The 99,041-nt window shown below is 69.1% G+C and carries 92 protein-coding genes and 1 pseudogene; 40 read left to right on the top strand and 53 right to left on the bottom strand.

Going from position 1 to position 99,041, the window contains the following annotated elements; genetic code table 11:
* Window positions 1-97: 97 nt before the first annotated feature.
* From AVS7_RS20130 to lysS, 8 genes are all read right to left on the bottom strand, one after another.
* Window positions 98-814: an ABC transporter ATP-binding protein gene (locus AVS7_RS20130; protein WP_024001943.1), complete on the bottom strand. Its 717-nt coding sequence runs from the start codon at window positions 812-814 to the stop codon at window positions 98-100.
* An 11-nt stretch (window positions 815-825) separates the two neighbouring features.
* Window positions 826-1,596: a high-affinity branched-chain amino acid ABC transporter ATP-binding protein LivG gene (gene livG / locus AVS7_RS20125; RefSeq protein ID WP_020229864.1), complete on the bottom strand. Its 771-nt coding sequence runs from the start codon at window positions 1,594-1,596 to the stop codon at window positions 826-828.
* Window positions 1,593-2,837, bottom strand: coding sequence for a high-affinity branched-chain amino acid ABC transporter permease LivM (locus tag AVS7_RS20120; RefSeq protein WP_020229863.1), 1,245 nt, complete (start codon window positions 2,835-2,837; stop codon window positions 1,593-1,595). The genes livG and AVS7_RS20120 overlap by 4 nt, the downstream gene beginning before the upstream one ends.
* Window positions 2,837-3,766: a high-affinity branched-chain amino acid ABC transporter permease LivH gene (livH, locus tag AVS7_RS20115; RefSeq protein WP_034691273.1), complete on the bottom strand. Its 930-nt coding sequence runs from the start codon at window positions 3,764-3,766 to the stop codon at window positions 2,837-2,839. Before livH ends, AVS7_RS20120 begins: the two co-directional genes overlap by 1 nt.
* Before the next feature lie 89 nt (window positions 3,767-3,855).
* On the bottom strand, window positions 3,856-4,977 hold the full coding sequence (locus AVS7_RS20110; RefSeq protein WP_034691272.1) for a high-affinity branched-chain amino acid ABC transporter substrate-binding protein: 1,122 nt from the start codon (window positions 4,975-4,977) through the stop codon (window positions 3,856-3,858).
* Between the two features lie 230 nt (window positions 4,978-5,207).
* Window positions 5,208-5,849, bottom strand: coding sequence for a mechanosensitive ion channel family protein (locus AVS7_RS20105; RefSeq protein ID WP_020229860.1), 642 nt, complete (start codon window positions 5,847-5,849; stop codon window positions 5,208-5,210).
* A 38-nt stretch (window positions 5,850-5,887) separates the two neighbouring features.
* Window positions 5,888-6,916: a diguanylate cyclase domain-containing protein gene (locus tag AVS7_RS20100; protein WP_020229859.1), complete on the bottom strand. Its 1,029-nt coding sequence runs from the start codon at window positions 6,914-6,916 to the stop codon at window positions 5,888-5,890.
* Between the two features lie 6 nt (window positions 6,917-6,922).
* Window positions 6,923-8,476, bottom strand: a complete 1,554-nt coding sequence (lysS, locus tag AVS7_RS20095) for a lysine--tRNA ligase (RefSeq protein WP_020229858.1) — start codon at window positions 8,474-8,476, stop codon at window positions 6,923-6,925.
* Between the two features lie 104 nt (window positions 8,477-8,580).
* Between lysS and AVS7_RS20090 the strand changes: the two genes are divergently transcribed.
* The 8 genes from AVS7_RS20090 (at window position 8,581) to AVS7_RS20055 (ending at window position 17,139) form a co-directional block, all read left to right on the top strand.
* Entirely contained in the window at window positions 8,581-9,957 is a 1,377-nt protein-coding gene (locus AVS7_RS20090; RefSeq protein ID WP_020229857.1) for a UDP-glucose/GDP-mannose dehydrogenase family protein, read from the top strand.
* Window positions 9,954-11,141 (top strand): hypothetical protein, encoded by a 1,188-nt coding sequence (locus AVS7_RS20085; protein WP_024001941.1) that lies wholly within the window; start codon window positions 9,954-9,956, stop codon window positions 11,139-11,141. The genes AVS7_RS20090 and AVS7_RS20085 overlap by 4 nt, the downstream gene beginning before the upstream one ends.
* 91 nt (window positions 11,142-11,232) lie before the next feature.
* The gene (locus AVS7_RS20080; protein WP_020229855.1) at window positions 11,233-11,889 is read left to right on the top strand and encodes a bifunctional 2-polyprenyl-6-hydroxyphenol methylase/3-demethylubiquinol 3-O-methyltransferase UbiG; all 657 of its coding nucleotides are present in this window, start codon (window positions 11,233-11,235) and stop codon (window positions 11,887-11,889) included.
* The gene (locus AVS7_RS20075) at window positions 11,886-12,893 is read left to right on the top strand and encodes a glycosyltransferase family 2 protein (protein ID WP_020229854.1); all 1,008 of its coding nucleotides are present in this window, start codon (window positions 11,886-11,888) and stop codon (window positions 12,891-12,893) included. The genes AVS7_RS20080 and AVS7_RS20075 overlap by 4 nt, the downstream gene beginning before the upstream one ends.
* A complete protein-coding gene (locus tag AVS7_RS20070; RefSeq protein ID WP_020229853.1) occupies window positions 12,890-13,585 on the top strand; it encodes a bifunctional 2-polyprenyl-6-hydroxyphenol methylase/3-demethylubiquinol 3-O-methyltransferase UbiG in 696 nt (231 codons plus the stop codon). Before AVS7_RS20075 ends, AVS7_RS20070 begins: the two co-directional genes overlap by 4 nt.
* The gene (locus AVS7_RS20065) at window positions 13,578-14,729 is read left to right on the top strand and encodes a DegT/DnrJ/EryC1/StrS aminotransferase family protein (protein ID WP_020229852.1); all 1,152 of its coding nucleotides are present in this window, start codon (window positions 13,578-13,580) and stop codon (window positions 14,727-14,729) included. The genes AVS7_RS20070 and AVS7_RS20065 overlap by 8 nt, the downstream gene beginning before the upstream one ends.
* Window positions 14,726-15,319 (top strand): sugar transferase, encoded by a 594-nt coding sequence (locus AVS7_RS20060; RefSeq protein ID WP_024001940.1) that lies wholly within the window; start codon window positions 14,726-14,728, stop codon window positions 15,317-15,319. The genes AVS7_RS20065 and AVS7_RS20060 overlap by 4 nt, the downstream gene beginning before the upstream one ends.
* Window positions 15,316-17,139, top strand: a complete 1,824-nt coding sequence (locus AVS7_RS20055; RefSeq protein WP_020229850.1) for a nucleoside-diphosphate sugar epimerase/dehydratase — start codon at window positions 15,316-15,318, stop codon at window positions 17,137-17,139. Before AVS7_RS20060 ends, AVS7_RS20055 begins: the two co-directional genes overlap by 4 nt.
* Before the next feature lie 40 nt (window positions 17,140-17,179).
* Here the strand turns inward: AVS7_RS20055 and AVS7_RS20050 are convergent, their stop codons facing one another.
* On the bottom strand, window positions 17,180-17,815 hold the full coding sequence (locus AVS7_RS20050; protein ID WP_020229849.1) for an LON peptidase substrate-binding domain-containing protein: 636 nt from the start codon (window positions 17,813-17,815) through the stop codon (window positions 17,180-17,182).
* A gap of 62 nt (window positions 17,816-17,877) precedes the next feature.
* On the opposite strand from AVS7_RS20050, the gene AVS7_RS20045 reads away from it, so the two are divergent.
* Window positions 17,878-18,438: a YggT family protein gene (locus AVS7_RS20045; protein WP_020229848.1), complete on the top strand. Its 561-nt coding sequence runs from the start codon at window positions 17,878-17,880 to the stop codon at window positions 18,436-18,438.
* Window positions 18,439-18,513: 75 nt separating this feature from the next.
* On the opposite strand, the gene AVS7_RS20040 is transcribed toward AVS7_RS20045, so the two are convergent.
* The 5 genes from AVS7_RS20040 to AVS7_RS20020 are packed head-to-tail and all read right to left on the bottom strand — an operon-like array spanning window position 18,514 to window position 24,706.
* Window positions 18,514-20,628: an acetate--CoA ligase family protein gene (locus AVS7_RS20040; RefSeq protein ID WP_020229847.1), complete on the bottom strand. Its 2,115-nt coding sequence runs from the start codon at window positions 20,626-20,628 to the stop codon at window positions 18,514-18,516.
* Complete coding sequence (locus tag AVS7_RS20035; RefSeq protein WP_020229846.1) at window positions 20,625-21,008, bottom strand: Zn-ribbon domain-containing OB-fold protein; 384 nt, start codon at window positions 21,006-21,008, stop codon at window positions 20,625-20,627. The genes AVS7_RS20040 and AVS7_RS20035 overlap by 4 nt, the downstream gene beginning before the upstream one ends.
* Window positions 21,005-22,165 (bottom strand): hypothetical protein, encoded by a 1,161-nt coding sequence (locus tag AVS7_RS20030; protein WP_020229845.1) that lies wholly within the window; start codon window positions 22,163-22,165, stop codon window positions 21,005-21,007. The genes AVS7_RS20035 and AVS7_RS20030 overlap by 4 nt, the downstream gene beginning before the upstream one ends.
* Entirely contained in the window at window positions 22,162-23,166 is a 1,005-nt protein-coding gene (locus AVS7_RS20025; protein WP_020229844.1) for a tripartite tricarboxylate transporter substrate binding protein, read from the bottom strand. The genes AVS7_RS20030 and AVS7_RS20025 overlap by 4 nt, the downstream gene beginning before the upstream one ends.
* 34 nt (window positions 23,167-23,200) lie before the next feature.
* Entirely contained in the window at window positions 23,201-24,706 is a 1,506-nt protein-coding gene (locus tag AVS7_RS20020) for a hypothetical protein (protein ID WP_020229843.1), read from the bottom strand.
* Between the two features lie 223 nt (window positions 24,707-24,929).
* Between AVS7_RS20020 and AVS7_RS20015 the strand changes: the two genes are divergently transcribed.
* Together AVS7_RS20015 and AVS7_RS20010 are read left to right on the top strand one after the other, a co-directional pair.
* Window positions 24,930-26,129 carry an ABC transporter substrate-binding protein gene (locus tag AVS7_RS20015; protein ID WP_234450038.1) on the top strand — a complete coding sequence of 400 codons (1,200 nt, stop codon included), beginning with the start codon at window positions 24,930-24,932 and terminating at the stop codon, window positions 26,127-26,129.
* Between the two features lie 24 nt (window positions 26,130-26,153).
* Complete coding sequence (locus AVS7_RS20010; RefSeq protein WP_024001938.1) at window positions 26,154-28,793, top strand: LuxR C-terminal-related transcriptional regulator; 2,640 nt, start codon at window positions 26,154-26,156, stop codon at window positions 28,791-28,793.
* 98 nt (window positions 28,794-28,891) lie between these two features.
* On the opposite strand, the gene AVS7_RS20005 is transcribed toward AVS7_RS20010, so the two are convergent.
* On the bottom strand, window positions 28,892-30,037 hold the full coding sequence (locus AVS7_RS20005) for an acyl-CoA dehydrogenase family protein (protein ID WP_020229840.1): 1,146 nt from the start codon (window positions 30,035-30,037) through the stop codon (window positions 28,892-28,894).
* Entirely contained in the window at window positions 30,034-31,137 is a 1,104-nt protein-coding gene (locus AVS7_RS20000) for a CaiB/BaiF CoA-transferase family protein (protein ID WP_024001936.1), read from the bottom strand. The genes AVS7_RS20005 and AVS7_RS20000 overlap by 4 nt, the downstream gene beginning before the upstream one ends.
* Window positions 31,138-31,324: 187 nt before the next feature.
* On the opposite strand from AVS7_RS20000, the gene AVS7_RS19995 reads away from it, so the two are divergent.
* From AVS7_RS19995 to AVS7_RS19985, 3 genes are read left to right on the top strand one after another with little or no spacing between them, the layout of a single operon-like run.
* On the top strand, window positions 31,325-32,911 hold the full coding sequence (locus tag AVS7_RS19995; protein ID WP_034691279.1) for a long-chain-fatty-acid--CoA ligase: 1,587 nt from the start codon (window positions 31,325-31,327) through the stop codon (window positions 32,909-32,911).
* Between the two features lie 8 nt (window positions 32,912-32,919).
* A complete protein-coding gene (locus tag AVS7_RS19990; protein ID WP_020229837.1) occupies window positions 32,920-34,125 on the top strand; it encodes an acetyl-CoA C-acetyltransferase in 1,206 nt (401 codons plus the stop codon).
* Window position 34,126: 1 nt separating this feature from the next.
* Entirely contained in the window at window positions 34,127-36,247 is a 2,121-nt protein-coding gene (locus AVS7_RS19985; RefSeq protein ID WP_020229836.1) for a 3-hydroxyacyl-CoA dehydrogenase NAD-binding domain-containing protein, read from the top strand.
* A 139-nt stretch (window positions 36,248-36,386) separates the two neighbouring features.
* Here the strand turns inward: AVS7_RS19985 and accD are convergent, their stop codons facing one another.
* From accD to AVS7_RS19940, 9 genes are all read right to left on the bottom strand, one after another.
* Complete coding sequence (gene accD / locus AVS7_RS19980) at window positions 36,387-37,259, bottom strand: acetyl-CoA carboxylase, carboxyltransferase subunit beta (RefSeq protein ID WP_020229835.1); 873 nt, start codon at window positions 37,257-37,259, stop codon at window positions 36,387-36,389.
* A 19-nt stretch (window positions 37,260-37,278) separates the two neighbouring features.
* The gene (gene trpA / locus AVS7_RS19975; RefSeq protein ID WP_020229834.1) at window positions 37,279-38,088 is read right to left on the bottom strand and encodes a tryptophan synthase subunit alpha; all 810 of its coding nucleotides are present in this window, start codon (window positions 38,086-38,088) and stop codon (window positions 37,279-37,281) included.
* Window positions 38,085-39,353, bottom strand: a complete 1,269-nt coding sequence (trpB, locus tag AVS7_RS19970; protein ID WP_020229833.1) for a tryptophan synthase subunit beta — start codon at window positions 39,351-39,353, stop codon at window positions 38,085-38,087. The genes trpA and trpB overlap by 4 nt, the downstream gene beginning before the upstream one ends.
* Window positions 39,354-40,082, bottom strand: a complete 729-nt coding sequence (locus AVS7_RS19965) for a phosphoribosylanthranilate isomerase (RefSeq protein ID WP_020229832.1) — start codon at window positions 40,080-40,082, stop codon at window positions 39,354-39,356. It abuts the gene before it with no gap.
* A complete protein-coding gene (truA, locus tag AVS7_RS19960; protein ID WP_020229831.1) occupies window positions 40,079-40,897 on the bottom strand; it encodes a tRNA pseudouridine(38-40) synthase TruA in 819 nt (272 codons plus the stop codon). The genes AVS7_RS19965 and truA overlap by 4 nt, the downstream gene beginning before the upstream one ends.
* A gap of 70 nt (window positions 40,898-40,967) precedes the next feature.
* Window positions 40,968-43,640, bottom strand: coding sequence for a FimV/HubP family polar landmark protein (locus AVS7_RS19955; protein ID WP_020229830.1), 2,673 nt, complete (start codon window positions 43,638-43,640; stop codon window positions 40,968-40,970).
* Between the two features lie 272 nt (window positions 43,641-43,912).
* Window positions 43,913-45,043, bottom strand: coding sequence for an aspartate-semialdehyde dehydrogenase (gene asd, locus AVS7_RS19950; protein ID WP_034691271.1), 1,131 nt, complete (start codon window positions 45,041-45,043; stop codon window positions 43,913-43,915).
* Window positions 45,044-45,296: 253 nt separating this feature from the next.
* On the bottom strand, window positions 45,297-46,541 hold the full coding sequence (locus AVS7_RS19945; protein ID WP_020229827.1) for an FAD-binding oxidoreductase: 1,245 nt from the start codon (window positions 46,539-46,541) through the stop codon (window positions 45,297-45,299).
* Complete coding sequence (locus AVS7_RS19940) at window positions 46,538-47,506, bottom strand: tripartite tricarboxylate transporter substrate binding protein (protein ID WP_020229826.1); 969 nt, start codon at window positions 47,504-47,506, stop codon at window positions 46,538-46,540. Before AVS7_RS19940 ends, AVS7_RS19945 begins: the two co-directional genes overlap by 4 nt.
* Before the next feature lie 107 nt (window positions 47,507-47,613).
* Here AVS7_RS19940 and AVS7_RS19935 point away from each other — a divergent pair, with 107 nt between their 5' ends.
* Entirely contained in the window at window positions 47,614-48,540 is a 927-nt protein-coding gene (locus AVS7_RS19935) for a LysR family transcriptional regulator (protein WP_020229825.1), read from the top strand.
* Window positions 48,541-48,590: 50 nt separating this feature from the next.
* Window positions 48,591-49,905: pseudogene (locus AVS7_RS19930) on the top strand (diguanylate cyclase).
* A 4-nt stretch (window positions 49,906-49,909) separates the two neighbouring features.
* Here the strand turns inward: AVS7_RS19930 and leuB are convergent.
* The 15 genes from leuB to grpE form a co-directional block, all read right to left on the bottom strand.
* Window positions 49,910-50,980, bottom strand: coding sequence for a 3-isopropylmalate dehydrogenase (gene leuB / locus AVS7_RS19925; RefSeq protein ID WP_020229824.1), 1,071 nt, complete (start codon window positions 50,978-50,980; stop codon window positions 49,910-49,912).
* 76 nt (window positions 50,981-51,056) lie between these two features.
* Complete coding sequence (leuD, locus tag AVS7_RS19920) at window positions 51,057-51,707, bottom strand: 3-isopropylmalate dehydratase small subunit (RefSeq protein WP_020229823.1); 651 nt, start codon at window positions 51,705-51,707, stop codon at window positions 51,057-51,059.
* 13 nt (window positions 51,708-51,720) lie between these two features.
* Window positions 51,721-51,843, bottom strand: coding sequence for an entericidin A/B family lipoprotein (locus tag AVS7_RS19915; protein ID WP_020229822.1), 123 nt, complete (start codon window positions 51,841-51,843; stop codon window positions 51,721-51,723).
* Window positions 51,844-51,854: 11 nt separating this feature from the next.
* Window positions 51,855-53,276, bottom strand: a complete 1,422-nt coding sequence (gene leuC, locus AVS7_RS19910) for a 3-isopropylmalate dehydratase large subunit (RefSeq protein WP_020229821.1) — start codon at window positions 53,274-53,276, stop codon at window positions 51,855-51,857.
* Window positions 53,277-53,295: 19 nt separating this feature from the next.
* Entirely contained in the window at window positions 53,296-54,228 is a 933-nt protein-coding gene (locus AVS7_RS19905) for a LysR family transcriptional regulator (protein WP_020229820.1), read from the bottom strand.
* 174 nt (window positions 54,229-54,402) lie between these two features.
* A complete protein-coding gene (locus AVS7_RS19900; RefSeq protein ID WP_020229819.1) occupies window positions 54,403-55,767 on the bottom strand; it encodes an MBL fold metallo-hydrolase in 1,365 nt (454 codons plus the stop codon).
* 79 nt (window positions 55,768-55,846) lie between these two features.
* Window positions 55,847-57,331: a 4-hydroxy-3-polyprenylbenzoate decarboxylase gene (gene ubiD / locus AVS7_RS19895; protein WP_020229818.1), complete on the bottom strand. Its 1,485-nt coding sequence runs from the start codon at window positions 57,329-57,331 to the stop codon at window positions 55,847-55,849.
* A 56-nt stretch (window positions 57,332-57,387) separates the two neighbouring features.
* A complete protein-coding gene (locus AVS7_RS19890) occupies window positions 57,388-57,975 on the bottom strand; it encodes a UbiX family flavin prenyltransferase (RefSeq protein WP_020229817.1) in 588 nt (195 codons plus the stop codon).
* Window positions 57,972-58,367 (bottom strand): putative zinc-binding protein, encoded by a 396-nt coding sequence (locus tag AVS7_RS19885; protein ID WP_020229816.1) that lies wholly within the window; start codon window positions 58,365-58,367, stop codon window positions 57,972-57,974. Before AVS7_RS19885 ends, AVS7_RS19890 begins: the two co-directional genes overlap by 4 nt.
* Window positions 58,364-58,882: an SCP2 domain-containing protein gene (locus tag AVS7_RS19880; RefSeq protein WP_020229815.1), complete on the bottom strand. Its 519-nt coding sequence runs from the start codon at window positions 58,880-58,882 to the stop codon at window positions 58,364-58,366. Before AVS7_RS19880 ends, AVS7_RS19885 begins: the two co-directional genes overlap by 4 nt.
* A 12-nt stretch (window positions 58,883-58,894) precedes the next feature.
* Entirely contained in the window at window positions 58,895-59,797 is a 903-nt protein-coding gene (locus AVS7_RS19875) for a U32 family peptidase (RefSeq protein ID WP_020229814.1), read from the bottom strand.
* 19 nt (window positions 59,798-59,816) lie between these two features.
* Window positions 59,817-60,851, bottom strand: a complete 1,035-nt coding sequence (locus tag AVS7_RS19870) for a peptidase U32 family protein (protein WP_020229813.1) — start codon at window positions 60,849-60,851, stop codon at window positions 59,817-59,819.
* Between the two features lie 171 nt (window positions 60,852-61,022).
* A complete protein-coding gene (dnaJ, locus tag AVS7_RS19865) occupies window positions 61,023-62,159 on the bottom strand; it encodes a molecular chaperone DnaJ (protein WP_020229812.1) in 1,137 nt (378 codons plus the stop codon).
* Between the two features lie 93 nt (window positions 62,160-62,252).
* Entirely contained in the window at window positions 62,253-64,196 is a 1,944-nt protein-coding gene (gene dnaK / locus AVS7_RS19860; RefSeq protein ID WP_020229811.1) for a molecular chaperone DnaK, read from the bottom strand.
* 86 nt (window positions 64,197-64,282) lie between these two features.
* Window positions 64,283-64,813, bottom strand: coding sequence for a nucleotide exchange factor GrpE (gene grpE / locus AVS7_RS19855; RefSeq protein ID WP_020229810.1), 531 nt, complete (start codon window positions 64,811-64,813; stop codon window positions 64,283-64,285).
* Window positions 64,814-65,046: 233 nt separating this feature from the next.
* Here grpE and rpsF point away from each other — a divergent pair, with 233 nt between their 5' ends.
* The 5 genes from rpsF (at window position 65,047) to dnaB (ending at window position 68,081) form a co-directional block, all read left to right on the top strand.
* A complete protein-coding gene (rpsF, locus tag AVS7_RS19850) occupies window positions 65,047-65,424 on the top strand; it encodes a 30S ribosomal protein S6 (RefSeq protein WP_020229809.1) in 378 nt (125 codons plus the stop codon).
* 24 nt (window positions 65,425-65,448) lie between these two features.
* Window positions 65,449-65,742, top strand: coding sequence for a primosomal replication protein N (priB, locus tag AVS7_RS19845; RefSeq protein ID WP_020229808.1), 294 nt, complete (start codon window positions 65,449-65,451; stop codon window positions 65,740-65,742).
* An 18-nt stretch (window positions 65,743-65,760) separates the two neighbouring features.
* Entirely contained in the window at window positions 65,761-66,042 is a 282-nt protein-coding gene (gene rpsR / locus AVS7_RS19840; protein WP_011794373.1) for a 30S ribosomal protein S18, read from the top strand.
* Window positions 66,043-66,056: 14 nt separating this feature from the next.
* The gene (rplI, locus tag AVS7_RS19835) at window positions 66,057-66,509 is read left to right on the top strand and encodes a 50S ribosomal protein L9 (RefSeq protein ID WP_020229807.1); all 453 of its coding nucleotides are present in this window, start codon (window positions 66,057-66,059) and stop codon (window positions 66,507-66,509) included.
* Between the two features lie 156 nt (window positions 66,510-66,665).
* Entirely contained in the window at window positions 66,666-68,081 is a 1,416-nt protein-coding gene (gene dnaB, locus AVS7_RS19830; protein ID WP_020229806.1) for a replicative DNA helicase, read from the top strand.
* 60 nt (window positions 68,082-68,141) lie between these two features.
* On the opposite strand, the gene AVS7_RS19825 is transcribed toward dnaB, so the two are convergent.
* Complete coding sequence (locus tag AVS7_RS19825; RefSeq protein WP_020229805.1) at window positions 68,142-68,504, bottom strand: hypothetical protein; 363 nt, start codon at window positions 68,502-68,504, stop codon at window positions 68,142-68,144.
* A gap of 69 nt (window positions 68,505-68,573) precedes the next feature.
* Here AVS7_RS19825 and AVS7_RS19820 point away from each other — a divergent pair, with 69 nt between their 5' ends.
* The 3 genes from AVS7_RS19820 to AVS7_RS19810 all read left to right on the top strand — a co-directional run bounded on the left by AVS7_RS19820 (window position 68,574) and on the right by AVS7_RS19810 (window position 72,564).
* Window positions 68,574-69,539, top strand: coding sequence for a PfkB family carbohydrate kinase (locus AVS7_RS19820; RefSeq protein ID WP_020229804.1), 966 nt, complete (start codon window positions 68,574-68,576; stop codon window positions 69,537-69,539).
* 87 nt (window positions 69,540-69,626) lie between these two features.
* Window positions 69,627-70,943, top strand: coding sequence for a delta-60 repeat domain-containing protein (locus tag AVS7_RS19815; RefSeq protein WP_024001931.1), 1,317 nt, complete (start codon window positions 69,627-69,629; stop codon window positions 70,941-70,943).
* Window positions 70,944-71,022: 79 nt separating this feature from the next.
* The gene (locus tag AVS7_RS19810) at window positions 71,023-72,564 is read left to right on the top strand and encodes a delta-60 repeat domain-containing protein (RefSeq protein ID WP_024001930.1); all 1,542 of its coding nucleotides are present in this window, start codon (window positions 71,023-71,025) and stop codon (window positions 72,562-72,564) included.
* Window positions 72,565-72,607: 43 nt separating this feature from the next.
* On the opposite strand, the gene AVS7_RS19805 is transcribed toward AVS7_RS19810, so the two are convergent.
* The 4 genes from AVS7_RS19805 to AVS7_RS19790 form a co-directional block, all read right to left on the bottom strand.
* A complete protein-coding gene (locus AVS7_RS19805) occupies window positions 72,608-73,378 on the bottom strand; it encodes a GntR family transcriptional regulator (RefSeq protein ID WP_020229803.1) in 771 nt (256 codons plus the stop codon).
* Window positions 73,379-73,388: 10 nt separating this feature from the next.
* Window positions 73,389-75,116 (bottom strand): PhoH family protein, encoded by a 1,728-nt coding sequence (locus AVS7_RS19800; RefSeq protein ID WP_020229802.1) that lies wholly within the window; start codon window positions 75,114-75,116, stop codon window positions 73,389-73,391.
* 163 nt (window positions 75,117-75,279) lie between these two features.
* On the bottom strand, window positions 75,280-75,768 hold the full coding sequence (locus AVS7_RS19795; RefSeq protein WP_020229801.1) for a peroxiredoxin: 489 nt from the start codon (window positions 75,766-75,768) through the stop codon (window positions 75,280-75,282).
* Window positions 75,769-75,908: 140 nt separating this feature from the next.
* The gene (locus tag AVS7_RS19790) at window positions 75,909-76,298 is read right to left on the bottom strand and encodes an Mth938-like domain-containing protein (protein WP_020229800.1); all 390 of its coding nucleotides are present in this window, start codon (window positions 76,296-76,298) and stop codon (window positions 75,909-75,911) included.
* A 68-nt stretch (window positions 76,299-76,366) separates the two neighbouring features.
* Here AVS7_RS19790 and AVS7_RS19785 point away from each other — a divergent pair, with 68 nt between their 5' ends.
* The 6 genes from AVS7_RS19785 to AVS7_RS19760 all read left to right on the top strand — a co-directional run bounded on the left by AVS7_RS19785 (window position 76,367) and on the right by AVS7_RS19760 (window position 82,561).
* Window positions 76,367-77,599: a pyridoxal phosphate-dependent aminotransferase gene (locus tag AVS7_RS19785; RefSeq protein ID WP_020229799.1), complete on the top strand. Its 1,233-nt coding sequence runs from the start codon at window positions 76,367-76,369 to the stop codon at window positions 77,597-77,599.
* A 71-nt stretch (window positions 77,600-77,670) separates the two neighbouring features.
* Complete coding sequence (locus tag AVS7_RS19780) at window positions 77,671-79,005, top strand: homoserine dehydrogenase (protein WP_020229798.1); 1,335 nt, start codon at window positions 77,671-77,673, stop codon at window positions 79,003-79,005.
* A complete protein-coding gene (thrC, locus tag AVS7_RS19775) occupies window positions 79,005-80,444 on the top strand; it encodes a threonine synthase (RefSeq protein WP_020229797.1) in 1,440 nt (479 codons plus the stop codon). The genes AVS7_RS19780 and thrC overlap by 1 nt, the downstream gene beginning before the upstream one ends.
* 67 nt (window positions 80,445-80,511) lie before the next feature.
* Entirely contained in the window at window positions 80,512-81,063 is a 552-nt protein-coding gene (mobB, locus tag AVS7_RS19770) for a molybdopterin-guanine dinucleotide biosynthesis protein B (protein WP_020229796.1), read from the top strand.
* A complete protein-coding gene (gene glp / locus AVS7_RS19765; protein ID WP_020229795.1) occupies window positions 81,060-82,301 on the top strand; it encodes a gephyrin-like molybdotransferase Glp in 1,242 nt (413 codons plus the stop codon). Before mobB ends, glp begins: the two co-directional genes overlap by 4 nt.
* A complete protein-coding gene (locus tag AVS7_RS19760) occupies window positions 82,298-82,561 on the top strand; it encodes a MoaD/ThiS family protein (RefSeq protein WP_020229794.1) in 264 nt (87 codons plus the stop codon). The genes glp and AVS7_RS19760 overlap by 4 nt, the downstream gene beginning before the upstream one ends.
* Here the strand turns inward: AVS7_RS19760 and dapA are convergent.
* The 4 genes from dapA to AVS7_RS19745 all read right to left on the bottom strand — a co-directional run bounded on the left by dapA (window position 82,548) and on the right by AVS7_RS19745 (window position 84,501).
* On the bottom strand, window positions 82,548-83,450 hold the full coding sequence (gene dapA / locus AVS7_RS19755) for a 4-hydroxy-tetrahydrodipicolinate synthase (RefSeq protein WP_020229793.1): 903 nt from the start codon (window positions 83,448-83,450) through the stop codon (window positions 82,548-82,550). The genes AVS7_RS19760 and dapA overlap by 14 nt on opposite strands.
* 228 nt (window positions 83,451-83,678) lie before the next feature.
* Window positions 83,679-84,011 (bottom strand): hypothetical protein, encoded by a 333-nt coding sequence (locus tag AVS7_RS19750; RefSeq protein ID WP_020229792.1) that lies wholly within the window; start codon window positions 84,009-84,011, stop codon window positions 83,679-83,681.
* A gap of 26 nt (window positions 84,012-84,037) precedes the next feature.
* Window positions 84,038-84,178 carry a DUF3149 domain-containing protein gene (locus AVS7_RS24040; protein ID WP_020229791.1) on the bottom strand — a complete coding sequence of 47 codons (141 nt, stop codon included), beginning with the start codon at window positions 84,176-84,178 and terminating at the stop codon, window positions 84,038-84,040.
* Window positions 84,179-84,246: 68 nt separating this feature from the next.
* Window positions 84,247-84,501, bottom strand: a complete 255-nt coding sequence (locus AVS7_RS19745; protein ID WP_020229790.1) for a hypothetical protein — start codon at window positions 84,499-84,501, stop codon at window positions 84,247-84,249.
* Window positions 84,502-84,556: 55 nt separating this feature from the next.
* Here AVS7_RS19745 and AVS7_RS19740 point away from each other — a divergent pair, with 55 nt between their 5' ends.
* The 6 genes from AVS7_RS19740 (at window position 84,557) to AVS7_RS24590 (ending at window position 90,604) form a co-directional block, all read left to right on the top strand.
* On the top strand, window positions 84,557-85,033 hold the full coding sequence (locus AVS7_RS19740) for a molybdenum cofactor biosynthesis protein MoaE (RefSeq protein ID WP_020229789.1): 477 nt from the start codon (window positions 84,557-84,559) through the stop codon (window positions 85,031-85,033).
* 46 nt (window positions 85,034-85,079) lie between these two features.
* Window positions 85,080-87,683 (top strand): ATP-dependent chaperone ClpB, encoded by a 2,604-nt coding sequence (clpB, locus tag AVS7_RS19735; protein ID WP_020229788.1) that lies wholly within the window; start codon window positions 85,080-85,082, stop codon window positions 87,681-87,683.
* 66 nt (window positions 87,684-87,749) lie between these two features.
* Window positions 87,750-88,055, top strand: a complete 306-nt coding sequence (locus tag AVS7_RS19730) for a hypothetical protein (RefSeq protein WP_024001925.1) — start codon at window positions 87,750-87,752, stop codon at window positions 88,053-88,055.
* A gap of 153 nt (window positions 88,056-88,208) precedes the next feature.
* On the top strand, window positions 88,209-89,198 hold the full coding sequence (locus AVS7_RS19725; RefSeq protein ID WP_020229786.1) for a YafY family protein: 990 nt from the start codon (window positions 88,209-88,211) through the stop codon (window positions 89,196-89,198).
* Between the two features lie 18 nt (window positions 89,199-89,216).
* The gene (locus tag AVS7_RS24595) at window positions 89,217-90,023 is read left to right on the top strand and encodes a hypothetical protein (RefSeq protein ID WP_144425151.1); all 807 of its coding nucleotides are present in this window, start codon (window positions 89,217-89,219) and stop codon (window positions 90,021-90,023) included.
* Window positions 90,020-90,604, top strand: coding sequence for a hypothetical protein (locus AVS7_RS24590; RefSeq protein WP_024001922.1), 585 nt, complete (start codon window positions 90,020-90,022; stop codon window positions 90,602-90,604). The genes AVS7_RS24595 and AVS7_RS24590 overlap by 4 nt, the downstream gene beginning before the upstream one ends.
* Here the strand turns inward: AVS7_RS24590 and AVS7_RS19715 are convergent.
* From AVS7_RS19715 to AVS7_RS19700, 4 genes are all read right to left on the bottom strand, one after another.
* Entirely contained in the window at window positions 90,588-91,019 is a 432-nt protein-coding gene (locus AVS7_RS19715; protein WP_020229784.1) for a DUF1810 domain-containing protein, read from the bottom strand. The genes AVS7_RS24590 and AVS7_RS19715 overlap by 17 nt on opposite strands.
* Window positions 91,020-91,038: 19 nt before the next feature.
* A complete protein-coding gene (locus tag AVS7_RS19710; protein WP_024001921.1) occupies window positions 91,039-93,132 on the bottom strand; it encodes an ATP-binding protein in 2,094 nt (697 codons plus the stop codon).
* Between the two features lie 15 nt (window positions 93,133-93,147).
* Entirely contained in the window at window positions 93,148-93,849 is a 702-nt protein-coding gene (locus AVS7_RS19705) for a PIG-L deacetylase family protein (RefSeq protein ID WP_020229782.1), read from the bottom strand.
* Window positions 93,850-93,990: 141 nt separating this feature from the next.
* A complete protein-coding gene (locus AVS7_RS19700) occupies window positions 93,991-94,395 on the bottom strand; it encodes a GFA family protein (protein WP_024001920.1) in 405 nt (134 codons plus the stop codon).
* Between the two features lie 118 nt (window positions 94,396-94,513).
* Between AVS7_RS19700 and AVS7_RS19695 the strand changes: the two genes are divergently transcribed.
* The 4 genes from AVS7_RS19695 to AVS7_RS19680 all read left to right on the top strand — a co-directional run bounded on the left by AVS7_RS19695 (window position 94,514) and on the right by AVS7_RS19680 (window position 98,858).
* Window positions 94,514-95,950 carry a coniferyl aldehyde dehydrogenase gene (locus AVS7_RS19695; RefSeq protein ID WP_020229780.1) on the top strand — a complete coding sequence of 479 codons (1,437 nt, stop codon included), beginning with the start codon at window positions 94,514-94,516 and terminating at the stop codon, window positions 95,948-95,950.
* 132 nt (window positions 95,951-96,082) lie between these two features.
* A complete protein-coding gene (locus AVS7_RS19690; protein WP_024001918.1) occupies window positions 96,083-96,625 on the top strand; it encodes a GNAT family N-acetyltransferase in 543 nt (180 codons plus the stop codon).
* Window positions 96,622-97,779 (top strand): class I SAM-dependent methyltransferase, encoded by a 1,158-nt coding sequence (locus AVS7_RS19685; protein WP_020229778.1) that lies wholly within the window; start codon window positions 96,622-96,624, stop codon window positions 97,777-97,779. The genes AVS7_RS19690 and AVS7_RS19685 overlap by 4 nt, the downstream gene beginning before the upstream one ends.
* Before the next feature lie 62 nt (window positions 97,780-97,841).
* Window positions 97,842-98,858: a tRNA-dihydrouridine synthase gene (locus AVS7_RS19680; protein WP_020229777.1), complete on the top strand. Its 1,017-nt coding sequence runs from the start codon at window positions 97,842-97,844 to the stop codon at window positions 98,856-98,858.
* The last annotated feature ends 183 nt before the right edge of the window (window positions 98,859-99,041 follow it).

The following is a 99,041-nucleotide window of genomic DNA, read 5'->3' as shown; positions in this document are numbered from 1 at the left end:
CGCAAAGCCGCGCCAGCTCTTGCTCGACGCCATCGGAGTGCCGGTCATCAACACAGATTTGTGACAGAGCCTTTCCTTTTGGTCGGACGGAAGGGGGTCAGCCCCCAAGGTAGGCCTTGCGCACGTCGGCATTGGCCAGCAGGCTGGCCCCCGTGTCTTCCAGCACCACGCGCCCGTTCTCCAGCACGTAGCCGCGGTCGGCGATCTGCAGCGCGCGGTTGGCGTTCTGCTCCACGAGAAACACGGTCACGCCCTCGGCGCGGATGGCCTGGATGATCTCGAAGATCTGGGCAATGATCAGCGGCGCCAGGCCCAGCGTGGGCTCGTCGAGCAGCAGCAGGCGGGGCTTGCTCATCAGCGCGCGGCCGATGGCCAGCATCTGCTGCTCGCCGCCCGACATGGTGCCGGCGCGCTGGCTGGCGCGGTCGCGCAGGCGGGGGAACAGCTTGAACACGTGCTCCATGCCCGCGTCGATGGCGGCGTTATCCTGGAAGAAGCCGCCCATCTGCAGGTTCTCGACCACGGTCAGGTTCGAGAAGATGCGGCGCCCCTCCGGGGAGACGGCGATGCCCTTGCGCATGATCAGGTGCGTGGACTGCTGGGTGATGTCCTCGCCCTCGAAGTGCACGCTGCCGCCGCTGGCGCGCGGCGTGCCGCAGATGGTCATGAGCAGCGAGGTCTTGCCCGCGCCGTTGGAGCCGATGAGCGAGACGATTTCGCCCTGGTTCACATGCAGGCTCACGTGGTCCACCGCTTGAATAGCGCCGTAGTGGGTGCACAGATCCTGCACCTGCAGCATGGGTGTGGTGTGCATCAGGCCTGTCATTACGCTTCCCCCAGGTAGGCCTTGATGACCCGTTCGTCGTTGCGGATGGCTTCGGGCACGCCCATGGCGATGGGCTTGCCGTATTCCATGACCAGGATGCGCTCGGACACGCCCATCACCAGCCCCATGTCGTGCTCGATGAGCAGCACGGCCACGCCGTAGTCGCGGCGCAGCTGGTCGATGAGCTGCTGCAGGTCCTTCTTCTCCTGCGGGTTCAGGCCGGCCGCGGGCTCGTCGAGCATGAGCAGGCGCGGCTGCGTGATCATGCAGCGCGCGATTTCCAGGCGCCGCTGGTGGCCGTAGGCCAGGTTGCCGGCCTCGCGGTTGGCGAACGGGCGCAGGCCCATCACGTCGAGCCAGCGCATGGCGTTGTCGATCTTGTCGGCTTCGCTCCTGCGGTAGCGCGCGGTGTTGAACAGGCCTGCGAGCAGCGGTGCCTTCGCCTGGCGGTGCTGGGCCACCAGCAGGTTCTCCAGCGCCGTCATGCCCTTGAACAGGCGCACGTTCTGGAAGGTGCGCACCACGCCGTGGTTGGCGACCTGGTGGCTGCTCTGGCCCGCGATGCTCTGGCCGGCCAGCGCGATCTGGCCGCCGCTGGGCTGGTAGAAGCCGCTGATGCAGTTGAACACCGTGGTCTTGCCTGCGCCGTTGGGGCCGATGATGGCGAAGATCTCCTGCGGCTGCACGTCGAAGCCGACGTGGTCGACGGCCAGCAGGCCGCCGAAGCGCATGCACAGGTCCTTCACCTGGAGCAGGGGAGCGGCGCTCATGCGGGCACCTCCACGTGGTGGCGCTTCATGGGCAGCAGGCCCTGCGGGCGCCAGACCATCATCAGGATCATGACCAGGCCGAAGATCAGCATGCGGTATTCGGAGAATTCGCGCGCCAGCTCGGGCAGCACGGTGAGGATGATGGCGGCGCAGATCACGCCGAGCTGCGAGCCCATGCCGCCGAGCACGACGATGGCCAGGATCAGCGCCGATTCGATGAAGGTGAACGACTCGGGGTTGACGATGCCCTGGCGCGCCGCGAAGAACGCGCCGCCGAAGCCTGCGAACATGGCGCCCAGCGTGAAGGCCGAGAGCTTGATCTTCATGGGGTTGAGGCCCAGCGAACGGCAGGCGATCTCGTCCTCGCGCAGCGCCTCCCAGGCGCGGCCGATGGGCATGCGGATCAGGCGGTTGCTGATGAACAGCGTGACCACGGCGAGCAGCAGCGCCATCAGGTACAGGAAGATCACCATGTGCATGGAGTTGAATTCCAGCCCGAAGAACTGGTGGAAGGTGGTGCTGCCTTCGGCCACCGGCGAGCGCGTCATCGGCAGGCCGAGCACGCTGGGCTTGGGGATGCTGGAGATGCCGTCCGGCCCGCCCGTCCAGTCGGTCAGGTTGACCAGCAGCAGGCGGATGATTTCGCCGAAGCCCAGCGTCACGATGGCCAGGTAGTCGCCGCGCAGGCGCAGCACCGGAAAGCCGAGCACGAAGCCGAACAGCGCCGCGGCGGCACCCGCCAGCGGCAGGGCCTCCCAGAACGTCCAGCCGGCCCAGTGGAACAGCAGCGCGTAGGTGTAGGCGCCCACGGCGTAGAAGCCCACGAAGCCCAGGTCCAGGAGCCCGGCGAAGCCCACCACCACGTTCAGGCCCAGGCCGAGCATCACGTAGATCATGGCCAGCGTGGCGATGTCCACCGCATTGCGGCCCGCGAAGAAGGGCCAGGTGGCGGCGAGCATCAGCGCTGCGAAGATGAGCGCCTTGCGGTGGCTGGGCGCCACCTGCGGCAGGCGGGGCAGCGCGATGCGGGGCAGCCTGGGCGCGAGCAGCGGGCGCAGCAGCTGTACCACGAACACGGCCAGGCACCCCCAGAGCAGCGTGCGCCATTCGGGCACGATGATGGTGCGCACGCCCGCGCGCTCCAGGTGCAGCGTGAAGATGGGCAGTACCACCACGGCCGCGAGCAGCGTGGCGATGAGGGCGTTCTTGAGGGCGTGGGGAAAGCGGTTGGCCTGGCGCATCACACCTTCTCCACTTCGGGCTTGCCGAGCAGGCCGGTGGGCCGCAGCAGCAGGATCAGCACCAGCAGCCCGAAGGCCACGATGTCCTTGTATTCCGACGAGATGTAGGCGGCCGCGAAGGTCTCGGCCACGCCCAGGATCACGCCCCCGAGCATGGCGCCGGGGATGGAGCCGATGCCGCCCAGCACGGCGGCGGTGAACGCCTTGATGCCCGCCAGGAAGCCGATGAACGGGTTGAGCTTGCCCACGGCCAGCGCGATCAGCACGCCGCCCACGGCGGCCAGCATGGCGCCGAGGATGAAGGTGAACGAGACCACGCGGTTGGTGTCGATGCCCAGCAGGTTGGCCATGTGCATGTCCTGCGCGCAGGCACGCGAGGCGCGGCCCATGCGCGAATGCTTGATGTAGAGCGTGAGCGCGATCATCAGCAGCACCGTCACCAGGATGATGAGCACGCGCGAGTAGGGCACGAACACCTCGAAGCCGCCGCCTTCGCCGCCGAAGCGCATGGCGCCGGGAATCAGCGAGGGCACGGCCATGTCGCGCGCGCCCTGGCCCAGGGCCACCCAGTTCTGCAGGAAGATGGACATGCCGATGGCCGAGATCAGCGCCACCAGGCGCGGGCTGCCGCGCAGCGGCTTGTAGGCTACCTGCTCCACCACGAAGCCGTAGACGCCCGTCACGGCCACGGCCACGGCCAGCATGAGCGCGATGACGAGCCAGACGGGCAGGCCGCTCTGCACGCCGACGGCCGAGAGCGTGACCAGGCCCACGTAGGCGCCGATCATGTAGATGTCGCCGTGGGCGAAGTTGATCATTCCGATGATGCCGTAGACCATGGTGTAGCCGATGGCGATCAGGGCGTAGATGGCGCCCAGGGACAGACCGTTGAACAACTGCTGTATCAGTTGGGGCAAGAGATCAGACATGGTGTGCCGTCTCCTCCAGAGAAAGGGTTTCCAGATAGCGCAAGGGGGCGCAGCCTTCAGCTCGCGCCCCCATGGCCGAAACGGTGGTCTTACTTGGCCGCGGCGGTCTTGCTGCCGTCCTTGTGCCACTGGAACACCTGGAAGTCGTAGGACTTCAGGTCACCCTTGGCGTCCCAGGCCAGCGTGCCCAGCGGCGTGTCGAAGGAAGCGGTGTGCAGGTGCTTGGCCACCTTGTCCGCGTTGTCGCCCACGGCCTTGATGCTCTCGGCGATCACCTTCACGGCGGTGTACGAGGCCATCTGGAACGAGCCGGACGGGTCGCGCTTCTTGTCCTTGAACGCCTTGACCACGGCGGCGTTCTTGGGGTTGGAGGCGAAGTCGGCCGGCAGCGTCACCAGCATGCCTTCGACGGAGGCGCCGCCGATGGCGTTGATCTCGGGGTTGCCCACGCCCTCGGGGCCCATCATGCGCACCTTCAGGCCCTGCTCGCTGGCCTGGCGCAGCAGCAGGCCCATCTCGGGGTGGTAGCCGCCGTAGTAGACGAAGTCCACGCCGGCGCTCTTGAGCTTGGTAATGACGGCGGAGTAGTCGCTGTCGCCGGCATTGATGCCCTCGAACAGCGCCACGTTCACGTTGGATGCCTTGAGCGTGTCGCGCACGGCAGCGGCGATGCCCTGGCCGTAGGACTGCTTGTCGTGCAGCACGGCGACCTTCTTGGGCTTGACCTTCTCCGCGATGAACTTGGCGGCGAACGGACCCTGCTGGTCGTCGCGGCCGATGGTGCGGAAGATGTAGGTGTAGTTCTTGCCTTCGGTCAGCGCGGGCGAGGTGGCCGAGGGCGTGATCACGACCACGCCTTCGTTGTTGTAGATGGGCGCGGCGGCGATGGAGGCGCCGGAGCACACGGGGCCCACCACGTAGCCGATCTTGGCATTGACCACGCGGTTGGCGGCCACGGGGCCCTGCTTGGGCTCGCAGGCGTCGTCGATCGCCACGATCTCGATCTTCTTGCCGCCGATGCCGCCGGCGCCGTTGATCTCCTCGACGGCGGTCTCCACGCCTTCCTTGACCATGTCGCCGTATTGCGTCAGCGGACCGGTGGTGGGGATCACCATGGCGATCTTGACCTGCGCGTGCGCGGCGGACAGCAGCGTGGCGCCAGCCAGGCTCAGCGCGGCGACGAGGGTGGGCATGCGGAACGGAATGTTCATGAAAAGTCTCTTCAGCGTTGGTTGAGGGGTTCTGAAAAACAATGCAGGCCGCGAAGGGCCTGCTGTTGAACCGCCGGGATGAACGAAGTGCGTAATGTTACCAACAGAGCCGGCGCGGGCGGCGGGCGGGAGAGGTGTGCGCTTGAGGGGGCGCAAGATTTGAAGAGAAAACGGCTGCAGCGCTTTCCAGTAAAGCGCTGGCAGCTATTGTTTTGAGAGCGGTGTGCGGATCAGGGAAAGTTCGCCGCCTTGGGCGCCGGAGCGGCCGCAGGCTCGGGGGCGGCGGGGTGCAGCCTGGATTCGGGCACGGGCGTGCCCGCGCGCCAGCGGCGCACCACGCGCTGGAAGATCAGCGCGTTGGGGATCTGCAGCAGGGTGCCGGGCTCGGGCGAGGTGGCGTCTTCCAGCGTGATGTAGAGCAGGTTGATGTCCATCACGCGGCCCAGGGCGCCGGGCTTCTCGGCGGTGTCCAGCAGCTCGATGTGGTCGCCCACGCGGAACGGCCCCACGGTGAAGATCAGGAAGGCGCAGAACAGGTTGGAGAGCACGCTCCACGCGGCGAAGAAGGCCACGGCGCCCACGGTGGCGAAGCCGGTGAACGCGGTCCACAGCACGGCGGCGGACACGCCCAGGCGCTCGAGCACCAGCAGCCCGGCGCTGCCGATGATGAGCCAGCGCACCATGCCGCGCACGGGCGTGAGCAGCTCGTGCGGGAACTGGTAGTGGTCGCTGGCGCGCATCACGATGCGCAGGATCAGCCGCTGCAGCAGCAGCGCCGCGGCCAGGATGAGCAGGATCTGCAAGCCCGGCACGATGATGTCGAGCCAGTCGTGCATCCAGGGCGGCAGGTGGATTTTCAGGCGTGTCAGCATGGCGGGTCAGGGCGCGGAAGGCGCGGGGCGGCGGCGGTTCACAGGTTGCGCTGCTCGATGGTGTCCATCTGCATCTCGAAGCTGAAGAAGCGGTTGCGGCCCTGGGCCTTGGCCGCGTAGAGCGCCTGGTCGGCGCGCATGACCATGGTCTCCGCGCTGGTGCTGTCGTCGGGCACGCAGGTGGTGATGCCGCCGGAGATGGTCAGCACGCCGCCTTCGGGCGACCCGGGGTGCGGGATGGCGCGCGACTGCAGCACCTTGCCCAGCGCGCGCGCGAAGGTCATGGCGCCCGAGCGCGGCGTGCCCGGCAGGATCAGGGCGAACTCCTCGCCGCCGTAGCGCGAGGCCACGTCGCGCGGGCGCACGCAGACTTCGCGCAGCACGCGGCTGACTTCCTTGAGGCAGGTATCTCCCTGCACATGGCCCAGGGAGTCGTTGTAGCGCTTGAAATGGTCCAGGTCGCACAGCATCAGCGTCAGGGGCGTGCCGTCGCGCCGGGCCGCGAGGATCTCGCTGTGCAGGATGCGGTCGAAGCCGCGGCGGTTGACCAGCCCGGTGAGCGCGTCCACCTCCACCATCTCGTTGAGCCGCTGGTTGGCCAGGTGCAGCTCCTCGGTCAGCTCGACGAGGCGGCGGCGCATGTCGCGCAGCCGGCGCATGGCGCGCAGCTTGGCGGCCAGCACGATGGGCTTGACGGGCTTGACCAGGTAGTCGTCGCCGCCCGCCTCGATGCCGCGCCACACGTCCAGGTCGCCGTCCAGTCCGGACAGGAAGATGATGGGCGTCCACCCGCCGGGCTCGGCTTCGCGCATGCGCTGCGCCACCCAGTAGCCGTCGTTGCCGCCGGGCAGGCGGATGTCCAGCAGCACCAGGTCGGGCCGGCGCAGCTTGAAGAGCTGCAGCGCCGCGTCGGCGGAGGTCGCCTCCAGCACTTCGCTGGCGCCCACCTGGCGCAGTTCGTCGGCCAGCAGGGCGCGAATGGAGGCCTGGTCTTCCACGACCAGCACGCAGAACGGCTCGTGCAGGCGCGCGGGGAAGGCGTCGGGGGTGCCGGTCGCCGGGCTCATGTCGGGTCAGTGTTCCCGGCGCAGGGCAGGGAACAGGATTACGTCGCGGATGCTGGGGCTGTCGGTCAGCAGCATCATCAGCCGGTCGATGCCGATGCCGCAGCCGCCGGTGGGGGGCAGGCCGTATTCCAGCGCGCGCACGAAGTCGTGGTCGAAGTACATGGCCTCGTCGTCGCCGCTGTCCTTGGCCGCCACCTGGGCGTTGAAGCGCGCTGCCTGGTCCTCGGCGTCGTTCAGCTCGGAGAAGCCGTTGCCGAACTCGCGGCCGGTGATGTAGAGCTCGAAGCGCTCGGTCACCTCGGGGCGCACGTCGTTGGCGCGCGCCAGGGGGCTGATCTCGGTCGGATGTTCCATGATGAAGGTGGGCTGCCAGAGCTTGTCCTCCACCTCTTCCTCGAAGTACAGCACCTGCAGGCTGGCCAGCGTGCGCGTGGACAGGCGGTCCTTCTCCTCGGTCATGCCCAGCTTCTTCAAGGCGCTGATGAGCCACGCCGCGTCGTCCACGTGGGCACCGGCCTCGGTGTACTGGAAGATCGCCTCGCGGATGGTCAGGCGCTGGAAGGGCTGGGCCAGGTCCACCGCGCGGCCGCCGTAGCTCAGCTCCAGCGTGCCGGCCGCCTTCATGGCCGCATCACGCACGAGCTGTTCGGTGAAATCCATCAGGTCGCGGTAGTTCCAGTAGGCCGCGTAGAACTCCATCATCGTGAACTCGGGGTTGTGGCGCACCGAGATGCCTTCGTTGCGGAAGTTGCGGTTGATCTCGAACACGCGCTCGAAGCCGCCCACCACCAGGCGCTTCAAGTACAGCTCGGGCGCGATGCGCAGGTACATCTCCTGCTCCAGCGCGTTGTGGTGGGTGACGAAGGGCTTGGCGTTGGCGCCGCCGGGGATGGGGTGGAGCATGGGCGTTTCCACCTCCAGGAAGCCGTGCTCCACCATGAACGCGCGGATGCCGCTCACGGCCTTGCTGCGCGCCACGAAGCGGCGGCGCGCGGCCTCGTCGGTCATCAGGTCGACGTAGCGCTGGCGGTACTTCACCTCCTGGTCGGCCACCCCGTGGAACTTGTCGGGCATGGGGCGCAGGCTCTTGGTGAGCAGGCGCAGGCGCGTGACCTTGACCGACAGCTCGCCCGTCTTGGTCTTCATCAGCGTGCCCTCGGCGCCGACGATGTCGCCCAGGTCCCACTTCTTGAAGTCGGCATACACCTCCTCGCCCAGCGCGTCGCGCGTCACGTAGAGCTGGATGCGCCCGCCCGTGCTGCCCAGCGAGCCGTCCTGCAGCGTGGCGAAGCTGGCCTTGCCCATCACGCGCTTGAGCATCATGCGGCCGGCCACGCTGACCGCCACGGCCTGCGCCTCCAGCGGCTCGGCGTCCAGCGCGCCGTACTGCTGCTGCAGGGCGGCCGCGTGGTGCGCGGGCTTGAAGTCGTTGGGGAAGGCCACGCCCTGGCCCTGGGCCTGGCGCTCGCGCAGGGTCTGGAGCTTCTCGCGGCGTTCGGCGATGAGCTGGTTCTCGTCCTGGTGGGGGGCTGCTGCGGCGCTGGTCTGTTCGGAAGACATAAGGAATGTGCGGGGTGGAGAGCGTGGACAATCAGCGGCGGGCTGGTCACGCTTTTGTGAATAACCGGCAATTTTACCCAGCGGTCCCCTTTTTCCATCGCATCATGAAGATCACCATCGCAGGCGCAGGCTACGTCGGGCTGGTTTCCGCCGCCTGCTTCGCCGAGCTGGGCAACCACGTCGTCTGCGTGGACCGCGACGAGGGCCGCGTCGCGCGGCTGCGGCAGGCCGACCTGCCGCTGTACGAACCGGGCCTGCGCGAGCTGGTCGCCAAGAACCTGGAGGCCGGCCGCCTGGCCTTCACCACCGACCTGCCGCGCGGCGTGCGCCATGGCGAGCTGCTGTTCATCGCCGTGGGCACGCCCGCGCAGGCCGACGGTGCGGCCGACGTGGGCCAGGTGCTGGAGGTGGCGCGGGCCGTGGGCGGGCACCTCACGCGCTTCCAGGTGATAGCGGACAAATCCACCGTGCCCGTGGGCACGGCCGGGCGCGTGCGCGAAACCATCGCGCGCGAACTGGCGCGGCGCGTGCGCGCGGGGCAGTTGCGCAAGGCGCCGGAGTTCGCCGTCGTCTCCAACCCCGAATTTCTCAAGGAAGGCGCGGCCGTGGACGATTTCATGCGCCCCGACCGCGTGGTGCTCGGCGTGCCCCAAAACGCTGCCGGCCGCCGCGCCGAGGCGCTGCTGCGCCGCGCCTATGCTCCCTTCAACCGCAACCGCAACCGCGAGCGCATCGTGGCCATGGACGTGCAGAGCGCCGAACTGACCAAATACGCCGCCAACGCGCTGCTCGCCACCAAGATCAGCTTCATGAACGACATGGCCGCGCTGGCCGAGTCGCTGGGCGCCGACATCGAGCAGGTGCGCCGGGGCATCGGCTCGGACCGGCGCATCGGCTACGACTTCATCTACGCGGGCCTGGGCTACGGCGGCTCGTGCTTCCCCAAGGACGTGGACGCCCTGTGCCACGCCGCGCGCGCCGCGGGCCAGCGCATGCGCGTGGTGGAGGCCGTGCGCGCCGTCAACGCCGCGCAGCCCGACCGCTTCATGGACAAGGTGCTGCGCCACTTCGGCGGATCGCTGCAGGGGCGCGTGATCGCCCTGTGGGGCCTGACGTTCAAGCCCGGCACCGACGACGTGCGCGAAGCGCCCAGCCGCCGCATCGTGCGCCGGCTGGCGGCGGCGGGCGCGCAGGTGCGGGCGCACGACCCGCTGGTGCAGTCCCTGGCGCAGCTCCTGCCCGGCGAGCGCCCGGGCCGGCTGGCGCGGCAGGTGGCGTTCTGCGCCGATCCCCTGGAGGCCGCGCGCGGTGCCGACGCGCTGCTCATCGCCACCGAATGGAAGGTCTACCGCAGCCCCGACCTGGCGGCCTTGCGCCGCGCGCTGCGCGCGCCCGTGGTGTTCGACGGGCGCAACCTGTTCGACCCCGCTGAGATGCGGCGCGCGGGCTTCTCGTACCAGGGCGTGGGGCGGGGCGGATGAGCCTGCCGGGCGCTCCGAGCGTGCGTGGGGCCGTGGGCTGGACGCTCGCGCAGCACGGCGCGTTCTTCGCCTCGGCCTGGCTCGTGTCGTGGTGGGCCGGGGCGGGGCGCTTCGGCGAATGGAGCCAGGCGCTGGCCTTGGCCACCGTGCTCGCTGCGCTCATCACGCTGCGCATGGAATACGCCGGCCAGCTCGACGCGCGCGCGCCGCGCGCCGCATCGCTGTTCGCGGCGGCGCGGCGGCTGGCGCTCGGGTTGGGCCTGGGCGTGGCGGCGCTGGGCATTGGTGCGGCGCTGGCCGGCGCCGTGCCGTGGTGGGCGGGCGCGGGCGCGCTGGCGGTGGCGCCGCTCGCGCTCGTGCAGGTGCGCGCCGCCGCGCATGCGCGCGAGGGCCGCGTGGCCGCGGCGGCGGCGGTGCGCGCGCTGCCCGCGATCTGCATGGTGCCGCTGCAGGCCGCCGCCTGCGTGCTGCAGGCGCCGGATGCCATCGCCTGGAGCCTGCCCGTGGCCGCATGGGCCAGCCTGTGCGTGATGCGTGTTCCACGGCATGGGGCGCCCCGCCTGCGCCGCCTGCTGCGCGCGCGCTGGCCCTTTTTGCGCACGGAGTGGCTGGGGCTGGCGCTCAACACCGCCGCCAACCACGGGCAGGTGCTGGCCGTGGGCCTGGTCGCGGGCGATGCCGCCGCCGGGGTGATCGCGCTCGGCATGCGCGTGGCGATGCTGCCGACCAGCCTGGTCGGGCTGGCCTGGGCCGATGGGTTGCGCGCGCAGGTCGTCGCCAGCGGCTCGCGCGACCAGGCGCAGGCGGTAGTCACGGCGGCGTTGCGGCGCATGGCGGGCGTTTCCCTCCCCATGCACCTCGCGGGCGCGATGGCTGCGTGGTGGCTGCTGCCGTGGCTGTTCCCCGCGCAGGGGCGCGAACTGGCGGCGGTCGTGCTGCTCCTGCTGCCCCTGGGCGCCGTGCGCATGGTGGCCAGCCCCGTGGCCTTCCTGCCCGCCTGGCGCGGCTGGCTGGGGTGGAGTTTGCTGGGGCAGTGCCTGCTGTTCACGGCCGCTTTCGGCGCGGCGCTGGCGGGCGCGCGCTGGGGCGCCGAAGGCGTGGCGATGGCCTATGCGGCAGCGGCGGTATGTGTCTACATGGGTTACATCGTGTGCGCCCTGCGCGCCGTTCGGGCCGATACTTAGCAGGTGATGGTTTTTCAAAATTGATAGCTGCTTGCGCTTTATAGGCAAGCGCTAGAGGCCGATTTGGTATGTATTCCTGGAAGCACGCGACATGGGCAGGCAAGGCAAGGTAGGCGCGGCGCGCGAAGCGGGGCTGGCGCGCGACCACTACACGGGCGACGCGAACTTCACGCCCGAGCACCTGCATTCCCTCTCGTTCCAGATCCTGCAGCTGCGCTCGCTGCGGCCGCGCCGCGTGCTGGAGGTGGGCATCGGCAACGGCTTCGTTTCCACCTTCCTGCGGCAGTCGGGCATCGAGGTAGTGACGGCGGACATCAACCCCGCGCTCGGGGCCGACATCTGCGCGCCGCTGGCCGAACTGCCCGAGCGTCTGCGCGGCGAGCGGTTCGACGTGGTGTCGTGCTGCGAGGTGCTGGAGCACATGCCGTTCGAGCAGTTCGGCGCCAACCTCGACGTGCTGCGCGGCCTCGCGCCCAATGCCTTCATCTCGCTGCCGGGCCACTTCCCCTGGCTGGGCTTCGCGGGGCGTTTCGGCATCCACAACCGTTTCGTGAACGTATGCCTGGGCTTGCGCATCCCGTGCCGCAGGCGGCTGACCGATGGGCACTACTGGGAGATCGGCTCGCACTGGGCCACGCGCCGCTCGGCCCTCGTCGCGCAGATGCGCGAGCGCTTCGCGCGCGTGGACAGCGGTGTGTTCCCCATGCACCGCTACCACTACTTCTTCCGCTGCGAGGGCGGGGCATGAGCCTGCTGTCCGTGATCGCCCCGTGCCGCAACGAGCGCGCGCACATCCTCGCGTTCTGCGAGAGCGTGGCGCGGCAGGAACTGCCGCCCGGCTGGCGCATGGAGGTGCTGGTGGCCGACGGCGAGAGCGACGACGGCACGCGCGAACTGCTCGACGGCTGGTGTGCGAAGGATGTGCGCTTCCAGCGCGTGGACAACCCCGGCCGCATCGTCTCCACCGGCCTGAATCGCTGCATCGCGCAGGCGCGCGGCGAGGTCATCGCGCGGCTGGACATCCACAGCGAGTACGCCCCCGACTACCTCGCGCAGTGCATCGCGGCCTTGCAGGCGAGCGGCGCCGACAACGTGGGCGGCCCCTGGCGCGCCGAGGGCCGCACGCCCATGCAGCGCGCCGTGGCCGCGGCGTTCCAGTCGCGCTGGGTGGCGGGCGGCGCGCGCTCGCGCGACCTGGGGTACGAGGGCGAGGTGGACACCGTCTACCTCGGCTGCTGGCCGCGTGCCACGTTCGAGCGTTTCGGATGCTTCGACGAACAGTTGGTGCGCAACCAGGACGACGAACACAACCTGCGCATCCGCCGCGCGGGCGGGCGCATCTGGCAGAGCCCGAGCATCCGCAGCACCTACTTCCCGCGCGCGCGGCTCGCGCAGGTGCTGCGCCAGTACGCGCAGTACGGCTACTGGAAGCCCTTCGTCATCGCCAAGCATGGCCAAGCCGCCGCGCTGCGGCACCTGGTGCCGGCCGCGTTCGTGCTGGCGCTGGCCGCCGCCGCGGGCCTGGCCCTGGTGTGGAGCGCCGCTCCGCTGGTCGCGCTGCTGCTGGCCTACGGGCTGCTGCTGGCACTGGCGATCGCGGGCATGCGCGGCGTGGGGCCGGGCGTCGCCGCGCGTGCGGTGGCGGTCATCGCGGCCTACCACCTGGGCTACGGCTGGGGCTCGCTGCGCGGCTGGTGGGACTGGTGGCGCCACCGCGCGCCGCAGCCGCGCTGGGGGGCGCTCACGCGATGACGCAGGACGAATCCCGGCGCGTGCAGGAGCGCTACGCCCGGCGCGACGCGGCCGCGGACGCCCGGCGCTATGCGCTCACTGACCCCTACGCCCTGGCCGCCTGGCAGGAGCGCCAGCGCGCCATCGTGCGGCTGCTGGCCGGGCGCGACCTGGCGGCGCTGTCGGTGCTCGAAGTGGGCTGCGGCAGCGGCGGCAACCTGCAGGACCTGGTCCGCCTGGGTGTCGATCCTGCGCGGGTGCAAGGCATCGAACTGCAGGGTGGCCGCGCTGCACAGGCCCGTGCCGTGCTTCCCATCGCCTGCCGTATCCACACCGCCGACGCGCTGCATGCCGACGTGCCCGGTGCCAGCCAGGACCTGGTGCTGTGCTTCACCGTGTTCTCCTCGCTGCTGCAGGACGAGGCGCCGCAGGCCCTGGCCGCGCGCGCCTGGCACTGGCTGCGCCCGGGCGGCGCGGTGCTGTGGCACGATTTCACCGTGAACAACCCGCGCAACCCCGACGTGCGCGGCGTGCCCCTGGCGCGCGTGCGCGCGCTGTTCCCGCAGGGCCGCGTGCAGGCGCGCCGGGTGACGCTGGCGCCGCCGCTGGGGCGTGCCCTGTGCCGCGTGCATCCCGCCTTGTATGGATGGGCCAACGCCGTTCCCTGGCTGCGCACCCACGTCCTCTGCCTGGTCCACAAACCGAATGACTGACTTCCTGCCCTTCGCCCTGCCCGACATCGGCCCCGAGGAAGAGGCTGAGGTGCTGGACACGCTGCGCTCCGGCTGGCTCACCACGGGGCCGAAGGCACGGCGCTTCGAGGCGGCCTTCGCCGAGTTTCTGGGCGACGCGGCGCTGGAGGCCATCGCCGTCAACTCCGCCACCGCCGGCCTGCACCTGGCGCTGGAGGCGCTGGGCATCGGCCCCGGCGACGAGGTCATCACCACCACCCACACCTTCACGGCCACGGCCGAGGTGATCCGCTACCTGGGCGCGCAGCCCGTGCTGGTGGACGTGGAGCGGTCCACGCTGTGCATCGACCCCGCGCAGGTGGCCCAGCGCATCACGCCACGCACGCGCGCCATCATCGCCGTGCACTTCGGCGGGCGCAGCGCGGACATGGCGGCGCTGCTGGCGCTGGCGCGCCCGCACGGCATCCACGTGGTGGAGGACGCGGCCCACGCGCTGCCCGCCACGCACGGCGGGCAGCTCGTCGGCACGCTGGGCAGCAGCGCCACCGTCTTCAGCTTCTACGCCAACAAGACCATGACCACGGGCGAGGGCGGCATGCTGGTCACGCGCGATGCGCAGCTCGCCCGCCGCGCGCGCGTGATGCGGCTGCACGGCATCGACCGCGATGCGTTCGCGCGCTTCAACACCCCCGTGCCCGCCTGGTGCTACGACGTGGTGGCGCCCGGCTTCAAGTACAACCTGACCGACATCGCCGCCGCCATCGGCCTGGCGCAACTGCCCAAGGTACACCGCTTCCAGCAGCGCCGCGCCGCCATCGCCCGGCACTACGGCGAGGCGCTGGCCGGCCTGCCCCTCACGTTGCCGCCAGGCCCCGCGCCGGGGGACGTGCATGCCTGGCACCTGTTCCCCATCGAGGTGCACGGCATGCCGCGCGACGCCTTCGTGCAGGCCATGTTCGACCAGGGCATCGGCATGAGCGTGCACTACATCCCGCTGCACCAGCAGACGTATTGGCGCGACTTCTGCGGACTGCGGCCCGAAGACTTTCCCGTGAGCCAGTCGATTTACGAACGCACGGCCTCGCTGCCCATCTACAGCCGCATGGACGACGCGGCCGTGCAGCGCGTGGCGGCGGCCGTGCGCCGCATATTGGAGGGCGCATGAAGCGCTGCATGGACGTGCTGCTCTCCCTGCTGGGCCTGGCGCTGCTGTGGCCGCTGGGGCTGGCGGTGGCGCTGGCGATCCGGCTCGACTCGCCCGGCCCCGCGCTCTTCCGGCAGGAGCGCGTGGGGCTGCACGGTCGGCCTTTCCGCATCCACAAGTTCCGCACCATGCGCGTGGGCGGCGCGGGTCCGCAGGTCACCGCCGGGGGCGACGCGCGCATCACCCGCGTGGGCCGCGTGCTGCGCCGCTATAAGCTCGACGAGCTGCCGCAGCTCATCGACGTGCTGCAGGGCCGCATGAGCCTGGTCGGCCCCCGGCCCGAGGTGCCGCGCTACATGGCGCTCTACCCGCCCGAGGCGCGCCGCGCCATCCTGTCAGTGCGCCCGGGCATCACCGACCCGGCGAGCATCGCCTTCCGCAACGAAGAAGCCCTGCTGGCTGCCGCGCCCGATGCCGAGCGTGCCTACATCGACACCATCATGCCCCTCAAGCAGCGCTATTACCTGGACTACGTGGCGCACCACAGCCTGGGCGCGGACCTGCGCATCCTGCTCTCCACGGCGGCCGTGCTGCTGAAAGGCGCTCCATGACCGCCCGCTGGAGCCGTGCCATGGCGCCCTTCGCGCTGGCCGACCTGGCGCTGGTGGCGCTGGCCTGGTGGGCCGCGTTCTGGCTGCGCTTCAACTTCGAGATGCAGGGCGAATACCTGGACATGGCCCTGGCCACCATGCCCTGGGCCGTGGGCTGCATGGCGCTGGGGCTGGCCGTGGCGCGGGTGCACCGGCAGGCCTGGCGCTACGTGGGGCTGGCCGACCTGCGCCAGCTCGCCTGGGGCGCGCTGCTGGGCACGCTGGCGGCCACGGCCGGCATCATGGTGCTGCGCTACCCCGGCTTCGCGCGCTCGGTGTTCCCTCTCTTCGGGGTGCTGGCGCTGGTGCTGCTGACCGGCGCGCGCGCGCTGTGGCGCACGCTGGCAGAGCGGCGCGCGGGCCCGCTCGCGCCGGGGCAGACGCCGCTGCTTATCGTGGGCACGCTGGAGGAGGCCGACCAAGCGCTGCGCGCCATCAAGGGCACGGCGCTGTGGCACGTGGCGGGCATCGTTTCGCCGAACGAGGAAGACGCGGGCCGCAGCCTGCACAACGTCAGCGTGGTGGGCGCCACCCCGGCGCTGGGCGCGGTGGCGCAGGCGCTGCAGGTGCGCTCGGTGCTGCTGGCCAGCCCGCCGGGCGCGGCGCTGCGGCGCGAGGTGCTATTGCGCTGGTCGGGCTCGGGGCTGAACCTGCTGTCGATGCCCGTGGCCGACCACTGGCTGAGCGCCACGGCACCCGATTTGCGCAAGGTGGAGCTGGAAGACCTGCTGGGCCGCCCCCCCGTGGTGCTGGACGCGGGCAACCTCGCCGAATGGCTGTCGGGCCAGACGGTGCTGGTGACCGGCGCGGGCGGCTCCATCGGCGCCGAGCTGTGCCGCCAGGTGGCGCGCTTCGGCGTGGCGCGCCTGGTGTGCGTGGACGTGTCCGAGGCCGCCATCTACCCGCTGGAGCAGGAGCTGCGCGCCGCCCACCCGCAGATGCAGGGCTTCTACTACACCGCCAACGTGCGCGAGCACGGCCGCGTGCTGGCCATCGCCCAGCGCCACCGCCCGGCCGTGGTCTTTCATGCCGCCGCCTACAAGCACGTGCCGCTGATGGAGGAGCTCAACGAGATCGAGGCGCTGCGCACCAATGCGCTGGGCACGCTGCACATGGCGCGCGTCGCCGGCGAGTGCGGCGCCGCCAAGTTCGTGCTCGTCTCCACCGACAAGGCGGTGAACCCCACCAACGTGATGGGCGCCAGCAAGCGCCTGGCCGAGCGCGTGGTGCAGCGCATCGCCAGCGAATACACAGGCACCGACTACGTGGCCGTGCGCTTCGGCAACGTGCTGGGCTCCAGCGGCTCGGTGGTGCCGCTCTTTACCGCGCAGATCGCGCGCGGCGGGCCGGTCACCGTCACGCACCCGGACATCGTGCGCTACTTCATGACCATCCCCGAGGCCGCGCAGCTCGTCGTGCAGGCCGGGTGGATGGGCCGCTCGGGACAGATCTACGTGCTGGACATGGGCGACCCGGTGAAGATCGTGGAATTGGCGCGCCTGCTGATCCGCCTGTCGGGCAAGACCGAGGCGGAGGTGCCCATCGTCTTCACCGGCCTGCGCCCCGGCGAGAAGCTCTACGAGGAATGGCTGGCCGACGGCGAAACCACCCAGCCCACCCGCCACCCGCGCCTGCGCGTGGCGCGGCAGGGCGAGCCGGACGCGCTGGACCTGGACGCTCTCCTGCGCTGGGTGGAGGGCCTGGGCCCCGCGCCTGCCTCCGCCGTGCTGCGCGAGGGATTGCGCGAGCGGGTGCCGGAATACCATCCACTCCTGTATTGATAGCTTCTTGCGCTTGATAGATAAGCGCTGGAGGCCTATTTCATAGTGAAATACCGGTGCGCTCCAGCACGTCGCCCACCAGCTCCAGGCGCAGGAGCGGATTGTCCAGCGCCATCAGCCGCTGCTTCAGATCGAGCGGCACCGGCAGCAGTTCGCACCAGCGGTTGGCCACCCAGCCGCAGTCCTGCAGCTGCAGGGCGGCGGGCGCCGGGGTCTGCGCGGCGTCGGGTTCGCGGCTGCGCAGCGTGGCCAGCACCTGGGCCAGCGCGTGGGCCGTGCGCCGCAGGTCCTCGGGCACCGGCACGTGGGCATCGCCCGGCAGCTGCTCCACGTCCGCCACCCACAGCCCGTGCGGCAGGTGGCTGCGGTGGGTGATGCGAAAGCGTTCCGTGCCGTGGCAGCGCAGCACGATCAGCCCCGGCTGCGGGGCGTCCAACTGCTCGATCACGGCCAGCGTGCCCACGTCGTGGAGCTGCTCCGGCGGCGCGCCGGCGCGCCGCACCTCGTGCCCCTGGGCCAGCGCCACCACGCCGAACGGCGCGCCCGCGGCCTGGCACTTGCGCACCATGTCGAGGTAGCGCACCTCGAACACGCGCAGTGCCAGCACCCCGCCGGGAAACAGCACGGTGCCCAGCGGGAACAGCGGCAGCGATGTCAGGGTGAGCGGTCGGGGCATGGGGCAGGGGTGGATGCGGCATGGCTATCATCCCACGCAATACGTCGGCCAAGCCCCCCTCCATGCTGTTCCAGATCGTTTCCTTCCTCCTCGACGTCGTCGGCGGCCTGCTCACGGGCGCCTGCCTGCTGCGGCTGTACATGCAATTGCAGCGCGTCTCCTTCGCCAACCCCGTGGGGCGGCTGGTCTTCGCGCTCTCCGACTGGCTGGTGCTGCCGCTGCGCAAGCTGCTGCCCGCCGCCGGGCGCTGGGACCTGCCCAGCCTGGCGGGCGCGCTGCTGGTGCAGCTGGCGCAGTACCTGCTGCTGTGGCTGCTGCTGGGCGGCTTCTCGGCCGGTGCCATGGGCCTGGCCTGGCTGCCATGGATGGCCCTGTTCGGCATGGCGCGCGTGGCCGTCTCGGGAATGATGGGCCTGCTGATCGTCTACGCCGTGCTCTCGTGGGTGCAGACGCGCTCACCCATCAGCGACGTGATCGCGCGGCTGTGCGAGCCGGTGCTGCGCCCCATCCGCCGCGTGCTGCCGCTGCTGGGCGGCATCGACCTGTCGCCGCTGGTGGCGCTGGTGGCGCTGCAGGTGGCGATGATCGTGCTGGGGCACCTGCAGGCCGGGGTGATGCGCTGAGCGGCGTTTCACCATGAAAATGGCCTCCAGTGCTTGACTGGCAAGCGCTGGCAGCTATTTTTTTGATAGTCCGAGTCAATCTTTCCACACAGCCAGCGCGTCCAGCGCTTCCGCGCCGTCCGGGCCTGCGCGCAGCGGGTTGATCTCCAGCGTGTCCAGCTGCGGGCCCAGGGCCAGCGCGGCCTGCGCGATGGCCACGACGGCACGCGCCACCGCCCGCCGGTCCACGGCGGGCGCGCCGCGGTAGCCGTCCAGCAGGGCACGGCCCTTGAGCCGGCCGAGCATGTCCAGCACGTCGTCCTCCGTGGCGGGCAGCAGGCGCAGTTGCGTGTCCTTCAATATCTCGACCCAGACACCGCCCAGCCCCAGGGCCAGCACGGGGCCCCACAGCGGGTCGGAGCGCACGCCCACCAGCAGCTCCACGCCAGGGGCGCGCATGGGCGAGACCACCACGCCGTCGATGCGCGCACCGGGGGCCTGGCGGGCCACGGCGGCCAGCATCGCGTCGCAGGCGGCGGCCGCGGCCTCGGGCGTGGCGATGTTCAGCGCCACGCCGCCCACCTCCGTCTTGTGGGCGATGTCCGGCGACGCGATCTTGATGGCCACGGGGCAGCCGCATGCGGCCGCTGCCGTTGCGGCCTCCTGCGCGTTGCGCGCCAGCGCCTGGGGGATGACCGGCACGCCGCAGCGGCCCAGTGCCTGGAGCAGGGCGCGTTCGCCCTCGGTGCGCTCGGCCGGCGCGGCCGGCTGCGGTGCGGCGGCGGGGCGGGCCTGCGTCTCGCGCATGGCGCGCGACCACGCGACGGCGCGTCCGATGGCCGGCACGGCCAGCTCCAGCCCGCAGGGAAAGTAGTGGAGGCCCAGCGCCTCGACCGTGCCGCGCGCGTGGTCCGTGAGCGACTGCGCGGTGTGACTCAGAATGAGCGCGGGGATGCCGCCGGCGCCTGCGGCCTGCTGGATGGCCTCCAGGCCGGGGCGGCTGTAGCTGCGCTCCTGCTGCTGGGAGATCGGCACGTCGAAGGCCACGCCGAGCAGGTCGAAGCGCGGTTCCTCCAGCAGGATGCGGGTGGTTTCGCCCATGAGTTTGGGGTCGAGGATGATGGCGCCCGTGGTGTCCAGCGGGTTGTGCGGCGTGCCGAAGTCCGGCAGCGCCGCCTGCAGCCGCTGCACGGTGGCGGGGCTGGGCTCGGGCAGGTGGAGGCCCACGGATTCCGCGCGGTCGCCGAGGATCTCGCAGATGCCGCCCGAGATCGACGAGAAGCCCACGCCGTCGCCCCGCAGCACGCCCGTGCGGGCGATGAGTTCGGCGGTCACGACCATCTCCTCGATCGAGTCCACGCGAAGGATGTTCAGCGACTGGCAGACGGCGTCGAACACGCGGTCGTCGCCCACCAGCGCGCCGGTGTGGGCCTGCGCGGATTTCGCCGTTGCGGCGCTGCGGCCGATCTTGAGCACCACCACGGGCTTGCCGGCGGCGCGCGCCCGCTCGGCACCCGCGCGGAAGCTCGCCACGTCCCGCACGGCTTCGATGAAGACCGCGATCGAGCGCGTGTCGGGGTCGTCGGCCATGTGCCCGATCACGCGGCCGACGTCGATCACCGCCTCGTTGCCGGTGGTGACGATGTGCGACAGCCCGATGCCCTGCTTGTGGGCGTACTGGTGGGTGAGCGTGCCCACGGCGCCGCTCTGGGAGATGACGGCCAGGCTGCCCGGCAGGATGGGCAGCGGCGGGGTGATGGTGAACACCGGCGTGCGGCGCACGTAGTTCACGAAGCCCACGCAGTTGGGCCCGATGAGGTGGATGCCGGCCTCCAGCGCCTTGGCGCGCAGCCGCTCCTGCAGCGCCTGGCCGGCGGCGCCGGTCTCGGCATAGCCGGACGCGAGCACGACGGCGTTGCGGATGCCCGCCTCCCGCGCTTCGTCCAGCACGTCTTCCACGGCGGCCTGCGGCACCATCAGCAGGGCCAGGTCCACGGCCTCGCCCAGTGCGCGCAGCGAGGTGGCGGCGGGGCGGCCGTAGACGGCATCGCCCTTGCGGTTCACGGGCAGGATGCGGCCCGTGAAGCCGAAGTCGACCAGGTTCTTGTGCGCGGTGTTGGACCAGGCCGAGCGCTCGGAGGCGCCCACCAGGGCGATGGAGCGGGGGGAGAACAGCGAATGCAGCGCGCCGGGAGCGGTGGTAGGGGTCATGGAACGGTCTTGAAGAGGGGCAGCAGGCTGCCGTCGGTTTGCGGGGCGAAGTGCAGGGCCACGCGCGCGCCGATGGGCGGCACGGCCTGCGCGTCGAAATCCAGGGGAGCCAGCAGGCGCACGCCGTCGTCCAGCGCCACGGTCAGCACGGTGTAGGGCGTGCGCTCGCGGTAGGCAGGCGTGGTGGTGTGGTGCACGGTGACGGCCGAATGCACGGCGCCGGCACCGGCCGAGCGCTGCCAGCGCACGTTCACCGACTGGCAGCACGGGCACATGGGCGAGGGCGGGTGGCGCAGCGCGCCGCAGTCGCCGCAGGCCTGCAGCAGCAGGTGCCCGGCGGCCAGCGCCTCGTGGTAGGGGAGGGCTTCGAGGGAGGTCATGCCGTGTCCTTGCAGAGGATGGCGACGCTGCCGTCGCCCAGGTCGCCATAGCCGCTCACCAGGCCGTGGCGCGCGCCGGGCACCTGGTTGGCGGCCTCGCCGCGCAGCTGGCGCACCATCTCGACGATGTGGTTCATGCCGACCATGTGCGCCTGGGACATGGCGCCGCCATGCGGGTTGACCGGCAGGCGGCCGCCCACCTTGAGCGCCCCGCCGCGCACGAACGGGCCACCTTCGCCCTTGGCGCAAAAGCCCAGGTCTTCCAGCTGGCAGAGCACAATGTAGGTGAAGCAGTCGTAGAGGCAGGCCACGTCGATGTCGCCGCGCCCGATGCCCGCCATGGCGAAGGCGCGGTCCGCGGCCTTGGCGGCGCCCAGGCGCGTGAGATCGGGACGCTGGGTGATGGACAGGGGCGAATCGGGATGGCCTTCGGCCGCGCCCATCAGCCACACGGGCGGGCGGCGCAGGTCGCGCGCCGCATCGGGGGCGCTGACCAGCACGGCGGCGGCGCCGGCGTTGTCGATGCAGCAGTCGAGCAGGCGCAGCGGGTCCGCGACCATGCGCGAGTTCTGGTGGTCGTCGATGGTCATCGGCCGGCGCATCAGCGCGTTGGGCTGGGTGCTGGCGTGGTGGCGCATGGCCACCGCGATCTCCGCGAAGTCGGTGGACCGCGTGCCGTACTCGTGCATGTGGCGGCGGGCCATGGCTGCATAGAGCTGCGGCGCGGCGAACGCGCCCAGCGGCATCTCGAACTCGGCCACGCCGCGGAAGACCTGCAGCTGCGCGATGCGGGCGGTGGCGTCGCCGCCGCGGCCGTCGCGCCCCGTGGGCAGCAGCACGTGGCGGCAGATGCCGGCCTGGATCACGGCGGCGGCCAGCTGCAGCGCGGCCACCGGGCTGGCGCCGCCCATGGGCACCATGGCGGAAAAGCGCAGGTCGCGGATACCGAAGGCCTGCACGAAGTCCTCGGCCAGTGCCGAGCCGTTGGACATGGCGATGACGCCGTCGATCTCGGCCGGTGCCACCCCGGCATCGCGCGCCGCCGCCAGGCCCGCCTGCAGCTGCAGCGACAGCGTGGAGAACTCGCTCACGCCGCGCTGGTAGCCCAGCTCGGCCGCGCCCGTGAACGCGGCGCAGTGGTTCAGGCTGCGCGTCATTCGAGCGAGATACCGCTTTGCTGGACCACGCGGCGCCAGTTCACCAGGTCGGAGAGGATGCGCTCCTGGAAATTCTCGGGTGCGCCCGAGGCTGGCGCCAGCCCCATGTCGAGGATGCGCTGGCGTGTCTCGGGCTGGCGCACCACCTTCTCGATGGCGGTGCGGATCTTGTCGGCCAGCGCGGGCGGCATGCCTGCGGGCGCGAAGGCGCCGTACCAGCCCACCACCTCCAGGCCGGGGTAGCCCAGCTCGGTGAACGTGGGCACGTCGGGCAGCAGGGGCGAGCGTTTGGTGCCCACCACGGCATGCGCGCGCATCTTGCCGGCCTTGATGTAGGGCAGCGAGGTGGCCAGGTCGACGAACGACAGCCCCAGCTGGCGGCCCAGCATGTCCTGCAGCAGCGGCGCCGCGCCCTTGTAGGCGATGGCCTCGCCCTGGATGCCGTTGCGCTTGTTGAACAGCTCGGCGTAGATGTGCGAGGTGGTGCCCGTGCCATAGGTGCCGTAGGAATACTTGCCCGGCGCGGCCGAGGCCAGCTCCACGTAGCGCTTGACGCTCGTGATCTCCGGGTCCGTCGTCACCAGCAGCGACGGCGCATCCGCGACGCGGGTCAGCGGGGTGAAGTCCTTGAGCACGTCGTAGGGCAGCTTCACGCCCAGCGACGGGGCCTGCACCAGGTAGGTGATGGTCAGTAGCAGCGTGTAGCCGTCCGGCGCGGACTTGGCCACCTGGTTGTTGCCGATGATGCCGGAGGCGCCGGCCTTGTTCTCGACGATGACCTGCTGCTTCCATTCATGGGTCAGCCCGTCGGCCAGGATGCGGGCCAGGATGTCGCCCGCGCCGCCGGCGGGAAAGGGCATCACCAGCTTGACCACCTTGTTGGGAAAAGCCGCCACCTCGGGCGGAACGGGGGCCTTCTGGCCGTAGGCGGGTGCACTGGCGAGCAGCGCCGCGGCGGCGGCCCAGCCGAGCCAATGGCGGCGCGGGGTGCGATGGGTCATGAGGGTGTCTCCTTTTTTCGGTCGGTGGAAGGGGTCAGGCGAAATGCCAGCGCGGCGTGCCGTCGTGCTGCAGGGCCACGGTGCCCCGCAGGCCCACGGGCGATGCCTGGGGGCTGGTCAGCAGGCCGATCGCCTGCGTGTCCGATGCGGGCACGCAGGCGAGCACGCGCGTGGATTGCGGTGTGCGGGCGATCACCACGCCGTGCCGGGGGCTGCCGTCGCGCTCGAACAGCGTCGTGTGCGTCTCCAGCTGCGCCGGGCCGCTGTAGCGCAGGTCCAGCGCCGGCGCCGGGCCGCGCGCCGCGTCGGCCGCCGCCTGCACGCTGTAGTGCTCGTCGAGCGGGTGGGGCGCGGGCCGGGAGGACACCACCAGCGCATGGTGGCTGGTCGCGTAGCCGCCCTGGCCATACAGCAGCCCCATGGGGGCGCCGGGCTGCCGCAGCCGGCGCATCACCGCCGCGGTGGCATGCGTCATGTAGTTGCTCAGCGGCGCACCGAAAAAGCTCAGCCCGCCCGTGCAGCTCAGGGGCGCATGCGCCGGCAGGCCCAGCGCGCGGCGCGCGAGCTTGGGCACGACGGGAAAGCAGCTGTAGAGCTCGATGCAGCAGTCCTGCAGCGGGTCGGCAAGCCATTGCCGGGCGGCGCCGAGCACGGCGGTCTGGGCGGGCACGCTGCGGTAGTCCGCCCGGTCCAGGTAGTCCTCCGGCTCGCTGGCCGCCGCGCCGCCCCACAGGTGCAGCCATTGGCGCTCGGGCACCTGCAGCTGCTGCGCCAGCGCCGCGTCCATGAGCACCACGGCCGCGCCCTGGTTGACCTGCGGGTTGGCGATGACGCGCACCGTGTACGGCCATGCGATGAGCCGGTTGGCGGGCGTGATGGCGGTGATGTCTTCGGGCGCGAGGGCCTGGCGCGACCAGGCCGAGGCGTTGGCCTGGGCCGCCTGCGAAAAGCCGGACCAGATGCGGCCGCTGTCTTCCAAGGCCTCGGCGGGCGTCTGCCCCCAGGCGGCCAGCGTGGCGTTCTCGTAGAACGGGTAGACGCTGGCGGGGCTGGCCACGCCCAGCTGCACGGCGAGCGGACGCAGCCAGTCGGTGCCGCGCTTGAGGTGTGCCTGCGGGTTGCGGGGCGACCACGGCAGCGCCTGTCCCGCCTTGCGGGCTGCCTGGACGAAATATTCCGACTCCGCACCCACGACCACCGCCACGCGGGACTCGCCGCGCTGGATGCGCAGCGCGGCCTCGTGGATGAAGCGGACAGGCGATTCGCCGCCCACCTCGCCGTACGCCTGCCGCGCCGGCGCGATGCCCAGGCGCGACGCGAGCTGGCCGGGTGCGTCCGGGTAGGGCCAGGAGTATTCGGAGACCACGTCGATCGAATCGACCAGCGCGAGGGCGCCGGGCGCGCCCGCGTCCTCGAAGGCGCGCCGCACGGCGGCCTCCATCAGCGCCAGGGGTTCCCGGGCCTGCGACAGGTCAGCGGTCTTGAGGGTGATTTCGCCCTGGCCGACGAGGACGGGGCGGTGGTTGAGCGGCGATGGCATGGCCGGCAGTATCTGGAGATCGCGCCGACGCCGCATCGTCCGTTACGACGAATTGCGCGTCGCCAGGCAGTGCAGGCAGGGTTAACGCGGAGGGCGGTGCGGGGCGGAATCGTCGCATCGGACGATGTGCGGCGCCCGTGCGCCTGTCCACAATGCGCCAGCCTCAATTCACATCCAGGAGACAACGCAGATGCCACGCAACGCCCTTTCATCCTTGCGCACCATGACCGCCGCCCTGGCGCTGGCGGGCCTGGCCCACCATGCCGCGGCGCAGGGCATTTCCGACGCAGAGGTGCGCATCGGCGTGCTGACGGACCTGTCGGGCGTGTATTCGGACGCGAGCGGGCGCGGCTCGGTGCTGGCCGCGCAGATGGCCATCGACGACTTTGTCGCACAGCACAAGCCCGCTTTCAAGATCAAGCTGCTTTCGGCGGACATGCAGCTCAAGCCGGACATCGGCGCCTCCATCGCGCGCACCTGGTTCGACCGCGAGGGCGTGGACATGGTGACCGACATTCCCTCGTCGGCCGTGACGCTGGCCGTGATGAACCTGGCCGTGGAGAAGAACAAGGTGGTGATCCCGGTCGGCCCCGCGTCGCTGCGCATCACCAACGACGACTGCAACGCCACGACGATGCACTGGGCCTACGACGAGTATTCGCAGGGCCAGGGTACGGCGCGCGCGATCACCGAGTCGGGCAAGAAGAGCTGGTTCTTCATCGAGGCCGACTACGCCGGCGGCAAGGCGCTGCGCGCGGGCTTCGAGGAAGCCATCAAGGCCGCCGGCGGCACGGTGGTGGGCAGTGCCAGGCACGCGCTGGGCGCGGGCGACTTCTCGTCGCAGATCGTGCAGGCGCAAGCCTCCAAGGCCGACGTGATCGGCATGGCCAACGCGGCGGGTGATTCGGCCAACCTGCTCAAGCAGTCGGCCGAGTTCGGCGTGACGCCCAGGCAGGTGATCGCCGCGTCGCTTACCCACATCACCGACGTGCACGCGCTGGGCCTGAAGGCCGCCAAGGGCCTGTTCCTGACCGACGGCTTCTACTGGGACCGCAACGACGCCAGCCGCACGTGGTCGCAGCGCTTCTTCGAGCAGCGCAAGAAGATGCCGACGATGGTGCAGGCGGGCACGTATTCCGCCGTGCTGCATTACCTCAAGGGCGTGCAGGCCGCGGGCACCGACGAGGCCAAGGCCACCGTGGCGGCGATGAAGAAGCTGCCCGTGAACGACGTGTTCGCCGAGAACGGCCGCGTGCGCGAGGACGGGCGCATGGTGCACGACATGTACCTGTTCGAGGTCAAGGCGCCCGAGGAGTCGAAGAAGCCCTGGGACTACTACAAGCTCAAGGCCGTGATTCCCGCGGAAAAGGCCTTTCGTCCCATCGAGCAGAGCACCTGCAAGCTGGTGAAGAAACAGGGGTAGAAACCGGGTAGATTCGCCCGTGCCATGACACCGGCCCACATCCCTCGCCTCACCACCAAACTCACGCCCCCGGCCGCTGCGCCCCATCAGTTGACCCGCCACCCGGCGGGGCTGGATGCTCCCACCGCCGCGCGCGTGGTGCTGGTGCGCGCACCGGCGGGCTTCGGCAAGAGCACGGCGATGATGCAGTGCCACCGCGCGCTGGAGGCACGCGGCCAGACCGTCGCCTGGCTCACGCTGGACGCGCTGGACAACGACCTCTCGCGCTTCCTGCACTACCTGGGCGAGATGATGGTGCAGGCCGGCATCGCCAGCGCGCCGCCGCGCAGCCCCGTGGAGGCGGTGGACGCCATTGCCGCGCATCCAAGCGCCTTCACCTTCTTCATGGACGAGTTGGACACGCTGCGCGACGCGGGTGTGCTCGGCCTGCTGCGCGAGCTGATCGAGCGCCTGCCGCGCGGCGGCCAGCTCGTGGTGGGCTGCCGCGGCTGGCCCGACCTGGGTCTGGGCCGCCTGCGCGCGCGCGGGCAGCTTGTCGAGGTGGGCCCGGCGCAGCTGCGATTCAGCCTAGAGGAGACGCGCGCATTCCTGCGCAACCGCGATGCGCAACTGCCCGAGCATGCGCTGGTCACCCTGCACAACCGCTGTGAAGGCTGGGCCACGGGCCTGTGGCTGGCGTCGCTGGCCTTGCAGCGCCGCCGCGACACGGTGGCGCTGGCCGAGAGCTTCTCCGGCTCCGACCAGGCGCTGGCCGAATACCTGGCCGAGGACGTGCTGGCCCACGAGCCGCCCGAGGTGCGCGAATTCCTGCTGCGCACCAGCGTGCTCAAGCAGCTCACCGCCCCGGTCTGCGCCGCGCTGTGCCCGCAGACCGACTGCGCGGCCATGCTGGAGCACCTGGCGACGCACGGCGTGTTCCTCACGCGCATCGGCGACGCGCCGCCCACCTGGCGCTACCACAGCCTGTTCGCCTCGTTCCTGCACGCGCGGCTGGCGCAGCAGCCGGGGGCGCAGGTGCGCGAGCTGCACGCGGCCGCTTCGCATGCCTACGAGGCCGAGGGCCGCCCCGTGCCCGCCATCGACCACGCCATCCTCGCGCAGGACCATGCGCGCGCCATCGCGCTGCTGGCCGCGCATGCCGAAGCCTTCGTGGAGCAGGGGCGGCTGCGCCTGCTCGACCGCTGGTTCCAGGCCGTCAGCCCGGCCGCGCTGCAGGGCCACGAGCGGCTCACGCACCTGGCGCTGTGGGCCGCCTGCTTCACGCGCGGCCCCATCGAGACGCTGGCGCAGATGGGCTGCGGCGACGCGCGCCCCGCCGAGGGCGAAGCAGCGCACTACCTCGCGCTGCGCGCCATGCTGCTGGCGCTGCAGGACCGCTATGCCGACGCCTACGCCGTCGGCCAGCAGGCGCTGGCGGCGCTGCCCTCGGAGCTGCCGTTCGCCGACAGCGCGCTGCTCAACCTGATGGCCAACATCTCCTCGGTGCTGGGTCATACCGACGAATCGCGCCGGCTGCTGGGCGTGGCGCGCTCGCGCTTCGGCGGCAGCACGTTCAACCGCATGTACGCCGAGTCGCTGGAGGGCATGTTCGACCTGTTCGAAGGCCGCATGCGCCAGGCCACGGCGCGCTTTCGCATCGCCGTGGAATCCACGCACCAGGCCACGTTCAACCAGAGCCACGGCAACGCCTGGGCGGGCGTGCTCTACGCCTACGCGATGTACGAGGCCAACCGGCTGGAGAAGGCCGACCACCTGCTCAACATCTACCTGCCGATGGCGCGCGACGTGGGCTTGCCCGACCACATGATCCTGGGCCACGCGCTGCGCACGCGCCTGGCCTTCGCCGCGGGCGACGTGGACAGTGCCCTGCACACGCTGACCGAACTGGAGCACCTGGGCCACCTGCGCCACCTGCCGCGCGTGGTGGCCGCCGCGCACCTGGAGCGCGCGCGCATCTTCATGCAGCAGGGCAACAGCCGCGCCGCGCAGGACGAGCTGCGCCGCGCCAGCGCCATCCCGCCGTGCGACGGCGGCGCGCAGGACGGCTACCGGCTGCTGGCGCAAGACCTGGAATACCCCGCGCTCGCGCAGCTGCGCTGGGACGCCTGCTTCGGCGACGCGCTGGCCGCCGCAGGCGATGCCGCCGCTGAGGCCACTGCCGCCGAGCGCGCGGGCCGCTACCGCCGCGCGCTCAAGCTGCGGCTGATCCATGCGCTGGCCGAACACCGCGCGGGGCGGCCCGCCACGGCGCTGCTGGAGCCGCTGCTGCAGACCGCGTGCCGCGAAGGCTTCGTGCGCCTGGTGCTGGACGAGGCACCGTGGATCACGCCGTTGCTGGCCGCCTACCTCGCGGCCATGCAGGGCGGGGAGGGCGACCCGATCTATGCCGAGTACCTGCGCCAGCTGCAGGCATCCGCGCACATCGCGCTGGATGCAGACTCCGCGCAGGACATGCCCGCGCCGCCCGCCGAGCCGCTCACGCGCAAGGAACTGCACGTGCTGCAGCTGCTGGCCGAGGGGTATTCCAACAGCGCCATTGCCGAGAAGATGGTGGTGGCGGACACGACGGTGCGCACCCACCTGAGGCACATCAATGCCAAGCTGGGGGCGGGCAGCCGCACGCAGGCGGTGGCACTGGCCAGGCGGCTGCGGCTGATTCCTTGACTATTAAAAAGTGAGCTGGCTGCGCTTGACAGCATTGGGTTCAAGATAGAAAACTAACTGAAATCCTTTGTAGGAAAGCGCAGGCAGCTATCAAATTTTCACATCGCCCGCGCGATCACTTCCTTCATGATCTCGCTCGTCCCCCCGTAGATGCGCTGAATCCGCGCATCCAGGTACATGCGCCCGATCAGGTACTCGTTCATGTAGCCATACCCGCCGAAGAGCTGCACGCACTCGTCCACCACGCGCCCCAGCGCCTCCGAAGCCCATAGCTTCGCCATCGACGCGGTTGTCGCATCCAGTTCGCCTGCCAACTGCCGTTCCACGCAGCGGTCGATGAAGGCGCGCCCCACCTGGATCTGCGTAGCGATGCCCGCGAGCTGGAAGCGCGTGTTCTGGAACTCCGCGACCGGCTTGCCGAACGCCTGCCGCTCGCGCACGTATTGCAGCGTGCTTTCGTACGCACCTTCCATCATCGCCAGCGCATTCACGCCGATCAGCAGCCGCTCGTACGACAGGTCGAACATGAGCTGCGCGAAGCCCCGGCCCTCCGTGCCGCCCAGCAGGTTGGCGGCGGGCACGCGCACGTCGTCGAAGAACAGCTCGGACGTGTCCTGCGCCTTCATGCCGATCTTGTCCAGCAGGCGGCCCACGCGGTAGCCGGGCAGGCCGTCGGTTTCCACCGCGATGATGGAGATGCCCTTGGCGCCCGCGCCGGGATCGGTGCGCGCCACCACCAGCACCAGAGCGGCCAGGAAGCCGTTGCTGATGAAGGTCTTGGTGCCGTTCAGCACGTAGTCGCCGCCGTCCCGCACCGCGCGCAGGCGCACGCCCTGTAGGTCGGAGCCCGCGCCGGGCTCGGTCATGGCGATGGCGCCCACCATCTCGCCGCGCGCCATGCGCGGCAGCCACTTCGCCTTCTGCTGCGGCGTTCCGTGGCCCTGCAGATAGTGGGCCACGATGCTGTGCACGGCCACGTTCATGCCGGTGAGCGAGCGGCGGTACAGCTCCTCGCCGATCACCGCCTCGTGGCGGAAGTCGCCGCCCGCGCCGCCGTATTCTTCGGGGATGTCGGTGCACAGCAGGCCCAGTTCGCCCGCCCGGCGCCACAGCGCCTGGCCCACGTGGCCCTGCTCGCGCGCCTGCGCGTCGCCGGGCTGCATCTCGTCCTCGATGAAGCGTGCCACGGTCTGGCGGAACAAGGCGAGGTCGCCGTCTTCCCAACTGCGTTTGAAATCGATCACGAAACCGTCTCCTGGGTGGGGTGTTGTGTCCAGCGCGCGAGCAGCGCGTCGGCATCCGCCGGCTGCGGCGCGGGCGGCACGCGCAGCGCGTGGCGGCCGAAGCGCGGCGCGGGCGCGGGCTGCACCATGCCGTTGGCCTCCACATAGGTGCCGCGCGCCGCATTGTGCGGATGCGCGGGTGCCTCGTCCCAGTCCAGCACGGGGGCCACGCAGGCGTCGCTGCCTTCGAGCAGCGCGCACCATTGCTCCTGCGTGCGGGTGAAGAACAGGTCGGCCAGCTTCACCTTCAGCGAGGGCCACCAGCGCGCGTCCGTCTGGTGGTCGAAGTCGGGGTTGTCCGCCAGGCCGCAGCGGCTGCGCAGTTCGGCGTAGAACTGCGGCTCGATGGCGCCCACGGCCAGGTACTTGCCGTCGGCGCAGGCATACACGTCGTAGAAGTGCGCGCCGCCGTCCAGCAGGTTCTCTCCGCGCTCGCTGCTCCACTGGCCCGCGGCCTTGAAGCCGTAGAACATGGCCGAGAGCAGGGCGGCGCCGTCGGTCATGGCCGCATCCACCACCTGGCCCTGGCCGGTGCGGCGCGCCTCCCACAGCGCGCTCAGGATGCCCACGGCCAGCAGCATCGCGCCGCCGCCGAAGTCGCCCACGTAGTTGAGCGGCACCGTGGGCCGCTGGCCCGCCTGCCCGATGGCGTGCAGCGCGCCGCTGATGGCGATGTAGTTGATGTCGTGTCCCGCCGCATGCGCCAGCGGCCCGCTCTGGCCCCAGCCGGTCATGCGGCCATAGACCAGCGCGGGGTTGCGCGCCAGGCACACGTCGGGCCCCAGGCCCAGGCGCTCCATCACGCCGGGGCGAAAGCCTTCGATGAGCACGTCGGCGCGCTCGATGAAGGCCAGCGCACGATCGCGCGCGTGCGGCTCGCGCAGGTTCAGCGCCAGCACCTGCCGCCCGCGTGCCAGCACGTCGTGGGGCGAGGCCTCTTTGCCCTCGCGGCCGATGCGCAGCACCTCCGCGCCCAGGTCGGCCAGCACCATTGCGCAGAAGGGGCCGGGGCCGATGCCCTCCATCTCGACGACCTTCAATCCGTGCAGCGGCCCTGGCATGGTGTGTTTCCGTAGTTGTCCATGCGGGCCAGTATCTGGATGGCCGGAGGCGGCGGCAATCGTCCGATCCGACGACGTGCCCAAAAATCGTCGCTCCCGACGATTGGCGCTCCCTCGCGGGCGCTGCATCATCCCCGCACATCTACCGGAGACAAGACCCGTGAACAACGCAGCCCCCACCTACGCCATGGACGCGCCCCTGCTGCTTAAGAACCTGCTGCTCGGCGCGGCGCGCCACCACCGGCGCGGCGAGATCGTCTCGGTCATCGACGGCCGCACCGTGCGCCACACCTATGCCGACTGCGAGCTGCGCGCGCGCCAACTGGGCCAGGCGCTGCTGGCGCTGGGCGTGCAGCAGGGCGACCGCGTGGCGACGCTGGCGTGGAACGACCACCGGCACTATGAGCTGTACTTCGGCGTCACCGGCGTGGGCGCGGTCTGCCACACGGTGAACCCGCGCCTGTTCCTGGAGCAGATCGTCTACATCGTCAACGACGCGCAGGACGTGGCGCTGTGCTACGCGCAGGATTTCGCCGAGCTGGTCGAGAAGATCAAGCCCCAGTGCCCCGGCGTGCGCCACTGGATCCCCATCGACGCCCCCGCATCGCAGCCCGGCAGCTACGAGGCGCTGCTGGCAGCGCAGGACGGCAGCATGGCCTGGCCCGACTTCGACGAGCGCGCCAACGCCTTCCTGTGCTACACGTCCGGCACCACGGGCCAGCCCAAGGGCGTGATGTACACGCACCGCGGCACGGTGCTGCACGCCTACGCGGTGGCGCTGCCCGATTCGCAGAACGTCTCGGCCTGCAGCGTGCTGATGCCGGCGGTGCCCATGTTCCATGCGAATGCGTGGGAGTCGCCTTTTTCCGCCACGCTCACCGGCGCCAAGCTGGTGCTGCCGGGGCCGAAGCTCGATGGCGCGTCGCTGCACCAGCTCATCGAGGCCGAGGGCGTCACCCTGTCCATCGGCGTGCCCACGATCTGGTTCAACGTGCTGTCGTACCTGCAGCAGAACGGCCTGCGTTTCCGCACGCTCCAGCGCCTGCTGCTGGGCGGCTCGTCCACGCCGCTGTCGATGGTCGAGGCCTATGCCGCCATGGGCGTGCAGGTCACGCAGGGCTGGGGCATGACCGAGACGGCCGCCATGACCACCACTACCCAGCCGCTGCCGCACCACCAGGGCGTGCCGCTGGCCGAGCTGCAGCGCACCATCTACCAGACGGCGGGCCGCGTGGTGGCGGGCGGCGACCTGCGCACCGTCGATGGGCAAGGCCGCGAGATCCCCTGGGGCAGCGGCCAGCCGGGCGATCTGCAGGTGAAGGCGCCCTGGGTCATCCGGCGCTACTACGGCGCCGGCGCGGATGCGGTGACAGAGGACGGCTGGCTGCCCACGGGCGACGTGGCGCTCATCGACGCCGACGGCTTCATGCGCCTTACCGACCGCAGCAAGGACGTGATCAAGTCCGGTGGCGAATGGATTTCCTCCGTCGATCTGGAGAACCTGGCCATGGCCGTGCCCGGCGTGGAGCTGGCGGCCTGCATCGCCGCCCAGCACGACCAGTGGGGCGAGCGGCCCGTGCTGGTCGTGCAGCCGCGCGAGGGCGCCGCGCTGACGCAGCAACAGGTGCTGGCCGGCCTCGAAGGCCAGATCGCCAAGTGGTGGATGCCCGATGCCGTGGTGTTCGTAGACAAGATTCCTCTGACTGCCACCGGCAAGCTCTCCAAGCTGGAGCTGCGCAAGCGCTTCGGCACCCATCTGCTCACCAGCAAGTAGGCCCATCCATGCAAGACGTTTTCATCTACGACCACGTGCGTACGCCGCGCGGCAAGGGCCGCCCCGGCGGCGCGCTGCACCCCATCACGCCGGTGCAGCTGGCGTCGCAGACGCTGCGCGCGCTGCGCGAGCGCAACGGCTTCGATCCGCGCGCCATCGACGACGTGGGCCTGGGCGTTGTCATGCCCATCGGCGAGCAGGGCGCGGACATCGCGCGCGTGGCGCTGCTGGAGGCGGGCTACGGCGACACCGTCTCGGGCTACCAGCTCAACCGCTTCTGCACCTCGGCGCTCGACACGGTGAAGATGGGCTTCGGCCTCATCGCCTCGGGCCAGGCGGATGCGGCCATCGGCGGCGGCGTGGAGTCCATGTCGCGCGTGGCCATCGGCAGCGACGGCGGCGCGGTCTATACCGACCCGGACGTCGGCAAGCGCTACCCCTACATCCCCAACGGCGTGGCCGCCGACCTGATGGCCGCGCTGGGCGGCATCACCCGCGACGAGGTGGACGCCTACGCCGTCGAAAGCCAGCGCCGCGCCGCGCAGGCGGTGGACGCGGGCTGGTTCGATGCCTCGCTCGTGCCCGTGCGCGACCGGCTGGGCAACGTGGTGCTGGCGCGCGACGAAGCCCACCGCCCCGGCACCACGCTGGCCGACCTCGCCAGGCTGCAGCCCGTGTTCGACAAGCCCGGCGCGCTGGGCTACGACGCGATCGTGCTGCGCCGCTACCCGCAACTGGACCGCATCGCGCACATCCACACCGGCGGCAACTCCAGCGGCATCGTCGATGGCGCCTGCGCCGTGCTGCTGGGCAGCCGCGGCTTCGGCGAACGCGGCGGCCTGCGTGCCCGCGCGCGCATCCGCGCCGCCGCCACCTGCGCCGACGAGCCGCTCCTCAGCCTGGGCGGTCCGATGCCGGTGACCGACAAGGCGCTGGCGCGCGCGGGCATGTCCATCCGGGACATCGACCTGTTCGAGGTCAACGAGGCCTTCGCCGTCGTGCCCATGTGCTACGCGCGCCACTTCGGCATCGACCCGCAGCGCATCAACCCCAACGGCGGCGCCATCGCCCTGGGCCACCCGCTGGGCGCCACGGGCGCCATGCTGCTCGGTACGTTGCTCGACGAACTGGAGCGCCGCGACCTGAACACCGGGCTGGTCACGCTGTGCGCGGCTGCCGGCCAATCCACCGCCCTCATCATCGAAAGAGTTTGAAATGACGGATCAATTTCCTCTGACGCTGCAAGAGGGCGGCATCGCTCTCATCCGCCTGGACGCTCAACCCGGCGAGGCCGGCGCGGTCTGCCCGCCGCAGCTCGAAGCGCTGGTGGCCGCATTGCAGACCGCTGCCGAACGCGCCGACGTGCAGGGCGTGCTGTTGCACGCCAGCGGCCCGTCATGGCTGCCCGAAGCGGGCGCGCAGGCGTGGCTCGATCTGTGCCGCGCGGGCGATGCCCATGCCATCGCCGCAGTGCTGCAGCGCCGCTCCGGCCTGCTGCGCGCGGTGGAGCGCCTGCCCAACCCCATCGCCATCGTCATTGAGGGCGCATGCATGGACTTGTGCCTCGAGTTCGCGTTGGCCTGCCATGCGCGCTGGGCCGTGCCTGGCGCACGGCTGGGCCTGCCGCTGGTCAAGCGCGGCCTTCCCCCGAGCGCGGGCGCCACGCAGCGCCTGCCGCGCCTCGCGGGCATTCCCGCCGTGCTCAATGGCCTGCTGGCGGGCGATACCTGGGAGGCGGACGCTGCCCGGCAAATGGGCCTTTTGAGCGGCGTGCAGCCTTTGGCGCAGGCGCTGCAGGATGCGCGCGCATGGCTGCTGGCCCACCCGCAGGCCCAGGCACCGTGGGATGCCAAGGGCTACCGCCTGCCGGGCGGTGCGGGCGCGATGGCTGCACATGCAGGGCGCAGCTTCACCGACAACATCGCTCGCCTGCGCAAGCCCAGCGATACCCAGCCCGCGCCGCTGGCCCTGCTCTCGGCCGTCTACGAAGGCACGCAACTGCCCATCGACGCGGCGCTGAAGGTAGAGGCGCAGTGCGCCGCCCAGGCGCTGGCCGAGCCGGCCACGGCCAACCAGATCCGCTCCCTGTGGCTGCACCAGGCCCAGGCGCGGCAACTGGTGCGCCGCCCGGCGGATGTGCCCGAGCAGCCCGTGCGCAAGCTGGGCGTGCTGGGCTCGGGCCTGATGGGCGCGGGCATCGCCCAGGTGGCTGCGGCGGCGGGCATCGACGTGGTCATGGTGGACACCAGCGCCGAGCGCGCCCAGGCCGCGCACGGCAAGATCGCCGCGGCCCTGGCGCGCGGCCACGGCGACCGCGCCGCGGCCATCGCCCAGCGCATCGAGCCCACGGCCGATCTGCAGCGCCTGCACGGCTGCGAATTCGTCATCGAGGCGGTGTTCGAGGACCGCGCCGTCAAGGCCGACCTGATGGCCCGCGCCGCGCCTGTGCTGGCCGACCGGCCCGTGCATTTCGTCTGGGCCAGCAACACCTCCACGCTGCCCATCGGCGGCCTGGCATCCGCATGGGCCGCACCGGAGCAGGTCATCGGCATGCACTTCTTCTCGCCGGTGCCGCGCATGCCGCTGCTGGAGATCATCCTGGGCGCGCGCACCAACCCGGCCACCGTCGCCCGCACGCTGGACCTGGCCGCGCGGCTGGGCAAGACGCCCATACTGGTTAACGACAGCTCGGGCTTCTATACCAGCCGCATCTTTTGCGCCTACATCGACGAAGGCATGGCGATGCTGGCCGAGGGCGTGAACCCCGCGCTCATCGAAAACGCCGCGCGGCAGGCGGGCTTCGCCACGGCGCCGCTGGCGGTGACCGACGAGGTGTCGCTGGACCTGCAGGCCCTGGTCATCGGCCAGGCGCGCAAGGACGGGCTGGAGGAAAAATTCCTGCGCACCCTCGCCCAGCCCGCGGTGGAGCGCATGAACCAGCTCCAGCGCCTGGGCCGCAAGAGCGGCGGCGGTTTCTACGACTATCCCAAATCCGGCAAGCACCTGTGGCCGGGGCTGGCGCAGCAGTTCCCGCAAAGCGGCGAGCAGCCCGATCTGGACACCGTCATGGGTCGCATGCTGTGCATCGAGGCGATGGAGTCCGCGCGCTGCCTGGAAGAGGGCGTGCTGACCTCGGCAGCCGACGGCGACCTGGGCGCGCTGCTGGGCCTCGGCTTTCCGGCGTGGACGGGGGGCACCTTCTCCTATATCGACACCGTGGGCTGTGCGGCCTTCGTGCAGCGCTGCGACGTGCTGGCCGACCGCTTCGGCGAGCGCTTCCGCCCCTCGGCCTGGCTGCGGGACCGTGCGGCGCAGGGGCTGCGCTTTCACCCGTGAGGCCGCCAGCGCTGGAGTAGGCATGTTTTTGGCCTCCCGCGCTTGCCAGTCAAGCGCTGGCAGCTCTCATTAGAGGAGCGGGATGCAAAAAAAAGACCGCCGGGCAGGGCGGTCTTTTTGATGGGGGCAGCGTTGGCGCTCAGGCCACTGCGTCCGCCGGCAGCCGCTGCAGCATGGCCAGGCTGCGGGCCACGGTGTCGCGCAGCTCGCGCCGGTCGCAGATGAAGTCCACGGCGCCCTTGGTCTGCAGGAATTCGGCGCGCTGGAAGCCCTCGGGCAGGGTGACGCGCACCGTGGATTCGATCACGCGCGGGCCGGCGAAGCCGATCAGGGCCTTGGGCTCGGCGATGACGATGTCGCCCACGAAGGCGAAGCCTGCGGAGACGCCGCCCATGGTCGGGTCGGTGAGCACGCTGATGTAGGGCAGGCCCTTCTTGGCCAGGCGCGTGAGCGCGGCATTGGTCTTGGCCATCTGCATCAGGGACAGCAGGCCTTCCTGCATGCGCGCGCCGCCCGTGGCGGTGAAGCACAGGAAGGGCACCTTCTGCTCGATGGCGGTTTCCACGCCGCGCACGAAGCGCTCGCCGACCACGCTGCCCATGGAGCCGCCCATGAAGTCGAACTCGAAGCAGGCGGCGACCACGTTGATGCTCTTGACCGAGCCGCCCATGACGACGAGCGCGTCGGTCTCGCCGGTGTTCTCCAGCGCCTCCTTCAGGCGTTCGGGGTACTTGCGGCTGTCCTTGAACTTGAGGGCGTCGACGGGCAGGACTTCCTGGCCGATTTCGTAGCGGCCTTCGCCGTCCAGGAACAGGTTGAGCCGCGCGCGCGCACCGATGCGGTGGTGGTGGCTGCACTGGGGGCAGACGTTCTGGTTGTGCTCCAGGTCGGTCTTGTAGAGCACGGCCTCGCAGCTCGGGCACTTGACCCACAGGCCCTCGGGCATCTGGCGGCGCTCGGCGGGGTCGGTTTGCTGGATCTTGGAGGGCAGGAGTTTTTCGAGCCAGGACATGGTGTGTTCCTCTTGAAATTCAGGCGTCCATTGCCTTGCGGATGCCGCGCAGGAAATCGACGGTGATGGGCACGACTTTCTCGTGCGGCTGGTCCTCGATGAGCTGGATGATGCGGCTGCCGATGACGACCGCGTCGGCCACGCGGCCGATGGCCTGGGCGGTGGCGGCGTCGCGGATGCCGAAGCCCACGCCGACGGGGATCTTCACGTGCTCGCGGATGCGCGGCAGCATGGCCTCGACGGCGGTGGTGTCCAGCGCACCCGAGCCGGTCACGCCCTTGAGCGAGACGTAGTAGACGTAGCCGCTGGCCACGCGCGCCACCTGCTGCATGCGCTCGGGCGTGCTGGTGGGAGCGAGCAGGAAGATCAGGTCGATGCCTTGAGCGCGCAGTTCGGCAGCGAACTGCTCGCATTCCTCGGGCGGATAGTCCACGACCAGCAGGCCGTCCACGCCGGCGGCAGCCGCGTCGCGCGCGAACGCGCCCTGGCCGTGGCGCTGCTCGTAGCGCTCCACCGGGTTGGCGTAGCCCATGAGCACCACGGGCGTGGTGCTGTTGCGCTGGCGGAAGCTGCGCACCATGTCGAGCACCTGCGCCATGCCGATGCCCAGAGCCAGCGCCTTCTCGCCGGCCTTCTGGACGACGGGGCCGTCGGCCATGGGGTCGGAGAAGGGCACGCCCAGCTCGATCACGTCGGCGCCGGCCTCCACCATGCCGTGCATGAGTGCGGGCGTGATGTCGGCGAACGGGAAGCCGGCCGTCACGTAGGGGATGAGGGCCTTGCGGCCCTTGGACTGCAGCTCGGCGAAGGTGTCTGCAATGCGGCTCATGCGGCGGGCCCTCCCTTGACCGTATGGCCGCGCATGCTGGGGCGGTCGTAGAAGTCGGTGCCGGACAGGTCGGCCACGGTGCCGATGTCCTTGTCGCCGCGCCCGGAGAGGTTCACGAGGATGGATTGCGAAGGTTGCATGGTCTTGGCGAGCTTCATCGCGTGGGCCACGGCGTGGCTGGATTCCAGCGCGGGGATGATGCCCTCGGTGCGGCACAGGTAGTGGAAGGCCTCCAGCGCCTCCTGGTCGGTGATGCCCACGTATTCGGCGCGACCGATTTCCTGCAGCCAGGCGTGCTCGGGGCCGACGCCGGGGTAGTCCAGCCCGGCGCTGATGCTGTGCGTCTCGGTGATCTGGCCGTTGTCGTCTTGCAGGATGAAGGTGCGGTTGCCGTGCAGCACGCCGCTGGAGCCGCGCTGCAGGCTGGCGGAGTGCTTGCCGCTGTCGAGCCCCTCGCCCGCGGCTTCCACGCCGATCAGGCGCGTCTTCTCGAACGGGATGTAGGGGTGGAAGATGCCCATGGCGTTGCTGCCGCCGCCCACGCAGGCGACCACGGCGTCGGGCTGCTCGGCGGCGATCTGCTGTGCGCGGAGCATCTCGGGCATCTGCGTGAGGCACTCCTGGCCGATCACGCTCTGGAAGTCGCGCACCATCATCGGGTAGGGGTGCGGGCCGGCCACGGTGCCGATGATGTAGAACGTGTTGTCCACGTTCGTCACCCAGTCGCGCATGGCCTCGTTGAGCGCGTCCTTGAGCGTCTTGCTGCCGGATTCGACGGGCACCACGGTGGCGCCCAGCAGCTTCATGCGGTAGACGTTGGGGCTCTGGCGCTTGACGTCCTCGCTGCCCATGTAGACCACGCACTCCAGGCCGTAGCGCGCGCAGATCGTGGCCGTGGCCACGCCGTGCTGGCCGGCGCCGGTCTCGGCGATGATGCGCGGCTTGCCCATGCGCTTGGCGAGCATGGCCTGACCGATCACGTTGTTGATCTTGTGCGCGCCGGTGTGGTTGAGGTCCTCGCGCTTGAGGTAGATCTGCGCGCCGCCCATTTCGCGCGAGGTGCGCGCGGCGTGGTAGACGGGCGAGGGCCGGCCCACGAAGTGCGCCAGCTCGTAGTGGAATTCGGCGAGGAATTCCGGATCGTGCTGGTAGCGCGCGTAGGCTTCGCGCAGCTCGGTCAGCGCGTGGGTCAGGGTTTCGCTGGCGAAGCTGCCGCCATAGGGGCCGAAATGGCCCGACGCATCGGGTTGTTGGTATGCAGGCATTTAGGAAAGGGAAGCTGGTGCCGCATCCGCCGCGCGCACGGCGGCGATGAAGCGTTGGATCTTGCCGGCGTCCTTGACGCCCTTGAGGGGAGCGCCATCTGGACCGTCGGCCTCTACGCCGGAGCTGACGTCAACCGCCAGCACCCGGCAACGCGGGCGAACCTGCAAGATGCCATCGGTCACGTTTGCAGGCGTGAGTCCACCAGACAAAACGAGGTGAGAGTCGACGCTTGGTGGAAGGAGTGACCAATTGAATGCCTTGCCGCCGCCGCCATAGCCCTCGACGTGGGCGTCGAGCAGGATGGCGCGGGCGTGAGAGTGATCGTGGGCGTATTTTACGAGGTCGAAGCGCGCCGCCCCTTCGCCCAGCGGAATGCGCGCGGCGCGCAGGAAGGGAATGCGCCCCTGGTCGCTGGCGGCCCAGCAGTCCTCGGGCGACTCATCACCATGAAATTGCGCTGTAGCGCCCGCCACGCAAGCGCAATCAGCTATCACTTCGGTAGCGGGTGCGTTCACGAACAGCAGCACGGGCGTGACGAAGGGCGGCAGGCGCCGGGCCAGCGCGGCAGCGCGCGCGGGGGTGACGGCGCGCGGGCTTTTCGGATAGAGCACGAAGCCGATGGCGTCGGCGCCCGCATCGACGGCGGCGTCCACGTCCTGCTCGCGGGTCAGGCCACAGATCTTGATGCGGGTGCGGGAGGCGTGGGCTGGGGGAGGGGGGCTGCTCATGGCAGCCAATCATACGCAGCGGTGCGCGTAGGCAGGCCCCACTCGGGCCCGTACACCGGCCCCAGGAAATACAGGCCGTCGGGCGAGAAGGTGGGGGCGGCCGCGTCGCGCGAGCGTGCCTGGAGCACCGTGCGCATCCAGTCGGGCGGCTGCAGGCCCTGGCCGATGGCGACGATGCAGCCCATGATGTTGCGGATCATGTGGTGCAGGAAGGCATTGCCCTCGAACTCGAAGCGCCAGTAGCACGGCGTGCAGCCGTGCAGGTCGTGGCCGCTGGCCGGGCCGCGGCGCGTGATGTCGATGCGGTGCAGCGTCTTCACCGGCGTCTTGGCCTGGCAGGCCGAGGCGCGGAAGGACGTGAAGTCGTGCTCGCCCAGCAGGTTCTGCACGGCGGCGCGCATGGCCTGCTCGTCGAGCGCATGGAACACCCAGCCCACGCGTCCCGCGTCCACGCTGGGCCGCACGGGCGATTGCAGCAGCACGTAGGCATAGCGGCGCGCGACGGCGCTGGCGCGCGCGTGGAACGCATCGGGCACGGGCTGGGCCCACTGCACGGCGATGTCGGGCGGCAGGAAGGTGTTGGTGCCGCGCACCCAGGAGAAGGGCGCGCGCTGCAAGGCGGTGTCGAAATGCACCACCTGCATCAGGCCGTGCACCCCCGCGTCCGTGCGGCCCGCGCACAGGGTCGATACGCCATGCGTGGCGAAGCGGCCCAGGGCCGCTTCGAGGTGGTCTTGCACGGTGTTGCCGCCCGGCTGGCTTTGCCAGCCGCTGTAGGCCTGGCCGTTGTAGCTGACGCCCAGGGCCACCCTCATCGTGCGCACTCCGGCCGGGCCCACGGCGCGCGGGCGCGGCGGCTGCCGCGCGCGGGCAGGCAGCGGCGCATCAGCCCAGTTCGGCCAGCAGGCGCTGGGCGCGGGCCTTGAGGTCGCCGGACGATTCGGCGATCACTTCCTCGATCAGGGAGCGGGCGCCTTCGCTGTCTCCGATGGTGTTGAACTCTTCCGCCAGCGCCAGCTTGGTGGCCAGCGGATCGTCCGGCAGTGCATCGGCTGCTGCCGCGGGCGTGGGCTGGGGCACGGGCTGGGCGGCGGACGCTGCCTTGGCGCTGGGGGCGCCCAGGTCCAGCGACAGGTCGCCCAGATCGAATTCGAGCGGCTCTGGCGCCGGGGCCTTGGCATCGCGGCTGGTCAGCGGGGCGACGGCCGAGTCCATCAGCGACAGGTCGGAGGGCTGGAAGTCGAGCGGGGAGGGCTCCGTACCCGATGCACCAGCGTCCGGGAGTTCCGGCTGGGCGGCGGTGGCAGGCGGCTCCCACGGGGTATCGGGCAGTTCGAGGTCGCCCAGGTCCAGTTCAGGCGCGGGCGCCTCGGCTGGAGGAACGTCGGCCGTCGGGGGCGTCGCATGCAGTGTGGCATCGGCCATCGCGGCGGCGAAGGCGCCCGCAGGGGCCGGATCGGGTGCGGGGGGCGCTTCGTGCAGATCGAGGTCCAGGTCCAAATCCAGGTCCGGCAATATGGAGTTCGGGGCTTCATCGGCCAGCGGCTGGGGGGCAGACGCTGCGAATGTGCTCGCGAACGCCGTGGCTGCAGCGGCACCGGCACCGGCAGCGGCCTGCGCCGCGGTGGCGGCCGCCGGGCGGCCGCCGGGCTGGTACAGCGCGTTGTCCGGGTCCAGGGTGCGGCCCAGGTCGGAGACGCGGGCCCAGTCCGGACCCTGGCCGTTGGAGAGGGTGAACACCTCGCTGGCCGCGGCTTCCAGGGCCTTGCGGTCCTGGCGCTTGGCGTAGATCTCCGCGAGCTTGGCGGGGATCGAAACACGCTCGGGATGGTGGCGCGCGGCTTCCTTGAGGATTTCCTCGGCCTGCAGGTCGCGGCCATAGGCCAGGTAGACATCGGCTTCGGCCACGGGATCCACGTCGCCGCCCGCATCCAGCTGGCTGGGCGAGTAGGTCATGGAGGAAGAACCGGTGGTGAGTTCGCTGTTGGCCGTGTCCACGCGCTGGCCGCCGCTGGCGCCGAAGAAGGAGTCGGGCTGCAGGCGGCTTTCCAGGAAGGAGCTGTCCACCGCGCCCTGGTTGCGCCGGCGCTGGGCGATGCGGTAGCCGCCGTAGCCCAGCAGGGCCAGCAGGAGGGCGAGCGCGCCGCCCGCCAGCAGCGGGTCTTCGGTCAGGGAGTCGAGGAAGCTGGGTTCCTCGTACTGCACGGGCTGCGGAGCGGGTTTGGGGGCCTGCGCGGGGGCTGGCGCAGGTGCCTCGGCCGCGGGTTCGGGGGCCGCAGCAGCGGGCTCCGAGGCGGGCGCTGCAGGTGCCGCCGGTGCGCTTTCGGCCCCAGGCGCCGTCTCGGCGCTGGCCCCAGGCGCGGAAGCGGGAAGGCCCGCCGGGGCAGGCACGGACACGCCCGGGCCGGCCTGCGCTGCAGGCGCCGTCGCCGGTGCCGCGCCTGGCTCGGCCGTCTTGGCGGTGCCGCTGCTGATCTGGTTCAGTTCGGAAATATTCTTGGACAGCTCCGCCATGCGGGCGGCGTTCTGGTCCGTCTGCTTGTCGCGGGCGAGCTTGTCGTCGGCCTTCTGGGCCTGGACGCTGCCCTTGGACAGGGTGAGCTTGTCCGGGCTGGCGACCGTGGGCTTGCGGTCTTCGACCTGTGTTTGCACCGAGCCGCTGGCCGTGCGCTGCGCGGCGGCCACTTCGGCCGTGGGAGCGGCGGACGCCAGGCGGCGGCGGAATTCGTTGAAATCGCGGCTTTGCGTGGCGATGATCTGCCGGGCCTCGGCGGCGGGGGTGGCCTGCGCATCGGCTTCGCTGGGCATCTGCAGCACGGCGCCCGCGCGCAGGCGGTTCACGTTGCCCCGCACGAAGGCATCGGGATTGGCGCGCATCATCGCCACCAGCATCTGGTCCAGCGACACGCTGGCCGGCTTGTGGGCACTGGCGATGCGCCCGGCGGTGTCGCCGGTCCGCACCGTGACTTCGTCCGCTCTCTGGGGGCGCTCGGCGGCCGCCCTGGGCGTGGGGGTCGGTGCCGGGGCGGGTGCGGGCGGGCGGGCGATGGGCGCTGCCGCCGGCGGACGCGGTGCCACGGGGGCGGGCGCCGCCTCTGCGCGCGGCGCGGTGACCTGGGGCGGCGTGGTCACGGCGGCCTGCGGCCGGCGCAGGGCCGGCGGGTCGAACAGCATCGTGTAGCTGCGCACGATGTGGCCGGAACTCCACGAGGCGTCGATGACCAGGTCGACGAAAGGATCGTTGATGGGCCGGGTGCTGCTCAGCCGCAGCACCATGGAGCCGTCGGGACGGCGGTGGAGCTGGACCTGGACGTTGTGCGCGGCGGGCGAATACTCAAGGCCTTGCGCGCGGAACACCTCGGGCGAGGCGGGCGCGACGCGCAGGGAGTCCGCTTCGGAGGGGGTGATCTGGGGAAGTTCGATTTCGGCGCGCAGGGGTTCGCCCAGCGCCGACTGCACATTCACGCGTCCCAGGGCCAGTGCGCTGGCATCGGTGGCATAGAGCCCGGCCGACAGGGCGGCCGCTGCGGCCAGGACAGAGAGTTTCCAACGATGCATGGGTGCGACGGTGTGAATGAGGGATGCAGCCGTGGGAAGAGGCTTTTTTCTGTTCATGGTCGAGGCCCCTCCCGAGCGTGAAAATATGTAAAAAGCACCATAGCATCAATGTTTTGCACTGACAAGCTGACACGGCGCTCCAGCTTTTCCGCCCCGGTTTGGAGCAAGGAATGGCCCATCGCATGTTGGTAACGGACAACGACCCGTAACAGGGCGTATCCATCATGGAACTGCAGCCGGCGGCACCGCGCGGGCGCCGCCGGGCAGGGGGATCAGGCGTCCAGGAGGATGCGTAGCATGCGGCGCAGCGGCTCGGCCGCACCCCACAGGAGCTGGTCGCCGATGGTGAAGGCGCCGACATACTCGGGGCCCATGGCCAGCTTGCGGATGCGGCCCACAGGGATGGTCATGGTGCCGGTGACGGCCACGGGCGTCAGGTCGCGGAGCGTGGCCTCGCGCGTGTTGGGCACGACCTTGGCCCATTCGTTGTCGGCGGCGATCATGGCCTCGATGTCGGCTACGGGCACGTCCTTCTTCAGCTTGAAGGTCAGCGCCTGGCTGTGGCAGCGCATGGCACCCACGCGCACGCAGAAGCCATCGACCGGCACGGCGGGCGAGCCGAAGCCTTCGCCCTGGCCCATGATCTTGTTGGTCTCGGCCATGCCCTTCCACTCTTCCTTGGACATGCCGTTGCCCAGGTCCTTGTCGATCCAGGGAATCAGCGATCCGCCCAGGGGCACGCCGAAGTTGGCGGTTTCGTCGGCCGAAAGGGCGCGCTGCTTGGCGATGACCTTGCGGTCGATCTCCAGGATGACGCTCTTGGGGTCGTCGAGCAGGGCCTTCACCTCGGCGTTCAGCGTGCCGTACTGCGTGAGCAGCTCGCGCATGTGCTGTGCACCGCCGCCGCTGGCGGCCTGGTAGGTCTGCGTGCTCATCCACTCGACGAGGCCCGCCTTGTAGAGCGCACCCACGCCCATCAGCATGCAGCTCACCGTGCAGTTGCCGCCGATCCAGTTGTTGCCGCCCTTGGCCAGGGCGTTCTGGATGACGGGCATATTCACCGGGTCGAGGACGATGACCGCGTCGTCCTTCATGCGCAGCGTGGAGGCGGCGTCGATCCAGTGGCCCTTCCAGCCTGCGGCGCGCAGCTTGGGGAAGACCTCGGTGGTGTAGTCGCCGCCCTGGGCGGTGATGATGATCTCGCAGCGCGCCAGCTGCGCGATGTCGAACGCGTCCTGCAGCGTGGTCTCGTTCTTGGCCATCGCGGGCGCCTTGCCGCCTGCGTTCGATGTGGAGAAGAACAGGGGCTCGATCAGGTCGAAGTCCTTCTCCTGCACCATGCGGTCCATCAGCACAGAGCCGACCATGCCGCGCCAGCCGACCAAACCTACCAACTTGCTCATTTTCAACGCCCTTTCACAAAGTAAAAACAGTGCCCGACCGGACTTCTGTTCACCCCCGGCTCGTCTGGGCCAGGGAGGGCGCACGACGATACCGGAGCTGGTTCAGCCCTTAATGGTCGTGGTTTTGGTGGTGATTGCACGCTCGGCGACGCCTGCCAGGGCGGCAGTGGCGGTGTTCTGTGCGAACGGGCGGGCGGCAAACATAGCCGGGCATTGTAGCGGATGCCCGGGCGCGCCCGCCGGGCCCGGCCGCTCAGAATCGCCCGATGGCGTAAGGAGCCGGGTCGATCGCCGGCTTCGCACCCGCGATGAGCTGGCTGACGAGCTTGCCGCTGGGCGGGCCGCCCGTGAGGCCGAAGTGGCCATGCCCGAAGGCGAGGTACAGGCCGGGATGGCCGGGCGCCTCGCCCAGCACCGGCAGGCTGTCGGGCGTGGACGGGCGGTGGCCCATCCAGTAGCGCGGCTCGCCGGCCTGCAGGCCGGGGAAGATGCGCCGCGCATGCGCGGCGAGCGCTGCGGCGCGGCGCTCGTCCGGCGCGGCCTCGAGCCCGGCGAATTCCACGGTTCCCGTCACCCGCAGGCCCTCGGCCATGGGGGTCATGCCGAAGCCACGGTTCTTCACCGACAGCGGCATGGGCAGTTCGATGCTGGGCGCGGGCAGCAGGGCGTGGTAGCCGCGCTCGGATTCCAGCGGAACCCGCAGGCCCAGCGGCTCCAGCAGCCTGCCGCTCCAGGCCCCGCCCGCCACCACGATGCGTGGAAAGCGGCGGTTGGCCATGTTGGTCATCAGCGTGAACCCTTCGGGCCCGCACGGCAGGATCTTGAGTACGCGCTCGTGCACGGTCTGGCCTGCGCCCGCGAGGAATTGCGCATGCAGCGCCTGCACCAGCCCCAGCGGGCTGACGGTGAAGGCATTGCCGGGAATGCGCATGCCGCGCCGTATCTCGGGCGAGATGCCGGGATAGATGCGCTGCAGGTCGGCGGCCGTGAGCGGCTCGACGGCGATGGCATGGCGCTGGGCGATCTGCATCTCGATGCGCGACTCCATGCCGTCGCCTTCCCAGATGCGCACCTGCCCGACGGGCCGCACGAGGCGCTGGAAATCCGCGTCACCCAGCAGTTCGCGCCAGGCGTGGAGAGACGTGGAATGCAGTGCGCGCATCGCGTCGGAGATACGCAGCACGCGCTCGATCGAGCTGGCCCCGATCCAGCGCAGCAGCCAGGGCGCGAGGCGGGGCGCATACCCGCTGCGGATGACCAGGGGTCCGTCGGAGCGCAGCAGCCAGCCGGGCACCTTCCTGAGCATGCCGGGTTGGGCGATGGGCACGGCGGTGTCGGCGCTGATCAGCCCCGAGTTGCCGAACGACGTGCCCCCGCCCGCGGGCAGCGCGTCGATCACCGTCACCGCGAAGCCGGCGCGCTGCAGATAGAGGGCCGTGGACAGGCCCAGGATGCCGGAGCCGATGACCCCGACCGAGGTGGCGTCGGTGGCGCTCATTCGGGCTTGATCCCCAGCATGTCGACCGATGCCTGCCATTTGCCGGCGCGCGCGCGGATGAAGTCCCGGTAGTGCTCGGGACTGCCTGTGACCACCGTCGCGCCCTGGGTCTCCAGCCGCTGGGCGATGGCCGGGTCGGACAGCGCGCGCTGGACCGCGGCGCTGATCTTGCGCACCACGGCGGCAGGCGTGCCCGCAGGTGCCGAGATGCCGTTCCAGGTCTCCACCTCGAAGCCCGGATAGCCCTGCTCCGCGATCGTGGGAATGCTGGGCAGCTGGCGCAGGCGCTGCGCGGAGGCCACGCCGAGCACGCGCACCTTCTGCCCCTGGTAGAGCGACATGCCCGACGCGGCGCCCGCGAACATCATCTGCACCTGGCCGCTGACGACGTCCGAGATGGCGGGGGTGGAGCCTTTGTAGGGCACATGGGTGATGTCCACGCCCGCCGCGTGCTTGAAGAGCTCCATCGCCATGTGGCTGACGCCGCCGCGGCCCCAGGACGCGTAGTTGAGCTTGCCGGGGTGGGCCTTCGCGTCCTCCACCATCTGCTGCAGCGTGGTGGGGGTGTAGTTCAGGTGGGTCATCAGCACCATGGCCTGGGTCGCCATCATCGCCACCGGCGCGAAGTCGCGCTCGGCGTTGTAGGGCAGGTTGGCGTAGAGCAGCTGGTTGAGCGAGTCGATGTCGGTATTGGTGTTGATCAGTGTGTAGCCGTCGGGCTTGGCGCGGGCCGCGAGGTCGGCGCCGATGGTGCCGTTCGCGCCGGGCTTGTTCTCCACGACCACCGGCTGCTTCCACTCCTCGCTGAGCTTGGCCGCGACGATGCGCGTCGCCCCGTCGGACAGCGCGCCGGGCGGCCATGGAACAATGATGCGCACCGGGCGGTTGGGAAAGTCCTCCTGCGCATGGGCCGCGGGCAGGGTCGCCAGCATGGCGATGGCAAGCAACGTCCGAACGAACTTCATCTCGAATCCTTTTGCGAATGGCGGTGTGGAAATTCACTGTAGGCCGCGGCCGCCGCCCCTGGCAAAGGATTTGTGCTTCAGTCCAATCAACCGCAAGTTAAGTCGCCATGCGCACCGAAGCCCGCAGACCCACGTTCCGCCAGCTCGAAGCCTTCCACGCGGTGATGACCGGCGGCAGCATGAAGGCGGCCGCGGAAACGCTCTTCATCAGCCAGGCCGCGGTGAGCAAGCTGATCGCCTCGCTGGAGGAAGACCTGGGCCTGAGCCTGTTCGAATCCAAGCGCGGCGGCCTGCGGCCGAGCGAGGCCGGGCAGGTGATGCACCAGCAGACGCGGCAGCTGTTCGGCGCGGTGTGGAAGCTGGCCGACCTGGCCGACAAGCTGCGCGACAGGGAGGCCGGGCGCCTGCGCATCGCGGCCATGTCCACCCTGTCGGTGAGCGGGCTGCCGCGGCTGCTGGCGGGCGTGCTGCAGGGGCGTGAGGCGCTGCAGGTGGAGGTGGACACCTTCAGCTCCAACGAGATCATCGGCCTGGTCCGCGACCGGCGCTACGACATCGGCCTGGCCATGCCGCCCGTGGATCTCGACGGCGTGGAGCTGATCCAGGCCTACCGGCTGCGGTGCAAATGCATCTCGGCCACGCCGGGAGACTTCGGCGGCGCGGCGCGGGTGGACCCGTCCATGCTGGCCGGCCGCGAGTTCGTCTCGCTCGCCGAGGGCAGCTTCACGCGGCTGCGCATCGACGAGCTGTTCACCGCGCAGAACATCCCCCGGCGCATGGCGGTGTCGGCCCGCTCGCCGGCCACCGTGGCGACGTTCGTGCTCCACGGCCGCGGCGTGTCCATCGTCGATCCGTTCACAGCGGCTGACCATGGGGCGCGCGGCGGCGGGGTGCACGAGTTCGACCCGCCGATCCCTAGCACCGTCCTGTGGCTCAAGGCCGTGGGCGCGCCGCTGCCGGCGGTGTTTCCGGACATCCGGTCGGCTTTCGACGAAGCTGTGCGACCGCTGCTGCTGGAGGGCTGGGTCGCATGAGCCCGCCGGGCGTATAGTTACAAATCTTTCCGGACGGTTCCGCTTCCTCCATGTCTTCCCTCGACGATTCCCTTGCAGGCTGGCAGGACGATCCGCGCCACCTGCGCGACCTGCTGGACCACAACAGCGACTGGATCTGGGAAGTGGACGCCCAGGGCCGCTACACCTATTGCTCGGCCATGGTGACGGTGCTGCTCGGGCGGCCGCCCTCCGAAGTGCTGGGGCGCACGCCGTTCGATTTCATGCCGCAGGCCGAGGCGCAGCGCGTGGGCCGCGAGTTCGCGGCGATCGTGGCGGCGCGCAGGCCGTTCTCGGGGCTGGTGAACCGCAACGTGCGGCCCGACGGCAGCATCGTGGTGCTCGAAACCAGCGGCGTGCCGCTCTTCGACGCGCAGGGCGACCTGGCCGGCTACCGCGGCGTGGACCGCGACATCTCGATGCTCGGCGAGCGCGTTCTGCAGCTGGAGGCGGTGTACGACCTGGCGCCCGTGGCCCTGTGCACGCTGACGCGCGAGGGGCGTGTGGCCATGGCCGACCAGGCCATGGCGTTGCTGCTGGGACGCGAGGTGGAGGCGCTGCCCGGCCTGTGCCTGGCGGAGCGGGTGCCCGTGGCGGCCGATGCCCTGCGCGAGGACTTCGCCGCCGCCGACGCGGGCGCACCCATGCCCGGCCGTGAATGGGCCTGGGACGGGCGCTGGTTCTACGTGACGCGGCACCCGTTGCGCGATGCGCGCGCCGCAGTGGTGGGCCTGTCGGTCGCGTGGATGGACATCACCGCGCGCAAGATGGCCGAGGAACAGCTCACCGCGGCCAACGACCGCCTGGCCTACTATGCGCGGCAGGACTATCTCACCGGGCTGCACAACCGCCGCTCGCTGGACGAGCGGCTGGAGCGCGAGATCGCCCGCGCCCGGCGCGACGGCCAGGTGCTGTCGCTGTGCATGGCGGACGTGGACTATTTCAAGAGCTACAACGACACCCAGGGCCACCTGGGCGGCGACGAGTGCCTGCGCGCCGTGGCGCGGGTGCTGGAGCAATGCGCGCTGCGGCCGGGCGACATGGTGAGCCGCTATGGCGGCGAGGAGTTCGTCGTCGTGCTGCCCGGCACCGACGCGCGCGGCGCGGCCGCAGTGGCCGAGCGCATGCGCGCAGGTCGAGACGCTGCGGCTGCCCCACCCGGCGAGCCCGCAGGGCCTGGTCACGGTGAGCCTGGGCGTGGTGTGCTGGCAGCCGGTGCCCGGCGACGCGCCCGTGGAGGCGGCCGTGCTGCTGCAGGCGGAGGACCGGGCGCTCTACGCCGCCAAGTCCGCGGGGCGCAACCGCACGGCCAGCGCGGCGCTGCCGCAGGCCGCACCGGCCGCCTGACCGCTCAGCCCAGCGCCTTCAGCACGGCGTCGCCCATCTCCACCGTACCGACCTTGGTCGTGCCCGCGCTGTAGATGTCGGGCGTGCGCAGGCCCTGTGCCAGCACGCTCGTGACGGCGGCCTCGATGCGGCGGGCGGCTTCCTCCTGGCCCAGCGAGAAGCGCAGCATCATCGCCGCGCTGAGGATGGTGGCGAGCGGGTTGGCCACGCCCTTGCCGGCGATGTCGGGTGCGCTGCCGTGGCTGGGCTCGTACAGGCCCTGCTTCTTGTCGTTCAGCGAAGCCGAAGGCAGCATGCCGATGGAGCCGGTGAGCATGGAGGCCTCGTCGCTGAGGATGTCGCCGAACATGTTGCCGGTCACGATCACGTCGAAGGCCTTGGGCGCCTTCACGAGCTGCATGGCGGCGTTGTCCACGTACATGTGCTGCAGCTCCACGTCGGGGTAGTCCTTGTGCACCTCGGTGACCACGTCCTTCCAGAACTGGAAGGTCTCCAGCACATTGGCCTTGTCGACGCTGGTCACCTTCTTATTGCGCTTGCGCGCGGCCTCGAACGCGACGCGGGCGATGCGCTCGATCTCGGGCCTGCTGTAGCGCATTGTGTCGAAGGCTTCCTCAGCTCCGGGGAAGTGGCCGTCGGCGGCGGTGCGGCGTCCACGCGGCTGGCCGAAGTAGATGTCGCCCGTCAGCTCGCGGATGATGAGGATGTCCAGGCCCGCGATCAGCTCGGGCTTGAGGCTCGATGCGCCCACGAGCTGCTCGTAGCAGATGGCGGGGCGGAAGTTGGCGAACAGGCCCAGGTTCTTGCGCAGGCCCAGGATGGCCTGCTCGGGGCGCAGGGGGCGGTCGAGCGTGTCGTACTTCCAGTCGCCCACGGCGCCGAACAGCACGGCGTCGGCCTCCTGGGCGAGCTTGAGCGTGGCCTCGGGCAGCGGGTGTCCCGAGGCTTCGTAGGCCGCGCCGCCGACGGGAGCGCTTTCCATCTCCAGCTTCAGGTCGAGCGCCTCGAGCACCTTGACGGCTTCGGCGACGATTTCGGGGCCAATGCCGTCACCCGGCAGAACTGCGATTTTCATGGTCGGTTTACTTCGGTTTCGATAGCTGCCAGCGCTTGTCAGACAAGCGCTGGGACGTGTTTTGGCTTGAGGATGCTCAGGACGCCATCGTGTGGGCCAGCCAGGGCTTGGTGGCCAGGCGCTCGGCCTCGAAGGCGCGGATCTTGTCGGCGTGGCGCAGGGTCAGGCCGATGTCGTCGAAGCCGTTGAGTAGGCAGTACTTGCGGAACGGGATCACGTCGAACGGGATCTCCTCGCCTTGCGGGCGCACGACCACCTGGCGCTCCAGGTCGATGGTCAGCTCGTAGCCGGGGAAGGCCGCCACTTCGCTGAAGAGCTGGTCCACCGTGGCTTCGGGCAGCACGATGGGCAGCAGGCCGTTCTTGAAGCAGTTGTTGAAGAAGATGTCTGCGAAGCTCGGCGCGATGACGGCGCGGAAGCCGTACTGGTCCAGCGCCCAGGGCGCGTGCTCGCGGCTCGAGCCGCAGCCGAAGTTGCGGCGCGCGATGAGGACGCTGGCACCCTTGTAGCGCGGCTGGTTCAGCACGAAGTCGGGGTTGGGCTTGCGTGCGCTCTCGGGCACGCCGGGCTCGCCCTTGTCGAGGTAGCGCCACTCGTCGAACAGGTTGGGGCCGAAGCCCGTCTTCTTGATCGACTTGAGGAACTGCTTGGGGATGATGGCGTCGGTGTCGACGTTCTCGCGGTCCATGGGGGCGACGAGGCCCTTGTGCACGGTGAATTTCTGCATGGCGGTGGGTCCTTTACTTGGCGGCGCGTTCGATGGCCGAGCCGGCGCGCTGCACGTCCTGGCCCATGCCCTTGACGGTGTTGCAGCCGGCCAGCACGAAGGCCAGGGCGAGGAGGGTGGCGAGAGGCTGTTTCACGGCAGCGCCCCTCAGGCGAATTGGCGGATGTCCACGAAATGGCCGTGGATGGCGGCGGCCGCGGCCATCGCGGGGCTCACCAGGTGCGTGCGCCCGCCCGCGCCCTGGCGGCCTTCGAAGTTGCGGTTGCTGGTCGAAGCGCAGCGCTCGCCGGGCTCCAGGCGGTCGGCGTTCATGGCCAGGCACATGGAGCAGCCGGGCTCGCGCCACTCGAAGCCCGCGGCGCGGAAGATCTCGTGCAGCCCCTCGCGCTCGGCCTGTTCCTTCACCAGCCCTGAGCCGGGCACGACCATGGCGAGCTTGACGTTCTTTGCCACCTTCTGGCCCAGCTTCTTGACCACGGCGGCGGCTTCGCGCATGTCCTCGATGCGGCTGTTGGTGCAGCTGCCGATGAACACCTTGTCCACGAAGATGTCATTGATCGGCTTGCCGGGTTCCAGCGCCATGTAGGTCAGCGCACGCTCGATGGCGCCGCGCTTGGCTTGGTCCTTTTCCTTGTCGGGGTCGGGCACCGTGGCGTCCACGCCCAGCACCATCTCGGGGCTGGTGCCCCAGGTGACCTGCGGCACGATGTCCGCGCCGTTCAGCTCGACTACGGCGTCGAACTTCGCATCGGCATCGGAATGCAGCGTCTTCCAGTAGGCCACGGCCTGGTCCCACTCCACGCCCGTGGGGGCCAGCGGGCGGCCCTTCACGTACTCGATGGTCTTGTCGTCCACGGCCACCAGGCCCGCGCGCGCGCCGGCCTCGATGGCCATGTTGCACACCGTCATGCGGCCTTCCATCGACAGCGCACGGATCGCGTCGCCCGCGAACTCGATGGTGTAGCCCGTGCCGCCGGCGGTGCCGATGCGGCCGATGATGGCCAGCACGATGTCCTTGGCCGTCACGCCGGGCGCGACCTTGCCGTTCACCTTCACCAGCATGTTCTTGGCCTTCTTGGCCAGCAGGGTCTGCGTGGCCATCACGTGCTCCACCTCGCTGGTGCCGATGCCGTGGGCCAGGGCGCCGAACGCACCGTGCGTGCTGGTGTGGCTGTCGCCGCAGACCACGGTCATGCCGGGCAGGGTGGCGCCGTTCTCGGGGCCGATCACGTGCACGATGCCCTGGCGCTTGGACAGGAACGGGAAGAACGCGGCCGCGCCCCATTCCTGGATGTTCTTGTCCAGGGTGGTGATCTGCTCCTTGCTGATCGGGTCGTCGATGCCGTCGTAGCCGCGCTCCCAGCCCGTGGTGGGCGTGTTGTGGTCGGCCGTGGCGACGATGGAGCTCACGCGCCAGAGCTTGCGGCCGGCCTCGCGCAGGCCCTCGAACGCCTGCGGGCTGGTCACCTCGTGCACCAGGTGGCGGTCGATGTAGAGGACGGACGTGCCGTCCTCCTCGGTGTGGACGACGTGCTCGTCGAAGATCTTGTCGTACAGGGTGCGTCCCATGGCAGTCTCGCTTCGTCTTTCAGGTGGGGAGGGAAATTGTAGGAGGGGTCAAATGTTCGACCAGCAGGCGCGCGGTGACGGGCAGCGCGTCGAAGTCGCGCGCCACCAGCCGCAGCGCGCGCAGGGCCCAGGGTTCGTCCAGCGGCACGGCGGCCAGCCGGCCCACGCCCTGCATCAGCGCGAACGCCCGGTCGGGCAGCAGGCCCACGCCCAGGCCGTTGTCGATCATGCGGCACATGGCGTCCAGGCCCGTGACCTGGATGCGCTGGCGCAGCGGGCGCCCCGCCTGCGCGGCGGCCTGGCGCATCGCCAGGCTGATGCTGCTGCCCGCGTGCAGGCCGACGATGTCCCAGTCGAGCACTTCGTCGAACTGGACGGCTTCCCGCGCCTGCAGGGCGTGGCCTTGCGGCACGACCAGCACCAGCCGGTCGGTGCGGTAGGGGCGGCTCTGCAGCTCGCCCTCCGCCGTGGCCGGCACGTTGCACAGCCCCAAGTCCGCCGCGCCCTCGCGCACGGCGTGCAGCACGTCGGGGCTCAGGTGCTCCTGCAGGTCGATCTTGATCTGGCTGTGCGCGCGCGCGAACGCGCCCAGGTCCTCGGGCAGGAACTGCACGATGGCCGAGATGTTGGCGTGCATGCGCACGTGGCCGCGCACGCCCTCGGCGTATTCGCTCAGTTCGCCCTGCATGCGCTCCAGGCCGAACAGCACCGTGCGCGCATGGTGCAGCAGGCTCTCTCCGGCGGGCGTGAGCGTCACGCCGCGGCTGTGGCGGTAGAGCAGGGCGGTATCGACGGCGGCCTCCAGATCGGACAGACGCTTGCTCACCGCCGACGCGGCGATGAACTCGCGCTCGGCCGCGCGGCCGATGCTGCCCAGTTCGCAGACGGCCACGAACAGTTGCAGCGAGGTCAAGTCGATACGGCGCGCGAAGCTGCGCTCGGAGCTTTTCATCGGGGGAACGTGTCTTCTCGTTTGGAGAGGTATTCGCGTATTTTCCCCTAAGGCGCGTGGGTTTGTCATCGCCATATGCGATGTCTTGCATGCCGCCATGCGGCGGTGCTACTCCTGAAAAAGGAGCTGCTTGCGCTTGCGTATCAAGCGCTGGAGGTCGATTTGGCTTGCAATTCAGAGCGTCAGCGTGTCGCCGTGCTCCGGCACCTGGGCCGGCCAGCGCAGCGTGTGGGCGATGCGCTCGCGCAGCGCATCGGCCGCCGCCAGCTCGCCGTGCACCACGCACACCCGCCCCGGCGCGCGCGGGCTGGCGCGCAGCCAGTCGATGAGCTGGCCGCCGTCGGCATGGGCGGAGGCGGTGGCCAGCTGCACCACCTCGGCGCGGATGGCCACCTCCTGCCCGAAGATGCGGATGCTCTTTTCTCCCGCGGCGATGCGCGCGCCGCGCGTGCCGCCCGCCTGATGGCCGGTCAGCACGATCATGTTGCGGTGGTCGCCCGCGTGCAGCGCCAGGTGGTGCAGCACGCGCCCGCCCGTGGCCATGCCGCTGGCCGAGAGGATCACGCGCGGGCCGTGCAGCCGCGCCAGCGCCTTCGACTCGTCCACGCTGTGCACCAGCGTCGTGCCGCGCGCCATGGCGTGCAGGGCGGCGCGGTCCAGGCGGTGCTCGTCCATGTGGCCCTCGAAGAGCTGGGTGGCGCTCACGGCCATGGGGCTGTCCAGGTAGACGGGCAGCGACGGCGGCAGTGTGCCCTCGGCCTTGAGCCGTGCGATGGCGTGCAGCACCGTCTGCGCGCGCCCCACGGCGAACACCGGCACCACGGCCACGCCGCCGCGCGCGGCCAGGCGCGCGAGCGCGGGGCCCAGCTCATCCGTCACCGCGCCTTCGGGGTGGGTGCGGTTGCCATAGGTGGATTCGACCAGCACCACGTCGGCCGCGGGCGGCGGTTCGGGCGCGCGCATCAGCAGGTCGTCGGGCCGCCCCAGGTCGCCCGAGAACAGGATGCGCCGCCCGCCCACCTTCAGCAGGATGCTGGCCGCGCCCAGGATGTGCCCCGCGCGCGTGAACGTGGCGCGCCAGCCCGGCAGCGGCTCGAACGCCGTGTGCACAGGCCGCGGGCGCAGCAGCGCCAGGCTGTGCTGCGCGTCCAGCCGCGTGTAGAGCGGCAGCGCGGGCTCGTGCTGGCTGAGGTGGTGGCGGTTGAGGTAGTTGGCGTCCTCCTCCTGCAGGTGGCCGCTGTCGGGCAGCAGGATCGCGCACAGGTCGCGCGTGCCTGCCGTGCAGAACACCGGCCCTGCGAAGCCATCGCGCGCCAGCAGCGGCAGGTAGCCCGAGTGGTCCAGGTGCGCATGCGTGAGCAGCACGGCATGGACGGCGGCGGGCGCCACGGGCAGCGGCTGCCAGTTGCGCAGGCGCAGCGGCTTGTAGCCCTGGAACAGCCCGCAGTCGACAAGCAGCGCGCGGCCGCCGTGGCGCACGAGGTACTTGGAGCCAGTGACGGTGCCGGCTCCGCCGAGGAAGGTGAGGGTGACGCTCATGGATGGCCTGCGTGGTGGTTTGCCGCCAGCGTAGCAGCGCGCCCGCCGAAGCCACGCATTGGCGGTGCGCGGCGCTCGGCTATAGGCCCAGCGTGTCGGCCAGGGCGTTCATGCGCGCGGAGACCTCGGCGTCCATAGCCATCGGCCGGCCCCACTCGCGCTGCGTCTCGCCGGGCCACTTGTTCGTCGCGTCCAATCCCATCTTGCTGCCCAGGCCGGCGACGGGCGAGGCGAAATCGAGGTAGTCGATGGGCGTGTTCTCCACCAGCATCGTGTCGCGCGCGGGGTCCATGCGCGTGGTCAGGGCCCAGATGACTTCGGGCCATGCGCGCGCGTCCACGTCCTCGTCCACCACCACGATGAACTTGGTGTAGAGGAACTGGCGCAGGTGGCTCCACACGCCCATCATCACGCGCCGCGCGTGGCCCGCGTAGGCCTTGCGGATGCGCACCACGGCCATGCGATAGCTGCACGCCTCGGGCGGCAGGTAGAAGTCGAGGATCTCGGGGAAGGCGCGCTGCAGCAGCGGCACGAACAGCTCGTTCAGCGCCAGGCCGAGCATGGCGGGTTCGTCGGGTGGCTTGCCGGTGTAGGTGCTGTGGTACAGCGCATCCTCGCGCAGCGTGACGCGATCGACGGTGAACACGGGGAATTCGGCGCACTCGTTGTAGTAGCCGGTGTGGTCGCCGTAGGGGCCTTCGAGCGCGTGCTGCCAGCCGCTGGCGTGGCGGGCGTCGGGGCGGATGTGGCCTTCGAGCACGATCTCGGCGCTGGCGGGCACTTGCAGCGGCACGCCGAGCGCGGGCGCGACCTCGGTGCGCGCGCCGCGCAGCAGGCCGGCGAACTGGTATTCCGACAGCGTGTCGGGCACGGGCGTGACGGCGCCGAGGATGGTGGCCGGGTCGGCCCCGATGGCCACGGCCACCGGGTAGGGCTGGCCGGGGTGCAGGCGGCAGTGGTCGGCGAAGTCCAGCGCGCCGCCGCGGTGCGACAGCCAGCGCATGATGAGCTGGTTCTTCGACAGCAACTGCTGGCGGTAGATGCCGAGGTTCTGGCGCTTCTTCAGCGGCCCGCGCGTGATGGTGAGGCCCCAGGTGACGAGCGGCGCCACGTCGCCGGGCCAGCAGTGCTGGATGGGCAGGCGCGCCAGATCGACCTCGTTGCCCTCCCACACCACCTGCTGGCACGGTGGGCGGCGCACGTGCGCGGGGGCCATGCTCCACAGCGTCTTGAGCAGGTCGCGCTTGCCCCACAGGTCTTTCATGCCGCGCGGCGGCTCGGGTTCTTTCAGCGCGGCGAGCACTTCGCCGAAGGCGCGGATCTCGGGCAGCCCGGCCACGCCGAGCGCGCGCGCCACGCGCGCGGGCGTGCCGAACAGGTTGGCGAGCACCGGCATGGCATGGCCCGTGGGCTGCTCGAACAGCAGCGCCGGGCCGCCTGCGCGCAGCACGCGGTCGGCCAGCGCGGTCATTTCCAGATGCGGGGAGACGGGCGCGGCGATGCGGCGCAACTCGCCGGCTGCCTCCAGTTGCGCCATGAAGTCACGCAGGTCGCGGTAGTGCATGTTTTGAATGAAATTGGCCTCTAGCGCTTTACTGGTAAGCGCTGGCAGCTATCGAATCAGGAGTTTGACGGCAGGCCCTGCCAGCGCGGGGCGAGCGCGTTCTCGATGCCCAGCAGGTCGAGCGCGCGCGCCACGCTGTGGTCCACGATCTCGCCCACGGTGGTGGGGCGCTGGTAGAACGCGGGCATGGGCGGGCAGACGATGCCGCCCATCTCGGTCAACGTGGCCATGTTGCGCAGGTGCACCAGGTGCAGTGGCGATTCGCGCACCATCAGCACCAGGCGGCGGCGCTCCTTGAGCGCCACGTCGGCGGCGCGTGTGAGCAGGTTGTCGGCCAGGCCGTGGGCCACGGCCGCCAGGGTGCGCATGGAGCAGGGCGCGATGACCATGCCCTGCGCGGCGAACGAGCCGCTGGCGATGCTGGCGCCCACGTTGTCCAGCGCGTGCACCACGTCGGCCAGGGCCTCCACGCTGGCGCGGTCCATGTCCAGCTCGTGGCGCAGGTTGCGCCAGCCGGCGTCGGAGACGACCAGGTGCGATTCGACGTTGCCGATCTCGCGCAGCGCCTGCAGCAGGCGCGCGCCGTAGACGGCGCCGCTGGCGCCGGAAATGCCGACGATGACGCGGCGGGGAGAAATGCTCATGCGGCCTCTTTGCGCAGCGGGTGGTCGATCAGGTCGGCCTCGACCCGGCCCAGCACCTCGGCGGCCTGCGCGGGGTCGAAGTCCTGGTGGTTGCGCTTCTTCACGCCGTACTCGTGCAACTGGTAGTGCCGCGCCGGGGCGATGCCGTGGCGCGCCAGGCTGCTTTTCACGCACACCAGCGGGCAGCCGTCGAGCGCGACGATGGGGCGGCCCGACTGGGCCAGCTTGACCAGCTTGGGCACGTCGCCGCCCACGCCGGCGATGCACGACATCTCGGCCACGCCGCGCCGGTCGAGCTGCACGGCGACGTGGTTGGCGAGCTGCGCGGCGCTGGAGCAGCCGGAGCAGGAATAGACCAGCGGGTGGTCGGGGGCGGGGGCAGGGTCGTTCATGGCCGGCCTCCAAAAATCGGCGGCAGCGGTGGCAACTGGCGCGCCAGGGGCGGCGCGCGGCGCGCGAGCACGGCGCGCGGCGTCCAGTGCGCGGGGTCGAGCACGGGCAGCTCGATGGCGTCAAGCGCGTTCTTCACCACCAGGCCCAGCTCGGTGTCGCCCTCCATCACCAGGCGGCGGTTGAAGAACAGCGTGTCCGGGTCCTGGCGGCGCTGCGCCAGCAGCATGAAGTCCTGCGCGTTGGCGCTGATGGCCAGGTCCGGGGTGGCCTGCGGCGTGCTGGGCGCGAAGCGCTGGCCGTTCCACGAGAAGTCGAAGGCCAGGCGCGCGTCGCGCACGCGGATAGACAGGCGCTTGTCCTTGAGCAGCGCCTTCACGTCGCCCGGCAGGTGGCGCGCCAGCGCCAGGTTGATGGCGGTGACCAGCAGCACCGAGCCGGGGTAGGCGGGCAGGCGCGCGAGCACGGCACCCACGGGGCGCGGCAGGGTGAAGGGGGCGGGCGGGGTGGTGGTCATGGGGCCTCCGGGTCAAGCATGCGCGGGTTCGACGATCAGATCCAGCCCTGGCTTGCCGTGCCAGTAGCCGTTGCAGGGCGCGGCGGGCATGAGCGCGCGCATGCGCTCCAGCGCCGTGGGGTCGGGCTGCGCGGCATGGCGCGCGGCGTCGAACGCGGCGATGACCTCGGCCATGTGCTGCGACTGCGGCGACAGGCGCAGCAGGTCCACGCCCAGGGCGCGCAGCGCGGGCACGTCCTGCAGCAGGTTGTGCACGCGCGCGGACTGGGTCTGGATGCCGTTGAGCACCAGGAAGCCCTCGCCCTCGCGCGTTTGCAGCAGTTGCCCGTCGGGGTGCTCGATGCAGGCGAAGCCGCAGTCGTCCTTGGGCCGGTTGTAGTGGCGCGCGGTGAAGCAGCGTGCCGAGAACGCCAGCGGCATGCGGCCGTAGGCGAAGACTTCGGTTTCCAGCCCGGCGGGCCGGTGCTGCTGCAGCACGGCCAGGTCGCTCTGGCGCATTTCCAGCGGCATGACCCAGCGGCGCGCGCCCAGGCCGGCCATCCAGGCCAGGGCGTCGGGGTTGAACAGGTTGAGCTGCGGGCCGGCCACGAACGGGCGCTGGCCCGCGAGGTTGTGCACGGCGCCCATGTCGTTGGCTTCGACAAGGAACTCCTCGTCCCGCACGATCTTGTGCATGGCGGCCACGTCGGCGGTGGATTCGAGCAGCACCATGGTGGAGAGCACGGGCTGCTTGCCCGCGTCCCTGAGCATGCGCGCGATGTCGATCCAGTCGCTCTGGCGCAGCTCGCGGCGGCGCGAACACACGGCCTCGCCGAGGTAGACCACGTCCACGGGCGTCTCGGCCATGGCCTGGTAGAAGGAAAAAACGGTGTCGCGCGGCCAGTAGTACAGCAGCGGACCGAGGGCGAGTTTCATCGTGGGGCTCTCAATGCAATCATTTCCAGGGGCGGTGGTAGGCGCCCAGCGTGTGCTGCTGGCCCTCGGCCACCTGGTCGAGGCTGGCCATCCAGGCCGTCTTGGGCGCGTACAGGTGGCCCTGCGCCATGCAGTGGTCGATGGCCTCGCGCCACACCTGCGTGACCTGCGCCACGTAGGCCGGGCTGCGCTGGCGGCCCTCGATCTTGAAGGCGCGCACGCCCATCTTCACGAGCTGGGGCAGCAGCTCCAGCGTGTTGAGGCTGGTGGGCTCCTCCAGCGCGTAGTAGTTGCTCTCGCCGCCCACGTCGAAGCGGCCCTTGCACAGCGTGGGGTAGCCGGCGTTCTCGCCGTTGCCGTAGCGGTCGATGAGCACGCCGTTCAGGCGTGACTCCAGCCCCTGGGGCGTTTCCTGCCAGCGCACGAACTTGGCCGGCGAGCACACGCCATGCGTGTTGGGCGATTCGCCCGTGGCGTACGAGGACAGCGCGCAGCGCCCCTCGACCATCACGCACAGGCTGCCGAAGCCGAACACCTCGATCTCCACCGGCGTGCGCTGCACCACCTGCTTGACCTGCTCCAGCGAGAGCACGCGCGGCAGCACCGCGCGCTGGATGCCGAACTGCTGGTGGTATAGGTTGATGGCGTCGTGGTTGGTGGCCGAGCCCTGCACCGACAGGTGCAGGCGCAGCTGCGGATGGCGCTCGGCGGCGTAGCGCATCAGGCCCGGGTCGGCCAGGATCACGGCGTCGATGCCCCAGGCGGCCGCCTTGTCCAGCGCCGCGCGCCAGGGCGCGGGGTTGCTGGCCTGCGGGTAGGTGTTGAGCGCCAGCAGCACCTTGCGGCCGCGCGCGTGGGCGTAGGCGATGCCGCTCCGGATGGCGGCCTCGTCGAAGTTCAGGCCCGCGAAGTTGCGCGCGTTGGTAGCGTCGCGCAGGCCGAGGTAGACGCAGTCGGCGCCCGCGTCCACGGCCGCCTTGAGGGCGGGCAGGCTTCCGGCGGGGCACACGAGTTCGGGGGATGTGGCGGGCGTGGGGCTGGCGGTATCGGTCACGAAGGCTCTCTGGGTGCTGGCACTGCGCCGCGTGGGCAGCGCGCAGCTGCGTACCTTAGAGGGCCCGGTTTTTCGTGGGCTGATCTTTGTCAACCGAGGGTGGGTATTCCCGAAGAAATTGATCGGGATTTGAGCCAAAAAAAGGCCCGCTTTGCGGGCCGTCGATGGGGGTCAGCTGAAGAAGCTCTTGAGCCGGTCCGTCCAGCTTTCGGTGGAAGGCGAGTGCTTGGCGCCGCCCTTCTTGAGCGATTCGTCCAGCTCCTTGAGCAGCTTGCGCTGGTACTCGGTGAGCTTGACGGGCGTCTCCACCACGATGTGGCAGTACAGGTCGCCGGGGTAGCTGGCGCGCACGCCCTTGATGCCCTTGCCGCGCAGGCGGAACTGCTTGCCGGCCTGCGTGCCTTCGGGAATGTCGATCGCGGCCTTGCCCGCGAGCGTGGGCACCTCGATCTCACCGCCGAGCGCGGCGGTGATGAAGCTCACGGGCACCTCGCAGTGCAGGTCGTCGCCGTCGCGCTCGAAGATGTCGTGCTTCTTCACGCGGATCTCGATGTACAGGTCGCCCGGCGGGCCGCCGTTGGTGCCGGGCTCGCCGTTGCCGGTGGAGCGGATGCGCATGCCGTCGTCGATGCCGGCGGGGATTTTCACCTCCAGCGTCTTCTGCTTCTTGATCTTGCCCTGGCCGTGGCAGGCGGTGCAGGGCTCGGGAATGATCTTGCCCGTGCCGCGGCAGTGCGGGCAGGTCTGCTGCACGCTGAAGAAGCCCTGGCGCATCTGCACCACGCCCTGGCCGTTGCAGGTGCCGCAGGTCTTGGCGCTGGTGCCGGGTTTGGCGCCGCTGCCGTGGCAGGTGTCGCAGCCTTCCCAGCTCGGGATGCGGATCTGGGCTTCCTTGCCCTTGGCGGCCTCTTCCAGCGTGACCTCCATGGCATACGACAGGTCGTTGCCGCGGTAGACCTGGCGGCCGCCGCGCCCGCCGCGCTGCTGGCCGAACATGTCGCCGAAGATGTCGCCGAAGGCCTCGGCGAAGCCGCCGAAGCCCTCGGGGCCGCCGCCCATGCCGCCGCGCATATTGGGATCCACGCCCGCGTGGCCGTACTGGTCGTAGGCCGCGCGCTTTTGCGGATCGGACAGGATCTCGTAGGCCTCCTTGGCCTCCTTGAATTTCTCTTCGGCAGGCTTGGCGACATCACCCTGGTTGCGGTCAGGGTGGTGCTTCATCGCGAGCTTGCGATAGGCTTTCTTGAGCTCGTCCTCCGAGGCGTTCTTGGGAACGCCGAGGATCTCGTAAAAATCTCTCTTCGACATGGCAGGTGTCCGGGCCGTTGCAGCAGGAACGAACGCCGCGCAAGGCCCTGCGGGGCCCGGCGCGGCGGCGATGGGTCAGCTCTGGGGCTGTGGTCAGCCCTTCTTGACTTCCTTGACCTCGGCGTCCACGACGTTGTCGTCCTGCGCGGCGGAGCCGGCAGATGCGCCCTGGGCGGCTTGTGTGCCGGCGTCGGCGGCGCCCTGGGCGGCGGCTGCCTGGTCGGCGTACATCTTCTCGCCGAGCTTCTGGCTAGCGGTCATCAGCGCGGTGGTCTTCTCGTCGATGGCGGCCTTGTCTTCACCCTTGAGGGCTTCTTCCAGCGCCTTCACCGCGTCCTCGATGGCGGACTTTTCCGCCGCGTCGAGCTTGTCGCCATGGTCGGCCAGGCTCTTGGTCACCGTGTGAACGGCGGCCTCGCCCTGGTTGCGGGCCTGGACCAGCTCCAGCTTCTTCTTGTCGTCGGCGGCGTTCAGCTCGGCGTCCTTCACCATCTTCTGGATCTCGTCCTCGGACAGGCCCGAGTTGGCCTTGATGGTGATCTTGTTCTCCTTGCCCGTGCCCTTGTCCTTGGCGCCCACGTGCAGGATGCCGTTGGCGTCGATGTCGAAGGTCACCTCGATCTGCGGCGTGCCGCGCGAGGCGGGCGCGATGCCCTCCAGGTTGAACTCGCCCAGCAGCTTGTTGGCGCTGGCGATCTCGCGCTCGCCCTGGAACACCTTGATCGTCACGGCGGGCTGGTTGTCCTCGGCCGTCGAGAAGGTCTGCGCGAACTTCGTCGGGATCGTGGTGTTCTTGGTGATCATCTTGGTCATCACGCCGCCCAGGGTTTCGATGCCCAGGGACAGGGGGGTGACGTCCAGCAGCAGCACGTCCTTGCGGTCGCCCGAGAGCACCTGGCCCTGGATGGCTGCGCCCACGGCCACGGCCTCGTCAGGGTTCACGTCCTTGCGCGGCTCCTTGCCGAAGAACTCCTTGACCTTTTCCTGCACCTTGGGCATGCGCGTCTGGCCGCCCACGAGGATCACGTCGTTGATGTCCGACACGCTGATGCCCGCGTCCTTGATGGCCGTGCGGCAGGGCGCGATGGTGCGCTCGATCAGATCCTCGACCAGGCTTTCGAGCTTGGCGCGGGTCAGCTTGATGTTCAGGTGCTTCGGACCCGAGGCATCGGCCGTGATGTAGGGCAGGTTGATGTCGGTCTGCGAGGAGTTCGACAGCTCGATCTTGGCCTTCTCGGCCGCTTCCTTCAGGCGCTGCAGGGCCAGCACGTCCTTGGACAGGTCCACGCCCTGTTCCTTCTTGAACTCGCTGATGATGTAGTCGATGATGCGCTGGTCGAAGTCCTCGCCGCCCAGGAAGGTGTCGCCGTTGGTCGAGAGCACCTCGAACTGCTTCTCGCCATCGACGTCGGCGATCTCGATGATGGACACGTCGAACGTGCCGCCGCCCAGGTCGTACACGGCGATCTTGCGGTCGGCCTTGTCCTGCTTGTCCAGGCCGAAGGCCAGCGCGGCGGCGGTGGGCTCGTTGATGATGCGCTTGACATCCAGGCCCGCGATGCGGCCGGCGTCCTTGGTGGCCTGGCGCTGGGCATCGTTGAAGTACGCGGGCACGGTGATCACGGCCTCGGTCACGGGCTCGCCCAGGTAGTCCTCGGCGGTCTTCTTCATCTTGCGCAGCACTTCGGCGCTGATCTGGGGGGCGGCCAGCTTCTGGTCGCGCACCTGCACCCAGGCGTCGCCGTTGTCGGCCTTGACGATCTGGAAGGGCATCAGGTCGATGTCCTTCTGCACTTCCTTCTCTTCGAACTTGCGGCCGATCAGGCGCTTGGCGGCGTAGATCGTGTTCTTGGGGTTGGTGACGGCCTGGCGCTTGGCCGAGGCGCCGACGAGGATCTCGCCGTCGTCCTGGTACGCGACGATGGACGGCGTGGTGCGCGCGCCTTCGCTGTTCTCGATCACGCGCGTGTTGTTGCCTTCCATGATGGCCACGCAGCTATTGGTGGTGCCCAGGTCGATGCCGATGATCTTTCCCATGTTTTTCTCCGTTGGATTCGTGAATGTGTGGATAGCAGTAACTTGTGGATAACTCGCCTGTCTTCAAGCGGGACGCCGCAATTTATTTAGCGCGGCGCGGCCACCGTGACCAGGGCCGGGCGCAGCACGCGGTCGGCGATCAGGTAGCCTTTCTGCAGCACGCCCACGACGGTGTTGGCTTCCTGGTCGGCAGGCACCATGCTGATGGCCTGGTGCTGGTGGGGATCGAACCTGGCGCCCGCGGCGGGATTGATGGCCAGCACCTTGTTGCGCTCCAGGGCCGACAGCAGCTGGCGCAGCGTGGCGTCGGAGCCTTCGCGCAGCTGCTCGGCCGTGGCGTTCTCGATGGCGAGGGCTGCGTCCAGGCTGTCGCACACGGGCAGCAGGCTCTCGGCGAAGCTCTCGATGCCGAACTTGCGGGCCTTGGCCACTTCCTCGTCGGCGCGGCGGCGGGTGTTCTCGGCCTCGGCCTTGGCACGCAGGTACTGGTCGGCCAGCTCGCTGCTCTTGGCCTTGAGTTCCGCCAGCTCGCCCTGCAGGCGGGCCAGCTCGTCGGCGGCATGGGCCGCCATCGCGGCTTCGACTTCTTCGGGAGCGGGTTTCTGGGTATCGGACATGTCGGCGTCTTGTTGAAATTGAAGGGGTACGCGCGGCTACTTGGGTGCAGGTTCCGGGATTTCAAGCCAAAACGCCGCTTTTGCCGCCATCGGCCTGCAAGCAAGGGCGCCCGGCAGGGATGGGCGCGGGCCGCAGTGTACAAGCATCCCGGGCACGGCTATAATCTCGCGTTTTGCCTTGCCACACCGCTACCAATCGACGCGGCGGGTGGCTTCTTCCAAAAGGAGTGTGCATGCGTCACTACGAAATCATTCTGTTGATCCATCCGGATCAGAGCGAGCAGGTTCCGGCCATGCTGGAGCGCTACAAGGGCATGATCACCGCCGGCGGCGGCAAGATCCACCGTGTGGAAGACTGGGGCCGCCGCCAACTGGCGTACCTGATCAACAAGCTGGCCAAGGCCCACTACCTGTGCCTGAACATCGAGGCCGACCAGGCCGTGATGGGCGAGCTGGAGCACGCCTTCAAGTTCAACGACGCCGTTCTGCGCCACCTGACGGTGCAGAAGAAGAAGGCCGAGACCGGCCCTTCGTCCATGATGAAGACCGTCGAGCGCGAAGAAGCCCGCAAGGCCAGCCAGGCCGAGGCCGCTGCCGCCGGCGAGCGCTGATCCACCGCCTGTTTGCCAGGAGGTGTGAACAACCAGCTCGCCCTGACGGCCTGCATCGCCGAGGCGCAGCCCCTGCGCTACACCCCCGCCGGATTGCCGGCGCTGGACATGCGGCTCGACCATGAGTCGCAGCAGCAGGAGGCAGGGGCGGCCCGCAAGGTGCAGGTCAGCGTGAAGGCCGTGGCCTTCGGCGCCATGGCGGAACGGCTGGCGCGGCAGGCACTGGGAAGCCTCTGGACATTCCGGGGGTTCCTCGCGGCGGCACGCGGCGGCAAGGGCGTGGTGTTCCACATCCAGGACATCCATCAACACGATTAATTTTCAAGAGGCTCGAAAATGGCCACGTTCAAGAAATTCAACAAGGACAAGCGTCCGAAGCGCAACACCCAGTCGCTGCTGTTCAAGCGCAAGCGCTTCTGCCGCTTCACGGTCGCCGGCGTCGAAGAGATCGACTACAAGGACGTCGACACCCTGCGCGACTTCATCGCCGAGAACGGCAAGATCATCCCAGCGCGCCTGACCGGCACGCGCGCCATCTACCAGCGCCAGCTCAATACCGCCATCAAGCGTGCCCGCTTCCTGGCCCTGGTGCCCTACAGCGACCAGCACAAGATCTAAGGAGCACGATTCCCATGCAAGTCATCCTGCTCGACAAGGTCGTCAACCTCGGCAGCCTCGGCGAAATCGTCAAGGTCAAGGACGGTTACGCCCGCAACTTCCTGATCCCCTCGGGCCGTGCCCGCCGTGCCACCGAGGCCGCCAAGGCCGAGTTCGAAGCCCGCCGCGCCGAACTGGAAAAGGCTGCCGCCGAGAAGCTGGCCGCCGCCCAGGCGCAAGGCGAGAAGCTCGGCGGCACCACCGTCAAGCTGACCCAGAAGGCCGGCGTGGACGGCCGCCTGTTCGGCTCCGTGACCAACCACGACATCGCCGAAGAGCTGAACAAGCAAGGCTACGAAGTGGTGAAGTCGCAAGTGCGCCTGCCCAACGGCCCGATCAAGGTCGTGGGCGACACCACCGTCACCGTGGCCCTGCACACCGACGTGGCTGTCGAAGTGACCGTGTCGGTCTACGGCGAAACCGCCTGACCTTCGGGCTCACGCCCGCAGCAAAAGCCGCCCCCCGGGCGGCTTTTGCTTTTCTTGTGCACCTCCCGCCCACCGTTTATCCACAGGGTTGTGCAATGACGGCGATGCCCGCGCCCGCTAGCATCCCCGCTTGCCCTCCAGAAAGCCTTGAGTTCCATGTCCGCCGTTCCGTCTCCCTCCCTCGACGGCTTCGCCCCCGCGCCGCTGGACCGCGAAGTGGCCCAGCTGCGCGTGCCGCCCCATTCCATCGAGGCCGAATCCAGCGTGCTCGGCGGCCTGCTGCTGGACAACATGGCGTGGGACCGCGTGGGCGACCTGCTCGTGGACGGCGACTTCTATCGCCACGAGCACCAGCAGATCTACGCGGCCATCGGTGCGCTCATCAACGCCAGCAAGCCCGCCGACGTCATCACCGTCTACGAGCACCTGCAGGGCCTGGGCAAGGCCGAGGAAACGGGCGGGCTGGCCTACCTCAACAGCCTGGCGCAGTACGTGCCCAGCGCCAGCAACATCCGCCGCTACGCGGAAATCGTGCGCGAGCGCGCCATCCTGAGGAAGCTGGTGACGGCCAGCGACGAGATCGCCACCAACGCCTTCAACCCGCAGGGCAAGCCCGTGGAGCGCGTGCTGGACGAGGCCGAGCAGAAGATCTTCGCCATCGGCGAAGAGGGCTCGCGCATGAAGCAGGGCTTCCAGTCGCTGGATTCGCTGGTGATCGACCTGCTCGACCGCGTGCAGGAGATGGCCGACAACCCCATGGACGTGACCGGCGTGCCCACGGGCTTCGCCGACCTCGACCGCATGACCAGCGGCCTGCAGGCGGGCGACCTCGTGGTGCTGGCCGCGCGCCCGTCGATGGGCAAGACCTCGTTCGCGGTGAACATCGCCGAGCACGTGGCGCTCAACGAGGGCCTGCCCGTCGCCATCTTCTCGATGGAAATGGGCGCGGCGCAGCTTGCCGTGCGTATCGTGGGCTCCATCGGCCGCGTGAACCAGGGCAACCTGCGCACCGGCAAGCTCAGCGACGAGGAGTGGCCGCGCCTGACCGAGGCCATCGAGCGCCTGCGCACCGTGAGCCTGCACATCGACGAAACGCCCGGCCTCACGCCGTCGGAACTGCGCGCCAACGCCCGGCGCCTGGCGCGCCAGTGCGGCAAGCTGGGCCTGATCGTGGTCGACTACCTGCAGCTCATGAGCGGCTCGGGCTCCAGCAGTTCCGACAACCGCGCGACCGAACTCGGCGAAATCTCGCGCGGCCTCAAGATGCTCGCCAAGGAATTGCAGTGCCCGGTGATCGCGCTGTCGCAGCTCAACCGCTCGGTGGAGCAGCGCACCGACAAGCGGCCCATGATGAGCGACCTGCGCGAATCCGGCGCCATCGAGCAGGACGCGGACATCATCATGTTCATCTACCGCGACGACTACTACAACAAGGACTCCAAGGAGCCCAACATCGCCGAGGTCATCATCGGCAAGCAGCGTAACGGCCCCACGGGAACGGTGAAACTGTTCTTCCAGAAGAACCAGACGCGCTTCGAGAACCTGGCGATGGGCTACGGCGACGACTTTTAGCCAAATCGGCCGCTGGCGCTTGTCCAGCAAGCGCAAGCAGCTATTGATTCGGTAGCGGAATCACTGCGATACCGCCCAGGCCAGCAGCCCGGCCGTTGCCACGGCCAGCATGCAGACTGCGGCCAGCAGCCGCTGGCTGCGCACGCGCAGCGCATCGACGGCGCGCACCACCTGGGCGTTCTGCTCGGCCAGCGACTGGATCAGCACGGCAGAGGCGCGCTGCTCGTCTTCCAGCGCCAGGATGCGCGCGCGCAACGCCTCCGATGGGTCAGCCTGCGCGGCCTGCGGTGTGGGGGAGGGCGCTGGCTGCTGCTTCTGCGTGTCGCTGAACAGCCGGCGTGCGCCCTGGGCGATCTGCGGTGCGGCGTTGAGCACCTCGCCCCAGGGCACGATCTTCAATGCGGTGATCCAGTTGATGGCCATGGGGGAAGGATAGTGCAAGCACACGATGGTTCCCTGGGTTGAATGGCGTCGCATTGGTATCCTCGTGCCATGCCACACCTCATCGGCGCGCCCCGGCGCAGGCTCTTCGTCATCGGCAGCTTCGTCGAGGCCCACTGCTGGTTCGTGCCCCGCCGCCCCGGCAGCGACGAAAGCCAGCAGGCCAGCGCCTACGTGCGCGAGTGCGCGGGCAAGGGCCTGGCCGTGGCGTTGGGCGCGCACCGGCTGGGTGCGGCGGTCGATCTGCTCCTGGCCGTGGGCCACGACGCGGCGGGCGACGCACTGCTGCAACTGCTGGCGCAGGAGAGGCTGGGTGCGGCTTACGTCCACCGTCTCGGCCCGCACTCCGGCCAGGGTTGCGGGCTGATCGATGCGCAGGGCGATCCCGCCATCGCTGTCTATCCTGGCGCCAACGCCCTGCTGGGCGAGCGCGAACTGCTGCATGCGCGCCCCTGCGTGGAACACGCCGCCGTCGCCTACGCCCAGCTTGAAGTACCCCCTCCGCTGGCCGCCCAGGCCCTGCGCCAGGCGCGCGCCGCAGGTGCCGTCACCGTGCTCAACCCCTCGCCCTGGCCCGGCGGCATGGCCTGCGTCGGGCTGCTGGATGCCGCCAGCATCCTCGTCGTCAACCGCGTCGAGGCGCAATGCCTGCTGCGCAGCTTCGGCCTGGCCGGCGCGCCGGATGCCGCCCCGCCGTCCTCTCTCTGGCGCCAGTGGCCGGGCGGGCAGTGGCTCGTCATCACCCTGGGCGCGCAAGGCTGCGTGGCCCACGCGCGCGGCGGCGCCTTGCTGCGCCTGCCCGGCTACCCCGTGAGGGCCGAGCAGCCCGTGGGTGCGGGCGATGCCTTCAGCGCCGGGCTGTGCGCCGCCCTGGCCCACGGCCAGCCCATGGCCCAGGCGCTCGCCATGGCCAACGCCTGCGGCGCGCTGGCCGCCAGCCGGGGCGGCATTCTCTCCACGCTGCCATGCATGGCCGAAGTGCAGACGCTGCTGGACGGAAAAACCGCCACTGGATAGATCCCAACAGAAATCCAAAAAAAAAAGCAGTCCAATGCATGTTTTGGTGTTTAATTGGATTCTTTATTTTCTTGGAGAGGGTCATCCATGCAGCACATCTGCCGGGGCGCGCGGCGCTCCTCAATCCGGTTTTCCACCCGCCAGGTGCGGGCCGTGCCGTGGCGGCTGCTGGGAGGGATGGGCCTGTGGCTGGGGTTGGTGGGCGCGGTGCAGGCGCAGGCCAATTGGGTGCCAGACCCGTCATTCACGGCCACGGTTGGCAACAACGTGCTCGCCATCGCACCGTGGGTCGATGGTGAACGGGTGGTGATCGGTGGCGCATTCACCACCGTGTCGGGTGTGCCGCACTCGCGTCTCGCACGGCTGAATTTGAATGCCAACGGCGCGCTGGATGCCTCCTGCGCTCCCGCCCCAGGCCCCAACGGTGTCGTGTATGCCCTGGCGGTGCGGGGCTGGGATAGCAAGATGCTGATCGGTGGCGGTTTCTCCCAGGTGGACGGCGTGGCGCGCAGCGGTATTGCCCGGCTCCATGACGATTGCACGCTCGACGGCACGTTCGATCCGGGTACAGGCACCAACAGCGTTGTGTGGGCCGTGAGGATGCAGGGGCTCAACCAGGTGCTGATCGGCGGCGACTTCACTGAAGTGGACGGCGTGGCGCGTAACCACATCGCACGGCTCAATGCAGACGGCTCGCTCGACGGCACGTTCAACCCGGATGTCGATGGCGTGGTGAACAGCCTGGCCGTGCAGGCTGACGGCAAGATACTGATCGGCGGCAGCTTCAACCTTGTGGGGGGCGTGGTGCGGCGCAACATCGCGCGGCTGAACGCCGACGGCACGCTCGACGCCACGTTCGCCCCGGCATCGGCAAGTGCTGTCAGCAGCATTGCCCTGCTGCCTGGAGGAGAGGTGCTGCGGGCGGGCTTTCCGTTCGGCGGCGTGGATGCCGTTGTGCGGCTGAATGCTGCCGACGGTGCGTCCGACCCTGCGTTCGTGCCGGGAACTGGCCCCAACGGTGCCGTGCGGGCCATGGCCTTGCAGGCCGACGGCAAGATACTGATCGGCGGCGACTTCACCGAGGTGGATGGCGTGGCGCGCAACCGCATCGCCCGGCTCAATGCAGACGGCTCGCTTGATGGCACGTTCGACCCAGGCACGGGGGCCGATGACTTGGTATACGCGCTGGCCCTCCATAGCGACGGTACGGTGTTGTTGGGCGGACGGTTCACCCAAGTCAATGGACAGCCAGGCACCGCCCGCCTCGCGCGGCTTGTGCCCAGCCCTGCGATCGGCCCCGGCGGGCCGCAGGCGATCCCCGTGGATGCGCCCTGGGCGCTGGCGCTGCTGTCGGCCCTGCTGGGCGTGGCGGGCTGGCGCAGGGCGCGGCGCGATCACTATTGAATCAATAGCTTCTGGCGCTTGCTGGGCAAGCGTTGGCGGTTGTTTTGACCATTGAAACTTTTTGGAGAGAGGAACGCCCATGAATCGCACGCTGCGGTTGTCCATGAGGTTGTGCGGCGCCATGCTGCTTTGGCAAGGGCTGGCGGGCGCGGCGCTGGCTCAGGCCAACTGGATGCCTGATCCGGGGTTTAGTGTGTCGACATATGCGGTGGACAACATCATTTCGTTGCCCAGTGGCAAGGTGCTGATTAATGGGCCCTTCTCAGGAGTGAACGGCACACCCACTGAAGGCGTTGCCCTTCTGAATACCGACGGCACGGTGGATGCCTCTTTCCAAGCTCCGGGGCTTCTTAACGGACGCTCTGTGTACTCTCTTGCCATGCAGCCTGATGGCAAGGTGCTGATCGGGGGGGATTTTGATCAGTTGTACGGTGCGTCGCCGCGCAACCGCATTGCCCGGCTCAACGTCGATGGCACGCTGGATGCCACCTTCGATCCAGGGACAGGCGCCAATGACGAGGTTCTGCGCTTGGCCTTGCAGTCCGATGGCAAGGTGCTGATCGGGGGGCGGTTCACCGAGGTGGGGGGCGTTGCGCGCAACCGCATTGCCCGGCTCAACGCCAATGGCACGCTGGATGCCACCTTCGATCCAGGAACAGGCACCAATGGCACGCCTTGGCACTTGGCCCTGCAGCCCGATGGCAAGGTGCTGATCGGCGGGGCGTTTACCGAGGTGAATGGCGTTGCGCGCAACCGCATTGCCCGGCTCAACGCCAATGGCACGCTGGATGCCACCTTCGATCCAGGAACAGGCACCAATGGCACGCCTTGGCACTTGGCCCTGCAGCCCGATGGCAAGGTGCTGATCGGCGGGTCGTTTACCGAGGTGAATGGCGTTGCGCGCAACCGCATTGCCCGGCTCAACGCCAATGGCACGCTGGATGCCGCCTTCAATCCAGGAACAGGCACCAATGGCGCGCCTCTGCATTTGGCCCTGCAGCCCGATGGCAAGGTGCTGATCGGCGGGGAATTCACTGAGGTGGATGGCGTTGCGCGCAACCGTATTGCCCGGCTCAACGCCAATGGCACGCTGGATACCACCTTCAATCCCGGTGCTGGGGCGGACTACATCGTCAACAGCGTCTCGGTTCAGCCTGATGGCAAGGTGCTGATTGGCGGGTGGTTTACCCAGGTGGGAGGCGAGGCGCATCCTCGCATCGCCCGGCTGATGCCCGCCTTCACCATTGGCGGCACCATCACCGGCCTGACCGGCGCGGGCCTGGTGCTGCGCAACAACGGCAGCGGCGACCTGGCCGTGCCAGCCCCGGCGCCTGCCGGTCCGGCCCCCTTCGTGTTCGCCATGCCCGTGGCGCCAGGCGGGGCCTATGACGTCACCGTCCTCGCCCAGCCTGCGGGGCAGCTCTGCGCGGTTACGGCCAACGGCCAGGGCAATGCTGCTGCCGATGTGGCGAACGTGCAGATCGATTGCGTGGTGGCTCCGGTGGCTCCCGGCGGGCCGCAGGCCATTCCCGTGGATGCGCCCTGGGCGCTGGGCCTGCTGGCGGCGGCGCTGGGTGTGCTGGGCGGGCACCGCAAACTGCGGGTGAATCAAAAAAGATAGCTGCTTGCGCTTGCCAGTCAAGCGCTAGGGGGCAATTTGATGCCTATCCTGCCAGGTGAACCCGGTAGGCGTAGGCATCGCCCCGGAAGGTGCCCTCGACGTACTCGATCAGCCGCCCTTCGGCGTCCAGGCTCTTGCGCTTGATGAGCAGGCAGGGCATGGGGGTGTCGAACCCGAAGGCTTCCATCTCCTGCGGGCTGCTCATGGCGGCCTCGATGCTTTGCTCGGCGCCGGCCATGGAGATGCCGCAGCGTTCGCGCAGCCAGGCGTAGATGGAGCCTTCGCCGCTCCAGTCTTCGAGCTGAGGGGCCAGGGTGAGGTCGTACCACGCCAGTTCGCGCGACATGGGCGTACCGTTGCCCAGGCGCAGGCGGCGCACGTGCAGCAGCGGCGCGTGCGAGGGGCGGGCGAAGATGCTGGCGATGGTGCGCTCGTGCACCACCTGCAGTCCCAGCAGGCGGGCGGATGGCTCCATGCCCAATTCCCGCATCTCTTCGGTGAAGCCCTTGAGGCGCGCCATGACGGGGCTGACGCGCGGCGTGCCCTTGACCACGGTGCCGCCGCGCCCCTGGCCGCTGGCGATCACGTCGGCATCGCGCAGCGCGTCGTAGGCGCGCTTGACGGTGGTGCGGCTGATCTTGAGCGTGTCGGCCAGGTCGCGCTCGGAGGGCAGGTGGCTGCCTTCGCTGAGGGCACCGCTGTCGATCAGCGCCCGCAGCTGGCGCTGCAGCTGCACGTAGTACGGCGCGGGCTGCTCCTCGGAGAGATGTATGCCCGCCTGGAGTACCGACGTGACCGGCTTGTCCGTCATCATGGGCAGGCGCTTACAGCACCTCGCTGGCAAAGTCCGCCAGGCGCGAGCGTTCGCCGCGCGCCAGCAGGATGTGGCCGCTGTGGGGCCAGCCCTTGAAGCGGTCCACCGCGTAGGTCAGGCCCGAGGAGCCCTCGGTGAGGTAGGGCGTGTCGATCTGCGCGAGGTTGCCCATGCAGATGATCTTGGTGCCGGGGCCGGCGCGGGTGATGAGCGTCTTCATCTGCTTGGGCGTGAGGTTCTGCGCCTCGTCGATGATGACGTACTTGTTGAGGAAGGTGCGCCCGCGCATGAAGTTCATGCTCTTGATCTTGATGCGGCTGCGGATCAGTTCGTTGGTGGCGGCGCGGCCCCATTCGCCCGCGTTGCCGCCGTCGCCCTTGGCGAGGAATTCGAGGTTGTCGTCCAGCGCGCCCATCCAGGGGCCCATCTTTTCTTCCTCGGTGCCGGGCAGGAAGCCGATGTCCTCGCCCACGCTGACGGTGGCGCGGGTCATGATGATCTCGGTGTAGCGGCGCTCGTCCAGCACCTGCGTGAGGCCGGCGGCCAGCGTGAGCAGGGTCTTGCCGGTGCCGGCGGTGCCGGTGAGGGTGACGAAGTCCACCTCCGGGTCCATGAGCAGGTTCATGGCGAAGTTCTGCTCGCGGTTGCGCGTGTTCACGCCCCAGACGGCGTTCTTGGACGAGCCGTAGTCCTTGAGCGTCTCCAGCACCGCCGTGCGGTCGCGGATCTCGGTCACGCGCGCATGGAGGCTGGGCTCGCCCGGCGCCTCGAAATAGACGAACTGGTTGATCATGAGCTGCGACACGACCGGGCCGCTGATGCGGTAGTACGTGTGGGCGCCGTTCTGCCAGCTCTCGACGTTCTTGCCGGCCTTGGTCCAGAAGTCCGCCGGCAGGGCCAGGCTGCCGGAGTACAGCAGGTCGCCGTCCTCCAGGGCCTTGTCGTTCTGGTAGTCCTCGGCGGGCAGGCCCAGCGCGCGGGCCTTGACGCGCATGTTGATGTCCTTGGACACCAGCACCACCTCGCGCGGCGCGTGCTGCCTGCGCAGCGCCTCGACCACGCCCAGGATCTGGTTGTCCGCCTTGCCCTGCGGCAGGCTCGTGGGCAAGTCGTACTGCAGCGGGGCGGTCTGGAAATACAGGCACCCGGTGGCGGCGCGCTGGCCGGTGGCGTCGAGCTTGAGGCCATTGGCGATGTCCTGCGCGCCTTGCGCGGCGGCCAGCGCGTCGAGCGTGCGGCTGGCCTGGCGGCCGTTGCGGGCCACCTCGGTCATGCCTTTCTTGTGGCCGTCGAGCTCCTCCAGCACGATCATCGGCAGGAAGATGTCGTGCTCCTCGAAGCGGAACAGGCTCGTCGGGTCGTGCAGCAGCACGTTGGTGTCGAGCACGAACATCTTCTTGGGGCCGGTGGCGGCGCGCTTGCGCGGCGCAGCGGCTTCGGGCTGGCGGCGGGGCTGGGGGGCGACGCTGTCGGCGCGCGGGGCGGGCGCAAGGTCCGGGACCGCGGTTTCCACGCGGGGCGCGCGGGCGGCGGGCTGGTCCTTCGGGGCGCTGGTGCTCCTGCGGGCGGCGGCGGGGGCGGCTTTGGATTTAGGCGCAGTCTTCTTGGGCGCGGCGGCCGCCGTCACGGCCGGGGCGGGAGCGGCCTCGGCATCCGGCTCCTCCTGGGAGGCGGTCATGCGGTAGGCGTCCGGTGCGAGCAGGGCGGCACGCTTGGTCGGTGCGGGAGGCAGGGGCATGGTGCGGGAGGTCTCGCTGGAAGATGTCAAAAAGCAAAAAGCCGCCTGGGGACCAAGGCGGCTTGCGAGCGGGGAGGGTGCGGTGCGTTTTTCAGCAGCATTGACCCATTATGCATGCTCCCCGTGACGGCGCCCGTGCAGTGGCGCGCGGGCCGGGCGGGCTTTAGGCAGCCTTCTTGACAGGGGCCTTGATGGCCTTGACGGCCTTGAGCACTTCGTCCACGTGGCCGGGAACCTTCAGGCCGCGCCACTCCTGCACCAGCATGCCGTCGGGGCCGACGAGGAAGGTGCTGCGCTCGATGCCCTTGACCTTCTTGCCGTACATGATCTTGTTCTTGACCACGCCGAACATGTGGCACATCTTCTCTTCGGTGTCGGCGATCAGCTCGAAGGGCAGCTCCAGCTTTTCCTTGAAATCGTCGTGCGACTTCATGTTGTCGCGCGAGACGCCGAACACGGTGGCGCCGGCCTTCACAAAGTCCTTGAACTTGTCGCGGAACTGCATGGCCTCGGTGGTGCAGCCCGGCGTGTTGTCCTTGGGGTAGAAGTACAGGATCAGGATCTGGCCCTGATGCGAAGTATTGGTGACCTTGATTCCGCCGGTCGCGTTGGCTTCAAATTCAGGAAGGGGTTTGTTGACAACGATCGCCATGGCGCTTCTATCTCTCTGCAATTAGCCGATGAAAAGCCGGGGGAAAATGGGTCTGGCTTGTAGGCAAGTGCCCCCCGACCGCAACACGCGATTCTACCCCGAACGCCTCTTATTCGCGAGTGGGCGCCCAGGTGCCCGAGTTACGGATGGTGTCTTGCCGGCGGCTCCAGCAGCAGCGCCGCGACCACGTTGCGCCCTTCGCCCGCCAGGATGTTGTAGGTGCGGCAGGCTGCCTGGGTGTCCATGGTCTCCAGGCCGATGCGCCGCGCCATCAGCGGCTGCAGCCAGGCGGCGGGCGGAAAGCGGTTGCGTGCGCCGCTGCCGAAGATCACGACCTCGGCGTCGAGTTCGGCCAGCTGGGCGAAGTGCGCGGGCGTAAGGTCCTCGAAGCGGTCGCAATGCCAGTCGATGCGCTGGCCGTGCGAGCCCACGACCACGCTGGCGGTGACCTTGTCGGCGTCGATGCCGATCCAGCCCGGCCCATAGGCGGTGATGGTCTGTACGTCGGAGCGGTCGGGCTGGAATTTCATGCGGGGGCCGTCGGGGGAACTGTGGTCAAATTATAGGTTTTCCCCCTATTGATGCCCTGGGCCCGTCCATGAAGCCGATCCACAAGTCCGCGAAGCTGAGCAACGTTCTCTACGATGTCCGAGGCCCGATCGTGGACGCGGCCAAGCAGATGGAGGACGAAGGCCAGAAGATCATCAAGCTGAACATCGGCAACATGGCCCCGTTCGGCTTCGATGCGCCCGAGGAAGTGCAGCAGGACATGATCCGCAACCTGCCCAACTCGGCGGGCTACTCGGACAGCAAGGGCATCTTCGCCGCGCGCAAGGCGGTGATGCATTACACCCAGCAGCTCGGCATCGCGGGCGTGACGCTGGACGACATCTACCTGGGCAACGGCGCCAGCGAGCTCATCGTGATGGCGACCAACGCGCTGCTCGACGACGGCGACGAGTTGCTCGTGCCCTCGCCCGACTACCCGCTGTGGACGGCGGCCACCAGCCTCTCGGGCGGCAAGCCGGTGCACTACGAGTGCCGCGAGGACGACGGCTGGATGCCCGACCTGGCCGACATGCGCGCAAAAATAGGCCCGCGCACGCGCGGCATCGTCGTCATCAACCCGAACAACCCCACCGGCGCGCTGTACTCCACCGAGCTGCTCAAGGGCATCGTGCAGATCGCGCGCGAGCACAACCTCGTGCTGCTGGTGGACGAGGTGTACGACAAGGTGCTATACGACGGCGTGCAGTTCACCTCGATGGCGAGCCTGTCCACCGACGTGCTCACGCTCACCTTCAATTCGCTCTCCAAGGCCTACCGTTCCTGCGGCTACCGCGCGGGGTGGATGGTGATCTCCGGCCCCAAGGCCGACGCGCGCGACTACATCGAAGGCCTGAACATGCTGGCCAACCTCAAGCTCGGCTCCAACGTGCCGGGCCAGTGGGCGATCCAGACGGCGCTGGGCGGCTACCAGAGCATCAACGACCTGGTGCGGCCCGGCGGGCGCCTGCGCCGCCAGCGCGACCTGGCCTACGAGCTCATCACGCAGATCCCCGGCGTCACCTGCGTCAGGCCGCAGGCGGCGCTCTACATGTTCCCGCGGCTCGACCCGGAGATGTACCCCATCGCCGACGACCGCCAGTTCTTCATGGAAGTGCTGCGCGCCACGCGCGTGATGCTGGTGCAGGGCTCGGGCTTCAACTACCCCGACCACCAGCACTTCCGCATCGTCTTCCTGCCGCACGAGGACGACCTGCGCGAGGCCATCGGCCGCCTGGCCGGGTTCCTGGCCGCCTACCGGCAGCGCCACGCGAAGGCCGCGTGAAACTCATCTTTTGATAGCTGCTGGCGCTTTCCTGCTAAGCGCTGCAGCCCATTTTGACTGGTAATCCTGATATGAAACCCATCCAAGTTGGCCTGCTCGGCATCGGCACCGTGGGCAGCGGCGTGTTCAACGTGCTGCAGCGCAACCAGGAGGAGATCCGCCGCCGCGCGGGCCGTGGCATCGAGATCGCCTGCGTGGCCGACCTGGACACCGCCCGCGCGCGCTCCATCGTAGGCGACAAGGCCCGCGTGGTGGGCGATGCGCGCGAGGTGATCGCCAACCCCGAGATCGACATCGTGGTGGAGCTGATCGGCGGCTACGGCATCGCCAAGCAGCTCGTGCTGGAGGCGATTGCCGCGGGCAAGCACGTGGTCACCGCCAACAAGGCGCTGCTGGCCGTGCATGGCACCGAGATCTTCAAGGCCGCCGCGGAGAAGGGCGTGGTCGTCGCCTACGAGGCGGCCGTGGCCGGCGGCATTCCCATCATCAAGGCGCTGCGCGAGGGCCTGACGGCCAACCAGATCCAGTGGGTGGCCGGCATCATCAACGGCACGACGAACTTCATCCTCTCCGAGATGCGCGACAAGGGCCTGGACTTCGACGTGGTGCTGAAAGAGGCGCAGCGCCTGGGCTACGCAGAGGCCGACCCGACCTTCGACATCGAGGGCGTGGATGCCGCGCACAAGGCCACCATCATGAGCGCCATCGCCTTCGGCATCCCGGTGCAGTTCGACAAGGCCTACGTGGAAGGCATCACCAAGCTCGCCGGGGCCGACATCCGCTACGCCGAGCAGCTGGGCTACCGCATCAAGCTGCTGGGCATCACCAAGCGCACGCCCAAGGGCATCGAGCTGCGCGTGCACCCGAGCCTGGTGCCCGCCAAGCGGCTGATCGCCAACGTCGAGGGCGCGATGAACGCCGTCGTGGTGCACGGCGACGCCGTGGGTACCACGCTGTACTACGGCAAGGGCGCGGGCAGCGAGCCCACGGCCAGCGCGGTGATCGCCGACCTCGTGGACATCACCCGCCTGATCGAGGCTGATCCCGCGCACCGCGTGCCCGCGCTGGCCTTCCAGAGCCACACGCTGGCGGCCGCCAGCGGCGAGCTGCCCGTGCTGCCCATGGCCGACGTGGTCACCAGCTACTACCTGCGCATCCGCGTGGCCGACGAGGCCGGCGTGCTCGCCAAGATCACCGGCATCCTGGCCGGCTCGGGCATCAGCATCGACGCGGTGCTGCAGCGCGAGGCCGACGAGGTGGGCGGCGAGGGCTCCACGCAGACCGACCTCATCATCCTCACGCACGACACGCGCGAGGGCGACATGGACGCGGCGCTGGCGCAGATCCAGGGCCTGCCCACGGTACTGGCGCCGATCACGCGCATCCGCAAGGAGGAGCTGAACTGATGCTGTACCTCTCTACGCGCGGCCATCCGGACCGCAAGCGCTTCTGCGACATCCTGCTCGAAGGCCTGGCGCCCGACGGCGGCCTGTACCTGCCCGAGCGCTATCCGCAGATCAGCGACGCGCAGCTCACGGAGCTGCGTGAGGTCTACCACAAGCAGGGCTATGCGGAGCTGGCCTTCCGCCTGCTCTCGCTCTACATCGACGACATCCCCGCCGCCGACCTGAAGCGCCTGTGCGAGAAAACGTACACCGCCGAGGTCTTCGGCACCGGCGAGATCGTGCCGCTGCGCCACCTTGAAGACGGCCTGTGGATCGAGGCCCTGTCCAATGGCCCCACGCTGGCCTTCAAGGACATGGCAATGCAGCTGCTGGGCAACCTGTTCGAGTACGAACTGGCGCGGCGCGGCGAGCAGCTCAACATCCTGGGCGCCACCAGCGGCGACACCGGCAGCGCGGCCGAATACGCGATGCGCGGCAAGCGAGGCATCCGCGTCTTCATGACCAGCCCGCACGGGCGCATGAGCCCGTTCCAGCAGGCGCAGATGTTCTCGCTGCAGGACGAGAACATCCACAACCTCGCCATCGAGGGCGTGTTCGACGACTGCCAGGACATCGTCAAGGCCGTGAGCAACGACCATGCGTTCAAGGCCAGGTACAAGATCGGCACCGTCAACTCGATCAACTGGGCGCGGCTGCTCGCGCAGGTGGTCTACTACTTCGCGGGCTACATCCAGGCCACGGAAAGCAACGCGCAAAAGGTCAGCTTCGCCGTGCCCAGCGGCAACTTCGGCAACGTCTGCGCGGGCCACGTGGCGCGGCAGATGGGCCTGCCGATCGACCGCCTGATCGTTGCCACCAACGAGAACGACGTGCTCGACGAGTTCTTCCGCACCGGCGTCTACCAGGTGCGCGGCAGCGCGCAGACCTACGAGACCTCCAGCCCGTCAATGGACATCAGCAAGGCCAGCAACTTCGAGCGCTTCGTGTTCGACTTGCTGGGGCGTGATGCGAATGCGGGCGCCGCCACGCGCGCGCTGTTCGAGGACGGCGTGGGCCGCCAGGGCCGCTTCGACCTGAGCGGCCACGCCGCCTTCAAGGACGCCGCCGCGCGCTACGGCTTCGTGAGCGGCAAGAGCACGCACGCCGACCGCCTCGCCACCATCAAGGACACTTGGGAGCGCTTCGGCCAGATCATCGACACCCATACCGCCGATGGCGTGAAGGTGGCGCGTGCGTTGCGGGGCGATCCGGCCGTGCCCATGGTCGTGCTGGAGACGGCGCTGCCCATCAAGTTCGCCGCCACCATCGAGGAAGCCCTGGGCCGCGCGCCCGACCGCCCCGCGAAGTTCGAGGGCATCGAAGCCCTGCCGAAGCGCGTGACCGTGATGCCGGCCGACGCTCAGCAGGTGAAGTCCTACATCGCCGCCCACTGCGATTGAGGGTCAAATCGGCCTCCAGCGCTTGCCTGTCAAGCGCTGGCAGCTATCAATTTGGAAGGATGGCGCCATGAAGGTCGTCGGCTTCGCCGGCTATTCGGGCAGCGGCAAGACCACGCTGCTGGAGCAGGTCATCGCCGGCCTGCGCGCGCGCGGCCAGCGCGTGTCGGTCGTCAAGCACGCGCACCATGGCTTCGACATCGACCACGAAGGCAAGGACAGCTGGCGCCACCGCAAGGCGGGCGCGAGCGAGGTGCTCATCGCTTCCGACCAGCGCCTGGCGCTGATGCGCGAATACGACCAGCCGCGCGAACCCCGCGTGCCCGAACTGCTGGCCGCGCTGGACCCGGCGGTGGACTGGGTGCTGGTGGAAGGCTTCAAGCACGCGGATTTGCCCAAGATCGAGCTTCTGCGCGGCCAGTGGCACGACAGCCGCGAGCGGCCCCCGCTCTATCCGCACGACCCCTGCATCGTCGCCGTCGCCACCGACGGCACGCCGCTGCCCGCACCCACGCCGCTGCCGGTGCTGGATGTGCGCGACCCGGCCGCCATCGTGGGCTGGCTGTTGGCGCAGGACGAGCGCTTTGACTATTCCTTCCCCAGCCTGGAAACCGAGCGATGAGCACGCGCCCCCCCCTCAAGCCCCTGGACGACGCGCTGGCCGAGCTGCTGGCGCAGGCCGCGCCGCTGGTGGGCACGGACACCGTCGATACCTTCGATGCCGACGGCCGCGTGCTCGCGCAGACCGCCGTCTCGCCGCTGCAGGTGCCGCCACTGGACAACAGCGCCATGGACGGCTACGCCGTGCGCCGCGCCGACGTGGCGGCGCCGGGCGTGGCGCTGCCGATCACCCTTCCAGTCAGCCAGCGCATTCCCGCCGGCGCTGCCGGCACCCCGCTGGCCGCCGGCACGGCCGCGCGCATCTTCACCGGCGCGCCCGTGCCCGCAGGGGCCGACGCCATCGTCATGCAGGAAGACTGCGAGGCGCTGGACGGCGGCACCCGCGTGCGCGTGAACGCGGTGCCAGCGCCCGGCCAATGGGTGCGCCGTGCGGGCGAAGACATCGCCCTGGGCGCGCAGGTGCTCGCCGCCGGCACGCGCCTCACGCCCGCCGCCCTGGGCCTGGCCGCCAGCATCGGCCTGGGAACCCTGCAGGTGGCGCGCAGGCCGCGCGTGGCCCTGTTCTCGACCGGAGACGAACTCGTCATGCCCGGCGAAGTGCAGCCCGAACGCATGCAGCCCGGCGCCATCTACAACAGCAACCGCTTCTTCCTGCGCACCCTGCTGCAGCGCCTGGGCTGCGAGGTGGCGGACCTCGGCATCGTGCCCGACCGGCGCGAGGCCACCATCGCCGCGCTGCGCGAGGCCGCGCAGGCGTGCGACCTCATCGTCACCAGCGGCGGCGTCTCCGTGGGCGAGGAAGACCACATCAGGCCCGCCGTGGAAAGCCTGGGCACGTTGGGCCTGTGGCAGATCGGCATGAAGCCCGGCAAGCCCTTCGCCTATGGCCGGGTAGGCGGTGCGCACTTCATGGGCCTGCCCGGCAACCCCGTCTCCAGCTTCATGACCTTCGCGCTGCTCGTACGGCCCTTCGTGCTGCGGCTGCAGGGCGTGGCCGATGCGGCTCCCAGGTCCATGGCCGCCACCGCTGGATTCGACTGGCCCCGGGCCGACAAGCGCCGCGAATTCCTGCGCGTGCGCCGAGCGCCGGACGGCACGCTGGAGCTGTTCCCCAACCAGAGCTCGGGCGTGCTCACCTCGGCTGCCTGGGCCGACGGTGTGGTGGACAACCCCGCAGGTTGCACCATCGCGCGCGGAGACACCGTGCGCTACATCCCCATGGCGGAGCTGCTGTCATGAGCACAAGCAAGACCCTCACCGTGCGCTATTTCGCCTCCATCCGCGAAGCGGTGGGCACCGGCCAGGAAACGCTGCAGACCCAGGCCGGCACGCTGGGTGCGCTGCGCGACGAACTCATCGCCCGCGGCGGCCCCTGGGCCGCCAGCCTGGCGCGTGGGCGCGCGGTGCGCATGGCGCTGGACCAGGTCATGGCGGGCGACGACGCGCCGCTGGCCCCGGGGGCCGAGGCGGCGTTCTTCCCACCCGTCACAGGCGGCTGAGCGCCACCTCCTGCACGGCCGCGAGTGCCGCGATGCGCTGGGCATGCGCGGCGCTTGCCGCCTCCATCGGCGCGCGCAGGCCGGCCCGCATTGCGCCTTGGCTTGCGAGCAAGGCCTTGATGGGAGCGGGGTTGGGCTCGGCGAAGCAGGCCTCCACCACCGGCGCCAGGGCTTGCCACAGCGCCCGGGCGCGCGGCAGGTCGCCGGCGGCCACGCAGCGCATCAATTCGGCGAAGCGCCCGGGCTGCCAGTGCGCGCTGGCGGCAATGGCGCCGCTGCCGCCCAGGGCCAGGGTGGGCAGGATCTGCGCATCCTCCCCCGCCAGCACCTGCAGTTGCCCGTCGGCGATGAGCGCCTGCGTCTTGGCCGCGCTGCCGCCGCAGTCCTTGATGGCGCGGATGCGCGGGTGCTGCGCCAGCGCGCGCAGGGTTTCCAGCTCCAGCGTCACGCCGGTGCGGTAGGGAATGTCGTAGACGATCAGCGGATGCACGCTCGCGTCGGCGATCGCGCGGAACCAGTGCAGCAGGCCCGCCTGCGAGGGGCGGATGTAGTGGGGCGCGGGCACCAGCAGGCCGGCCATGGGCCGGGCGTTACAGCCGCGTACGCGCTCCAGCACGTGGCCCAGGTGGTAGCCCGACAGGCCCATGGCCACGGGCAGGCCCTGTGCCGCGCCGAGCACGGTGTCCAGCACCGCGTCCTGCTCGGCGGCATCGAGCGCGGCGGCCTCGCCCGTGGAGCCGCACGCGACCACGCCGGCGATGCCGCTGGCGCGCAGCCGCTGCACCAGCGCGCGCAGCGCGGCGTGGTCCACCGATCCATCCGCGTGGAAGGGGGTGACGAGGGGAATCCACAGGCCGGTGAACCCGGCGGGGGTGAGGAGGGAAGACATCGGTTTCGTCCTTTCAAGGCATGGCGACCGGGCAGACCACCGGACGGATGCGCGCAGGGGCCTGGAGGCTTGAAAGGGAAACGGGGAAAGATCGTGCCTGTCGGTTCCGTCGCTCATCCGGACGGAACCGCAGCTCCGGTCAGACGAGCTGGGGTTTTGGCGCTTTGCCCACGCACGGCGCGGCCGCCACGGAGGCGGTGCGGTGGGCGAGGGCGGGGCGCGAAGGCATCAGCGCAGTATAGCGGCGGGCTGTGGCAGCTCGGGGCAGGGCCACTGCAGCAACTCGGCCAGGCGGCAGGTGATCCAGGCGGCTTCATCGGCGTTCACGCCGGAATCCGGACCGGCGGCCAGGCCGGCGTGGATGCGCCGCAGGATCTCGGCTTCAGATGGCGCCTGCACGTGGTAGAGCTGCTGCGCGTGCTCCACCAGGTGGCAGGCCAGGTCTTCGCAGAGTTCGTAGCGCGTGCGCACCACCGCCGTGCTCTCGCGCAGTCGCTGGCGCACATCGCTGTAGATGGCGATGAATGAGGGCGGGACGGTGATCTGGTTGTCGTCGTGCATCGGCGCATTGTCCCGCCGATGCGGCGTCACGGGTGCGGCTTGTCCTTGGGTGCGTCGTCGCGCGTGAACAGCCAGAGGAAGAAGCCGGCCATGCACAGCATGATGCCGATGCCGACGGCGCTGAACAGGCCCACCTCGGTGGTGAAGAGTTGCTTGAGCAGTTGCATGGGGCGGTTCCTTCTGGATGTAATGGCCCCATTGCAAACCATGCGCGCTGTAGTGTCTTTGCCCCAGGTCAATCGGGCACGAAGCGGTCCTCGAAGCGCTGCCGGTCGGCATCCTGCTCGAAGGTGACGAGCTGGCCCATCTTGCCGTCGGCCGTGCGGCAGGCCGAGAACAGGCTGTGGCGGCCCGCCAGCCCGTAGCTGGGCAGGTCGATCAGCGCGTAGGGATGGGGCACGAACACCTGGAATTCGAAGACCACGCGGTGCACGTTGCGGGGCGAGGGGTAGAGCGTGTAGCCGTCGGAGGTGAAGGATTGCGTGGCCATGGGGGGTGCGGCGTTAAAGTGGCGGGCACTGTAGCAAACCCGTGCCGCCTCCCGCATGTCCAGCGTTTCCATCCAGACCGACGACTTCGACGTTTCCGCCGAACTGGCCGCCCTGCGCGCGCAGGACGGTCGCGTGGGCGCCGTGTGCTGCTTCGTGGGCACGGTGCGCGATCGCAGCGACGGCGATGCGGTCGCGTCGATGGAACTGGAGCACTACCCCGGCATGACCGAGAAGTCCATCGAGGCGATGGTGGCCGAGGCGCGGCGCCGGTTCGACCTGTTTGGCGTGCGCGTCATCCACCGCGTGGGGCTGCTCGCGCCGCTCGACCAGATCGTGCTGGTGGCCGTCACGGCGGCGCACAGGGGCGAGAGCTTCCAGGCGTGCGAGTTCCTCATGGACTACCTCAAGACCCAGGCACCGTTCTGGAAGAAGGAAGACACGCCCCAGGGCGTGCGCTGGGTGGACGCGCGCGTGAGCGACGACGCGGCCCTGGCGCGCTGGGGCATCGCGGCGGCGCCGATGGCGGGTTGAAAAAGGCGCGCCGAACCTCAATTAGCGAACCATTGGAGGTTTACACATGCGTTTCGACAAATTCACGACCAAGTTCCAGGAAGCGCTGTCCGATGCCCAGTCCATCGCGCTGGGGCACGACAACGCCTATATCGAGCCCGCCCATATGCTGGTCGCCATGCTGCGCCAGGACGAAGGCCCGCGCGCGCTGCTGCAGCGCGCCGGCGCCAATGTGCCCGGCCTGCTGAAGGCGGCCGAGGCCGCCGTGGAGCGCCTGCCCCAGGTGCAGGGCCAGGATCAGGTGCAGGCCAGCCCTGAACTGGGCCGCGTGCTTCAGGCGACCGAGAAGGAGGCCATCAAGCGCGGTGACCAGTTCATTGCCAGCGAGCTGTTCCTGCTCGCGCTGACCGACAGCAAGGGCGAGGCCGCCCAGATCGCCAAGGACAACGGCCTTTCGCGCAAGAGCCTGGAGGCCGCCATCGACGCCGTGCGCGGTGGCCAGAAGGTGGACAGCGCCGAGGCCGAGGGCCAGCGCGAGGCGCTGAAGAAGTACACGCTCGACCTGACCGAGCGCGCCCGCGCGGGCAAGCTCGACCCAGTGATCGGCCGCGACGACGAGATCCGCCGCGCCATCCAGGTGCTGCAGCGCCGCAGCAAGAACAACCCCGTGCTGATCGGCGAGCCCGGCGTGGGCAAGACCGCCATCGTCGAGGGCCTGGCCCAGCGCATCGTCGAGGGCGAAGTGCCCGAGTCGCTCAAGAACAAGCGCGTGCTGTCGCTGGACATGGCGGGCCTGCTGGCCGGCGCCAAGTACCGCGGCGACTTCGAGGAGCGGCTGAAGTCCGTGCTCAAGGAAGTCGCGCACGAGGAAGGGCGCATCATCCTGTTCATCGACGAGATTCACACCATGGTCGGCGCCGGCAAGGCCGATGGCGCCATGGACGCGGGCAACATGCTGAAGCCCGCGCTGGCGCGCGGCGAGCTGCACTGCATCGGCGCGACCACGCTCGACGAATACCGCAAGTACATCGAGAAGGACGCAGCGCTGGAGCGGCGCTTCCAGAAGGTGCTGGTCGACGAGCCCAGCGTGGAAGACACCATCGCCATCCTGCGCGGCCTGCAGGTGCGCTACGAGGCGCACCACGGGGTGGACATCACCGACCCGGCCATCGTCGCCGCGGCCGAGCTGAGCCACCGCTACATCACCGACCGCTTCCTGCCCGACAAGGCCATCGACCTGATCGACGAGGCCGCGGCCAAGATCAAGATCGAGATCGACTCCAAGCCGGAGGCGATGGACAAGCTCGAGCGCCGCATGATCCAGCTCAAGATCGAGCGCGAGGCGATGAAGAAGGAGACCGACGAGGCCTCCCAGAAGCGCCTGCAGCTCATCGAGGAAGAGCTGGGCAACATCGAGCGCGAATACGCCGACCTCGAAGACGTCTGGAAGGCCGAGAAGGCCAGCGCCCAGGGCAGCGAGCAGATCCGCAAGGAGATCGACACGATCCACACGCAGATCGACGACCTGAAGCGCAAGGGCGACTTCAACAAGGTGGCCGAGCTGCAGTACGGCAAGCTGCCCGAGCTGGAAAAGCAGCTTAAGGAAGCGCAGGACAGCGAGGCCGGCGGCACTGGCGCCAAGCACAAGCTGCTGCGCACGCAAGTGGGCGCCGAGGAAATCGCCGAGGTGGTGAGCCGCGCCACGGGCATCCCCGTGGCCAAGATGATGCAGGGCGAGAAGGACAAGCTGCTGCACATGGAAGACAAGCTGCACGAGCGCGTGGTGGGGCAGGACGAGGCGATCTCCGCCGTCGCCAACGCCATCCGCCGCTCGCGCTCGGGCCTGTCCGACCCCAACCGGCCCACGGGCTCGTTCCTGTTCCTCGGCCCCACGGGCGTGGGCAAGACCGAGCTGTGCAAGGCGCTGGCGGGCTTCCTGTTCGACAGCGAAGACCATCTGGTTCGCATCGACATGAGCGAGTTCATGGAGAAGCACTCCGTGGCCCGCCTGATCGGCGCGCCGCCCGGCTACGTGGGCTACGAGGAGGGCGGCTACCTCACCGAGGCCGTGCGCCGCAAGCCCTACAGCGTGCTGCTGCTCGACGAGGTGGAGAAGGCCCACCCCGACGTGTTCAACGTGCTGCTGCAGGTGCTGGACGACGGCCGCCTGACCGACGGCCAGGGCCGCACCGTGGACTTCAAGAACACGGTCATTGTGATGACCAGCAACATCGGCTCGCACCTGATCCAGGCCATGGTGGGGCAGGACTCCGAGGACATCAAGGAAGCGGTGTGGGGCGAGCTGAAGACGCACTTCCGCCCCGAGTTCCTCAACCGCATCGACGAGACGGTGGTGTTCCACGGCCTCGACGCGAAGCACATCGAAGCGATTGCACGCATTCAGTTGCGGCTGCTGGAATCGCGGCTGGCGAAAATGGACCTTGCTCTGCAGGTGTCGCCCGCTGCGCTGGGCGAGCTGGCCAAGGTCGGCTTCGACCCTGTGTTCGGAGCGCGCCCGCTCAAGCGGGCCATCCAGCAACGCATCGAGAACCCGCTGTCCAAGCTGCTGCTCGAAGGGCGCTACCCGCCCAAGAGCGCGATCCCCGTGGACGTCGATCCGGTGAAGGACCCAGGGGTATTCCACTTCGGAGAGGCCCGCCCCGCAGGGTGAGGTCTACCATAGAAGCTCCAGGCGTTTCTCGCGCCCGGGGCTTCATCTGCCAGAAAGGGGCATGGTTTGAACGACATAGTGGCCGGCGCGATCCGGTGGACATTGCGCCTCGTGGTACTCGCCATGGGCGTGCTCTTTTTCCTGAGCCTGCTGGCCGCGGCTGCCGTGCTGGCGCTCGTCTGGGGGGTGCGCGCACTGTGGGCGCGCCTCACGGGCCGGCCGGTCATGCCCTGGGCCATGCGCATGAGCCCGCGCGATGGCTGGAGCACCGTCTACCGCAGCACCGCGCGCTGGACGGCCCCCAGCCCCTCGGCGCGTGCGGCGCAAGGCGGTGCCGACGTGACCGACGTGGTGCCGCGCGAAGTCCGCTGACGGCTTTTTCTCGCTGTGCCCACCTGGGTGCGACACAGGATTTCGCAATGGTGAGGACACTGCAAAGGTAGCCACGACCGCCTTTGCCGTGATGGCATTCATGCAACCTTTGATACATTGAGTTGCAGATACATGCCCACCCTCCCCACTGTCATGCCCGCCCGCCCCGCTGCCCAGGAAAGCCTGCACATTGCTCTGGAAATCCTCAAGCGCATACCGCGCCACGGAAAAACCACCGCGCGGGAACTGCACGCCCAGTTGGCCGCCATGGGCCTGGAGCGCTCGCTGCGCCGCATCCAGAGCCTGCTCAAGTTCCTGTGCCAGCACTACGACATCGAGTGCGATGACAGCAGCAAGCCCCACGGCTTCTGCTGGAAGCCGCAAGCCGGCCTGGCGGCGCACTCGCTGAACCCATCGGAGTCGCTACTGCTCGCCATGGCCGGGCAGCAGATGAAATACCTGCTGCCTGTGCGCATGCGCCGCTCCCTCGTCGGCCTGTTCGATGCCGCCGAGGACCGTTTGCGGCGGTGGCCCGAGGAGACGCGGCAGGCGCGTTCATGGCTGGGCAAGACGCGCACCATCTCTACATCGCAGCCCCTGCTGCCTCCGGATATCGACGAGGCCGTCTTCCAGGCAGTCGGTGATGCCCTGTACGCCGACCACTGGCTGGACATCGACTACTCCAACGTCGCAGGCAAGCGTAGCCGCAAGCGCGTGATGCCATTGGGGCTGGTGCAGCAAGGTGTGCGCATGTTTCTCGTCGCACGCTTCGAGGGCCATGCCGATGCGCGCACCCTGACCTTGCACCGTTTTCATTCCGCCACCGATACCGGCCTGCCGTTCACGCGCCCCGCTGATTTCGACCTGGAGCGTTTTGACACCGAAGGCCAATTCGGCTTTGTCCGGGGGAACCGTATCGACCTCGTTTTCCGCATACGCCGGATTGCGGGGCAGCACCTGCTGGAAACGCCGCTGTCCTTGTCGCAGAAGCATGAACCCTGCGAGGGAGGGGATTGGCTGCGCATTCGCGCCCAGGTGGTGCGAACGCTGCAACTGGAGCAGTGGCTGCGCGGGTTTGGCCGCATGGTGGTCGTGGAAGAGCCGCCGGAAATGGTGGATGCGGTGTCGGATTCAGCCAATTGATTTAATGAAGGAACGGGTATGTTGATTATCTGGAAAGACTTCGGCCATCAGGTTAATAAGAATGATAAGACTATTGCCGAGTTTCTGAAATCAGTATTGATTGAGGTGGTTTCAGAGAACTACAGGCATCTCATGGCCGAGAGTGTCCAAAGAAGCGAGGAATATAGGGGGAATAAGAAGTGTGATGGCAGAAAAGAAATGGTATTCAATCCGCCCCTGCGGGGCAGGGAGAGAATCGTTTCAGGAATATTTGCTACGGCAGTGTCGCGGGTCGCCCAGCGTTCCTATCCAGAAGCCAGAGTAGATAGACCCATCAGCAGGGAAATGGATCCAGAGGACGGAGGAAATGACGAGGGGCAATCTGCCGGGCGCGTCGATTATCTGGCCTTCTACCAAGATCGAACGATCGGGTTCGAGTTGAAATCTGCAGTAGCCAACTTTAATAGAGTGGTCAATGGCACAGGGGGGCTGACTGGTTTGGCCATAAAGCGATGGGCGAATGTACAGGCGCAGGCGATGAGCGCTGTAAGATTTCTTGAAAAGAATCCCGATGATTATCCCGGCGCCGTAGGGCTGGCGGTCATGACGCTGGCGGCTCGCAGTGTCAGGAAAAATCGAGGCCAACCCGAATCGGGTTTTTGCCAAACCTTTGCCAATGAAATTGAGAAAAATCTGATGGCGCCGGGGGGGGAGGATGATTTTTTTGTTGCTGTCTGTGAAATGCCAGAGAAATTCCGGCTGTTCAAAAACCTTTCTGGTAAGGAAAATGGAGGTGACGTTTATACGCCGGCAATTGCGTTCGTCGCCAGGAAGTTCAGCCAGTGACGGAATTGAAGTCGCTTTCCATCATTCACGGAAAATTAGTCGGACTGCTGAGTGCCGCCGCCCTGCAGCGGCAGGCCACGCCCTGTGACCGTTACGCCGCAGCTGATCTCATCGTGGCGTTGCTTGAAACCCCTGAAGCAGTGCGCTGGCAGCGCGGCGGCATTCTCGAAATACCGGATTTTCTGAAGCGCCCAGGCTACGATGGCCCGGTGACGGAGGAGTTCCTCCAGCCGCAAGCCAGCCAGCACCGTTATTGCGGCACCTGCGGTGCATCTTTCGAGATGCAGCGCGAATCCATCGTGCAAAAGCCGGGACTGAAGGCCGAACTGACCATGCATGCGGATGGCTCCTTCGCCCGTTGGGCATGCCAAGTCTTTCCACCAGAGGTACAACTCCTAGACGAAAGCCATGGGCGTAGCGAGCAAGCCTTTCAATTGCTGGATTTGGTGCGCGGAAGCCTGGGCCATGAACGGGTGTTGCTGCTGGCGGCCACCTTGGCAAGAGATTTGCTGTGGAACGCCGATGCGTCGTATCAAGGAAGTCTGGAACGGCTGCAAGAGCACGTCAGGCAGCAGTGGTAGCCAGCAGGCGCAGGGTCTGCTCATCCTCATGGCCCTCATAGAAAGCGTGTAGAGCGCTTCCAAATATGGGTTCGGATGGAGCCACGGCGCGGAACAGGGTCAGGCATGACTGGAGTTTCATGCCGTCGGTCCAGCCCAATATGTCGATGATGCTGCGGTCCCTGTGTTCCAGAATGGCTCGTACGCATTCGATGAGCCTGGGGCCGAGCAGGGGATGCGCCAGATAGGCAGCGGCTTCGGCGCGATTGGCGATACCGTAGTAATGCGCTTTCTGGCTGCGCCCCAGGCTGAGCAGTTGCGGCAGCACATACCACATCCAATGCGTTTGTTTTCTTCCTGCGTGCAATTCCGCCAATGCCTGCGCGTAGTGGAATTGCTGCGCATGGACAAAGCGCTCCAGCGAATAGGTATTCATGGCAGATCGTTACGACGGATCATAAAAAGCCGATGCTTGTCCTGCCGCCATTCTTGAGTGCGCATTCGCTTGCCAACGCTTCCACCAGCATGGCGGCCGAGGTGATGCGGTGCAGCCGATGCTGGCCCAGCACGGCGGCGAAGTCGCCTGGCGTGAGGTGGGTAAGACGCTCCAGGCGGAGCGCCAGTTCCGGTGCAGGAGGTCCTATTTCCAGATAGGTCGCGTAGCGGCAGAGCAGTGCCCAGGCTTGTGTGGGACGCAGAAAGCCAAACCGCGCCTTGATGTCGAAACGGCGCAAGGCGGCTTGGTCCAGTCCATGCATCAGATTGGTCGAGGCGATGAATACGCCGGGGAATGTTTCCATCTGGGTGAGCATTTCGTTGACGGCGGTGACTTCCCAACTGTGCTGCGCATTGCGGCGGTCTTGGAGGAAGCTGTCCACTTCGTCGACGAGCAGTACTGCGCCTTCATGCTCGGCCCCCCGAAAGGCGCGCGCCAGATTTTTCTCGGTTTCCCCGACCCACATGGAGATGATGTCGGATGCGCGCCTGGCGTGCAGTGGCGCGCCCAGATGTTCGGCCAGCCAGCGTGCATAGGCGGTTTTCCCTGTGCCTGGCGGGCCATACAGGCAAATCCGCCCTGAGCGGGTGGTGGCCAGGCCCTCGGCGATCTTGGCCAGGTCGATGTCGGTGTGGATGAAGGCGGGATCGTAGGTTTCCGGTAGTTGAATGAAGCCGGTCGTCTTGATGCCCCGGTGGCCTTGCGCGCATAAGGTGTTATGGAGGAGATGCTCGAGAGCGGGGGCGAGGCGTGCTTCGCCCAGTTCTTCTCGGATGGAGCGCACGACTGCACTGGCCCGTGTGACCACGGCGGGAGCCAGACATTCCACCGTGGCGATGCGTGACAAGTGGCGGGGAGGCAGCAAGTCGCCGCAACGGGCGTGCAGAATGCGTTCGCGCTGCGGCTTGGGGGGAATAGGCAACTCGACGATCATGTCGAAACGCCGGATGAAGGCCGGATCGAGCGTCTCGATGGAGTTGGAGAGCCACAGCGTCGGTACCGGATTGGCATCGAGCATGCGGTTCATCCAGCCTTTGCGGGCTTGAGCGATGCTCTGGCGTTCCCAGTAGCTATCGCCGCCCCTGAACACGTCTTCCACCTCGTCGAACAGGAGCAGGGCCCGCCGCCGGGCAAAGAAGCTCTGTGCCGCGCGAAAGGCACGCAACCGCCGGTCGCCGTCCGCCGGATCACCTCTGTCATCCTCGCTGGCGATCTCGAACAGCTCGCATCCCAGCCATTGCGCCAGGGCCTTAGCCAACTCGGTTTTACCCGTGCCAGGCTTGCCATGCACGAAGATATTGACGCCTGTGCGTCCCTGGAGCACGGTCTTGCGTAGGTAGGGCTTGAGGATCGACAGCGAGTCGGCGATGTGCTGGAAATCATCCAGCCCCAGTTGTGCGGGGGGGCTGGGGGCTACCGTGCCGCGCAGGAGATGCACGGGGTCGGCTTCGGAGGAGAGCATGTTGTCCGCAAAGCTGTTGGACAGCAGGTCGAGCTTGCCGCGCAGCGAGCTCGTGCCGCGCCGGTCGAGGCTCATCAGGCCGGAACGCGTAAGAATGCCGTTGAGGTCGAGTGCCTGTCTTACCTCTGGTTCGGGGATGTCGAGCAACACGGTCAATGCACGGCAAACCTTGGCCAATGACAAGTTATGCCCCAGGAAGTCCGCCACTTCCTCCAGCAGATGTTCCGTGTGCAGTAACACCGTGAATTCGAGAATGCGGCATTCGCTGGCCCTCAGGCCGACGAGCTTACCCAGGCGCTCCACATTAACCGCAAGGCATTGCGGCACGGCGGCGTCGTGCGACCGGCGCTCGGCAGCCATGTGCTGCCGGCGCAACGCGGTCCATGTTGTTTTCGTGTCGTGTTCGCCAGGAGCGGCAGGAATTTCCATGCCCAGAAGCGTGGCCAACGTGTCGTCGGAAGCATAGACGTCCTTGAGGTATGTCTTGAGCCCCCCCAGCGGCACCAGCAAACGGAGCAGCCATAGGCGCAGCCAGGGAGCCGGTTCCGGTGGATGAGAGGGCGATAGGGCGTGGCTGCGGATGCTGCGCATGAATGATTGCTTCCGTCAGCGCCGAACCATGCGCACCACATGCAGTAGCTCAGCGAATTGGCACCCTGCTTCGATGCCACGCAGACGGGCGAGGGCGCTTGCGCCTTCGACACCGATGGGGTGATGGTGGCTCTTATGCCCCATCTGAGAGGCGTGCGCGCGCAGGGCCGCGACCTTGCGGGGCCAGTGCGGTGTGATGTCCACGTACATCCCGCCCTGGAAGGCGTGGAAAGAAGCACCTGCACCCCAGTGGCTCAATGGATATTCATACCCCGCCACCAGATCAGGCCGGTGGCCTTGTAAGCGGGGGCGGGTCGCGGCGATGCCTGCGTTCCAGCAATGCATGTGGTCCTGGTGAGACGAGGGCAGGGGCAGCAGGACTTCGTCAGGAGCGAAGCTGTCGATCAGGCCATCGAGTAGGGTGACCAGACGGCTTGTGGGCAGTTTCTGCGCTAGTTCTCCATCGCAGCCTCGGCTTAGGAGGCGCAGGTGCTGCACGCCCAGTATTTCCATGGCGCGGGCGCATTCGTCCATGCGCAAGTCGGCAATGGCTTCGGCATGGGGGCGCGATTCCGCTGACGGTCCCGCAGTGGCCAGAACGACCATCACCTCGGAGCCGTGTGCCGCGCTGCTGGCGAGGTAGCCGCCAGCGCCCAGTTCGGCATCGTCGGCATGGGGGCTCAGCAGCAGGATTCTTTTAGGGCGTTGCGTGGGCATGCCCTACATGGTGCAGGTGGACGCGAAGCGCTGTGTCGCGTGCGCGATTGTCCGGCTCACGAACGGCTGTTCTTCTCCGGGTGCTGCAGAAAGATGAGCTGCTTGCGCTTGCTGGATAAGCGCCGGAGGCCAAAAAAAGCCTCAATCGCTGGGCGGCGCATACTGCGCGATCACCTGCTGTTCCGTGAGCATCGGCGTCTGTTCCGCGAAGGTGTAGTACGCGGGCTTGTTGTCGATGTATATCTGGCTGGCCAGCGTGAAGTCCTGCGTGTCGAACGCTCCGGCAGGGACGAAATACTCGCCCGTCGCCAGCAGCTTGTAGTACAGGTGCGTGCCGCACCGCTTGCAGAAGGCGCGCTGCGCCCAGTCCGAGGACGCGTAGACGGCGATCTGGTCCTCGCCCGTGAACGCCACGTCCGGCCCGCAATGCACGGCCAGCATCGGCCCGCCGCCCCAGCGGCGGCAGAAGCCGCAATGGCAGGCGCCGATCTCTTTCGTGTCGGGCGACGTGAAGCTGACTGCGCCGCAGAGGCAATGACCGTTCATCTCGATGGGCCTTTCAGGTCTGGGGAAGGGGTAGGGCATCTTACGAAGGACCGTGCGGCAAAACAATGTCACGTGCCTTTGCGCCAACGGCGTCCCTGCGCGCCCTATCATGGAAGCCATGAGCCCTGACGACATCCGCCACCTGTTCGAGATCCAGCACCATGCCAGCCGCGCGCACCCCGACGTGCCGCTGATGGTGCGCCGCGAGCGGCTGCTGCGCCTGTCCAAGATGCTCGACGAGCATGGCCCCGTGCTGGCGGCAGCAGTGCAGGCGGACTTCGGCATGCGCTCGCAGCGCCTGACCGAGGTGGCGGATCTGTTCCTGCTGCGCACGGAACTCGCGCACACGCTGCGGCACCTGGCGCGCTGGTGCCGGCCGCGCAAGGTGCGCACGCCGCTGTTCCTGCAGCCCGCGCGCGGCTGGATCGAGCGGCAGCCGCTAGGCGTGGTGGGCATCATCTCGCCGTGGAACTACCCGGTGCAGCTCGCGCTGGCGCCGGCCATCGGCGCGCTGGCGGCGGGCAACCGCGTGGTGCTCAAGCCCAGCGAGCTCACGCCGCACACCTCGGCGCAGCTCGCGGCGCTGGTGGCGCAGTTCTTCGCGCCCGACGAGTTCTGCGTGGTGCAGGGCGACGCGGCCACGGCGGCGCTGGTCGCCTCGCTGCCGTTCGACCACCTCGTGTTCACCGGCTCCACGGCCGTGGGCCGCAAGGTGGCGCAGGCGGCGGCGGCCAACCTCACGCCGACCACGCTGGAGCTGGGCGGCAAGTCGCCCTGCATCATCGATGCGGACTGCGACATGCAGGATGCCGCGCTCAAAATCGCCCACGGCAAGCTGCTCAACGCGGGGCAAACGTGCATCGCGCCCGATTACGTGCTGCTGCCGCGCGGCAGCGAGGCAGCGTTCGCCGACGCCTTCCGTGCGGCCGTGGCGCGGCTGTTTCCGTACTTCGAGGGCAATCCGGACTACGCGTCGATCATCACCACACGCCACTTCGCGCGGCTGCGCACCATGCTGCAGCAGGCGCAGACCCAGGGGGCCGAGGTGCAGGTGATGCAGCCCGTGCCGGGCTCGCCGCCACCACCGCCCCAGGGCATCGGCGATGGCGTGGGCCGGCAGATGGCGCCGGTGCTGGTGTTTGGCGCCACGCCGCAGATGCAGCTCATGCAGGAGGAAATCTTCGGCCCGGTGCTGCCCGTGCTGGGCTACGAGCGGCTGGACGACGCCATCGCCCACATCAACGCCCGCCCGCGCCCGCTGGCGCTGTACTGGTTCGGCCGCAGCGAGCAGGTGCGCGACGACGTGCTGCGCCGCACGGTGAGCGGCGGCGTGTCGGTGAACGACACGCTGATGCACATCGCGCACGGCGCGCTGCCCTTCGGCGGCGTGGGCGACAGCGGCTGGGGGGCCTACCACGGCGAACAGGGCTTCCTGCGCTTTTGCCACCAGAAGTCGGTGCTGGCGCAGTCGCGCTGGTCCCTGGGGCACCTGCTGTACCCGCCCTACGGAGCGCGCTTCGACCAAGTCATGGCGATGCTGCGCAGGCTGATGTAGCGCCTGCCACAACTGGCGCCGTTTGCGTGCAATGGCACGGTGGGGAACGTGGAAACAGCAGGGGGTAGGAAGCGAAAATCCGTTTGCGCGACAATAGCGGGTTTTTCGTTTCCCACCCGTTTCCGTTTCCCCATGTCCAGTATCCAGGTTCGTCCCGCCACCCTTCGCGATGCCAAAGCCATCGCCCAGGTCCATACCGCCGCTGCGATGGAGGCCTATCGCGGTCTGGTGCCAGACGAGCAATTGAAATCCATGTCCTCGGTGGAGAAGCGCCAAGCCTATTGGCGCGAGGCCATCGAATATTGCGAACCCCAGGTCCAGGTGGCCGTGGATGGCGACAAGATCGTCGGCTTCGTCGGCTTCGACCGCTCGCGCGATGAAAAATCCCGCCCCACCACCGGCGAAATCTGGGCCATCTACGCCGCCCCCACGCACTGGAACCAGGGCGTGGGCCTGGCCCTGTGGGACGCCGCCCGCGACGGCCTGCAGGAAGAGGGCTGCACCACGGTCACCGCCTGGGTGCCGCTGCGCAACGAGCGCGCGCTGCGCTTCCATGAGCTGGCCGGCTTCAAGCGCGAGATGACGACCGCCAAGACGGCCGTCGTCGGTGGCATGAAGATCGAGGAGGTGCGCCTCAAGCGTCCGATCAACCAGCAGGTCGCCCTCGCCGCATGATCCACTGGAGCGAGCACGGCGATGAGCGCAGCGCGCCGTGGCGCTCCGAAAGCGGCGCCGGCGCGCCGCGCCGCGTGGTGCTGGCCGACGACACGCTGGCCGCCGACGCCGCTTATCGCCTGGTGTGCGAAGGCACGGGCCTGCTGTGGCGCGGCGACTTCCAGAACGCGCGCCACCTGCTGGATGCGCTCAAGCGCCGCATCGACCGTCCGCGCAAGGACCGCAAGGGCGGCAAGGGCGGCAAGCACGCCGCAGCCCCGGAGTTCCCGCACGCCTTCCACCTGCACCGTCAGGCGCAGGCGCAGCGCGCGCGCCTGCTGGGCCTGCTGCTGATCGGGCTGGAGCCCGACTGGGGCATCGCCCTGCGCCGCGCGCCCGACTGGCGCGTGGCCTGTGCCGAGGCCTGGGGCGCCGCGCCCGGCGCGCCCTGCGTCGTCTCGCTGCGCGAGCTGCTAGGGGCTGTGGGCGCGCACGAATGGCGCAAGAAGGGTGTGCACGTGCCTGCGCTGGACGCGCGCATCCATCCGCACTACGGCGTGTTCTCGCCCGTGCGCGGCGAATACGTGGACCTGGTCGCCCAGGCGCCGCTGCCGCCGGGCGCGGAGGCGCTGGCCTTCGAGATCGGCACCGGCACCGGCGTGCTGGCCGCCGTGCTGGCGCGGCGCGGCGTGGACCGCGTGGTGGCGACCGAGCTGGACCCGCGCGCCCTGGCCTGCGCGCAGGACAACTTGGCCCGCCTGGGCCTGGCCGGCCGCGTGGAGCTGCTGCAAGCCGACCTGTTCCCAGAGGGGCGTGCCCCGCTCATCGTCTGCAACCCGCCCTGGCTGCCGGCCAAGGCCGCTGCACCCATCGAGCGCGCGGTGTACGACGAGGGCGGCCGCATGCTGCGCGGCTTCCTCGCGGGCCTGGCAGCGCATCTGGCTCCGCAGGGCGAGGGCTGGCTCATCCTGTCCGACCTGGCCGAGCACCTGCGCCTGCGCAGCCGGGGCGACCTGCTCGGCTGGATCGCTGCCGCCGGGTTGGAGGTGCTCGGCCGCCACGACATCCGCCCGCGCCATGGCAAGGCCACGGCCGGCGGCGACGTGCTGGCCGGCGCGCGCACGGCCGAGGTCACCTCGCTTTGGCGCCTGGGTGTGCACGCCACAGATTCGTAACTCCTCTTTTGATAGCTGGTTGCGCTTGCTGCATAAGCGCTAGAGGCTGATTTCATTCAAGAATGAGCGCATCCGCACCGCCGCTGCTGCTCGCCCCCATGGAGGGGCTGCTCGACTTCGTGCTGCGCGACGTGCTCACCCGCGTGGGCGGGGTGGACCGGTGCGTGTCGGAGTTCATCCGCATCACCGGCAGCCTGCTGCCGGACAAGGTGTTCCTGCGCTACATCCCCGAGCTGCACAACGGCGGCCGCACGCTGTCGGGCGTGCCGGTGCGGGCGCAGCTGCTGGGCTCCGACCCGGTGAGCATGGCCGAGAACGCCGCCCGCCTGGCAGAGCTGGGCCCCGAGGGCATCGACCTGAACTTCGGCTGTCCCGCCAAGACGGTGAACCGCCACGGCGGCGGCGCCGCGCTGCTGCGCGAGCCCGAACGCATCGCCGCCGTGGTGGCCGCCGTGCGCCGCGCGGTGCCGGCCCGCCTGCCCGTGTCGGCCAAGATGCGGCTGGGCTACGACGACGCCCGCCTGGCGCTCGACTGCGCGCAGGCCATGCAGGACGGCGGCGCCTGCGAGCTGGTGGTGCACGCACGCACCAAGGCCGACGGCTACCGCCCGCCTGCCTATTGGGAGCAGATCCCCGCCATCCGCGCGGCGGTGCGCATCCCCGTGGTCGCCAACGGCGAGATCTGGACCGTGGCCGACGCGCTGCGCTGCCGCGCCGTATCGGGCTGCGGCGCGCTCATGCTGGGCCGCGGCATCGTGGCCGACCCCGGGCTGGCGCTGGCCATCCGCGCCGTGGATGCGGGCCGGCCCGATGCGCCGCCGCTGCCCTGGGAGGCGCTGCCGCCGCACATCGCCCGTTTCTGGCACTTGGTGTGCGAAGACCTGGATCCGCGCCAGCGCGCCGGCCGGCTCAAGCAGTGGCTGAACCTGCTGCGCCGGCGCTACCCCCAAGCCGAGGCGGCCTTTCAGCAGGTGCGCGTGCTGACCGACCAGCGCACCATCACCGAATGGGTGGAAAGCTTAGAGCGTGTTCAAGGTCATTTCATGGCGCCCGCAAGGCAGCAAACAGCCGCAATCTAGGCGCGCACCGCAGACCATGCTGGCGGCCTGGACAAGGTGCGCAACGACGAGTGCGGCTGTTTGCTGTCTTGCCCGAAGGGTTGTCCCGCCAAGAGGGCATCTGCCGCGTTGCCTGGCCGGCCGCGCAAATGCTCGCCGGGCCACCAGCCCGGCTGTGCTTTGCGCCTTGCACCTGCCCTCTTG

This window comes from Acidovorax sp. MR-S7 (assembly GCF_000400995.2).
Taxonomy (GTDB): Bacteria; Pseudomonadota; Gammaproteobacteria; order Burkholderiales; family Burkholderiaceae_C; genus MR-S7.
This window is presented reverse-complemented; position numbering and strand designations above follow the sequence as displayed.

Coding starts and splice junctions, on each gene's coding strand:
- AVS7_RS20010 (WP_024001938.1), top strand. CDS start 26,154: ATGACACCGGCCCACATCCCTCGCCTCACCACCAAACTCACGCCCCCG.
- AVS7_RS20040 (WP_020229847.1), bottom strand. CDS start 20,628: ATGACCCCTACCACCGCTCCCGGCGCGCTGCATTCGCTGTTCTCCCCC.
- AVS7_RS20050 (WP_020229849.1), bottom strand. CDS start 17,815: ATGCCCCGACCGCTCACCCTGACATCGCTGCCGCTGTTCCCGCTGGGC.
- AVS7_RS19810 (WP_024001930.1), top strand. CDS start 71,023: ATGAATCGCACGCTGCGGTTGTCCATGAGGTTGTGCGGCGCCATGCTG.
- AVS7_RS20060 (WP_024001940.1), top strand. CDS start 14,726: ATGAAGCGCTGCATGGACGTGCTGCTCTCCCTGCTGGGCCTGGCGCTG.
- AVS7_RS19885 (WP_020229816.1), bottom strand. CDS start 58,367: ATGAACGACCCTGCCCCCGCCCCCGACCACCCGCTGGTCTATTCCTGC.
- AVS7_RS19805 (WP_020229803.1), bottom strand. CDS start 73,378: ATGATGACGGACAAGCCGGTCACGTCGGTACTCCAGGCGGGCATACAT.
- AVS7_RS19700 (WP_024001920.1), bottom strand. CDS start 94,395: ATGAACGGTCATTGCCTCTGCGGCGCAGTCAGCTTCACGTCGCCCGAC.
- AVS7_RS19940 (WP_020229826.1), bottom strand. CDS start 47,506: ATGAAGTTCGTTCGGACGTTGCTTGCCATCGCCATGCTGGCGACCCTG.
- grpE (WP_020229810.1), bottom strand. CDS start 64,813: ATGTCCGATACCCAGAAACCCGCTCCCGAAGAAGTCGAAGCCGCGATG.
- AVS7_RS19785 (WP_020229799.1), top strand. CDS start 76,367: ATGAAGCCGATCCACAAGTCCGCGAAGCTGAGCAACGTTCTCTACGAT.
- AVS7_RS20130 (WP_024001943.1), bottom strand. CDS start 814: ATGCACACCACACCCATGCTGCAGGTGCAGGATCTGTGCACCCACTAC.
- AVS7_RS20100 (WP_020229859.1), bottom strand. CDS start 6,916: ATGAGCCCGGCGACCGGCACCCCCGACGCCTTCCCCGCGCGCCTGCAC.
- dnaJ (WP_020229812.1), bottom strand. CDS start 62,159: ATGTCGAAGAGAGATTTTTACGAGATCCTCGGCGTTCCCAAGAACGCC.
- AVS7_RS19685 (WP_020229778.1), top strand. CDS start 96,622: ATGATCCACTGGAGCGAGCACGGCGATGAGCGCAGCGCGCCGTGGCGC.
- accD (WP_020229835.1), bottom strand. CDS start 37,259: ATGTCCTGGCTCGAAAAACTCCTGCCCTCCAAGATCCAGCAAACCGAC.
- AVS7_RS20000 (WP_024001936.1), bottom strand. CDS start 31,137: ATGCCAGGGCCGCTGCACGGATTGAAGGTCGTCGAGATGGAGGGCATC.
- AVS7_RS19800 (WP_020229802.1), bottom strand. CDS start 75,116: ATGCCCCTGCCTCCCGCACCGACCAAGCGTGCCGCCCTGCTCGCACCG.
- AVS7_RS19820 (WP_020229804.1), top strand. CDS start 68,574: ATGCCACACCTCATCGGCGCGCCCCGGCGCAGGCTCTTCGTCATCGGC.
- AVS7_RS19695 (WP_020229780.1), top strand. CDS start 94,514: ATGAGCCCTGACGACATCCGCCACCTGTTCGAGATCCAGCACCATGCC.
- AVS7_RS19795 (WP_020229801.1), bottom strand. CDS start 75,768: ATGGCGATCGTTGTCAACAAACCCCTTCCTGAATTTGAAGCCAACGCG.
- AVS7_RS20015 (WP_234450038.1), top strand. CDS start 24,930: ATGACCGCCGCCCTGGCGCTGGCGGGCCTGGCCCACCATGCCGCGGCG.
- AVS7_RS19905 (WP_020229820.1), bottom strand. CDS start 54,228: ATGAAAAGCTCCGAGCGCAGCTTCGCGCGCCGTATCGACTTGACCTCG.
- glp (WP_020229795.1), top strand. CDS start 81,060: ATGAGCACGCGCCCCCCCCTCAAGCCCCTGGACGACGCGCTGGCCGAG.
- AVS7_RS19745 (WP_020229790.1), bottom strand. CDS start 84,501: ATGGCCACGCAATCCTTCACCTCCGACGGCTACACGCTCTACCCCTCG.
- dnaB (WP_020229806.1), top strand. CDS start 66,666: ATGTCCGCCGTTCCGTCTCCCTCCCTCGACGGCTTCGCCCCCGCGCCG.
- rplI (WP_020229807.1), top strand. CDS start 66,057: ATGCAAGTCATCCTGCTCGACAAGGTCGTCAACCTCGGCAGCCTCGGC.
- livG (WP_020229864.1), bottom strand. CDS start 1,596: ATGAGCGCCGCTCCCCTGCTCCAGGTGAAGGACCTGTGCATGCGCTTC.
- AVS7_RS19725 (WP_020229786.1), top strand. CDS start 88,209: ATGCCCGCCCGCCCCGCTGCCCAGGAAAGCCTGCACATTGCTCTGGAA.
- AVS7_RS20105 (WP_020229860.1), bottom strand. CDS start 5,849: ATGCTGACACGCCTGAAAATCCACCTGCCGCCCTGGATGCACGACTGG.
- trpB (WP_020229833.1), bottom strand. CDS start 39,353: ATGCCTGCATACCAACAACCCGATGCGTCGGGCCATTTCGGCCCCTAT.
- AVS7_RS19760 (WP_020229794.1), top strand. CDS start 82,298: ATGAGCACAAGCAAGACCCTCACCGTGCGCTATTTCGCCTCCATCCGC.
- clpB (WP_020229788.1), top strand. CDS start 85,080: ATGCGTTTCGACAAATTCACGACCAAGTTCCAGGAAGCGCTGTCCGAT.
- AVS7_RS20020 (WP_020229843.1), bottom strand. CDS start 24,706: ATGCCATCGCCGCTCAACCACCGCCCCGTCCTCGTCGGCCAGGGCGAA.
- asd (WP_034691271.1), bottom strand. CDS start 45,043: ATGAGCAAGTTGGTAGGTTTGGTCGGCTGGCGCGGCATGGTCGGCTCT.
- livH (WP_034691273.1), bottom strand. CDS start 3,766: ATGTCTGATCTCTTGCCCCAACTGATACAGCAGTTGTTCAACGGTCTG.
- AVS7_RS20055 (WP_020229850.1), top strand. CDS start 15,316: ATGACCGCCCGCTGGAGCCGTGCCATGGCGCCCTTCGCGCTGGCCGAC.
- AVS7_RS19750 (WP_020229792.1), bottom strand. CDS start 84,011: ATGCACGACGACAACCAGATCACCGTCCCGCCCTCATTCATCGCCATC.
- truA (WP_020229831.1), bottom strand. CDS start 40,897: ATGAGGGTGGCCCTGGGCGTCAGCTACAACGGCCAGGCCTACAGCGGC.
- AVS7_RS20045 (WP_020229848.1), top strand. CDS start 17,878: ATGCTGTTCCAGATCGTTTCCTTCCTCCTCGACGTCGTCGGCGGCCTG.
- AVS7_RS19935 (WP_020229825.1), top strand. CDS start 47,614: ATGCGCACCGAAGCCCGCAGACCCACGTTCCGCCAGCTCGAAGCCTTC.
- leuB (WP_020229824.1), bottom strand. CDS start 50,980: ATGAAAATCGCAGTTCTGCCGGGTGACGGCATTGGCCCCGAAATCGTC.
- dapA (WP_020229793.1), bottom strand. CDS start 83,450: ATGTCTTCCCTCCTCACCCCCGCCGGGTTCACCGGCCTGTGGATTCCC.
- AVS7_RS19790 (WP_020229800.1), bottom strand. CDS start 76,298: ATGAAATTCCAGCCCGACCGCTCCGACGTACAGACCATCACCGCCTAT.
- dnaK (WP_020229811.1), bottom strand. CDS start 64,196: ATGGGAAAGATCATCGGCATCGACCTGGGCACCACCAATAGCTGCGTG.
- AVS7_RS19965 (WP_020229832.1), bottom strand. CDS start 40,082: ATGAGCAGCCCCCCTCCCCCAGCCCACGCCTCCCGCACCCGCATCAAG.
- AVS7_RS19680 (WP_020229777.1), top strand. CDS start 97,842: ATGAGCGCATCCGCACCGCCGCTGCTGCTCGCCCCCATGGAGGGGCTG.
- mobB (WP_020229796.1), top strand. CDS start 80,512: ATGAAGGTCGTCGGCTTCGCCGGCTATTCGGGCAGCGGCAAGACCACG.
- thrC (WP_020229797.1), top strand. CDS start 79,005: ATGCTGTACCTCTCTACGCGCGGCCATCCGGACCGCAAGCGCTTCTGC.
- trpA (WP_020229834.1), bottom strand. CDS start 38,088: ATGAGCCGCATTGCAGACACCTTCGCCGAGCTGCAGTCCAAGGGCCGC.
- AVS7_RS20065 (WP_020229852.1), top strand. CDS start 13,578: ATGACTGACTTCCTGCCCTTCGCCCTGCCCGACATCGGCCCCGAGGAA.
- AVS7_RS20030 (WP_020229845.1), bottom strand. CDS start 22,165: ATGACGCGCAGCCTGAACCACTGCGCCGCGTTCACGGGCGCGGCCGAG.
- AVS7_RS20035 (WP_020229846.1), bottom strand. CDS start 21,008: ATGACCTCCCTCGAAGCCCTCCCCTACCACGAGGCGCTGGCCGCCGGG.
- AVS7_RS20120 (WP_020229863.1), bottom strand. CDS start 2,837: ATGCGCCAGGCCAACCGCTTTCCCCACGCCCTCAAGAACGCCCTCATC.
- lysS (WP_020229858.1), bottom strand. CDS start 8,476: ATGTCTTCCGAACAGACCAGCGCCGCAGCAGCCCCCCACCAGGACGAG.
- AVS7_RS19880 (WP_020229815.1), bottom strand. CDS start 58,882: ATGACCACCACCCCGCCCGCCCCCTTCACCCTGCCGCGCCCCGTGGGT.
- AVS7_RS19990 (WP_020229837.1), top strand. CDS start 32,920: ATGCAAGACGTTTTCATCTACGACCACGTGCGTACGCCGCGCGGCAAG.
- AVS7_RS19900 (WP_020229819.1), bottom strand. CDS start 55,767: ATGAGCGTCACCCTCACCTTCCTCGGCGGAGCCGGCACCGTCACTGGC.
- AVS7_RS20110 (WP_034691272.1), bottom strand. CDS start 4,977: ATGAACATTCCGTTCCGCATGCCCACCCTCGTCGCCGCGCTGAGCCTG.
- AVS7_RS20085 (WP_024001941.1), top strand. CDS start 9,954: ATGAGCCTGCCGGGCGCTCCGAGCGTGCGTGGGGCCGTGGGCTGGACG.
- AVS7_RS19780 (WP_020229798.1), top strand. CDS start 77,671: ATGAAACCCATCCAAGTTGGCCTGCTCGGCATCGGCACCGTGGGCAGC.
- AVS7_RS20075 (WP_020229854.1), top strand. CDS start 11,886: ATGAGCCTGCTGTCCGTGATCGCCCCGTGCCGCAACGAGCGCGCGCAC.
- AVS7_RS19890 (WP_020229817.1), bottom strand. CDS start 57,975: ATGAGCATTTCTCCCCGCCGCGTCATCGTCGGCATTTCCGGCGCCAGC.
- AVS7_RS20025 (WP_020229844.1), bottom strand. CDS start 23,166: ATGACCCATCGCACCCCGCGCCGCCATTGGCTCGGCTGGGCCGCCGCC.
- ubiD (WP_020229818.1), bottom strand. CDS start 57,331: ATGCACTACCGCGACCTGCGTGACTTCATGGCGCAACTGGAGGCAGCC.
- AVS7_RS19955 (WP_020229830.1), bottom strand. CDS start 43,640: ATGCATCGTTGGAAACTCTCTGTCCTGGCCGCAGCGGCCGCCCTGTCG.
- AVS7_RS20090 (WP_020229857.1), top strand. CDS start 8,581: ATGAAGATCACCATCGCAGGCGCAGGCTACGTCGGGCTGGTTTCCGCC.
- AVS7_RS19815 (WP_024001931.1), top strand. CDS start 69,627: ATGCAGCACATCTGCCGGGGCGCGCGGCGCTCCTCAATCCGGTTTTCC.
- AVS7_RS24040 (WP_020229791.1), bottom strand. CDS start 84,178: ATGCAACTGCTCAAGCAACTCTTCACCACCGAGGTGGGCCTGTTCAGC.
- AVS7_RS20080 (WP_020229855.1), top strand. CDS start 11,233: ATGGGCAGGCAAGGCAAGGTAGGCGCGGCGCGCGAAGCGGGGCTGGCG.
- AVS7_RS19995 (WP_034691279.1), top strand. CDS start 31,325: ATGGACGCGCCCCTGCTGCTTAAGAACCTGCTGCTCGGCGCGGCGCGC.
- rpsF (WP_020229809.1), top strand. CDS start 65,047: ATGCGTCACTACGAAATCATTCTGTTGATCCATCCGGATCAGAGCGAG.
- AVS7_RS19825 (WP_020229805.1), bottom strand. CDS start 68,504: ATGGCCATCAACTGGATCACCGCATTGAAGATCGTGCCCTGGGGCGAG.
- AVS7_RS19875 (WP_020229814.1), bottom strand. CDS start 59,797: ATGAAACTCGCCCTCGGTCCGCTGCTGTACTACTGGCCGCGCGACACC.
- AVS7_RS19705 (WP_020229782.1), bottom strand. CDS start 93,849: ATGCCCACGCAACGCCCTAAAAGAATCCTGCTGCTGAGCCCCCATGCC.
- AVS7_RS19740 (WP_020229789.1), top strand. CDS start 84,557: ATGTCCAGCGTTTCCATCCAGACCGACGACTTCGACGTTTCCGCCGAA.
- leuC (WP_020229821.1), bottom strand. CDS start 53,276: ATGGGACGCACCCTGTACGACAAGATCTTCGACGAGCACGTCGTCCAC.
- leuD (WP_020229823.1), bottom strand. CDS start 51,707: ATGCAGAAATTCACCGTGCACAAGGGCCTCGTCGCCCCCATGGACCGC.
- rpsR (WP_011794373.1), top strand. CDS start 65,761: ATGGCCACGTTCAAGAAATTCAACAAGGACAAGCGTCCGAAGCGCAAC.
- AVS7_RS24595 (WP_144425151.1), top strand. CDS start 89,217: ATGTTGATTATCTGGAAAGACTTCGGCCATCAGGTTAATAAGAATGAT.
- AVS7_RS19985 (WP_020229836.1), top strand. CDS start 34,127: ATGACGGATCAATTTCCTCTGACGCTGCAAGAGGGCGGCATCGCTCTC.
- AVS7_RS19690 (WP_024001918.1), top strand. CDS start 96,083: ATGTCCAGTATCCAGGTTCGTCCCGCCACCCTTCGCGATGCCAAAGCC.
- AVS7_RS19715 (WP_020229784.1), bottom strand. CDS start 91,019: ATGAATACCTATTCGCTGGAGCGCTTTGTCCATGCGCAGCAATTCCAC.
- AVS7_RS20070 (WP_020229853.1), top strand. CDS start 12,890: ATGACGCAGGACGAATCCCGGCGCGTGCAGGAGCGCTACGCCCGGCGC.
- AVS7_RS19710 (WP_024001921.1), bottom strand. CDS start 93,132: ATGCGCAGCATCCGCAGCCACGCCCTATCGCCCTCTCATCCACCGGAA.
- AVS7_RS19945 (WP_020229827.1), bottom strand. CDS start 46,541: ATGAGCGCCACCGACGCCACCTCGGTCGGGGTCATCGGCTCCGGCATC.